This window comes from Methylobacterium hispanicum, assembly GCF_022179285.1.
Classification (GTDB): Bacteria; Pseudomonadota; Alphaproteobacteria; order Rhizobiales; family Beijerinckiaceae; genus Methylobacterium; species Methylobacterium hispanicum.
The window spans coordinates 1-114,263 of the sequence record NZ_BPQO01000002.1; the positions used below are offsets into that span (position 1 = coordinate 1).

A 114,263-nucleotide genomic window follows, 5' to 3' on the forward strand; every position below is an offset into this window, starting at 1 on the left:
TGGCTCCCTGACCGTGAGCGGTAGGGAGCAAGAGATGCACGGGGGCGGGGTGGGTCCCTATTGGACGCCGATCAGCCCCTCAGCCGGGTCCTTTTTCCACGCCGATACCCACTCAGGCGCTCGCCACCGACGCGCAGGCCACCGCCGCCGGCAAGAGTGTGCGCGACACCGCGCTCGCGAAGACCGTGCTCGGCACGGCCGGGGCGGACAACGTCGGCGTCGACGCGACGAAGGCGGATCAGGTCAAGCTGAAGGCCGGCAACACCGACTACACCTTCACGATCAAGGCCGCCGACACGGTGAACGATCTCGTCAACGGCATCAACAAGTCCGGCATCGCTACGGCCGCGATCGACACCCGCGGCCAACTCGTCGTCACGGGCACCGGCTCCGACACGATCACCATGCAGGCCGGCAAGACGGCGTCGGGCACGTTCACGGCTGACGCGACCGAGACGGCCAAGCTCACGGGCGGCGCGGCCTTCTCCGTGGCGGGCGGCACCTCGGCGCAGCGCTCGGCGTTGGTCGATCAGTTCAACAACCTGCGCACCCAGATCAATCAGGCGGCCCAGGATGCCGGCTTCAACGGCACGAACCTCCTGAACGGCGATGGGCTGACCATCGCGTTCAACGAGAAGACCGGTGCCGCCCAGTCGAAGCTCGCGGTCCAGGGCAGCGCGATCACCGCGGACGCACTCGGGATCGGACGCTTCGTGGATTCCGGCACGGGTCAGGCCGGCGGCGACTTCGGCGTGCAGAACAACACCGACCTCGGGAAGGCTGCGGACGCGCTGACGAATGCGCTCACGAACCTGAAGTCGCTCTCCTCGACGTTGGGCTCGAACCTATCGGTTGTGCAGACGCGCCAGGATTTTGCCAAGCAGCTCGTCAACGTCCTCGACACCGGCTCGGCCGACCTCGTGAACGCCGACATGAACGAGGAGGCGGCAACCTCGCAGGCACTCTCGACCCGCCAGTCTCTGGCGATCTCGGCCCTGTCGCTGGCCAATCAGGCCAACCAGGGCATCCTGCAGCTCCTGCGCTGATCACGGATACGACCCGGCGCGGTGGATGGTCCGCGCCGGGCCTGCGTACGTGCGAGGAGATTGGGCTGTGGGTGCGCACTCGAGGCACCCTCGCATGACCACCCAGGCTGCAGAGAAGCGCCAGCGCGATCTCTACGAGGGGCGCGTGACGACCCTGCGCGAGTTGCAGACCGTGCAGAACGACCTCAACACGGCCAGCAACGACGCCAAGACCGCCGAGGTCGGGCTGGAGGCGGTGAGGAACCGCCTGCGCATCCTGGGCCTGCGCGACGACGAGATGGCCAACCTGCAGAAGGGCGCCATCAACCCCGCGACCGCGATCAACGCGCCGCTCAGCGGCACCATCATCCAGCGCAAGATCGGCCCCGGCCAGTACGTCACCACGGGCGGCGGCGAGCCCTCCTACATCATCGGCGACCTGTCCAAGGTCTGGCTCATCGTGCAGCTGCGCGAGTCCGACCTCGCCCGGATCGAGATGGGGGGGCGGCTGCAGTTCCGCGTGCTCTCGCACCCCGACCGCGTCTTCGAGGGCCGTATCAACTTCATCGGCTCCTCGGTCGATCCGGCGAGCCGGCGCATCACCGTGCGGGCCGACATCGACAACCCGCAGCGCCTCCTCAAGCCCGAGATGTACGCCAGCGTGCGCATCATCAACGAGCGCGAGAACCTCTCCCACGCGGTGCCCCGCGCGGCGGTCGTGCTGGAAGGCCACAAGGTGAGCGTCTGGGTGCTGAAGCCTGGCAACGTGGTCGAGAGCCGCCGCGTCCGGACCGGCATTATCGACGGCGGCAACATCGAGGTCCTCGAAGGCCTCGCGCTCGGCGAGCGGGTGATCTCGCGCGGCTCGCTGTTCATCGACCGCATGGTGACGCGGGGCTGAGGCGCCCGCGCCTTTCGAAGACTGAGGGGGAATGCATGAGGGGCATCGTCGAGCCCGCCCTGCGCCAGCGCGCGCTTGTGGTGCTGGCCTTCGTCCTGCTGCTGGCGGGCGGCCTCGCGGCGTTCCGGACCCTCAACATCGAGGCCTACCCGGACCCGACCCCGCCGATGGTGAACGTGATCACCCAGGCTCCGGGTCTCTCAGGCGAGGAGATCGAGCGCTACGTCACGGTGCCGATCGAGGTGATCACCGCGGGCCTGCCGAACCTCAAGCAGGTACGCACCGTCTCGCTCTACGGTCTCTCCGACGTGAAGCTGCAGTTCGGCTTCGAGTTCAACTATCGCGAGGCCGAGCAGCAGGTGCTGAACCGCCTCGCCCAGCTCGACCCGCTGCCGAACGGGGCCAAGCCCACCATCTCGCCGGTGAGCCCGATCGGCGAGATCTTCCGCTACAAGCTCACCGCGCCCGACGGCTACAGCACCCTCGATCTCAAGTCCCTGCAGGACTGGGTGCTGCGCCGCCGCTTCCGCGCCGTGCCGGGTGTGATCGACGTGATCGGCTGGGGCGGTAAGACCAAGACCTTCGAGATCGCGGTCGATCTCGACCGGCTGACCGCCCACGGGCTGACGCTCGCCGGCGTGGTGAAGACGCTCAACGACAGCAACCTCAATGTCGGCGGCAACCGGATTAGCCTGGGCAGCCAGTCGGCGGTGGTGCGCGGCGTCGGCTTGATCCGGTCCACCGACGACATCGAGGAGACGGTGCTGAGCCAGTCGGGCGGCGCGCCGGTGCTGGTGCGCGACGTGGCCAGCGTCACGATCGGCCACCAGCCGCGGCTCGGCATCGCCGGCATGAACGAGGACGACGACATCGTCCAGGGCATCGTGCTGATGCGCCGGGGTGAGGAGAGCACGCCGGCGATCGAGGCGGTGAGGGCGGAGGTCGCCCGGATCGAGGCAGCCGGCATCCTGCCGCCGGGCGTGAAGATCGAGCGGATCTACGACCGAGCCGACCTGATCGCGGTCACAACCCACACGGTGCTGCACAACATGGTGTTCGGCATCGCACTGATCCTCGTCGTGCAGTGGCTGTTCCTGGGCAACCTGCGCAGCGCGCTGATCGTGGTGGCGACGATTCCCTTCGCGCTGTTCTTCGCGGTCATCATCCTGGTGGCGCGCGGGGAATCAGCCAACCTGCTCTCGGTCGGCGCCCTCGATTTCGGGCTTATCGTCGACGGCACGGTGATCATGGTCGAGGCGATTTTCCGGCGCCTCTCGGGCCACGGGCCGCCCCAGACGGCGGGACCACCGACCGGGTTCTCGGGCAAGCTCACCAACATCCTCTGGGCCTCCGGCGACGTCAGCCGCTCGATCGTGTTCGCGGCCGTGATCATCGTCACCGGCTTCCTGCCGCTCTTCACCCTGACAGGCGTCGAGGGCCACATCTTCGGGCCGATGGCGCAGACCTACGCCTACGCCCTGCTCGGCGGCCTGATCGCGACCTTCACGGTGACGCCCGTGCTCTCCGCCTACCTGCTGCCCGAGCACGTGCGCGAGGTCGAGACCGTGCTGGTGCGCGCGCTAGATCGGCTTTACCGCCCGGCGATCCGCGTGGCGCTCGCCAACCGCATCCTGACCCTTGGGCTCGCCGCGATCCTGGCGGGCGGGGTGGGCGTCGCCGGGCGCGGCCTCGGCCTTGAGTTCCTGCCGAAGCTGGAGGAGGGCAATCTCTGGCTGCGCGCCACCATGCCGGCCACGATCTCGCTCACCGAGGGCAACCGCTACGTCAACCGCATCCGCCGGATCATCGCGGCGGTGCCCGAGGTTGAGCGCGTGGTCTCGCAGCACGGCCGGCCCGACGACGGAACGGACGCTGCCGGCTTCTTCAACGGGGAGTTCTTCGCGCCGCTCAAGCCGGCCGAGCAGTGGTGGGAGGGGGTGAACAAGGAGGCCATGCTCGCCGACCTTCTGGAGCGGCTGCGCCGGGAGTTCCCGGGCATCGAGTTCAACGTCTCGCAGTACCTGCAGGACAACGTCGCCGAGGCGGTCTCGGGGATCAAGGGCGAGAACTCGTTCAAGGTGTTCGGCCCCGACCTCCAGACCCTGACCGACGTGGCGCGCCGGGTCGAGGCCGTGCTCAGGACCGTGGCGGGCGTGACCGATCTCGGCGTGTTCACCTCGCTCGGGCAGCCCACCGTGCAGATTAACGTCGACCGGATCCGCGCCGCCCGCTACGGACTGACGCCGGGCGACATCAACGCCACGGTCCGCACGGCGATCGGCGGCGACAGCGCGGGCGATCTCTACGATTCGGGCAGCGACCGGCACTACCCGATCGTCGTTCGCCTCGCCCAGCAGTTCCGGCAGAGCGTGCAGGCCATCCGCAACCTGCGCATCGCCGGCCAGGGCCCGAACGGTGCGGTGCTGCAGGTCCCGCTCAACGAAGTGGCGAGCGTCGAGCTGGTCTCAGGACCGGCCTACATCTACCGCGAGGGCCAGGAGCGCTACCTGCCGGTGAAGTTCAGCGTGCGCGATCGCGACCTCGGCAGCACCATCCTGGAGGCGCGCCAGCGCGTGGCAGCCGAGGTGCAATTGCCGCCGGGCTACCGGCTGGAGTTGGTGGGCGAGTTCAACAACATGCAGGGGGCGCTGGAGCGGCTCTCGGTGACAGTGCCGCTCGCGATCGGGCTCATCGCCATCCTGCTCTTCATGAACTTCGGCTCGCTCACCGACACCCTGCTGGCGCTGAGCGTCATTCCGATGGCCGCGGCCGGCGGTGTGCTGGCCCTCGTCCTCACGGGCACGCCCTTCAGCGTCTCGGCGGCGATCGGCTTCATCGCGCTGCTCGGCATCGCGGTGATGGACGGGATCATCGTGATCGCCCATTTCAACGACCTGATTGCGCGCGACGAGGAGCGGGTGCGCGCGATGCTGGAGACCTGCGCGACCCAGATGCGCCCGGTGGTGATGACCTGCGTGGTGGCCGGCGTCGGGCTCCTGCCGGCCGCCTTCTCCTCGGGCGTCGGCTCGCAGGTTCAGAAGCCGCTCGCCCTCGTGGTCGTCGGCGGCATGAGCCTCGCGCCCGTGCTGATCCTGCTCATCCTCCCGACCCTTATCCTTGCGTTCTCGCGCCGCCGCTCCGCTCCGGTCTCAGTGGCAGGGGGAGCGGAAAGCCTGAGTCTAGCCGAGGCAGGTCAGTAGAAGCGGTCCCGCCGCTGTGGGACTTTCATTTATTCGGTTCAAGACCGAAAGTGGTCCATGCCGCCAACGCTCTCTCCCGGGCTTTCGAAGATACGACGCACGAGCCGCCCAGCCCGCCAAGGAGGCTGGGTGGAAATGAAGGTACGCTGCCGGCCTGTAGGACAATCCTCCATCTTGCAGATGGTCTGAATCGCACATTCACAGCCTCGGTGGAAATTAGTCGTTGTTCACAAGCCGGCTTGGCGCCCCGAACCGCCAAGCCAAGTACCATTCATAGCCTCCTGGCGGGGCCATAGTATTTCGGAATATGGTCAGTTAGGCCGCGAAGTAGCTAGCGTTGATCTGACTCGCCCGGATGCCGGCCAGGTCGACAACACCGCCGCCCGAGAGGGTCAGCAGCGCGTCGCCGTTCTGTGCCGAACCGACAGTGTAGGTCTGCCCGCCCAGGGCGATCCGGTCGCCCCCGGCTTGGTCGAATCCTAGGATCAGGTCGCGGCCCGAGCCCGGGTCGAAGCGGTAGAGGTCGGCACCAAGCCCGCCGACGAGGATGTCGTTTCCGATCCCGCCAACCAGCGTGTCGTTGTCCTGCCCGCCGTAGAGCACGTCGTCGCCCTGGCCGCCGAAGAGAATGTCCGCTCCCTGGTTGCCGTAGACGAGGTCACTGCCCTGGTTGCCGTACACCATGTCCGCGCCCTGGTTTCCGTACAGCACGTCGTTTCCGAGATTGCCGAACAGGCGGTCATCGCCCTGGCCGCCGAAGGCCCGGTCATCCCCTTGTCCACCGTACAAGCTGTCCGCGCCCTGGTTGCCGTAGATCAGGTCGGCATCCTGATTGCCGTAGATCAGATCCTGCTCCGTGCCGCCGAACAGGGTGTCGAGCCCGATGCCGCCTGAGACCGTGTCGACGCCGGCATCGCCGTAGAGAAGATCGTTGCCGGCCTTCGATCCGACGAGGTCGTTGCCGCCGCCGCCTCGCAGCGTGTCGTCGTCGGGCCCCAGCACCATGGACTGGTCGGCGTTGTCGCCGAAGACGACCTGCGATCCTTCCCCACCGACGAGCGAGGCGGGACCGGACAGCGCGATGAAGCCGATGTTGTTGACGGAGATGGGCGTGCCCGGTGGCACGGCGGAGGCGTTGAGGACGACGAGCGTCTGGGTCCCGTCCGTGGGGCCCTCGATGCGGATGTCGTTGGCGCCCGGTGTCGGCGTGAAGGTGCTGACGTTGACCGATGTGCCGCCCTGCAGGCCCGCCAGAAAGACCTCGACGGCGCGATCGACCGCAGCTAGGTCGATCCCCTCGGGCAGCGTCTGAAGCGCCTGCCCGGCAGCGGCCTCGGCGGCGGCCGGATCGCTGGTCGTGGTCGCGCTCGTGACCTGTCCGCCGGTCTCGGCGCTGGGGGTGTTGTCGACCGGAGGCGTTGTGCCGTCTCCTCCGCCACCGCTGCTGCCGCCTGCGGCGATCCGGAAGCGTCCCAGCAGAGGATCGTGGTCGCTGGTCTGATCCACGAAGTCGGCGTTGATGTGCACCGCCTCGAATTGCGCGGCTCCGGTCAGCGCCGCCGTCGTCAGCATGTGGTCGAGGGTCTGGGCGTTCCCCTCGAACACGTAGTCGTAGCGCTGGCCGGCCGGCAGCAGGTCCTGAAGATCGGTCAGAACTGGCGTGCCGCCGGGTGTCAGGACGGCGCTCGCCCCACCCGCGGCGTACCCGGACAGGGTTGCAGCACCGCGCAGCACCGTTAGCGGCTCCTCGAAGCCGAAATCGTTCAGGTCTCCGGTGACGACGACCCGTGCCTGCGCGTCGGCTGCGAGGAGGCCGTCGACGAAAGTGTTGACCGCCTGCGCCTGCGCGGCTCGCGCCACCTCCCCGGCGTTGAAAGGCGGCTGTTCGGAGCCGAACAGCGCCGCGCTGCCGCCTTTCGAGGTGAAGTGGTTGCTCACCACCGTCACGGTCTGCCCGTTGAAGACGAAGTCCGCGGCGAGCGGGGGGCGGGACCCGAAGAACGGGTTGTCCGGGTTGGTCTGCTGGTCGGTGTAGGAACCCGCCGCAATCGGGCTGCCATCTGCCGCGATGGTGCGCACCGATCCTGCCGCCAAGCCGACCCTATCCGTGCGGTAGAGGAACGACGTGCGGATGTTGCCGCCCGGCTCGCCGCCGTTCGTGTCGTCGCCGATGAAGGTGTTGTCGACGAAGGCGTAGGTCGGTCCGCCGTCGGCCGCGATCGCGTCGACGAGCTGCTGCAGCGTCCCCGTCGCTGACGTGACGGTGGAGGCCGTGTTGCCCGGCCCATCGTTGTCCTGCACCTCCTGGAGCGCGATCACGTCCGGCGCGTTCAGCTTGGTCCGCACCTCGGCCGCGATGGTCGCGAAGCGCGCGGCGCCATCGGTCGGATCGAGGTTCTCAGCATTGAAGCTCGCGACGAGCAGGTGCTCGGCACCCCCCGTCAACGTGCCGGGCGTTTTCGTTAGCAGACTCGATGTAGCGACGGTGACGGGTGCGGTCGCCAGCACCTCGTAGTTGCCGAAGCTGTAGTTCACCACACCGGTGACATCGGCGAGGCGCGCGCCGGTGTTGACCTGCGGCAGGGTGACCCCGAGGCCTGGATCGATGCGGATACGCTCGGGGTTGAGGTCGCCTCCTTGCGTGTTCGTGGCGCCGAGCACGGACGTGCCGCCGGAAATCAGCAGGTTCCCGCGCTCGTTGAGGCCAGTCGCTCCCGCGCCGCCGTCCGCGACAGCGAAGATCTCGCCGAAGCTGTTCGTGGGACCCGTGACAAGCGGCGCCGTTACCGTGGCCCGCATCCCTTCCAGGCTCTCCCAGAAGGCGCTGCCGGCGACTAGGTCGGCGGCCGGGGGCGTGAGACCGTCAGCGCCCCCGATCCTGACCGCGCCAGGCAGCGCGTTGTCGCGCGTGTTGACGGCGATGCTGGGATTGCCCCCGATCTGCGTGACGGTGAACGAGCCTCGGGCGGCTCCGGAGGGCAGGAACTCTTGCACCTGGCCCGTTACCGTCGCGCCGTCACCGACCGCGACACTCGGCCTGCTGCTCGTGAAGACGAAGACCGCGTCCGACGTCGCGGCGTTGCCGTCGCCCATCCGATCCTGAAGGTAGAACCCGTTGCTGGCCACCGCCGTGACGACGCCCGCGGTGGTGACGGTCTGCCCGGCGAAGCTCGACGTTGCGCCCGTTCCCTGGATCAACGGGATCGCCGTCAGCGCGGGGGCAGCCTGATAGACGGTCGTGGTATTGCCAACCTCGTTGGCAAAGACGACCAGTGCTTGGCCGGTCGGGCTGTCGGCCGCGGAGATGAAGGTGAGGACCTCAGGCCCCGCGTCGGTCGTTCCGCTCGCCGGCGGCTGGAAGGTGACGAAGCGCGCCTCGGCCGGCACTGTGACGTCGTAGACCATGACGCCGCCGGTGCGCTCCAGCCCGACGAAAGCGTAGGTGCGGCCGGCGATGTTGCCGACGGTGACCCCCTCCGGCTCCGGTCCCTTGTCGTCGGACCGAGCGTCGACACTGCCATCGCCCTGGTTCTGGTTGAAGATGGCGGCAGCGTCCCGAGCGATGATCTTCTCGAACTCGCCGCCGGTCTCGCGCACCTTGGTGATGGTGCCGTCGGTCTCCTGACGGAAGATCGAGATCCCGCGGCCGCCGAACGCGTAGATCTGGTCGTAGTCGCCGTCCCCGTCCGGGTTGCCGTCGATGGTCGAGACGTTGAGGCGGCCGAGCTCAGCGTTGGCCTTGAGCGCGGCTGCGTTCGGGAAGGCGGTCGGATCGAGGGGCAGAGTGCCCAGACGCGCGACATCGCTGTCATCGCTGCGGGCATCGCCTTCGTTTGCGGTGATGAAGTAGACCCGCCCGTCGGCCGCGGTGAAGGACGCGATCGCGTCCGGCATCGGCAGGCCGAGCACCGGCTCGTTGCGCAGGCGGATCGAGGCCGGGGTCGCCGGTCCGTCATCCGAGGCATCGAGTTCATTGCCAGCCAGCGCGTGGTCGATCGTACCGAGCGGCTTCAGGGCCGTGAGGACCGGTGCCGAGCCCGAGATGTCGAAGACCGCGACGGTGTTGGCCTCCTGCAAGGTCACGTAGGCCGTCGAGCCGGCGATCGTCGTGTATTCGGGCTCGATGTCGGCAATCGCGTTCGGCCCTGACGGAAGGCGGACACCAGCCGCTCGAAGGGTATCCTCCTGACCGGCGAGGCTCCCGAAGTCGTAGGTCGACACGGTGGCAGCAGCGGCGCCAGCAGTGAGATCGATGAGCGAGACCGATCCTGTCGGGTTGACTGGCGAGCCGTTGACCGTCGCACGCTCGCCCTCGTTGGCAACGAGGATCTTGGTGCCGACGGCGTTGAAGCTCAGCTGGTCGGGCAGGTTGCCGACCGACAGCGGAGTGCCGATCAGAGCGAGGCTCGCGGCATCGAAGAGGGCGACCGCTCCGTTCTGGCTCGAGTCCGCGTTCTGATAGCCGACAGCCAGCACGCCGTTGCGAACCGCGACGGTATTGGCGCCTCCATAGCCGGGCAGCGCGGTGAGGGAGATCCCCGATCCGATGCGGGTGAGCGTGCCGTTGCTTCCAATCGCGGTGACGTCGATCACAGCGTCGCGGGCGTTGAGAGTGAAGAGCCGATCGGTCGCCGGATCGAAGGTCACCACCTCGGCGCCGCCCGCCCCCGTGCCCGTGCCCGACGCTGAGATCGCGCCAAGGCGCGTCAGCGCGAGGGTGCCGGTCCCGTTGGGGGCCGTCGTCGCGCCGGCCAGGGACTCCGCAGGCCCGAGGATGCGCGGCGTGACCGGACCACCTCCGGTCGGTTGGCTTGTGACCGCGATGTCGTCGACGCCCACCCATTCGTCGTTGCCCACGGCATTGGTGGTGATCACCCGGATCTGAAGGCCGGCCTGTCCGTTCACCTCGGCCGGCAGCGTCGCTTGGACCCGTGTGTCCGGCGCAGTCAGGCTCGGTCCTGCCGTAGCATCGGCTACGAAGGCCGCCGGCACGTTGGTCCAGGCGCCGCTGGAACCGATGCGGTACTGCAGCACCACGGCCTGGATTGCATTGTCCGGCCCGCTCTCGAGGTCACGCAGGGTGTAGGCCACGGTGACGTTCCGGCGCCCCGTCGCGTCGAGATGGACGACGAGGTTCGGAGCGTCGGCCGTGCCCGACCCCGCGAGCGCAACGGTGGGGTTGGACTGGTCGAACTCTGCGACGCCACCCGAGTTGAAGCCGTTCGGATCGGAGCGGTTGGCATTGACGTCGACAGTGAGGGTCCCGTCTCCGGTCAGCGTCTGCGGATCGGCACCGGTGACCGAGGTGATCTCGTCCCCGCGAAAACCGACGATGCTCGGTACCGCGCTCCAGTCATCGTCCCCGCTGATGAGCGCTCGATCGCTCCAGCTCTGGGAGAAATCGCCGCCGGCAAGGCTGTGTGGAACCGTCGTCATCGCAAGCTCCGGAACAGGCGTCTGGCCGCGAACCGGAAGCGCTCAGCACATGGTGTTCAAAACGATGTGATGGCTCGCGGGGCACGACGCAGTAGCCGTCGGATGCGACACTCAGGTGAAACGTAGCAAAGGTCTCGCCGGTGCTTTCGACTTCCGCGAAGCCAACAAGCTTCGGAGCGCAGGCTTGCGCTGGGTGGGTATGACGCCTGCCAAATACTCTCGACGGCACGCACGCGCCTGACGCTTGGACGGATCGTCGAGCGGGTTGCGGGCCGTGTGCTTCATCGCTTTGGCTCCCGAGAGCAGAGCAACCGCTATCGGCCAACATCCGTAGCTTGTGCCGCTCATCAGACTGCCTGCTCGCGGACATTTCAGAAGTCTGCAAGGGCTGGGAAGCGATGGTTCGCCAACTCCGAAATGCACGTACGCTATGCGGACCGAAGAGGGCGCTCGAGCCATCCGACGAACTATAGCTAAAAAATGGCATGCCACTCGCATGACACGCCGTCAAAGGTGGTTCGTGGTCTCGCTTCAACGAACTGTTGCGCCGTACCTTAACTGACGTACGCCGGCCAGCATTCGCAGCTGTCATAAAAACTTAATATGGCTAGCAACCGAGCCTCCTTAGCCGGCACTCGGTGAGATGCTCGACTAAACGCAAGAAAGGCATAGGGTTTTGTTGTGCGGCAGCAGGTCTCAACCGCTCACGGACTTGACTTAGCGAGCGCGTCCGAGATGAAACGTTGCCGCATGACCTTTCCAGCGCATCCAAAGATTCGGACACGCGCTCCGGAACCGACGAGCAGGAGAGGGTTGAGATGTGACGTAGCTCATGCAGGCAACGCTCTACCGGAAGCGTGAGTGCCCGGTGCCTGCTGCGGTCGGACGGGTGTTCTTGCCGTAGGTCACAGTGCATGCAGTGGCCCTTCTGCGTCCGTGATAGGCTGGGTGTCACATCGGCAGGCGCTAGGCGTGCTAGAGGCGTGCCGTTTCCGTTGTATCCCTTCCCAAAGTCGCAACGGCAACAGCGGGCCGGGCAGGACTAAAGCCTAATGGATCTGTCCGGTCCGCGCATCGAGGATCGCCATGCCCCAACCAGCCAGACCCGACAAGGCGGCACAGGACGGCGCGGAAACGCAGGCCAAAATCGCGGCAGCCTGCCTGAAACTCGCAGCCAAGTTTCAGGAGAAGGCGCAGCGGGCGGCTGAGCGGGTGAAGGCCGCCAGGAGCGAGGACAAGCGAGCGATGCACCGCCGCCGGTTCGAGCTGTACGGTGATGCCGCGACCGAGCTTGGTGACCGTGCCCGCTCTATGAAAAGCGGTGCGAGGGACCGGGACGATTAGGCTGCCGCGTGGCGGGCCTTCTTTTTCTTCTTCCGTCGCGGTGCAGCCTCGGCGCTCCCCTCGTCTGTATCATTGCTGCGAGCAGCCAGTGCCAGCGCCTGCACGTGCTGGGCGCGGCTGGGATCGCCTTCCGCCGCTAAAATCATCGCCAAGAAGGCGGCGCGACTGATCTGCTTCTTGGTGGTATCAGGGTGCTGCTTGCGCACGGCATCCACCAGGTCCTTAGGCTTCATACCCGGTACAGCCAGCGTGCTGACCGTGCGGGCGATGTCTTGCAGCTCACTCATACCGCCCTCATTCAAAATTTCAGCAGATTGGTCAAGCCAACTGTCACCGAATAGTCATTTAGCTGGCAATGCGTCTCACGATCCTTGTGTATGCACCATTTTTGTGCGCCGCATCAGCTTATTGTGCTTGCTCGCTGCAGCGCAGCGTGGCATGCCAATACCAACCAGCTGCGATGGCGTCGCAGCTTGTTGGCCCTCTTAGGGCGTTTCCTCCCTAGACTTCGAGCCGCTCCTTCGTGAGCGGCCTTTTTTTCGCCTACGACCACATTGTCTCGGCACTATGCGGACTTGGCGCCGATCTTGACCAACATCAGGCAAGCAGGAGCCACACCCTTCCGGCAAATTGCGGCGCGCCTCGACGAGCGCACTATCCCAACGGCCCGCGGAGGCACAGGCACTGCGCGACTCAGCTTGTCACGAGCCTGTCTCACGCTGGCCGTACAGGACCAAAAGCAAGCTTCGCGGTTGGCCCGGAACTGCACTGCGCCTCCGCCGCTGTGGAGATGACCGCGGCTATCGCCCATTCGGGAACGCGCGTTATGGCCTATACCCTGCAGATCCTGCACGCCTCCGACTGGGAGGGCGGGCTGCTCGCGACGCGCCGCGCCGCGAACTTCGCGGCGATCGTCGACAAGCTGGAAGATGCCACGCCGAACTCGATCACGCTCTCGACCGGCGACGGCTGGATTCCGAGCCCGTTCTTCATCGCGGGCGGTGATCCGCAGATGGCCGCGACCTACAACGGCGTCTACAACCAGCTCTACGGGCTGAACGCCGCCACCGGTTACCGGGCGCTCACCGCCTCGCCGGGCCGGGCCGACATCACGATCCAGAACATCATCGCCGTGCAGGCCGCGGTCGTCGGCAACCACGAGTTCGATGCCGGCCCGACGGAGGTCAACAACATCATCGGGTCGAGCCTCGGCAGCGCCGCGGGTCCGGCCGACGACACCTGGGTCGGCGCGCAGTTCCCGTACCTCTCGGTCAATCTGAACTATGCCCGCGAATCGGCCCTCTCCGGCCGCGTCGCGCCGGACGGGCTGAACGCGACCTTCGCCCAGACCGGTCCGACCTCGACCGAGACCGGCACCGGCTCCGACAAGCTCGCCCGCTCCACCATCATCACCGAGAACGGCGAGCGCATCCTGTTCGTGGGTGCCACCACCCAGCTCGAGGCGCAGCTGACCTCGCTCGGCAACGTCACCCTCGACGGCGTCTCGGGCCGCGACGACATGCGGGCGCTGGCCGATCAGATCAACGCCGAGGTGGACCGCCAGCTCGCGGCCAATCCCGGGCTCAACAAGGTCATCGTCGGCACCCATCTGCAGCAGCTCGCCAACGAGCAGGCGCTGGCCCCGCTCCTGCGCAACGTCGACATCCTGATCGGCGGCGGCTCGCACACCCTCCTCTCCGACGGCAACGACCGGCTGCTGCCGGGCGACGTCTCGGGCGGCGCCTACCCGCAGTTCTTCACCAACGCGAGCGGGCAGACCCTCGCGCTCGTCAACACGGCCTCCGAGTACGCCTATGTCGGACGGCTCACCGCGACCTTCGACGATCAGGGCAACCTGATCCGCGACTCGATCGATCCGGCGTCCTCCGGCGCGGTCGCGGTGGACGACACGACTGTGGCGCAGCTCTACGGCTCGACCGCGGCGGCCTTCACGCCGGGCTCCAAGGGCTATCTCGTGCGCGAGGTGATCGAGGGTCTCGACGCCAACAACGACGGCGTGCAGGAGACGGCTGGCATCGCCGACATCATCCGCCAGCAGGACGGCAACATCCTGGGCCGCTCCTCGGTCTACCTGGAGGGGCGCCGCGGCGAGGTGCGCACCGAGGAGACCAATCTCGGCGACCTCTCGAGCGACGCCGCCCTCTGGTACGCGCAGCAATTCGACGGCGGTACCGCGGTGGCCCTGCGCAACGGCGGCGGCATCCGCGACTCGATCGGCTCGTTCTCCTCGACCGGTGGCGGGGCCGCCGAGCTGCCGCCGGCCGCCAACCCGGAGGCCGGCAAGCGGGCTGGCGACGTCTCGCAGCTCGACGTGCAGAACGCGCTCCGCTTCAACAACAACCTCTCCCTCGTCACCGTGTCGGCGGGCGAGCTGGAGCGGATCCTGGAGCACAGCGTCGCCGCCACTGCGCCCGGCGCCACCCCGGGCCAGTTCGCGCAGGTCTCGGGGATCGCCTACGCCTTCGACGCGACGCGGCAGGCCCAGGTCCTCAATGGCACCACCGGCGCGGTCGCCACCGAAGGCCAGCGCATCCGCTCCGCCGCGATCACCGACCGCGATGGGCGCATCCTCGACGTGCTGGTGCGCGATGGCCAGGTGGTCGGCGACCCGAACCGCCAGATCCGGATGGTCACCCTCGACTTCCTGGCCAACCCGTCCTCCACCGCGCCCGCGCTCGGCGGCGACAGCTATCCCTTCCCGGCCTTCGGCGAGAACCGGGTGAACCTGCGCGATGCCGCCGCCGCGAGCCTGCCGAACGCCGCGACCTTCGCGGCTCAGGGATCCGAGCAGGACGCGCTCGCCGAGTACCTCCGAGCCTTCTACGGTGTCACGCCCTACGGCGCGGCCGACACCGCGCCGGCCGGCGACACCCGGATCCAGAACCTCGCGGCCCGCGCCGACGCGGTGCTCGCCCGCGGCAACGTGATCCAGGGCACGGCCGGCGACGAGCGCCTGCAGGGCACGGCCTCAGACGACGCCCTGCGGGGGCTCGCCGGCAACGACCTCGTCTACGGCAACCAGGGGCCGGACCTCGTCTACGGAAACCAGGGCGCCGACACGCTCTACGGCGGCCAGGGTGAGGACAGCCTCTTCGGCGGCCAGGACGATGACCGGCTCTACGGCAACCTCGGCAACGACCGCCTGTTCGGCAACCGCGGCGCGGACACGCTCGCGGGCGGCGAGGGCGCCGACATTGTCTACGGCAACGCGGGCCTCGACATCCTGTTCGGTGGCGCGGGAGCCGACACGCTCTACGGCGGCCGGGACGTCGACATCCTGATCGGCGATGACGGCGACGACGTGCTGGTCGGCGGTCTCGGGGGCGATCTCTTCGTCTTTGACACGGGCTCGGGCCGCGACCTCGTCCTCGGCTTCGACCTCGCCGCGGGCGACCAGATCGGCCTCGCCGGTCAGACCTTCGCGCTCGGCTCGGCCCGGAACGGGGACGCCGTGCTCACCCTCTCGGGCGGCGGCACGGTCGAGCTGGCGGGCGTGACAGCGGCGGCCTTCGGCAACGGGGCGGGCTACCTCGCCTGACGCCCACGGTTAACGGCAGAACGCTGAAGGGCTCGCCAGGAAGCGAGCCCTTTTTACTCGGGTCACCTGAACGCTGAAGGGTTCTGAGTGGAGATCGGAGCTGAGCGCCGCGTATGGCCCCTAAGCCCGTTCGTTACCCTCGCAGAGTCCTCGAACGTCCGCTCAAGCTCGATCCGCGCCCCTTCGCAACTGACAGATCGAATAGCTTCTACGGGTGGGGAGCAGTCCCTGACCCTTCGCCCTGAAGCGGCCGTTCCTCCGCTGACCCAACCGCGTCGTAGCCGACTGCCTGAGTGGCTCTCGAAAGCGAACGGTCGCTGGTGGGCGAAAATACCTGAGTTCGGCTGCATCCGATCATCCGGCTCATGGCTAGCGCTCGTGATGCCGCCTTCGCGGCAGATGGAGAACGCCATGCGACTGAGCCTCATCGCCGTTACCCTGCTGGCTGGCACCTGCCTTGGAACCGCCGCGCGTGCCGAGACCGTTGCGGCACTCGTCGGCGATGCCACGCTGGCGCATGTCGACACGGCCGCGAAGAAGGTCACGAAGACCGTGACGATCACCGGGATCGGCGGCAGCGTGCTCGGCATCGACGTGCGACCGGCCGACGGCATGCTCTACGCGGTGATCTCGGATGGCAGCGTTGTCACGATCGATCCGATGTCCGGCAAAGCCACGGCCAAGTCGAAGCTCGACACGATGCTGGCCGACGGCACCGCGGCAACGATCGACTTCAATCCCGTTGCCGACCGCCTGCGCATCATCGGTTCAGACGGCACCAACCTTCGCGCTAATGTCGATGACGGCAAGGTGACGAAGGACGGCCAGCTCAAGTTCGCCGAGACCGACAGCATGAAGGGCAAGACCCCGAGGGTGACGGCTGGCGCCTACACGAATGCCTTCAAGGGCACGAAGGACACGGCCTTGTTTGACATCGACGCCTCCGGCGCGCTGCTGAAGCAGGCTCCGCCGAATGACGGCGTCCTGAACACCGTCGGCATGCTCGGCATGTCGGGCGAGGCCGTGGCCTTCGACATCCTGTCCGATGGTCAGGGCGGTAACCAGGCCTGGGCGATGGCCGGCGATACGCTCTACAAGGTGGATCTCGCGACCGGGAAGGGCGAGATGGCTGCCAAGATCACCGGCATCTCCGGCAAGGTCCGCGACATCGCCATTCTCCCCAAGATGTAGCATCGCTCCGCCACTGCAGGACCGGCCCGGCGGCCGGTCCTTCCAATCACCGGAAGGGTCATGGAGCCGTTCGATCACGCCTCCGCTTTGGAAGGCTGCGCCCGTGGGGATCCGACGTCGCTGCGTCGTCTCTACGATCAGGAGGCAGGCTTCCTGCTCGCCATCGCCCTAAGAATCGTGCGGCGGCGTGATGTTGCGGCCGACGTCTTGCACGATGCTATCATGGACATCTGGGAGCGCGCCGGCACGTTCGATCGCAGCCGCGGCGCGGGCCGTGCCTGGATCACCAGCATCGTGCGACACCGCGCGCTCAAACACATCCGGGTCGTCGGCCGGGAGACGGATCTCGACGCGGCCGCGGCGACAGAGATCGCGGATGATGCGCCCGATCCGTTCGCCATCCTGGCGACATCGCAGGACGGGACACGCCTCCATCGTTGCCTTGCGCAGCTTGGCGCAGAAAGGCGGGCGGTGATCCTGCTCGCCTATGTCGATGGACTTTCGCAGTCCGAAATCGCCGAGCGACTGGGGACACCACTCGGGACAGTGAAGGCATGGGTCCGCCGCGGCCTCATTGCCTTGAAGGATTGCCTGTCATGATCCCGAGCCAGCCGGAAGACCGCGACGTCCTGGCGGGAGAATACGTCCTGGGTCTGCTTGACCCGGCAGCCACGGCGGAGGTCGAGCGGGTCCTGGGTTCCGATGCAGACCTGGCCCGCCGCATCGCCTTCTGGGAAGAGCGGCTGCTGCCGGCCTCCGCGGCCCTCGGGAAGGCCGATGTCGATCCGGCACAATGGGCGCGAATCGAGCAGGCCCTCGCGACACGCCGGCAAGCGCTCGGCCCGATCACGGCTCCCGCCGTTACACGGCCGCGACACGGGTTGTTGAAGGCGGCGTGGCGGAGCCCTGCACTGTGGCGGGCCACCACGGGGCTCGCTACGGCCGCCGCGATCCTTCTGGCGATCCTGCCGGGCCGCGTGTTAGCGCCGGCCGAGAGCCCGACGCGGTACTACGCGATCCTGCAGAGCCGCGACGCCTCCGGGCAAGAGAGCGGGCCGGGATGGCTCATCCAAGTTGCCCAGAACGGCACCGTGCGGTCCCTGCCGCTGGCTGACGTGCGGCCAGGAAGCGGACGCGCGTTGCAGCTCTGGACCCTGTGGGATCAGGCGCGCGGCCCCGTTTCCCTCGGCGTACTGCCCCCGGGAGGAGCGATCCGTCTGCCACCGGAGCGGTTGGAAGCCATCGGGGACGGGCAGCTCTTCGAGATTACGCTGGAACCCGAGGCGGGTTCACCGATCGGTCGCCCGACGGGCCGGATCCTGTTCATCGGCCGCGCGAAGGGGGCGGCAACGCAGGCTCTGTAACAGGCCGATCGCGTTGCTTGCAGGATTTCTTTCGCGTCTGAGGCAGGTATCGAGAAATTACGGCCGTGGTCGCTTTCGCATTCTGACGTGGAAGCAGACGCGCAGGAAGTCGTGCAGGCTTATCTGGAGCACGGGGCGCTGTGCATCCAATACTCTGCCTTGCTGATGGTCTCCAACGACCGGCCGATGACCATTGCGGCAACCTGGATCGTCAGCGCGCAAGGATCCCCCTACAAAGCCGGCTCGATCTGCGACGCGCCAGCATGGGAATACATGAAGGGTGGCAAGGGGCGATGATACCCTGTCCCGAGATGCGGGAGGATGAAGCGCTCGCGCCTTTTGCCTGCTTCCTTGGTCTCAATGCACGGGCGAACTCACGCGGCTACCGGATGAGCGCTTCTTCTTCTTGCCCCTGCTGACCCTCAATGCCTCGTCCGCGTTCTCTTCGGAGATGCGCTCGGCCAATGCGAAATTGTGCAAATCCGCGGTCACGCTCCCGTCCGCCGATGGCGCCTCCGTCACAGCATAGAGGGCGGCGCGGACTATCTCCTTCTTCGTCGCATCGGGGTAGCGCTTCTTGATGGCGGAGCGCAGCGCCCTCGGCTTCATCTCCGGCACCGCGATGCTGCGCAGGGCCGATGCGATTTCCTGAATGGAGGCCATGTCTTCCCCTTCGGTTCGAAGCTCTTACGGAGAGGGCACGGCGTACCACGGATGACGTTTGCGTGACACGGCCACACCGACGGCTTCTTCCGTGAGACATCTTGTTCACGCGAACGTGAGGCCGTATTAAATTTTCACGTTCTTCCCGAGACAAGGACGCACTTCGGGCGCGCCGCTGATGTGGCGCGCCCTTTTTTGATATTGATTTGTAAGTAAGTTTAATGTGCTGAATTACATAGGCGATACACCGCCCAGGTTAGTGCTTTTTGGCATTTAGTCGGCGTATGAACTTGCCATAAACTTTCAGAATGCTTCCGTTCGCGCGGTCTGGAGCAGCTTTTTGATGTTAGTTCGCACTTCACCCGCCTTGCGGCCCGCCCCGCTTGCCCAGCTCTGGTTCGATAGTCGTCGCCCCGGGGGTGACCTGCCGACTTACGAGGGGGTGGTGCTCGGGCGGCTTGGACGTCTTGCCGATTGTTGTGCACTCATCTCGACAGACGAGGGCAGGGCTCGGTCGGTCATCTGGGCGGGCCCCGATTTCGCCGCGTGGCTCCACGACGAGCGCCCCGAACTTCAGCTGGTCGATCTCTCGGACGAAACGCGGGAGCCCATCGAGAACTTAGTTCAAACCTCGCTCGGGACAGGGGAGCCGGCCTTCGCGCAGAGCCATCGAATCGCCGATGGCATCGTAATGACCCACCGCCTAACGGGCGTACCCCTCGCGCGGGAGCGGACGGATGACAGGGTCGTCCTTCTGCATCTCGATCTCGATGCGCAGCGCACCGAATTGGCCCGCGCCCTGTTCGGTGCCACCGAACTCGGCATGCTGGCACTCACCAACCTGCGGGATTCCGTCGGTGCCGTGGTAGATTTCAAGATCGTCGCCCTGAACGACGGTGCCGCCCGGATGTTCGGCCTGCCCGCCGCCGCGTTGCAGTGGCGGCGGCTCGGGGAGGTGATCCCCCAAAGGCCAAGCCTCGATCCGGTCCGGCGCCTGGCGGAGGCGATGTCGGTCTCCGACCGAGCTACCTACGAGATGAGCTATCCGCGCTCAGACGGCACGGTCCTGCATCTTAAGGTCGAGGCCGGGTCCATGGGCGACTTGGTCGCTCTGACGGTGACCGATGTCGGCGACATCAAGCAGCGCGAGGCCTCGTTCCGCCTGCTCTTCGATCACAACCCGATGCCCATGTGGCTCACCGATCCAGAGAGCGGGACATTCGCAGCGGTCAACGAGGCCGCGCTGGATCATTTCGGTCATGACCGGCCGAGCCTGCTCTCGCTCTGCCTCGCGGACGTGTCCGTGGGGGAGGCAGGATCGGTCCATGGGGACGCCACGCTGCGCCAACAGCGCCGGGCCGACGGCAGCCTGATCGAGGTCACCCTATTCGAACGGCCGATGGTCATTGAGGGACGCGCCCTTCAACTCGGAGCGGCGGTCGACGTCACCGAGAGTCGGCGCAACGCCGCCCGCATCGCCCACATGGCCCATCACGATGCGCTGACGGGCCTTCCTAATCGCATCCGCTTCTCCGAGCGACTCACCGAAGCCTTCGACCGTCACCGGCGCGGCCACGGCTCGTTCTTCCTCCTGTGCCTCGACCTCGACAAGTTCAAGATCATCAATGACACCCTCGGCCATCCGGTGGGCGACGCGCTGCTCTGCGAGGCGGCCACGCGCCTCGGAGGCTGTTTCCGGGAGGAGGATTGCGTCGCGCGTCTCGGCGGCGACGAGTTCGCGGTCCTTGTGGCCCGGCCCGCGCGACCTGAGCTAATCCGCGCCCTGGCCGACCGGATCATCGGCGAGATCGGGCGCTGTTTCTCCATCAGCGGCCACGACTGCCACATCGGAACGAGCATCGGCATCGCCTGCATGGGCCAGGACGGCGAGAATCCGGAAACGCTTCTCCGCAATGCCGATCTCGCCCTCTACCGAGCCAAGTCAATGGGCGGCAACACCTTCTCATGCTTCAAGCCGGAGATGGACGCCTGGGTGCAGGCGCGCCGGAAGCGGGAGAACGACCTGCGTGAAGCTCTCGCGCGGGGCGAGTTCACGCTGGCCTATCAGCCGCAGATCGACGCGGCAGCGAACCGGATCTGCGGGTTCGAAGCATTGCTGCGCTGGAACCACCCTATCGACGGGCCGGTGCCCCCGACCGATTTCATCCCGCTGGCGGAAGAGACGGGCCTTATCAATCCGATCGGGGCCTGGGTTCTGCGGCAGGCGTGCGTGGAGGCCGCAGGATGGCCCGGTAGGTTGCGCATCGCAGTGAACCTCTCGCCGATCCAGTTCCGCAATCGCGATCTCGTCGGCAGCGTCCAGAGCGCGCTGCGCAACTCCGGCCTTCCGCCAGAGCGACTTGAACTGGAGATCACCGAGGGGGTGCTGCTCGCCGACAACGAGGCCAATCTCGCGACGCTCCACGAGCTGCGCGCCCTCGGCGTGCGGATTGCCATGGACGATTTCGGCACCGGCTACTCATCCCTGAGCTACCTGCGCGCGTTTCCCTTCGACAAGATCAAGATTGACCGGTCCTTCGTCAGCCAGGTCGGTGAGAGTCTCCACTGCACCGCCATCGTCAGAGCCGTGACTGGCCTTGCGGCCAGCCTCGGCATCGTCACGACCGCCGAAGGCGTCGAGACGGCAGCTCAGCTGGCGCATCTGCGGGCCGAGGGGTGCAACGAGATGCAGGGGTTCCTCTTCAGTAGGCCGATCGGCGCTTCTCAGGTTCTGGACCTCCTGTCCCGGAACGGTCAGGAGGCCGAAGCGGCGGCGTGATGTGGTCGATAAGTCGAAATATGATGTAATACGACGATATCCGGACAAGGTCTGGCGGAAGTATCGATCATTAAATGCGCTTCTAAAGAGGAATTTACTCGGCTACACTTAACCAGCCTGCAACGTCTCACTCTGCTTAGATGCGCCATCACCTGCTGATTGCCGACGGTCGTCCTATGCGCATTACCCTTGGCCACAAGCTCACCGGCGTCGTGGGCCTGCTCGGAATCGTCGCAATCGGCATCTCGGGCTTCGCTCTCCGCCAAGCCGAAGGCGAGCGGCAGCGGATTGTGGCGACGGAGGCCACGTGGAATGCTAGCTTGCAGGCCAAGACCCTCGCGCAGGCGATCGAGCATGCCGTGGTCCAGGCAACCGCGATCTACATCGCCACCGACACCGACGAGGCCAAAACCCGTCTCTCGGCGCTTCAGGGCGCCCTGACGGAGGTCGAACAGGCCCGTGGCCCGTTCCTCGCGGCCATGGACGCGCATCTGTCACCAGAGCGCAAACGCAAACTCGACCTCGCGGTCAAGGAGTTCATCGCCTACCAGACCGACACCGCCGAGATGGGCCTGACCCTGTCCCCCAAAGCCGCCCTGATCCAGGCCACGGACGAAGCCACGGTTAGGAACCGCGAACGCATGGTGATCGAGATTGGGGGCCTCGGGCGTGAAACCCTGACCCGCCTCGACGCCGAGCGCGCCGCCGCCGAGGAGGCCCGCAGCTGGACGACGCTGGCGCTCCTGGCGGTGCCGGCCGCGGCCCTTGTCCTCGGACTCCTCGCCGCCTTCTGGATCATATCCACCCAGGTGCGGCGCCCCCTCCATCGCCTGAGGGCGACGATGATGGCGCTAGGGGCCGACAAGTTGGATGAAACAGTGCCTTTCACCGCGCGCCGCGATGAGATCGGCGAAATGGCGTGCGCCATCGAGGGGTTCCGCTCGTCGCTGATCGAGAAGCGGATGCTCGATGCGGATGCCACCGCGCGCTCGGGCCGGGAAGCGCTGAGGGCGGACGCCTTGGCGCAGGCGACGCAGGCCTTCGAGATCGAAACGGGGCGCACCTTCGCGGACCTCGCGGGCTCGGCCCAAGCAATGCAGGGCGCAGCCAACACCCTGTCCGCGACCGCGCGAAGGACCACGGAGGAGGCTGGTCGGGCCAGCCTCGCCTCGGGGCAGTCCGTCGATGTCGTCAACAGCATCGCCGGAGCCGCCGAGGAACTCTCCAGCTCGGCCAGGGCGATCGAGGAGCAGGTCCGCTATACCAGCGACATCGCGGGCACCGCTCTGTCGGATGCGCGCGGCCTCGAAGCCACCGTCGCGGGTCTGGCGAAGGCCGCAACCGAGATCGACGCCGTAGTCTCCCTCATCCGCAGCGTCGCGGAGCAGACCAACCTGCTCGCGCTGAACGCGACCATCGAGGCTGCGCGGGCCGGATCGGCTGGCAAGGGGTTTGCCGTCGTCGCCGCCGAGGTCAAAGCGCTCGCAGGCCAGACGGCCTCGGCAACCGACCGCATCACCGCGCAGGTCGCGGCGATCCAGACGGCGGCCGATGGCACGGTCGTTGGGATCGGCGCCATCGGCCAGACCATCGCGAAGATGAGCAAGGCCGCCTCCACGGTGGCGGCCGCCGCTGAGCAGCAGGGTCAAGCCAGCCAGGAGATTGCGCGAGCCATCGCGAACGCGGCGGGTGAGGCTCGTACGATCTCGGGGAGTATCGGCAGCGTTCGCGCGGCAGCAGCTTCGAACGAGGCGCAGGCCGGGATGGTGGGGGACGGAGCCAGCCGCGTCGCGGAGAGCGCAGAGAGCATGCAGGCTGCAATCGAAACCTTTCTCCAACGCGTCCACGCGGCTTGAGTCGACCCGCCCGCAAGAGCCAGAGGCGCCTGAGGACGCCTATCCACCGTTCACGCTGGAGATCTGGGACGGCTACCGGATCGAGCGCTGCGTAGCCGCGAGCTGGAGCCTGGAGATTGCCAGCCGTACCTTCGAGAATGCTGTCGAGCTATGGCCCGACAGAAGCTGCTCCTGCGGCAGCGCGCACGCGTGATCCGGAAGCATCCCATCCGATGTGGACGTTTAGGCGATCATCTCATCTACACATACGGTCGCTCAGCTCACCAAGCCGTGAACTCTGCGACCCTGCCTAGGCTACTTGACCTAGGCAAATCGTTTGGCTCGACAGCACGAGACTACCTCGTAGAGACTGGGCTCATGTATCATGTGAGCCGCTGTCTCCGCAAACTTGAGGGTCTCTCCGCCGCGCCGGACAGTACCGTTGCTGACCAAGTCGATGCCGCTCTGAATGAACTGGAGCAGGCTTACCGCCAGCCGAGCGAAGGCATCGTCGCGCTAGAAGCGGTGCTGCAGGAAGTCTGGCGCAACCGCAAGATGCGCGGCCCCCCGATCGGCCATTTCATTCAGGCAAGCGTCGAGCGACGCCAAGAGGTGCTTGCGCGCCACGCCTGAGGTCGCGGTAGCAGTCTGACCGTCGCGCGTCGTTTGAGGCCTGTCGGCGGCGGGCTGAGCATCGCGGCTCCTTCATCCGAGGAGCCCCACGATGCAAGATCTGCTTCCCGCCCCCGTGATCAGCCCGCGGCGCCAACGCCTGATCGAGGAAATGGGCCTGCGCCGGTTCTCGCACGAGAAACGACCAACTACCATAGCTGAGCGCCTCGGTCCCCGCGGGTTCCCTCTTCGAAGACTTTCGTCCCCCTCACGGCGCCGGAAAATCTTTACGAGACCGGACCTTCAGCTATCTGCATGCGAATGTCTGTTGATGGCGCGAAGCTGAACAAGGCGGGGGCGAACTCCTGACCCCATCCGGACATTCGAGCAGCTTCTGCCGAAGGTCCGGATGTGGTGGAAAGCGGAGATTGCCTCGCTGCCCGCAAGCGGACGTTCGGCTTACGACCCCATCCAGACCTTCCGCTCGGCAACTCTGACGGTCTGCTTCGGGTCGCTTCTTCTGCCGGTGTCGAGGCCGGAGCCGTCTCCAATCTCGGTTGGAATGATTGCCCTGTAGCCCCGCATGATCCCGCCGAGCCTGGATCTCTCAGGCCGCCGCTGCCGCCTGAGGCGCATCGAAGAACCGGCAGACATTCCGCCCCTCGGCTTTGGCCCGGTAAAGAGCGGTGTCGGCGTTCTTGAACAGTGCCTCTGCCTCCTCGTGGCCGCCTCCTACGGCAATCCCGATGCTGACGCCGACCCTGACCGTGGCGGGCCCAACGTCCACCGGCAGATCGACCGCAGCGATCAGGCGCTCGGCCACGCGTGCGGCCGACTGCCACGTATCCAGATCAACGAGCAGGATCGCGAACTCGTCGCCGCCCAGGCGCGCCACCGTATCGCCCGCCCGGACCACGCCGCGGAGGCGCTCCGCGATCACGCCGAGCAGCGTGTCGCCGGCCGGGTGCCCGTGGGCGTCGTTCACGGCCTTGAACCGGTCCAGGTCGCACGCCAGCACGGCGAAGCGGCCACCATGCTGCCGGGCCCGGACGACCAACTGGTTGAGGCGCTCCCGGAAGAGCGTGCGGTTGGGCAGGTCGGTCAGCGCGTCGTGGAGCGCCATGTGGGCGATCCGGCGCTCGGCCGCGCGCCGCATCGTCGTGTCGGCCTGCAGGCCGACCATGCGGGCGGGACGCCCCGACGGGTCACGGGCGACGACCTTGCCCCGTACCAGCACCCAGGTCCAGCCGCCGTCCTGCCGCCGCATGCGATGCTCGCTCTCGTAGAGGGCCGCGCGCCCCTCCAGATGCTCGCTCAGCCGGCGCCGGGCCTGGACCGCGTCGTCGGGGTGGACGAGCCGCTCCAAGGTCCGGCTGTGGCTCTCCAGCTCGCCGGGCGCGTAGCCCAGCATCGACTGCCAGCGGTCCGACAGCCACATCCGGCCATCGGCGAGGGCGAGGTCCCACAGGCCGTCCCCGTCGACGGCGAGCGCGAGGCGCTCCTCGCTCAGGCGATGGGCCGCCTCGCTGGCGCGCAGCGCGACGTTCGCGCGGCGCATCCGCTCGGCGAAGAGGGCCAGGGCAGCGAAGGCCAGAACCGTCAGCATCAGGCCCGCGACCGCCCCGGCGAGGACCAGGCGCGGCAGGTTCGGGCCATGCCGCCCGGCCGCGAGATCCGGCACGATCACGACGGCCGCCATCGCGGTGAAGTGCAGGGTCGCGACCGCGCCGGTCATGAGCGTCGCCGCAACGGCCCGGGTCCGTTCGGCCATGCTCCCCGGCCGCGGGCGTCTCCGGACCAGGAAGGCCGCTGCCGCGAGCGCGCAGCCGCCCGCCAGCGCCGCGCCGGCCAGCGGCCAATCCCAGACGAGCACACCCGGAACCTGCAGACTCGCCATGCCGAGCGCGTGCATCGCAGCCACGCCGAGCCCGAGCACGAGGCCGGCCGCCACAGCCGCGGCGGGCCGAGTTGCGTCCCGCACGAGGGCGAGCGCGGCCAGGACGCACAGGATAGCGGCCGCCAGGGAGAGCAGCGTCAGGTCAGCCCCGTACCCGATCGCGATGCCGGGATCGTAGCCCAGCACCCCGATGAAGTGCGTGCACCAGATCCCGGCCCCGGCCGAGAAGCCGGCGGCGGCGAGCCAGGCGGGCCGCGCCGGGCCGGTGCTGTCCCTGGACTGGTCGAGCAGGCGCAGCGCCGTGTGGCTGGAGATCCAGCACACCAGGGCGGCCAGCGGCACGACCCAGCCGGGATGCTGATCCACGAGGCAACCGATCATCCGGCTCATGACACGCGCTCCTCCCTCAGTGGTTTCCGGCCCGGACCTTATCGGTCGCCGCCTCGCCGGCGGGTGGTGCAGCGGCAGTGCCGGACGGTGATGCGGTAGCGCCCGGCAGGTCGGTTCCGGGGCGCGCCAAACCTCGACCGAGCCTGCATCGGAGCAGTGCCTCAGGTAGTATTAGGCTCGGACAAAGGTTAACGGATCGTGATCGAGGTAACCGTTAGTTGCATCCCGGAAGCGATGCGATTATTGTCCTTACGTTGAAGCACGCCAGAGTAAAGCTGACGTCGCAGTGGGTGGGTGATCCGCGCAACTGTAATTGTGCGGTCGCTCGGGCAGGCCGGCCGGAACGCGCAACCGTTCGTTAATCGAGTCGGTGCTTAACATAGGTCACATACAACCATCGGTGAGGTAGCCGAGGGCGCTCACGATGCGGCTGGATCCGTTCCGGTCGGTCTGTCTCCGGACGCCAATACCGGCCGACCGCCTGCATGCGCTGGGTGGCGGGGCCATGCATGCCGACGTCGTCGGATCGACGATGGTTCGCGCGCGGAGAGACTGGTTTTCCGCGCGCAAATTCGCAGTACACCCCAGTATAATTCGATATAATATCAACAATTATCACTTGTGGTTTGCTATTTTAGTGTAACCTTAAGTTATTATTTGGTACTATGAAGATACCAGACTGATCATCCGCCGATGCGAATCTGGTTCACCTGCATCGAAACCATCCCGCACGAATCGAGTACAGCCCATGTTCGGACATCCCACCGCTCAGCCGCGGTCGCGGCGTGCTGCCGCGCGCCTCGATCTGCACGGGTCCCTCCCACCGGCCGCCCTTGTCGGGACGATCTTGCTGGCCTCGGCGGCCGGGCCGGCTCAGGCCCAGCTCCTTCGGGGTCTGCTGGACACGGGGTCCGGCTCGGGCGTGCTCGGAACCGGCCTCACCGTGGGAACGACCGCGCCGGGCGGCGGCGTGCTCGGGACCGGGCTGACGGTCGGGACCACGGGCAGCCTCCTGGGCACCGGCGTCACCGTCGGCTCGACCAACCCGGGTGACGGCGTTCTCGGAACCGGTGTCACGGTGGGAACGAACGCGCCGGGCGGCGCCATCGGCACCGGTGTCGTCGTCGGCACCACGGGGCCGGGCGACGGTCTGCTCGGGACCGGGGTCACGCTCGGCACCACGACGGCGACGGGCCCCGGCGGCGGTCCGACCGGTTTGCCGTTCGGCCCGACGGGCCAGCCCTCCGGCCCGACGAAACCGACGACGGGGCCGGGGGAGGTCGTCACCATCGACAGCGGCGGGCCCGGCGCAGGCTTCGGGGACATCGCGCTCCGGCTCAGCAGGCTGGAGCAGCAGATAGGTGCGGCGCAGGACGTTCCCCTGCGCGGGACCGATACGAGCCGGGCCGGCACGCCGCTCGCGACGGGCCAGGACGCCGTCGCGGGCGGCCACGGGGCGGCGGCGAGCGGCAACGGCGCGACGGCGCTGGGCAGCGGCGCGAACGCGGCGGGGGATGGCTCGGTCGCGCTCGGCAGAAACGCGAGCGCGACGCAGGCCGGGTCCGTCGCGATCGGGACGGGCGCGCGGACGAGCCGGGCCGGGCAGGTCGCGCTCGGCTCCGGGCAGAGCACCTACACCATGGCCGGCATCGCGTCCGCGGCGAGCCGGAACGCCCAGAGCGGCGCGACCCAGTTCATCACCACGGATGCCGCCGGCAACCTCGCCGCCTCGGGCTACGGCCCGGGCAACATCGCCGCGCTGGAGGGGCGGGTCGACGCGCTTGGCGGACGGGTCGGTGCGCTGGAGAGCAGCGTCGGTCGGCTGCAGCGCGAGATGCGCGGCGCCTACCAGGGAACCGCGATCGCCCTGGCACTGACCGGCGCGGTGCTGCCGGCGGGCAAGACCTTCGCGGTCTCGACGAGCTTCGGCACCTACCGGGGCGAGACGGGCTTCGGGGCGAGCGGCGTCGCGCGGGTCTCCGACAACCTGTTCGTCTCAGGTGGCGTCGGCTTCTCGACCAGCGGACAGGCCAACGTCGCCGGCCGCGGCGGCTTGACACTCGCCTGGTAGGCGAGCCGCTCGCTCCGCTGCCGATCCCGCCGAGCCTTCTGGGGCCCGCGCGCCGCACCCTGGAGAGGCCCCCGTCGATGGCGTTCCTTGCCCTGCGAGGCCGTATGATCCGAGACGAATGGTCCGCGCGGGCGGCACGCCTGTCCGAGCGATCGGGCGCGGCCGCGGTCGAATTCGCGCTCGTGGCCCCCCTGCTCGTGGCGCTGCTTCTCGGCATCGTCGCCTTCGGCTCGTTCCTGGGCTTCGCGCACGGCCTGCAGAGCATCGCGAGCGAGGCCGCCAGAGCGGCGATCGCCGGCCTCGATTCGGCCGAGCGCGTTGCGCTCGCCACCGAGGCGGCCCGGCGCGGTCTTGCCGCGAACCCGCTCCTGACCGGCGGCGCGATCACGATCGCGGCCGGGCCGGACATGTCCGATCCTGACCTGTTCACCGTCACGCTGCGCAGCGACCTCAACGCCACGCTGCTCAACCTGATCCCGCAGCAGATCCCGGTGCCGCGCACGCTCGTGCGCACCGCCAGCCTCCGCCGCGGCGGATTGTGAGGACGCCCATGCCCCTGCACCTGCCCGCCGTCGTCGCGGGTTGGCGAGCGGTCGCCCGCCGCAAACCCGCCGTCTGGGTCGCGACGCGGCTTCGCGCATTGGTCCGGGACCTGCGGCGCGACTGCCGCGGCAGCGTGCTCGTGGTGACGGCCGCGGGCGCCCTGGCCGTCATGGCGCTGGCGAGTATCGGCATCGATCTCGGTGGCATCGCGCTGGCGCGCCGCCGCGCTCAAGGTGCGGTCGATCTCGCGGTCCTTGTGGCCGCCTCGAACCTGGCTCAGGCCGAACCCCTTGCGCGCCGCTCGCTCGCAGATAACGGTTATGGCCATGAGGGCTCCGTCACCGTGAGCCTCGGCCTCTACCGGGCTGACGCGGCCGTGGATGCCGCCACGCGCTTCACGGCTGGCCTCCCCTCCGGCAACGCGGTACGCGTCTCCATGCAGACCGGGGTGCGGACACATCTCGGGCAGTTCGTCGGCCTGCCGCGGACAATCCCTGTTGCGGTAACGGGGACCGCTGCGCAGGCGCAGTTCGCCGCCCTGACCATCGGCTCCGGAGCCGCCTCCCTCGACGCAGGCATCGGCAACGCGGTGCTCGGCGCCATGCTCGGCACCCGGCTGTCGCTGACCACTCTGGACTACACCGCGCTTCTCTCGACCAGGGTCGACGCGTTGCGCTTTCTCGACGCGCTGGCGGCTAGCCTCGGGCGACCGGTCGGGCGCTACGCGGAGATTTTGCAGGCGCGGGCCAGCATGGGGCAGATTGTCGGTGCCTTGCGAGTCGCGGCGCAGGGCGAGGCGAACGCTGCGCCGGCGCTCGCCGCGCTCGGCACTGTCCTGAGCGGTCTTGCGGGCTCGGCCAGCTCGGCCGCCACGGTGCCGGTCGCGCGGATCGCCGATCTGGGCGCCGCCATACACCTGTCGATGGAGCCCAGCTCCAAGGGGCCGCCCCTCGGCCTACTCGACCTGATCGCGAATGCGGCGAACCTCGGAAACGGTCAGCGCCCGGTCTCGGTCGATCTCGGAGCGAGCGTGCCCGGCCTACTCTCGGCGCGCCTGACCCTCGCGATGGGTGAACGTCGGCAGAATTCGGGCTGGGCGCGGCCGGGAGGCTTGGAGGCCTCCGTCCACACGGCACAGGTCCGGCTCCTGCTAGAGGTCGCGCTCGCCGCCCCGCTCGGTCTTGGCAGCCTCAACCTGCCCCTCTACGTCGAGGTCGCCCCGGGGCGAGCGACGCTGCGCGCGCTGACCTGCCCCTGGTCGGGCAGAAGGGAGCGCCGCGTTGGCGTCGACGCGCAGCCGGGCCTGCTCACCCTGGCGGTTGCGGACATGCCGCGCTCGTCCGTCGTGCTCGGAGGGCCAGGCCCCGACCTGACCCGCGCCGCGATCCTGCTAAGCCTGCCGGCGGTCTCGGTGACAGCGCAGGGCCGCACCGATCTCGCTGCGTCGGCAGCCCAGAGCATAACCTTCACGGACGGTGACATCGCCCGGGGCGCGACGCGCCGCGTCGCCAGTACGGGGCTCGCGCGATCGCTTACCAGCAGCTTGCTGTGGAGCTTGAAGCTCAGCATCGCTGGAGCGGATCCGGGGCTGATGGTGCTCTTGAAGCCCCTCCTCGGACCGACGCTCACGGCGGTCGCCCCCTCGATCGACGGCATTCTCGACGGTGTGCTGCGTACAGTCGGCGTACACGTGGGGTACGTGGACGTGACTATCCCTGACACCGTCTGCGACGGTGCTGTGCTAGTGCAGTAGCCAAACCGCTCAGGCGTTTGCTGATTGTGATGCGCAACAGTCTCAGGGTCGTAAGCAGACCTTCTCAACTTCGAAGATGAATGTCCGAAATCCACCCCACCCAGACGTAAGACCCTATCTCATCAACAGCCTCGAAGCGGACCTTTCCAGGGTCCGCAACGGGTCGGGAGCGGCGGTTCAGCATCTCCCGACGGAGTGTCAGCACATGGCGCACAGCCGAACAAGCGGTGTGCGAACTCCTGCCCCCTTGCAGACTTTCAACTGTGCCGACCCAGACGTCTGCTCGTTACGAAGAAGCGGACCTGTCTGCGGCGGGCATGACATCAGCAGGTTCGGGTACAGGAGTGTAGCCGTCAAACCGGGCTGGAAGGTTGTCGATCTCGACGGTGACATCCTTATGTGGCGGCACCCGTGAAGCCTGCTGGACCGCGAGCCGGCTACGCGCTCGGCGCTCTCGTCGGCGGTCATCGGGCCGCGCACGCCCGAACAGCTCGACAGCTATCTCGGGGGCCGAAGGTGGTCCTCGATAATACGACGCTCGATGCCATCGAGCCACCGGGCACCGACGTAGCCCCGCTGTGATTGTCGGGCTACGCACCTCCGTCGATTGAGCAAACCGCGCTGCGCCGTCGCCCCGTTTCCCAGCGAGCGGCAGCCTGACCACGCTGTCAGCCTAACGGATCCTGGCGGGTCCATCCGCATAGGGTCCTAAGCTATCAAGAAGGCTTTCCGAACTCGGATGCGAGCCCGTCGAACGCAGCGTGCAGGAAGGAGTCCACCGGCCGATCTCCACCCGCCTGTATCCACGCCTCAATTGCCAGACGCATGGCGCCAAGCGAGGCCATCGCGACGAGTCGTAGGGTTGCGCCACGGTCAGGATCCGGCCATCGCTCCATAAGCGTCGCATACAAAGCCTGCTCATGCAGGCCATAGGTCGCCTGCTTACGCGCCTTGAGAGTTTCGCTGGACCGCAGAACTCGGTCGATGCTGATGAATTCCTGGGTCCGAAAGCCATCGGATAGTATCAGCATGGCATCGCGGACCACCTCCACTGGTCCCTTTCCGGCAGGCTGTGCTAGGACAGCCTTGCGAAGGGATGCGCTGAACCCCCGCAACTGCCAATCCAGAAGGATCTCCTCCTTCGACTTGAAGTAGTGGAAGAAAGTCCGACGTGAAATTCCGGCGCCCTCGGCGATGGCGTCGAGGGTCGTCGCCTCATAGCCGTTCCGGCTGAAGAGCCTCAGGCCAGTTTCCGCGATCCGCTCCAGCGTTTCCTGGCGCTTACGCGCGCGCACGCCACTCGGCTTCGATGACACGATGTCCATGCCCGCGTTCTGGCATGCGATTCCGCACATACAAAGCTGCACTCGGTGCGAGAATATTTTTGCATCGAGTGCGATTTGGCCTTGGGCAAGGGGAAAAAACCCAGATGTCTGATTGGGCGTTGAAGGACCTGCCGTCCCAGTCGGAACGGGTTGCAATCGTGACCGGGACAGGGGGCCTCGGGTTCGAGGATGCGCTCGCACTGACGCAGGCGGGCGCTGAGGTCATCGTCGCCGGGCGAAACCCGACTAGGGGTGCACAGGCCATCGCGGCGATACGCCAGAAGTCGCCGGACGGCAGGGTCCGCTTCGAGCTTCTCGACCTGGCAAGCCTTGCTTCGATTGCCGCCTTCGCTGAGCGCATGGTGGGCGACCTAAAGGGCGTCGACCTGCTGATCAACAATGCCGCGGTGATGAAACCGCCGACGCGCAAGACATCAAGCGATGGTTACGAGTTGCAGTTCGCCACGAACTACCTCGGACACTTTGCGCTCACCGCCCACCTGCTACCTTTACTGCGGCGGGGGCGCGAGCCCCGCGTGGTCACGCTGTCGAGCGTGGCGGCACGCAGCGGCCGCATCGACTTCGACGACCTGCAGGCGGAGCGCGCTTATCGCCCGATGGCGGCCTACAGCCAGTCGAAGCTCGCGTGCCTGATGTTCGCGCTCGAACTGCGGCGGCGCAGCGACGCGAACGGCTGGGGGATAACCAGCCTTGCCGCGCATCCGGGGATCTCGCGGACGGACTTGTTGCCGAACGGCTCGGGTCGCCGGAGCTTCGCCGGCGTCATGCGGACCTACCTGTGGTTTATGTTCCAGCCGGCGGCGCAGGGAGCCCTGCCGACCCTGTATGCCGCGTCATCGCCGCTCGCGTCGGGCGGGGGATACTATGGCCCGACGCGTTTGGGCGAGACCCGCGGCCCGCCCGGCCCTGCCGCCATTCCGGCCCAAGCCCGGGACGAGGCCATTGCGGCTCGGTTGTGGACCGAGGCCGAACGGCTGTCCGGCGCTGCTTTCCAATAGGTCCTGGTCATTGGGCGAGCCGTCCCAATCAAACGTCGACCAGCACAGGAGCCGCCGGATGCCGGGATCGAGATGGTGGCTGCCATGGGCCGCGATCCTGGCTGGGTTGTTGGTGGGACTGCCGGCGGGGCCGGCCTCCGCTCAGACGCCCTCGGCGCAGGACATCGTCGGCGTGTGGGCCGAGGACGACGGCCAGCTCAAGTTCGAAGTCTATGAGGTGGACGAGACCTACGAGGCCCGCATCATCCATAGCGCACGCGTCATGGAAGCCGACGGCAGGACCTCCCGGGCCAATACCCTGAACCCGGATCCGGCCCTGCGTGGCCGCAACCTGCGAGGCACGGTCATCCTGTCCGGCCTGAGATGGGATCAGGAAGGCCGGCGCCGGGAAGGAGGGAGTCTCTACGACGGCTCGTCCGGTCGTACCTACTCGGCATATGTCTCGCTGGTAAACAGGCACATGGAGTTGCGTGGGTACCTCGGTATCCCGCTTCTCGGCCAAACGATCATCCTGCGCCGGGCACGGTAGGACGCCTCGACGAACCCGATCCCAACGATCCCATGCACATGGCCCTGCCCCGGCCATCCCAGAACGCCTCCCACCCGGATGGAAACGATGACGAACGGCTCGCTTACGTTCTGGATCGTCATCGCCGCCGCCAGCGCCGCGTTCGGCGCCCTGTATGGCATCCTGTTCCACGAGGGGCCGGCCGTGCTCGGCGTGACGTACGGCACGTGCATCGGCGTCCTCGCCATCGCCTACGAGCGCGGTGCCCTGTTCCCGCGGTACACGACCTGCCTGCGGCGACTGCCCTCCCTGGCGTACTTCGCAGCGGCGGAGATCAGCCTGCTTCTCGTGATCGTCGTAGGAATGTCCGCGACGGGCCTCGTGGTCCGAGCCCTGGGGCTGACGGACAAGAGCCTGACCGAGCTCGTGACACCCCGGCTCCAGGCCGTGCTCTACGCGATGGCGGTGTCGGCCCTCCTCATCGGCGTGCTGCGCGTGCGTGACCTGATCGGAAGCAGGACGTTCACCAACCTGATCCTCGGACGCTATCACCGCCCGCGAAGCGAGGAGCGCATCTTCCTGTTCCTCGACCTCGTCGGTTCGACCACCTATGCGGAGAAGCACGGGGACTTCGCGGCGCAGGAACTGCTGAAAGACGTCTTCGAGACGATTGCCGAACCGATTCGCCGGCACCGCGGTCAGATCGACGATTACATTGGCGATCAGGTGATCATATCATGGCCGCTGATGCAGGGCGTCGAGCGGGCGAGGTGCATCGACTGCGTCTTCGCGATCCGAAAAACGCTCCGCGATGACCGTGACCGATGGACAAAAAGGTTCGGACTTGTCCCGGAACTTCGCGCGGCTCTGCATGGCGGCAGTGTCGTCACGGCCGAGATAGGCGTCGACCGGCACAAGATCGCCTACTTCGGCGACGTCATGAACGCGACCGCCCGATTGGAAGGCCTGTGCCGGGAGACGAAGCGGTCCGTGCTCGTTTCGGAAGCCGTCCTTTCCAGAATCCCCGTGCTCCCGGACGGCATCGAAGCGGAAGCCTTGGGGCAGTATGCCCTGAGGGGGCGCAGCGGGGAGATGGCCGTGCATGCGCTCGTCGAACGGCGGAGGCTCGCGGTCGTCGGCGAGGTTGTCGGCCGCCCTCTTCAGGGATCCGGAGCAGACGCTTTCCATCGCTTGTCATGAGCGAGGCATGGCGTCGGCACTTCCGGATGGCGGCCAAACACCCATCGACGTCCGTAGAGGTGCCAAACACGAGCCGCCAGGGTCCATCCCGATCAACCTGCCCATCAATCATCGCGAGACCTTCATGAACACCATTGCCGATGTCGCGAAACGTTCATGTGCTCTCCCGGAGCCGAGCTCCCGCGGCCTCAGCCGCCGCCGCTTCTGCGCGATGGCCCTGGCGGCGAGTGCTGGAGCCTGGCTCGCGCCTCTTCCGGCAGGGGCCCTGCCTTCGTCCGCCGAGGCACGGTTCATCGACTTCGAATGGGTCGACCCCTCGCGTCAGCGCGCGGTGCCGGCCCGGCTCTACTGGCCCGCCACCTCCAACATAAAGGGACCGATCCCGCTGATCGTCTTTTCTCATGGGCTCGGCGGCACGCGAAAAGGCTACAGCTACCTCGGCGAGGGATGGTCGGCTCGCGGGACCGCCAGCCTGCATATCCAGCATGTCGGCAGCGACCAGACTCTTTGGGAGGGTAACCCGCTCCTGCTTCTCGACCGCCTCGACGGCGCGGCGGACGAGCGCGAGGCCATCGAGCGGACCCGGGACGTGAGTTTCGGCCTCGACCGACTGCTCAGCCGTGACAGTCCCTTCCATGCCGCCATCGACCGGAAACGCATCGTCGCGGCCGGCCACTCCTACGGGGCGAACACCACCCTGATCCTCACCGGCGCCCAAGTGATCCGGGACGGGAAACCCGTCGGGCACAGGGACCCGCGCTTCACGGCGAGCATCGTCATATCGGCACCGCCCTTCTACGGCGAGGCCGACCTCGCCGCGGTCCTTGCCTCGGTGAATGTCCCCACCCTCCACGTGACCACGACGGAAGACACGATCCGCATACCCGGCCGCTATTCCCCGGTGCAGGACCGCGTCGATGTCTTCAACGCCGTTCCCACGGCGCAGAAGGCCCTCGTCGTGTTCCAGGGTGGTTCGCACAGCGTCTTCACCGACCGCTCCCTCCGGAACGGCGGGCCGCTGAACCCCTTGGTCAAGCGTGCGACGGCGGAGGCGGGCTTGGCGTTCCTCGACCTCGTCCACCGCTCCGATCCGGTTCCAATGGAGAATTGGAGCGCGACGTGGAAGCCGATCCTGGCCGCGGCACCAGTGCTTTTCCCGGTGCTGCCGAGGCAGGTGGACCGCAGACGACGCACCTGATGCCCGCACTCGCATCACCGCGCGGCGGGATCGCCTGAGCGATCTGTCCCGCGGCTCGAAAAGCTACGGCAGAGACCGGTTCGAGGGTGTTGTGGCCGCCGGGACTTGCCACTCCATGCCAATGGCAGCTTTCGGAGGCTAAGCGGCCATTCCGAGGGCTCTGTTTGAAAGGCCGCTTATGGCGCACAGCCGAACAATCGCCGTGCGAACTCCTGACCCCTTGCAGACATTCGAGCCGCCTCCGCCGAAGGTCCGGATGGGGTGGGAAGGCGACATCGACGTGCGTCTGCGTGTCGGACCGCTTCGCCTCCGGGAGCGGGCCTTCATCCGTGATGCCGAACCCACTGCGTGAAGAGGTCCGGTCCCGGCGCAGCCGGCAGCCTGTCCCGCAGCCGGATCGTCTGCTCCTGGCGGAACTCGGACGGGCTCAGGCCGAACGCGCGGCGGAAGCTGCGGCTGATCTGGACGCCGCTGCCGAAACCGTAGCGCTCGCCGATCTCCGCGATCGTGCCGGGCGCACCGCCCAGAAGGTCCCGCCGCAGGGCCTGCAAGCGACGCTCCCAGATCACCCGTGCCACCCCGCCGTAGGGCTGGAAGGCGCGAAACAGCGTCGAGCGCGAGACGCCCATGGCATGGCAGACGCTGTCCGGGGTCAGTGTCGGCGCGGCGAGGTTGGCCTCGATGTAGCGCCTGGCCCGGCGGACGAGGGCGTGCGCGAGTGGCTCGCGAGCGCGCGCGATCAGCTCGGCCGTGGGGGCGAGGCAGGCCGCGAGCATATGCACGGTGACGCGCGCCACGTCGGCCGCCGCCGCCCGCCGCAACGTCCCGGCTTGGTCGGCGAGGTCCAGCATGTGGTCGCGCATCAGGCTGCCCGCGCCGTCGTAGAGGACGCGCCCGTGCAGGCCGTCGAGGCCCGGCAACGCTTCGGCGAGGAGATCGCGCGGCAGGCTCAGGATCACGGATCCCCGCTCCGGTGCGGTCGCACGCCGATGCGTCTGCGTGACATCGTTCAGCGTGATGGCGCCGGCCGGCACGCGCAACTCGCGCTCGCCCGAGGTCAGGCGCTGGGCATGGTGGCTCAAGTGCAGCACGACGTGGTCGAGGCCGTCGCGCCGGACCTGCGCCGACGAGCGGGCGACCGCCTGGGGTGAGGCGTCCATCACGTGCACGAGCATCTCGTCCACGCGCACGGTGCGCAGCTGGGCCGAGAAGCCGGCCGGATCGGCGCTGAGGTCGTGGGTCAGGCCGATGAGCGCGCGCCACGCCTCGAAGCGCTGGTGCGGCGGGAGCAGGTCCGTCGAGAAGGACGCCTGCGCGCAGAACGTCCTGTCCGCCTCGGGCTGTTCGCCGGCCTCTCGCTGCCCCCCACTCAAGCCGCCTCCTCAATGCTGTTTGCTGGTCGAGACCGCTGGCCGACCGCAAATACGGTATCTCAGCCGAGAACCCAGACCCTGCCCGGCATCAACGGCATGCAACTGCGCTGGGTCGTCTTGTCCACACAATCTTCGCGCGACCCGAGCTGACTACACGCTTAAATTGCAAACGACGAGGCGTGACTTCAGGGCAACACGACCTTGCTTGGTCGCTACACGCGGTGGATTGGGACGCTCGGTTAAGGCGGTCCGTGAAGAAATCGATAAAATCGAATGCTCTGAGCGCTGCTGAGCCGAGCCGAGCACTGTTCGAGCCAGCGCCTGTCTGGATTTGTCGCAGAGGGCCGACGTGGCTGATTTCACTGTATCGAACACGAGCGACAGCGGTGCGGGCTCGCTGCGTCAGGCCATCATCAGCGCCAATGCGGAAACTGGTGCAAGCACCATCACTTTCGCCGCGGGGTTAGCCAGGCAGACCATCATCGTCGGCAGCACGCCTCTGCCTGCCATCAAATCCGACATCACCATCGACGGCGCCAATGCGCCCGGCCTGACGATCAGCGGTGGCAACGCGAACCGCGTCTTCTTCGTGCTGTCGGGCACGGTGGCGATCCAGAACCTCACCATCGCAGACGGCAAGGCGACCGGCGGCCAAGGAAGCGGCGGCGGTATGGGCGCCGGTGGCGCGATCTTCGTCAATACCGGCACCACCACCGTCACCAACGTCAGCTTTGCCAACAACACGGCTGTCGGGGGGGTGGGCACAGGTAACATTGGGGCCGGCGGCGGAGGTCTTGGGGGTAACGGTGGTTCACTAACAAGTGGCGGCATCGGCGGCGGCGGCGGCTACAGCGGCGGCGGCGGCGGCGGCGGCAGTTTCAACTCCTCTGGTGGGTCTGGTGGAGCCGGACCCGGCGGCGCTGGAGGAGCCGGCGGCGGCACTGGACGCAATGGTAATAGCGCAACGGCGACCGGCGGCGGCTCGGGCGGACTTGGCTCTGGAAGCGGCGGCGGCGGCGGCGGCGGTGGCGGCACAGGCGGTGGTAGCGGTGGCGGAGGGGAGGCGGGCTTCTTCGGAGGAGGCGGAGGGGGCGGCAATGGACTGGATGCCGGAGGATTAGGTGGCACAGGAGGGGGTGGAACCTCGTCGGGAACCCCAGGCACTCTTGGCGGCGGTGGTGGCGGTGGGGGTGGTAGCGGTGCCACACAAGGAGGTGCCGGCGGCGATTTCGGTGGTGGCGGCGGCGGCGGTAGCGGCGGCGGCACTGGTGGCTTCGGCGGTGGCGGTGGCGGCGGTGGCGTTGGAGGCACCGGTGGCTTCGGCGGTGGCGGTGGTGGTACCGCCGGCACCGGTGGCTTCGGCGGCATCGGCGGAGGAGCCAACGGGGGCGGCGGCGCCGCCTTCGGCGGTGCGGTGTTCGTTCGTGCGGGCGCGACGCTCGTCCTAGCGACGGCAGGGACGACCAACAGCGCTTTCACCAGCAGCGGTGTCACCGCGGGCCAGGGTGTAAGCAATCGGAACGGCGCGGCGTCCGGCTCTGACCTGTTTCTCCAGAGCGGAACGACGACGTTGGCGCCTGTCGCCGGCACCACGCTCAGGCTGTCGGGCTCGATCGCGGACAGCAGCGCCACCGGCGTGCCTAATGTTCCTGGTTCAACCTATACGCCTGGCTCCGGTGCAGGCGGCGGTCTGACGATCGGGGCCAACGGCTCTGCCGGCACCGTTGTCTTAGGCGGGTCCAACAGCTATGCCGGCGCCACGCTCGTACAGTCCGGCACCCTGCTGGTGAACGGCGTCACCGACCCGGCTTCGACCCTGACGGTCAGCGCGGGCGCCCGGTCCGGCGGTTCAGGTACGATCGGCGGCAGTGTTGCCGTGTCAGGCACGCTCTCGGCCGGCGGCACCGCGCTCTCGGACGTCGGCACGCTGTCCACCGGCGCGCTCACGCTCAATGCCACCTCGACCTATCGCCAGGACATCAACGGCACGACGGCGGCCGACCGCATCAACGTCGCAGGCACCGTCACCATCGACACCGGAGCGACCCTCGACCTCGAAGGAGCGACCGCCTTCACCACCGCGGCGGGTCAGACCGTGGGGCTCATCGACAACGATGGTGGGGACGCGGTCACGGGCACGTTCGGCAAGCTCGTCATCAACGGAGGCGTCGCGACTACAACCACGCCCGGTGCCACCTTCACCGCGAACGGGCGCAGCTACCGGATCAGCTACACCGGCAACATCAACGGCAGCACCGTGAGCGCGACGGGCGGCAACGATGTCGTGCTATTCGATGTCGGGGCGCCGCCCCCGCCGCCGTCCGACCCCGATCCTACGCCGGCCCCCGTCGGCCCGTCATCGGGCAACGACAACCTCGTCGGCACGGGCGGTTCCGACACGATCAGCCTGCTCTCGGGCAACGACACGTATACGGGGGGCGCCGGCAACGATCTCGTGTACGGCAACCAGGGCAACGACCTGATCTACGGCAACCAGGACGCCGACACGCTCTACGGGGGCCAGGGTGACGACCGGGCCTATGGCGGCCAGGGTGACGATCGCCTCTACGGCAACCAGGGCAACGACGTGCTGTTCGGCAATGCCGGCAACGACATCGTCTACGGCAACCAGGGCAACGACCTCGTCTACGGCAACCAGGGCGCGGACCTGCTGTTCGGCGGCCAGGGCAACGACGTGCTCTACGGTGGGCAGGGGGCCGACACGCTGGTGGGCGGGATCGGCGACGACACGCTGGTGGGCGGGCTTGGCGCCGACCGCTACGTGTTCGACACGAACTCCGGCCGCGACCTGATCCTGGGCTTCAACCAGGCCGAGGGCGACCGGATCGCGCTGGGTGGGCAGACCTACACGGTCACCTCGGCCCAGAACGGCGACGCGCTGCTCACCCTCTCGGGCGGCGGTGTGGTCGATCTGGCCGGCATCCGGGCCGATCAGGTCAACGCGAGCTACTTCGCCTGACCCGATGACACTCTTGAAGGTCCGGTCCCACACTTGGATCGGACCTTCGACCTCGGGAACGCCATCGTCCGCTTGGGGTCGAGAGCGGCGGTTCAGCGCCAGCTACCCCAATGTCGGCTCATGGCGGATTTTGTTGAAAAACTCGGGGCCGGTCCGAAGGAGCACCACGACCGGCGCCTGCCAGAGAAAATCCTGCTGCCGCGCCGCCAAGGATACGTTGTGATCGTGGCATCGTATGGTCGATGAGAGAAACATGTTCTTCGTCGACCTGTGTTGAGCAATGCTTGGCGCGCCGCCTGGCAGTTTTTCAACAAAATCGGCGCATCTGAGACCTGAGATCCGACCTGAGCCAATGTCCGCTTCTGAGATGCCGGAAGTCTGCTGAATGGCCGAGATGGCGCGCAAAACGGCAGGTCTGCGTCAGTGAGTTGGTCACCGAAGCTGACGTGCCGCATGGGTCTTCAAGGCACGTCAAACGGCTTCTGGTTTCGGCGCGGACACGCCTCAGGCAGCAGAGAAGACCGTCCAGCTTCTTCCCTGTTGTCCTTCCGCAGCGAGTGAAGTGGCGATGATGGAAGGGATCGGCGGCGCGACGAACGTCCATTTGCCGATACTTGGTCCCCCAAAGAGCCGAGCGTCAGCGATGGCCCAATGAGCGTCCAGTCATACGCCCGCAGATCCCGCGTGACTTCGGGAATGGCAGCAATGGCCGTTTGCAGATCTTCAGGCTTGAGCGTCTTCTTGTAGTTCCGTGAGTTCACGGTGGCGCCCTCATGGCCCATCATCGACTCGCGGATGGGATCGAGCACCTGCTGCCGGATCATCTCTGTATTGCCGAAATGCCGAAAGGAATGGAATGTCTTGCGCTCCTCACGGGCCGAAGGCACGGCTTCGTCCAGAACGACCGTCCAGCGCTTGTCGAACAGGTTCGACAAGGGCGTGTTCTCGCCAAACTGCGCGATCTCCGCGAAGATCAGATCGCTTCGTGCACCGGATCTGCCCCGCACGTAATCCAGGAAGCCGAGGCGGATCAGCTCTGGATGGAGTGGCAGCGTCCGACGCGACACCGCGTTCTTGAGGCGCCGTCTGCGTGTCGGCCGGATCTTGAGCGCGGCCTGCTCCACATCGATGTCGCCGAGCTCGAGGTAGACCAGTTCGGACAGGCGCGCGCAGGTGTAGTAGCCCAGGAGCGGCAGCCAATAGACGGCTGCGAAGATCTGCTGCCCCCGTGCAACCCGCAGCATCTCCGCTTCCGAGGCCGTCGACGTCCAGACGGGGTGCGCGAACAGCGTCTTCACCTCGTCGACCTCGAAAGCCGGTCGCTTCTCGCCGTCCCGCTCCGGGTCGATCAGGCGGAAGTCGCCCAGGAGCTCGACCTTCCCGATCGGGCGCTGCTTGGCCCGGCAATATTTCGCGATCGTCGAGAGCTGCGTGATATGCCGGTTCACGGTCGCGGGGCTGAGCCCGACTTTCTCGGTCTGCCCCGCGGCCCGCATCGTTCGTCCGCGCTCGACCAAGTCCGCGATCGGCAGCGCCGCGTCACGTGAACTCTTGCCGTAGGACTTCGGCAGATTCGAAAGGTTCTGGATATAGGCAGCGAGATGGGCGTGCTTGATCTGCCGCAGGTCGTCGGTGCCTGCGATATTGCCCAGCATTGCCGCGACCGACCGGTGCTGACGCTGGGTTTTCTCATCCCAGGTGGTGCCCTTGTGCGTGATGAGTTGTTCGACCACCTCGGTCAGCGAGTTCGTGACCGGACCGGAATCGGCTTCGCTGCCCTCACGCGCATCGTCCAGACCTCGTTGATCGACGTCTGGAGTGCGATCGGTGGCGGCTGGAACGCGATCCTTCCCGTCAAGCTCCGAAGGCCAAGACGATGGCCCTGACGCCTCTTCCGGTGCGGCCGCCTCCGTCCTCGGAGGGTACGACGCAGGGTCTGATGCCGCGGGTGGATGGTTCCGGTCGGCTATAGGGTCTTGGTCGGGTGCCGGCTGGCTGAGGGGAGCGGATTTGAGACCGGCCGGATCTGTATCGCTTCCCTCTGACTGCGGCGGCATGTTTGGGGCCTGGACCTCGAAGTCGCCCCACTCGAAGCTGTCGGCCCCGTCGAAGTCGGATGTGGCCCAGCCCAGCGTGTCGCGCGGCATCTCACCCCTGGCACGCATCGCCGAGAGGTTGGCCCAGGCCTCCCGCGGATCGCGGCGGGCCTCGGCATAGGTCGTGGCGAACTCGCACGAGACGTGCCCCGAAACGGCGGCGAGACCGCGCAGGCACTTTTTCAGTCCGGCTTCGGTCACAGGCTCGCCCATGCTGATCAGCATGGCCTGGAGATAGGCGCGAGGTGGTGTGAGCCGGCCGGTCTCGTCAGGGCGTCCGAGATCGCGCAGATAGCCGTTCACGATGCGGCGGCGGATCGCTCCGCGTTCCGTCAGACTGAAGCCTTCCTGATTGAGGCGCGCATCGAGTTCGCTGTCGTACCCCGCATCGAAGCCGTCCTCGCCTGCGAGCGCCTGCAGACGCCCGAAGATGCGGTACTCTCGCGCACGCCTCTCCATCAGCGCCGGCCAGTCGCCGACGAGCGGATCACGCGGCGGATCGAGGTCGCGCCGCAGGCGCGTCAAGCGCGCGCTTCGCTCCCGGTCGACATAGGCGCGGAGATGGTCACGGATCTGACTGGTGCTACGCATGGCGGGATCGTCCCGGACGCGGAGGCTTTCCGCGTTGAGTGCCCAGCCGAGTGTGCGCGCACTCGCCGGATCGGTTGTGCCCAGGCTGAGAGCAACCGTGGCGGAACTCCCCTTAGCAGAGGCACCAAGCGGTCGTGTCCGCTCATCGCAACGGAATCGCCTACGCCACCAGTATACCGCCCCGCGCCGGTACACGTTAGAACAAATCGTCAACGGCCTGCCCCTGTGGACAAGCGCGTGCAACAGCTCTGCGTACAATCGGCTGGGCCGCGTCGGCGGCCTCGAGCAGATTGCAGTCAGATCAATGACTTAGCGGAGGCTTGGCTGGGGCGCCAGGATTCGAACCTGGGAATGGCGGTACCAAAAACCGCTGCCTTACCACTTGGCGACGCCCCACCGAGGGTGGGCGGTCTCTAACCCTGGATCGGGCCGGTGGCAACAGGTATGGCGACGGCACAAGCGGTGTCGAGCAGGGGGCGCAGATGATCGAGCGGATCGCCATGGTGACCGGGGCGGGATCCGGGATCGGGCGCGCGGTGGCCGGTGCGTTCGCGGCCGCGCATTACGGCGTCGTTCTGTCCGGTCGGCGGCTGGCCCCGCTCGAACAGGTCGCGGCCGAGATCGGCGGTAACACGATCGTCGTCGAGTCCGACGTCACCGCTCCTGACCAAGTCGATCGTCTGTTCGCGAGGACGCGAGAGGCGTTCGGCCGAATCGATGTCCTGTTCAACAATGCCGGCATCTTCACCAAGGCCGCACCGATCGACGAGATCGATCTCGAGGATTGGCGGGCGAGCCTCGACACGAACCTCACCGGCGCCTTCCTCTGTACGCGCGCCGCGTTCCGGATGATGAAGGCACAGGATCCGCGCGGCGGGCGCATCATCAACAACGGCTCGATCTCGGCGCAGGTGCCGCGTCCGCACTCGGCGCCCTACGCGGCGACGAAGCACGCGATCACCGGGCTCACCAAGGCGACCGCACTCGACGGACGCCCCTACGACATCGCCTGCGGGCAGATCGATATCGGCAACGCCGAGACCGAGATGACGCGCGGCTTCGCCCAGAGCGTCCGGCAGGCCGACGGGTCGTTCCGCGCCGAGGCCGTGATGGATGTCCGCCACGTCGCCGAGGCGGTGCTCTACATGGCCGGGCTGCCGCTCTCGGCCAACGTCCAGTTCATGACGCTGGCCGCGACGAAGATGCCCTGGATCGGGCGGGGCTGAGCGCGCCGCTTTTGCGCTGGCGCGACGATCGGCTTACATGCGGGCGACCCGCGCCAGATCCATCGCACCCGCCGCGATCGCCCGACCGGACCCGCGGTTTCCCGAGCTCGCCCCATGCTGATGCAGACCCAGACGAAGACCGACCCCGCCAACCCGGACCCCGTGGCGCGGCGACGGACCTTCGCGATCATCTCCCACCCGGATGCCGGCAAGACCACGCTGACCGAGAAGCTCCTGCTCTTCGGCGGCGCCATCCAGCTCGCGGGCGAGGTCAAGGCCAAGCGCAACCGCGTCTCGACGCGCTCGGACTGGATGGGCATCGAGAAGGAGCGCGGCATCTCGGTCGTCACCTCGGTGATGACGTTCGAGTACGGCGACTGCGTCTTCAACCTGCTCGACACGCCAGGACACGAGGACTTCTCGGAGGACACCTACCGCACGCTCACCGCGGTCGATTCCGCCGTGATGGTGATCGACGCCGCCAAGGGCATCGAGGCGCGCACCCGCAAGCTGTTCGAGGTCTGTCGGCTCCGCGACATCCCGATCGTCACCTTCGTGAACAAGCTCGACCGCGAGGCGCGCGACCCGTTCGACCTCCTCGACGAGATCGAGAAGACGCTGGCGCTCGACGTCGCGCCCGTCACCTGGCCGATCGGGCTGGGGCGCACCTTCGCGGGCACCTACGAGCTCGGCGGCAACCGCGTGCGCCGGCTCGACGCGGCGGACGATGCCGGCACGATTCCCGTCTCCGGCCCCGGCGACGCACTCTTCGACGAGCTTCTGACCGAGGACGGCGCCGCGCAGGCGTGGCGCGACGAGGTCGAACTCGCCGAGGGCGGCCTGAAGGCCTTCGACCTCGCCGCCTTCCGGGAGGGGCACCTCACGCCGGTCTTCTTCGGCTCGGCGCTGCGGAACTTCGGCGTGCGCGACCTGATCGACGGGCTCGCTCGCTTCGCGCCGCCGCCGCGCGGCCAGGATGCCGACAAGCGCACCGTCGAGCCCTCGGAGCCGAAGATGACGGGCTTCGTCTTCAAGATCCAGGCGAACATGGATCCGAACCACCGGGACCGCATCGCCTTCATGCGGGTCTGCTCGGGGCGGCTGCAGCGGGGCATGAAGGCGCGGCTCGTGCGCACGGCCAAGCCCATCTCTCTCTCGGCACCCCAGTTCTTCTTCGCCCAGGACCGCGCCATCGCGGACGAGGCCTACGCGGGCGACGTCGTCGGCATCCCGAACCACGGCACGCTGCGCATCGGCGACACGCTCACCGAGGGCGAGGAGATCGTCTTCCGGGGTGTGCCGAGCTTCGCGCCCGAGATCCTGCGTCGGATCAAGCTCACCGACGCGATGAAGGCCAAGAAGCTTCGCGAAGCCCTCCAGCAGATGGGCGAGGAGGGCGTGGTGCAGGTCTTCGTGCCGCAGGACGGCTCCCAGGCCATCGTGGGCGTCGTCGGCGCGCTGCAGCTCGACGTGCTCAAGGAGCGGTTGGCGGCCGAGTACGGGCTGCCGATCGACTACGAGACCTCGCGCTTCACCGTCTGCCGCTGGGTCTCGTCGGATTCGGAGGCCGAACTCGACAAGTTCGTTGACAGCCACGGTTCCAGCATGGCGCGCGACCTCGACGGGGCGCCGGTCTTCATGGCGACCACCGCCTTCTCGCTGCGCTACGAGGAGGAGCGCTACCCGGCGGTGCGCTTCACCGACATCAAGGACTACCAGAAGCGGGCCGGCTGAGGGCGGACCGGCCGACCCCGTCCGCCCTCAGAACTTGCCGAGCATCGGGAAATCCATGCTTAGGCTCGTCTCGGCCGCGACCGGCGCCTCGCGTCGGCGCGGCTTGCCGTTGAGCACCTGCTTCAGCTTCGACTTGAGCACCGCCATGTCGAAGGGCTTGAGGATGAAGGCGTCCGCGCCCGCCTGGTGGGCGACGTTGATGTCCTCGAAGTCGAAGGACGCCTCCGTGAGGATGAAGGGCGTGTTCATCAGCGCGTCGTCGGCGCGGATCTCGCGCAGGAGCGCGATGCCGTCCATCGGCTCCATCTCCAGGTCGGCGATCACCAGGGCGTAGCGGCGCTCGCGCATCCGTTCCAGCGCCTGAAGGCCGTCCGTCACGCCCTCCACGTCGGGGAAGCCGATGCGGTTCATCAGCATCACCACGAGGCGCAGGAGCTTCTCCTGGTCGTCGACCACGAGGATCGGGGGCGTCTCGCTCATCGGCGTCTACTCGAATTCCGAACGCGGGTTGGGCAGGGAAGCCTCCATGCCCGAACTAGATGAACAGGTGGTCGATGCCCTGCTTGGACATCGCGTCGACCTGGAGGGCGCTCGCCAGGCCGAGGATCGCGCTCGCCTTCGGCGTACCGCGCTGGAACGCCGGCATCAGGTTCGCCTTGGCGAAGTGCGGCTCGCTGGCGGGGCCCCGGACCACCACCTTGAAGGAGTTGACGAACTCGCGCTTGGGGATCTCGCGCCACTCGCAGATCAGCACGTCGCGGTGGCGCTGGTCCTCGGTGATGCGGTTGAAGGTCTCGTGCACGAGGTTGCGCTCGCCCTCGATGACCTGGGCGGCGAAGTTCTGGTCGATCATCAGGAAGCTCGTGATCACCGAGAACTCGTTCTTCTTCTGCGCCTGCCGGGTGATGTCGCCGATCTGGCTGGTGCGCAGTTGCGGCTCCGAGGAGAGGGCGAGGCGCGAGAAGTAGATGAGGTGTACGAGACTCGTCCGCTTGCCGCGCATGCGCCTCCCTCCGACGATCCACCCGCCATCCTAGGACGGGGCGGATAACGGCCCGTAAACGGCCGGGCGCGGCGCGGAGGGACCCGGCAGGTTTTGCCGGGGCGAGGGCCGCATGGATGCCGATCCTGCCGGGTCCGGCAAGGTCCGGGTCAATGAAATCAACGGCTTGGCCGTGGCACGCGGGTTGCGGCCGGCACGGCAAGGCCCAATGCCCGGCCGCTGACGGAACCGCCCGCCATGGACATCTTCGCCGCGTTGCAGACCTCGGTCTCGGGACTGAAGTCGCAGTCCTACGCCATCGGCAACATCTCGGGGAACATCGCGAACTCGCAGACCACGGGCTACAAGCGCATCGACACGAGCTTCGTCGACCTGATCGCCGACCAGACCCCGGGCCGGGAATCCGCCGGTTCGGTCTTCGCTCAGGCGCGCCTCACCAACGCGATGCAGGGCAACGTCATCGCGACCCAGACGCCCACCAACATGGCGATCCAGGGCAGCGGCTTCTTCGTGGTGCAGAATCGCACCGGCGACGCCAACGGGCAGACCGCCTTCACCGGTGTCAACGCCTATACCCGGCGCGGCGACTTCTCGATCGACAAGGAGGGCTACCTCGTCAACGGTGGCGGAGCCTACCTGCTCGGCCAGAACATCGATCCGGCGACCGGCGTGGCCAGCGTGACGCAACCGATCAAGCTGGCGCAGACCACACTGAACGCCAAGGGAACGAAGACGCTCACCCTCGAAGCGAACCTCCCGCTGACGCCGAAGACGAGTGCGTCGGCAACCTCGGGTGTCTCGACCTTCACGCCCGTCACCCAGACCACCGGCGGAAAGACGCAGATCGTCTACAGCGGCGCGACAACCGACGTCTCCAATTTCATCAACAACAGCATCGCCGGGCCGGGCATGACGGTCTACACCGAGAGCGGCGCACCGCTGGCCCTCAACACCCGCTGGGTGAAGACGGCCAATGCCGATGCGACCAAGACGCCGGAAACGCCTGCGACGTGGCAGTTCTACTATCAGGCCGATACGACAGTCGATACGACAAAGTCGAACTGGGTCAAAGCCGATCAGGACGTGACCTTCGACAGCTCCGGCAAACTGAAGGACCCGGCGACCGGGCTTACCTTCACGCCGCTGACCATCAACAATGCCAAGGTCGGAGCCGTGACGATGAAGTTCAACGCCGCCACGCTGACGCAATTCAGCGCCGATTCCGGCGAGATGCGGGCGACCGGCCAGTCCCAGGACGGCTACGGGGTAAGCACACTCAACGACATCACGATCACCGGTGAGGGCAAGATCACCGGCACGTTCTCGAACGGCTCCGTCGTCACGCTCGCCAACGTCGCGATCGCACGCTTCACGAATCCCGACGGCCTGAGCCCCGACTCCAAGGGAAACTACAAGGCCACCGACGATTCCGGGCCGCCGCTCGCGGGCCTGGTCGGGTCGAGCATCCAGGGGGGCAGCATCGAGCAATCCAATACCGACATTGCCGACGAATTTTCGAAGATGATCGTAACCCAGCAGGCCTACTCTGCGAACACGCGCGTCATGTCGACCGCGCAGCAGATGATGTCCGACCTGATCAACATCGTCCGCTGATCCGCCGGGAGGCGTGAGCTCAGGCGACGGAGACGCGCGCGATGGGACTCGATCCGATCAACACGGCGACCGCCGGCCTGCGGGCGACCCAGGCCTCGATCGCGCTCGTCTCGCAGAACGTCGCCAATGCCGGCACGGCCGGCTACGTTCGGCGCACGACGAGCCCGGTCGCGCAGGGACTCGGCAATGCCGGTGTCGCCACGGGCGCCATCACGCGCAGCTTCGACGCCGCGGCGCTGAAGCAGCTGCGGTTGGAGACGGCGGGTTCGGGCTATACCGGGACCAAGGCCGACATCCTCGCCCAGCTCGACCGGCTCTACGGCACGCCGGGCAGCGCGACGGCGCTGGACGGCGTCCTCAACACCTACACGCAGTCCCTGCAGACGCTCGCCATCAACCCGACCTCGTCGGCCGCGCGCAGCAGCGTGGTCGACGCGGCCCAGGCGCTCGCGGGCAAGATCGGCAGCATCGCCGACGACGTGCAGAACCTGCGCAGCGGCATCGAGAGTACCCTCAAGGGTCAGGTCGAGGACGCGAACGCACTCCTCGACAGCATCGCCAAGCTCAATGTTCAGGTCCAGACGGCGGGCGACGGCACGACCCGCGCCGCCCTGGAGGACCAGCGCGACCAGCAGATCAACAAGCTCGCCGGATACATGGACATCCGCGTCATGGACCAGCGCGACGGGTCCGCGACCGTGATGACGAGCAACGGCCTCACCCTGGTCGACCGCGGCGTGGCGGCGGGCCTGAGCTTCGACGGGCGGGCGACGCTCTCGGCGACCTCCGCCTACAATCCGGCGGACAAGCGCGGGGTCGGCACGATCACCGCGACCCTGCCGGGCGGGAGCAGGATCGCGCTCAGCGATCCGGGCACGCTGCTCTCCGGCACGCTGGCGGCCAACCTCGAGCTGCGCGACACCATCCTGCCGCAGGCCCAGCGCCAGCTCGACGACCTCGCGGCGGGGCTTGCCGGCGCGACGACGCAGACCTCCGTCACCGCCACCGTCGCCGGTGGGACGGCGACGCTCGACCTCTCCGCCTTGAAGCAACCGGGTGACAAGATCACCCTGCAGGTCTCCGGGCCGGGCGGCGCCACCCGTACCGTCATCCTGATCGCCTCGGCGAGCGATGACAAACCGATCACCAACTCGGCGTTGAGCAACGACGCGACCGCCTTCGTCCAGACGTTCAAGATCATCCCCGGTGCGCCGCCCGACGCGACGGCCATCAATACCGCGCTGGGTGCACTGAAGGTTGCCGCGACCACAGCCGGTTACCCGGCGGGCACCATCCCGGATCTCGCGGCCGCCGACGCGACCGGCAAGGTCGTGATCTCGGGCACGACCTGGGGGGCGACCGGCGGCGGCGCGACCGTGACGGTGCCGCAATCCCCGACGGATACGACGGCCTACCCGCAGCTTGCCGTCTTCGTGGACAGCGACGGCAACAGGCTCTTCACCGATTCCTTCGACAACGGTTCTCAACGCACCGGCTTCGCCCAGCGCCTCGCGCTGAACCCCTCCATCAAGGCCGACACCGCGGCGCTGACCACGCTCGGCGGCGGCGCGGCGGGTGCGGACGCGACGCGGGCGAACTTCATCTACGACGCGCTGACCGGCACCGCGCGGACGTTCTCGTCGTCGAGCGGGATCGGCGGCCTCTCGGCCCCGTACGACACCACCGTCGTCAAGTTCGCCCAGGACATCATCGCCGCGCAAGGCTCGGCCGCCGCGCAGGCGCAGACTATCGACAGCGGGCAGGGCGTCGCCCTCTCGGCGGCCCAGAGCCGCTTCGCGGAGGGCGCGGCGGTCAGCATCGACGAGGAGATGTCGAACCTGATCGCCCTGCAACAGGCCTACACCGCCAACGCCCGCGTGCTCACGGCGGCGCGCGACATGCTCGATACCCTGCTCCGGATGTAGCGCATGAGCACGATCAGACCCTACGCCGCGGGCGCCTACGTGACCCAGCGCAACACCCAGCAGATCCTCGACCTCAAGGACCAGCTGTCCGTCCTGACGACCCAGCTCGGCACGGGGCGCACCGCCGAGACCTATGCGGGGCTCGGCGTCGGGCGCACCACCAGCCTCGCGGCGCACGCCACGATCAGCGCGCTCGAGGGCTACGACGCCGCGATCGGCTACGGCCAGACGCGCGCGCAGCTCGCCACAAGCAGCCTCACGGCGGTGATCAACTTCGGCATCGACCTCAAGTCGAACCTCGCCAACGGCCTCGTGCGCAGCTCCAGCGGCACGATCAACAGCGCGACGCTCGCCCGCAACGCCCTCGACGCCGCCGTCGATGCGCTGAACCAGACGGGCGCCGGCATCTACATCTTCGGGGGGCGCGACAGCGAGACGGAGCCGGTGGTCGACACGGACGTCATGCTCAACGGCGACGGCACCAGGGCAGGGCTGGCGAAGCTCGTCGAGCAGCAGCGGACCGCCGACCTCGGCACGGACGGGAAGGGCCGGCTCACGACCTCGCTGACGCCGGGCGGCACGACCGTCGGCCTCACCGAGGATGCGAGCGCGGAGGCGCGCGCGAATTTCGGCTTCACGCTCGCGGGCAAGCCCGTGACCACCGGCACGGCGCTGACCGCCAGCTTCACGCCGGCCGACACGACGGCGAACCTCACCACGCCCGTGGGCGGAGGCCAGCGTTTCCGCGCGCTCGTCCAGCTCGCCGACGGCAGCAGCCAATCGATCGAGTTCTACGGGACGAACGGCACTGCGCCGTCCGGCACGACGGCTTTCCCGCTGAGCGGCGATCTCGCGACCGACACCGCGAAGCTGGCCGCGCTCCTGCCCGCGGGCGCCAGCCTCGGCGGCGTGCAGGCGGTGACGCCCCAGGTCGCCTTCAACGCCGAGCCGACCGAGGGACAGAGCTTCCGGGTGGTGGTGAATCAGCCGGACGGCAGCCAGAAGACGATCGACTACCACGCGACCGCCCGGCCGGGTCTCGACGACCCGACCGCGTTCAAGATCCCCTCCGCCTCCGAGTATCCGACCGTGGCCGGAAGGCTGGCGGCCGCCGCGACGCAGCTCCAGGCCCTCGTGGCTCCCGGCACGCTGGCGAGCGTCCAGAGCGCGCTGGCAACGGATGCGGGCGGCAACCCGGTGCTGGACGCGGGCGGTCAGCCACTCCCCACCATCAGCCTGGGCTTCTCGGCCGGCAGCCCGGCGGCGGTCCAGATCGGGCCGCTCACCCAGCAGCCCAATGCCGGCGACAGCATCACGCTCAAGCTCGCCCTGCACGACGGCACCACCACCTCCGTCACCCTGACGGCGCGCGCGGCCACGGCCGGCGGGGGCGCCGCGCCCGGAACCTTCAGCATCGTGCCCGGAGATCTTGCGGCCACGGCGGCCAACCTCAAGACCGCGCTCGACGCCGCGGTGAAGCTCGCCGCCGGCACCAGCCTCTCTGCGCGGGCGACGGCGCGGGCCTCGCAGGACTTCTTCGACGGCACGTCGATCGCGGGCCTCGCGGCGCGGCGCATCAACGCCGCGGGCACCGGCTACGAACAGGCGCCGCAGGATACGACCGTGCAATGGTACCGGGGCGAGGACGCGCCGACGGACCCGCGCGCCGCCGCCACGGTCCAGACCGGCGCCAACAGCACGGCCCAGGTCGGCGTGCGGGCGAACGAGGCGCCGCTGCGCGCGGTGCTCGCCGGGATGGCGACCGTCGTGCTCGGCACGCCCGCGAGCACGGACTCGGACGCCAACGCCAAGTGGCAGGCCATGGCCGACCGTGCCGGGACGCTCGTGCGGGCGGTGAACACGAGCCCGAGCGTGCAGGAGATCGTGACCGACCTCAGCCTCGCCAACACCGCGATGGGCAACGCGAAGGCCCAGAACGAGGCCACGCGCAACATCATGGAGAACGCCATGGCGGGGGTGGAGGCGGCCGACACGACCGAGGTCACCACCAAGCTGCTCGACCTGCAGAACCGCCTGCAGGCGAGCTATCAGGTCACCGCCACGCTCTCGAAGCTCTCGCTCGTCAACTACATGAACTGAGCGACCACGATCCCGCCGCTTTTGCCGGGCTCAGGGGAGGGGGCGCGACCGCCGCGCCGGGGAGATCCGCGCATGGAGCTGGTGCCGCCGTTCCGCTGGCTCGTGCGCGCCGCCGGCCTCGTCCTGCTCGCCGCACCCGCGGTCGCCCAGGAGCCGCCCCGGCTCGAGCTGCCGAGGCTCGATGCGGCGACGCTCGCCCTGCCCGGATACGCCGCGCCCGCCCCGCGCGCCCGCGCCGAGTCCCGCGCGCACGGCCTGGAAACCTGCCCGGCTCTCGGGGGCGGGTTCGTGCGCCTTCCCGGCAGCCGGACCTGCCTGCGTCTCTCGGGTCGCGCAGCGGCAGGGCTCGACGTGCAGGCGGGCCGCGGAGGCGCTGCCGCCCGTCCGGACGCGGGCGGGCGCTTCGCCGTGGATGCGCGCACCGAGACCGATCTCGGATCCGTGCGCACCTTCGTACGGGTCGGGTCCGGCCACCGCTAGGGCGGGCTGCGGGACTTCGCCCGACCGGACGGCATGTGCGCGAGTGCACCGCACGCGCGAGGGCGGCGGATTTCCAGGGAACCTGCTGTTTCCGTTGTGGAAATCTTCTCCAGTGCAAGACCTTCTTGCACGAAACTGCATGATCGGACGAACAGTTTCGAATTATACTACAGTGCACCGCAAAAAACGGGCATTGCAGCGCGCTCGCGCGCTACCAGATCAAGTCCATCGCAATCGAGGACTGCAAGATCCGCGACGAGGCTCGGACACGAGCCGGCCGAACCGCAGATCCGGACGATCCTCCGACGCAAAGGACAGATCATGACCAACCGCAGCACGATCACCGCCGCCCTCGCGCTCGCCCTGGGCCTCGCGGCCTCGCCGAGCTTCGCGCAGACCTTCGACCCGAGCAGCGCCAGCTACAACCGCGACGGCACGCTCAATGTGTGGGGTGCGCATATCGATCCGGTCGGCGCGCGCGGCGGCCTCCTGGGCGGTGTCGGCACCGTGGTCGGCGGCGTGACCGGAGCCGTCGGAGGCATCGTCGGCGGCACGGTCGGCGCGGCGGGTGACGTCGTCACCGGCTCGGTCGCGCCGCGCCGCGTCCCCGGCGCCTACACCGCCTACTGAGCCGAACGGCCCCGACGACCGGCGGGCGGCGGAGCGCGAGTTCCGCCGCCCGTTCGCGTGCCGGTTCTCCGGAACTCGGCACGAGCGGGCGCGCGGGGTGCCCCTTCCGCACCGGAGCTCTGGATCGAGCCGCTTCGCGGCGCTGTCTCGTCCGGGGAAAGGGCGGTGGTTCGATCACCGGATGCGGCAGCCCGCAGAGGATCCGGTCCGGTTCGCTCGTGAATCGCGCCGGCTTGACCGTGGCGGAGAGCGACCGGACCGTGCGATCGGTCCGTGGCCTCGCCGGCACCGCGCTCACAGGCTCCGCGACAGGACCAGCGGTCCGCTGCGCACGCCCCGTCCGTAAGGGGAGGGGGCGATCGAGGGCTTGCCGTAGGTCGTCGGCGTGGCGGCCCGGCCGAGGTCGTCGGCGAGCGACTTGATCAGCGTCTCCGACACGGAGCGCGCCGTGCCCAACACGGCTTGGTTCCGCTCGACCGCCGCGGTGAAGCCGCGATGCTCGGCACGCAGGCGCTCCAGGCCCTCGGGGGCGAAGCGGGCGAGCGCCACGGCGTTCGCCTTCACGGCCTCGAGACGCAGCACGTAGGCGGCGGCGAGCGCGCTCTTCCGCGCAGGGTCGGCGAGGCCCTGGCGCAGGCGGCCGGCCCCCACCGCGCCGCTCTCGTCGGAGAGCAGCGCCTCGAGGGCCCGCATGGCCTCGCTCACGGAGGCCACGAGCGCCTCTGCGCCCCCCCTGTCGGCGACGCGGGGGAGGGGGGGCACGGCGCCCGTCGCCGCGCCCTCAGCCACGGGCCGCCCCATCGGTCGCGCCCTGCAGCTTCATCATCTCGCGGAAGACCTGATCGGCGATGCCGACGCCGCCGCTCTTCACGATCTGGCCGGCATATTCCTTGGTCAGCATCGAGCGGTAGACGCCGCCGCCCGTGCCGTTCTCGCCGAGCGGCCCGTCCGTTCCCTCGGACTGGGTGAGCCGGTCGAGGGAGGATTCGAGGAACATCGACTCGAACTCGGTCGCGGTCTTGCGCAGCTTCGCGGTCGCCTGCGCGGAGGGCTGGGCGCTCGCCTGGCTGGCGGATTGGGCGATGGAGGAAGCGATGGACTTGCCGACGCCGATGGCGGCCGAGGCCGCGAAGGTCGCGAGCGGGAGCATGGGTTGAATCTCCTGTGTCCCTGAGAAATCACATCAGCTCGATCTCGGCCTGCAGCGCGCCCGCTGCCTTGATGGCCTGGAGGATCGAGATCAGGTCGCGCGGGCCGACGCCGAGCGCGTTGAGGCCGTCGACCAGTTCGCGCAGGCTGACGCCCTCCTTGACCAGCGCGAGCTTGTTGCCGTCGCCGGTGTCGACCTTCACGCCGGTGCGCGGCACCACCACGGTCTGGCCGTTCGAGAGCGGGGCGGGCTGGCTCACCTGCGGCTGCTCGGTGATGGTGACGGTGAGGTTGCCCTGCGCGATCGCGACCGTCGAGACGCGCACGTCGCGGCCCATCACGATGATGCCGGAGCGCTCGTCCACCACGACCCGCGCGGTCTGGTCGGGCTCGACCTTCAGCTGCTCCACCTCGGTGATCAGGCGGATCATGTTGCCGTTGTAGCGGGGCGGGATCTGGATCGTGACGGTGGCGGGGTCAGTCGGCTCGGCCGTGTCGGCGCCCATGAAATCGTTGATCGCCGCGGCGATCCGCTTCGAGGTCGTGAAGTCGGGGTTGCGCAGCGACAGGCGCAGCGAGCGGGCGTCGTTCAGCCTGAAGGCGATCTCGCGCTCGATGTTGGCGCCGTTCGCGATGCGTCCGTTCGTCGGTACGCCGCGCGTGATCTTGGCGGCATCGCCCTCGGCCGAGAAGCCGGCGATGGCCACCGACCCTTGCGCCAGCGCGTAGACCTCGCCGTCGGCGCCGAGCAGCGGCGTCACTAGGAGCGTGCCGCCCTGCAGCGACTTGGCATCGCCCAGCGAGGAGACGGTGACGTCGATCCGCGTCCCCTGCGCGGCGAAGGGGGGGAGGTTGGCCGTCACCATCACGGCGGCGAGGTTCTGGGTCCGCATGGTGGCGCCGCGGGTGTTGACGCCGAGGCGCTCCAGCATCGCCTGAAGCGACTGCTTGGTGAACGGGATGTTGTTGAGGGTGTCGCCGGTGCCGTTGAGGCCGACCACGATGCCGTAGCCGACGAGCTGGTTCTGCCGCACGCCCTCGATGGCCGCGAGGTCCTTCACCCGCGAGAGTGCGAGCGCGGGCTGGGCGAGATCGAGCGCTGCGAGCACCACGAGGGACAGCAGGCGGGCGAGTTGGCGGAACGGGAGGGGCAAGGTCTGCATGCCGGCTGTCGGGGCGGTCGGGTCCGGTTCCTCCCTTGCCAGCCGCGTGCCAGGATCGCAGGTTCCGCAAGGTATTGAGGAGAAATTGTTTTATCGAGCACGTCCTCTCGGGGGGGCGGGTGCCGACGGGCTCCCGATCGTGCCGGGTCGGCAGCTTCTGCCGGGTCGTTTACCGCCGCTTAACCCTGCCGACCGTCTTGTCTCGTACCAGGACGCGCCTCCGCGTCCGGAGTAGCCCTGACGATGCGCGTCGATCCCCGCACCGGCCTTCCCGCCCTGTCCGCCCCCGCGGCGACGCGCCGGTCGGAAGGGTCCGCGCGCTTCAGCCTCGGGGCGGAAGCGGGCACCGCGCGGGCGGGTGCGAGCGCCGGCACCGCGGGCGCGGCGACGCTCGCGGGGCTCGACGCGGTGCTGATGCTGCAGACCGAGGCCGACACGCCGCAGGAGCGCCGCCGCCGCAGCGTGCGCCGCGGGCACGATCTCCTCGACGGGCTCGACCGGCTGAAGGCCGCGCTGCTGGGCGGCCGCGTCGCCGCGCAGGATCTGCGCGCCATCGCCGGTCGCCTGTCGGAGCGCGTTGGGGAATCGGGCGACCCGCGCCTCGACGGGCTGATGGCCGAGATCGAGCTGCGCGCGGCGGTGGAACTCGCGAAGCTGGAGAGGCGGCCCGGGGCCTGAACTCCGGACGGCCGCGTCAGGCCGATGAGAGCAGGATCACGCCGCCGATCAGCACGGCGCAGCCGGCGAGGCGCCAGGGACCCGCGGCCTCGCCCAGGATCAGCATGCCGAACAGGGTGCCGACCATCATCGACATCTCGCGCATGGGCGCGACGAGGCTCAGCGGCGCCCCACCATCGAGCGCAGCCAGGACGAGGATGTAGGCGAGCGGCGACATCAGGCCGACGCCCAGCGCGATCAGCCGGTAGCCCCGCATCGCCGCCCAGGCGCGGCGCGGGTCCGCGGCGGCGATCGGCGCCAGCAGCACGAAGCGCAGCAGGTTGTTGCACCAGTCGAGGACGACGGGGGCGATGCCGAGGGCCTTGACGGCGTAGGCGTCCACGACCGTGTAGGATGCGATCAGGCCCCCGGTCGCCGCCCCCCACTGGACGCCCGCCGCGCCGCCGGGCCTGCGGAAGGCGGCGAGTCGCCCCTGCGTCGCGATGAGGCCGATGCCGACGACCACGAGCGCCAGCCCGGCCAGCGCCCGGCCCGACGGTAGCTCGCCGAGCAGCAGAATCGCGCCGAGGCTCGACAGCATCGGACCCGTGCCCCGCGCCACCGGATAGACGACCGAGAGATCCGCTTCCCGGTAGCCGCGCTGGAGACAGAGGCTGTAGGCAAGATGGATGAGCCCGCTCAGGGCGATGACGCCGATCCCCGCCATGTTCCAGGCCGTGCCGCCCCGCATGAGCTGCCAGATCACCCAGGGCGCGTAGGCCACGAAGGCCACGAAGTTGTAGGCGAACACGAAGAGCGCGCCGAGATGGGCCGCGCGCTTCGCCAGGAGGTTCCAGCCGGCATGCAGGAACGAGGCGAGGACGACGAGGGACAGGGAGGCGAGCGTCATGGAGATCTCCCGCAAGCGCTGGTGATCTCGACGTCTCCGCCCCTGGGTTTTTGTCCCTTGGGTGCAGCCGCGGAACACCCGCGGTCTCTGCAACGCTCGGTCCAGCGGCGCGGCGCGCCCGGAACCCTAGTTGCCACTCGGTCGATACGGCGAACTTAGCCGAGGGGCAGGCGCGGGATCAAGCGCCCGCTCAAGTGCTCTCCGCCGGAGTGGAGGTCGGTTCGGCGAAAGAGAGGGCGTTCAAGCAAGACCGTGGAGCCATTCCCGATTGTAACGCGATCGGGGACCGCTCCGAGGCCCGATTGACGCCCCGGCCCCGATCCCCGACAAGGCCGCCGCGACCGGCCCGTCCCCGGGCCCGATTCCCTCCGGCGAAGCGGCCGGTTCCACGGCCGATGCTGTTCAATTCCTTCGTCTTCCTCCTGGCCTTCCTGCCGGCTGCCCTGGCGCTCCACGCGCTGGCCGAGCGCGTGCGGCCGGGCTGGCGCCTGGGCGTGCTGGTGGGGCTGTCCTTCGTCTTCTACGGCTGGTGGGACCCGCGCTTCGTGCCGCTCCTCGGGGCCTCGGTGCTGCTGAACTGGTGGGTGTCGCGCCTGTATCTGCGCGCGCCAGGGCCCTGGCTGATCCCGGCGGCCATCGCCCTCAACCTCGCCGTGCTGGCGCTCTTCAAATATCTCGATTTCCTCACGGATCTGGCAGACCTGATCCCGGGCGTCGACCTTGCCCGGCCCGGCTGGGTGCTGCCGCTCGGCATCTCGTTCTTCACCTTCCACCACATCATGTACCTGACCGACCTGAGGGCCGGCCGCGCGCCCGGCTTCGGGCTGACCAAGTACGCGCTCTACATCGCCTTCTTCCCGCAGGTTCTCGCCGGCCCGCTCGTGCGCTGGAGCGAGATCATGCACCAGTTCGACGAGCGGCCCTACGACCGTCCGGACGCGGCCGAGCGGGTCGGGCGCGGGCTGATGCTGCTCACCGTCGGGCTGGCCAAGAAGGTGTTCCTGGGCGATCCGTTGGCGGCCTACGTCAACCCGGTCTTCCAGGCCGCCGCCGCCGGCAAGGCGGTGAGCCTCGCGGAAGCTTGGCAGGCCACGCTCGGCTTCACCTTCCAGATCTACTTCGACTTCTCCGGCTATACCGACATGGCGCTCGGGATCGCGCTGCTGTTCGGCGTGGTGCTGCCGCAGAACTTCGACGTACCCTACCGGGCGACCAGCCTGCAGGATTTCTGGCGGCGCTGGCACATGACCCTGTCGCGCTTCCTGCGCGACTACCTCTATGTCGGCTTCGGCGGCAATCGCCGCGGTCTCGCCGTGCAGCTCGCGGCGCTTCTCGCAACGATGACGCTCGGCGGCCTCTGGCACGGCGCCGGGCTCACCTTCGTGGTCTGGGGCGCGCTGCACGGGGCGGGCCTCGGCGCGGGCGTGCTCTGGCGCCGCGCGGGCCTGCCGATGCCCGCTCTCGTTGGCTGGGTGGTCACCAGCCTGTTCGTGGTGCTGACCTGGGTGTTGTTCCGAGCCACCAGCTTCGAGGCGGCGCTCGGCATCTACCGGGGCCTCCTCGGCCTCACCGAGCCGGGCTCCGGCTTCAAGTGGCGCGCCCTCCTGCCGGCGGCGCTCGTCGCGACGCTCGGGCCGACCGCCTGGGCCGCCGTGCACCGGCTGCCGCCCCGGCGCGGACTCGCATTCCTGTTCGGGCTCGTGTTCGTGGTCGTGCTCCTGAAGATCGGGGACGACGCGAACTACGAGTTCATCTACTTCCAGTTCTGAGCCATGTCCGCGCGCGCGACGTCAGGCAGAGGCGGAGGCGGAGGCGGGGCGGCCTGGGGCGGCTTCGCGCGGCTTCTCGTCGGCACGATCGCGGTGGTGGCGCTCGGCTATCTCGCGCTCGCCTACGCGGTCGATCCCTACGACAGCGGGCGCTCGGGCCTGTTCTCGGTGGGCGCGGTGCGCCCGCAGGGACCGCGCACCGCCGCGGCCGTCCGCGGGCGCGACCCGGCCTTCAGCGGCGCCGTCATCGGCAATTCGCACATCCAGCTGATCGAGCCGGAGCGGCTGACGCGGCTCACCCGTATCCCCTTCGTGCAGCTCGCGATTCCCGCGACCGGCCCCGGCGAGCAACTCAGGGTCCTCGACTGGTTCCTGAGCCATCACCCCGCGCCCGAGGCGATCGTGCTGGCGCCCGACGATTTCTGGTGCACCGACGATCCACGCCTTGCCAACGACAAGCCCTTCCCGTTCTGGCTCTTCGCCCGCGACCTGCCGGACTACCTGCGCGGCCTGATGCGCTACGCCGTCGCCCAGGAGGTCGTGGGCCGCATCGGCTGGCTCCTGAAGACGCGGCGGCCGCTCGCGCGCGCCGACGGGTGGTGGGACTACGAGCCGGACTACCTCGGTCTCGGCTACGGCCGCGCCCCGGAGCCCGGTCCAGGTCGAGACCCGAAGCGCGCATCCGATCGCGAGCGGCCGGTCCCCGACACGCCGGATCCGGGCCGGGCCGGCCCCTTCCCGGCGGCCGAGGGCCTGCGCGCGGCGCTCGCGCGGGTGCCCGCGCGGACAGCCGTGGTCGCGGTGCGGCCGCCCGTATACCACGCGGCCCTGCCGCGTTCCGGCAGCCCGCGCGCGGCGGCCGAAGCCGCCTGCGCGGCGGCGATCGACGGGGCGTTGGCCACCCATCCGCTGAGCGCCGTCCTCGACTGGCGCCGGGACGGCGCGGCGGCCCGGGACGGGGACCTGTTCTTCGACCGGTCGCACTACCGCCACCCGCTCGCCCGACGCGTCGCGGAGGACATCGCCGCCGCGATCGTCCGTCTGCGCCCCCCGAAGGAGTAGTGGACCGTGACCTCGAAGCCGCAGGCGCGCGAACCCGTGACATCCGGGCCCGAACCTTGCGTTGCGGTCCGTTGTAGCAGCAAAGCGCCTCGACTATACGGCTCGGGACATCGCCGCCGGCAGGCCGCACGCAGAATGTGAGGGCGAGACATGGCGAAGGTGACGCTGGAGGACGGCTATGTTCCGTCCGACGACGAGCCCTTCATGAACGACCGGCAGCGCGAGTATTTCCGGCGCAAGCTGCTGAGCTGGAAGAGCGACATCCTGCGCGAGGCGCAGGATACGCTGGCCGCCCTCCAGAGCGAGAACGAGAACCACCCCGACATCGCCGACCGCGCCTCCTCCGAGACCGACCGGTCGATCGAGCTGCGCGCCCGCGACCGCCAGCGCAAGCTCACCGGCAAGATCGATGCCGCGCTCGCCCGGATCGAGGACGGCTCCTACGGCTACTGCGAGGAGACCGGCGAGCCGATCTCGTTGAAGCGCCTCGACGCGCGGCCCATCGCCACCCTGTCGCTGGAGGCGCAGGAGCGCCACGAGCGCCGCGAGCGGGTCTACCGCGACGACTGATCGGGCGGACGGGCCGCGGGCGCGAAGGCGCGCGCGGAACGCGCCGACCGGATGCACGTCCCCTTCCTGCGCGGCGCCTCGCACCCGCAGCAATACGTCGAGCGGGCGCCGGCCTGGGGCCGCGCCGCCATCGGCATCGCCGACCGCAACACCATGGCCGGGCTGATCCGGGGCGGCGCGACGGCTTCGAGGCGGTCGCCTGGCCGACGGACCGGGCGGCCTACGGCCGGCACTGCCGCCTGTTCTCATCGGGTAGATCCTGATCGTGCCGCCGCCCGAGGGCGGGATCGAGCCGCCAGCGACCATTCTCGGCCGCCTCGCGCGGCTCGCCGCGGTGACCCTGGACGGAACACCCGCCCCGGCGGGAGGGGCCTCGCGCCGACGTGCCATCGGCCGGGTACCGTCGGGGGCGCGGTCTTCCTGATGCTGGAGGACGAGACCGGCATCGCCGGGGTCGTCGTCCGGAGGTCGGTCTTTGAAGGTCCATCGCCGCGTCGCGATGACCGCCCGGTTGCCGGCCGTGCCGGGCCGTGTGAAGCGGGCGGGCGCGGCGGCCCACCGGATAGCCGGGCGGGTCCGCGATCTCGCCGGCGAGCTGCGCCGACTTCGCGAGGGCGGCGTGCGCCTCGATCCCGGGACGAACGATCTCGGCGCGGACGCCGACCCGAGCACCTTCCGCAACTGCGCTCATCGCTGACGGCGGGCGGTCGTCCGGGCGGCAGGTCCAGTCCGCCCGGATCTCGGCGCGTCCGGGGCGGCGGGATCGCCCCGGACGCGCGTCCCGCTGCGCTCAGCCCCGCGTCGGCTCGGCCGCGCCGGCATCGGGCAGGCCGAGCGAGAGCGTGTCGGCCGCGGGTTCCGTCCCGCGCGCCTCGGGGTCCACCTCGCCCTGCCACGTGGCGACCGCCGCGGTGGCGAGGCCGTTGCCGAGCACGTTCGTGACGGTGCGGCCCATGTCGAGGATCTGGTCGATACCCATGATCAGCAGGATGCCCGCGGCCGGCAGGCCGAACATCGGCACGGTTGCGGCCACCACGACCAGGGAGGCGCGCGGCACGCCCGCGATGCCCTTGCTCGTCACCATCATCACGAGGAGCATGGTCACCTGCTCGGCGAAGCCCATCGGGATGCCGAAGGCCTGGGCGATGAACAGGGCGGCCATGGCCTGGTACATCATCGAGCCGTCGAGGTTGAACGAGTAGCCGAGCGGCAGCACGAAGCCCGTCACCCGCGGGCGCACGCCGAAGCGCTCGAGCACCTCCACGGTCCGCGGGAAGGCGGCCTCGCTGCTGGCCGTCGAGAAGGCCAGGATCATCGGCGCGCGCAGGAGGCGCAGCAGGCGCACCACGCCGCGTCCCAGCACCGCCCAGCCGGCGCCGATCAGCACCAGCCAGAGCACGGCGAGGCCCGCGTAGAAGCTCGCGATGAACTTGCCGTAATCGACGAGGACGCCGAGGCCCTGGACGGTGACCACCGCGGCGATCGCCGCGAAGACGGCGACCGGCGCCAGCCGCATCACCGCGTCCGTGACCTTGAACATCACACGGGCGAGACCCTCCAGCAGCGCCACCATCGGCTCGCCGTAGCGCCGGTCGATCGTGCTGAGGCCGAAGCCGAAGAAGATCGAGAAGACGAGGATCTGCAGCACCTCGTTGCCGGCCATGGCCGAGACGATGCTGGTCGGAAAGACGTGGGTGAGGAAGTCCCGCAGGTTCAGCGAGGCGGCCTTCAGGCCGGTCTGCGCGCCGGCATCCGGCAGCGGCAGGGCGAGGCCGGCGCCCGGCTGGAACAGGTTCGCGGTGATCAGACCGAGGGTCAGCGAGACGACCGAGGCGGTGAGGAACCAGCCCATGGCGAGGGCCGCCACGCGGCCGACCGAGCGGGCGTCCCCGAAGCTCGCGATGCCGGCGACGATCGTGGCGAAGACCAGCGGCGCGATGATCATCTTGATCAGGCGCAGGAAGATGTCGGTGACCAGGGTGAAATGGGCGGCGAGGGCCTTCGCCTCCTCGGGTCCGGCCGCCTGCCCGTGCAGGACGGCGCCGACCAGGATGCCGAGCAGCAGCCCGATCCCCGTATAGAGGGTGAGCCGGCCGGATCTCGACCGCTCGGAATCCTGTGCTGTATCGGCGTGCGTCATCGTTCGTCCTCCCGTTGCGTGGTGCTGGATTGAAGGGCGGGATCCGGCCGCTGGCGTCGCGGACACGGATCCCGGGATGGTCGGTCAGGCCGCCGCGATGGCCTGGGCGATGGCCGGATCCAGGGCCTGCGGACGCGTCAGCCGGTCGGGCTGGAGCACCGCGTCGAGCTGCTCGCGTGCCATCAGGCCCTTCTCGAGCACCAGTTCGTAGACGCCGCGACCGGTCGCGTGCGCCTCCAGGGCGACGGCGGTGGCGTTGCGGTAGCCGATATAGGGATTGAGCGCGGTCACGATCCCGATCGACTGCTCGACGCCGGCGCGCAGCCGCTCGCGGTTGGCCGTGATGCCCCGCACGCAGTGCCGGTCGAGGGTGCGGCAGGCCGCCTCGAGATGTGCGAAGCTGCGGAACAGGCTGTAGGCGATCACCGGCTCGAAGGCGTTGAGCTGGAGCTGGCCGGCCTCGGCCGCGAAGCTGATCGTGACGTCGTTGCCGATCACCTCGAAGGCCACTTGGTTCACCACCTCGGGGATCACCGGGTTGACCTTGCCGGGCATGATCGAGGAGCCGGCCTGCCGGGCCGGCAGGTTGATCTCGCCGAAGCCCGCGCGCGGGCCGCTGGAGAGCAGGCGCAGGTCGTTGCAGGTCTTGGAGAGCTTCACGGCCACCCGCTTCAGCACGCCTGAGACCTGCACGAAGGCGCCGCAATCCTGGGTCGCCTCGACCAGATCCTCAGCCGTAACGAGCGGGATGCCGGTGATCTCCGCGAGCCGTTCGCGCACCAGCGCCGCGTAGAGCGGGTGCGCGGTGATGCCGGTGCCGATGGCGGTCGCGCCCATGTTGATCTCGCGGATCAGCAACTCGGCCTCGCCGAGCCGCGCCTCGTCCTCGGCAAGCATGCGCGCGTAGGTGCCGAATTCCTGGCCGAGCGTCATCGGCACCGCGTCCTGCAGCTGGGTGCGGCCCATCTTGAGCACGTCGGCGAATTCGGCGGCCTTCCCCGCGAAGCTGCCGCGCAGGTCCGACATCGCGGCGACCAGCCGGCGGATCGCGCCGATGCCGGCGATCTTCAGCGCGGTCGGGTACACGTCGTTGGTGCTCTGGCCCATGTTGACGTGCTCGTTCGGGTGCAGGTGCCCGTAGGCGCCGCGCTCGTGGCCGAGGATCTCCAGCGCCCGATTGGCTATGACCTCGTTGGCGTTCATGTTGGTCGAGGTGCCGGCCCCGCCCTGGATCAGGTCGACCACGAACTGGTCGTGCAGGGCGCCGGCGCGGACCTCCTCGCAGGCCGCGACGATCGCCGCGCAGCGCGTCCCGTCGAGGAGGCCGAGCTCGCGGTTGGCGAGCGCGGCCGCCTGCTTGATCGCGGCGAGCGCCCGGATCAGGTCCGGGCAGGTGGCGAGGGTGGTGCCGGTGATCGGGAAGTTCTCGACCGCCCGCAGGGTGTGAATGCCCCAGTAGGCCGCCTGCGGAACCTCGCGGTCGCCCAGCAGGTCGTGCTCGGTGCGGGTCGGAGCGCTTCGGGAGGCATCTTGGGGACCTTGGGCGATCTCAGGCACAGCTCTCTCCTCGCGCGCGGAAGCGTTCCAGCGCGCCGTGTGGCAGGACGGGCAGGGGCGAGCGACCGGGCCGCGGGGGCGCGGCCGCTCCGGATGGTGCGGGGTGAACCGTCGGCGCGGCCCGCCCGACCCCCGGGGGCCGGCGGCTGCGCTCGACCGGACGGCGCCTGGATAATCCCGGGCCGCGCGGGCGGCCAATGCTAGTTGCGACCGAAACTATTCCGCATCGGAATAATCTTGCACCGCATCCGCGGCGGCCGCCCAGACGGCGTCGAGGAAGGGCCGGGCGCGCTCGGCGCTGCGGTAAAGCCGGATCTCCATCGGCATCTCGGGGCTGACGATGGCGAGCGCGCCCGCCGCGATCTCGGGCGCCACGAGGCTGCGGGGCAGCCATGCGACCCCGTGGCCGGCGAGCGCCATGGAGCGCAGGGCCTCGGCCATCGAGTTCTCGTTGGTGTGGACCGGGTAGGTCGCGGGCGCGCCCTCACGGGCCTGGGCGATGGCGGCGAGCCGGCCCAGGAAGGAGCCGCGGGAATATTGCAGCAGCGGCAGGCGGCCCTCCCGGTCCGGGACGAGCCCGGCCGGCGCCGCCACCGCCGCGAGGCTGTCGCGCCCCACCACGAGGCAGGGATGGCGCTCGGGGTCGAGCGGGATCGGGATGCCCGGATGGTGGTAGGTCAGCAGCAGGTCGTAGCCGCCCTCGACCAGCGCCTGGATGCAGATATTGAAGTTCTCCGGCAGCACCCGGCTGCCCATCGGCCCGAGGCCGCCCCGGATCGTGCCGAGCCAGCGCGGCAGAAAGGAGAGGCAGAGCGAGTGCAGCGCCGTGATCGTGACCACGGGCAGGCTCGAGCGCTCGCTGCGGTTGCGGAAGTCGGCCCGGCTGAGGGTGAGGAGACGAACCACCTCCTCGGCGGTCTCGAGGAAGTGGCGCCCGTCCGCCGTGAGCGTGATCGGGTAGGTGCTGCGGTCGAGGAGCGCCGTACCGAGCCAGACCTCGAGGGAGCGGATACGGCGGCTGAAGGCCGATTGCGTCACGTGCCGCGCCTCCGCCGAGCGCGAGAAGCTGCGCGTCTCGGCGAGGCTGAGGAAATCCTCGATCCACTTCAGTTCCATCGCCGGCCGGGTCGCGCCAGAAGGTCGAGGACCTTGGAACGCCAAAAGGGCGGGGGCGGCAAGCGGCCCCGGGCCGTCCGTGTGACAGCGGCGACCTCCGCGACGCGGGCGGATGATCCCAACCGTCCCGAGACGGGCTCGACAGGAGAACCGGGCTGCGGCATCCCTGCCGCATGCTGCGCCGCGCCCTCGTCTGCCTCCTCTTCACCGCCGGTCCGGCGCATGCCGACAGCTGCGACGGCCTCGCCCGGCAGATCGCCCAATCGATCGGCGGCACGGTGGGGCGGCGCTCCGGGCCCAGCATCGACATCCGCGTGCCGGGGGCGATCAAGTTCGACCTGACCTGCCGGGCCGAGCCGATCGTGCAGGCGAGCTCCGCCGAGGCGCAGCCCTCGGGAGCCTTCTTCGACGACCTCGCGGTCGCCTCGCAGATCCTCGTCGGCGAGCCGGCCGCGACCGTGGCCCCGATCATCGCCCGCGCGCACGCCGCCTCGCTCGCCGAGCGGCGCAAATCCTTCATCCAGCAGAACGGCTGGTCGGCGAGCTGCTACACCGACCCGGGCAGCAGCAGCCTGCGCACCCTCTGCTCGGTCGGGCGCATCCCGCCGGGGTGAGACGCGCCGCGCGGGCGCGTCTCGGGCGATCAATAGTCGATCACGTCCTCGAGCGCGTAGTGCTTTACCGTCTTGCGGTTGGCGATGAGCTCGTCGATCGTGGGCTCGCCCTTCATCGCGCGGGCGATGGCGAGCTTGGTCGCCTCGTAGTTGGTGCGGTAGAGGTCCTTGCGATCGACGTTGGGGTCTGCACCGCAGCGCTCGTCGAGCCAGATCATGATGATCATGCAAAGCTCGTCGAGCCCGTCCTTGGGCAGGATACCCTCGATCACGCAATCGATGATCGCGTCGCCGGTGGCCGCCTGCACGACGCCTCCGAGCAGCTCGGCATACTCGGCCGTGTGGATCGTGACCTTCGTGGTCATCATGGTGGCCGGGCGCACGAGCTGGTTGAGGTCGCGCACCACGAACATGCGGGTATGGCCCTGGACCTGCCCCATCATCGAGGCGAAAGCCTGACCCACGGGCCCGCGGACCGAGCCGATCAGCACCTCGGGCATCGCGTCGGTGTACTGCCCCTCGGCGGCGAGCACGGTGGCCTCGCCGGTGCGGAACCAGATCTCGGACATGGTCTTTTCCTTGGCGTTGTTCTTGTAGGTGCATCGCGCGAGGCCGCGCGCCGCGTGCGGGAGAAGCACCGCCGTCGCCGCAGGTCAATCGCCCGGCCCCTGGTCAGGCCCGATTCGATCGGCCATTGAGGCGGAGGTCCTTCGGGGCGGACTCCATCTGGGACGATGCGGATGCGGCAGCCGGGTCAGGATAGCGAGACAGGCGGCTGGAGCCTCGCCGCCACGCCGGCCGCGGACGGCGTGCGGCTCGAACTCGGGCTCGCCGATCTGAACGGCGCGCCGGCGACCGCCATCATCACCCTCGACCGGGCCGAGGCCCGCGCCTTCGCCCGGGCTCTGCTCGCCGCCGCGGGCGACGCGACGGAGCGGACCTTCACCACGCCGCCGGAGGGCTGAGGCCTCAGCGCGGCCCGAGGCCCGGATTGAACCGGCCCGGCAGGCGCGGAACGGTGGTGCCGCGCGGCTCGATCGGCCCGGCGCAGGTGTAGCGGAACTCGGTCTGCAAGTCGCTGAAGACCCGCTCGCCGACGATCTTGCAATCCTCGCGCACGGTCTCGTCGAGGTAGGTGCGGGCGGCCAGCCGGAAGCGCTCGACCCGCGTGTCGGCCGGGTCGCGCTGGGCGAAGGCCGCGCCGACGCTGCAGCCCGTGACCTCCCGCAGGGTGTTGGAGACCACGAGCATGCTGCGGCTCTGCCGCTGGTCGTAGACCTCGTAGGGGTCTTTGCAGCCGATCGTCACCACCTGCGGGGTCAGGGCGACGTAGGTCTTCGAGATGTAGGCGAAGCCGGTGCAGCCCCCGAGGGAGAGCGTCAGGGCGAGCGCGCCTGCGAGCCGTCGCATCGTGGTCGCCACTCCTTCACGCGCCCTGAGACAGGCGCATTGAAACGGCTCCGCTTGCCCGGTCAAGCGCCGGCGGGACACAGCGGGTGGATCACGGCCACGGATAGCCTCCGGTACCGCGCGGCGAGGTATCGGAGGATAAGATCTAAATCCTATTCCGCGGCGGCCGCGAGGTAGCGGGCCGGATCGTAGTTCAGGATCGGGCCGAGCCAGCGCTCGACCTCGCGCACGTCCATGTCCTTGCGGGCGGCGTAATCCTCGACCTGGTCGCGCTCCACCTTGGCGACGCCGAAGTAGTGCGCGTCCGGATGGCCGATGTAGATGCCGGAGACCGAGGAGCCCGGCCACATCGCGTAGGATTCGGTGAGCTTCACGCCGATGCGGCTCTCGGCCTTGAGGAGGTCGAACAGCGTCGTCTTCTCGGTGTGGTCGGGCTGGGCCGGGTAGCCGGGGGCGGGGCGGATGCCGTCGTACTTCTCGTGGACCAGATCATCCGGGGTGAAGCGTTCGTCCGGCGCGTAGCCCCAGAATTCTTTGCGGACGCGCTCGTGCATGCGCTCGGCGAAGGCCTCCGCGATGCGGTCGGCCAGCGCCTTGACGAGGATCGCGCGGTAATCGTCGTTCGCCCGCTCGAAGCGCTCGGCGATGCGCACTTCCTCCAGCCCCGCCGTGACCACGAATCCGCCGACGTAGTCGGCGATCCCGGTCCCCTCCGGCGCCACGAAGTCCGACAGGCAGGTGTTGGGGCGCCCATCGCGCTTCGACAGCTGCTGGCGCAGGCCGTGGAAGGTCGCGAGCGTCTCCTGCCGGCTCTCGCCCGTGTAGAGCCGGATGTCGTCGCCGACGCTGTTGGCCGGCCAGAAGCCGATCACCGCCTTCGGGTTGAACCAGCGCTCCTCCACGATCTGCTTCAGCATGGCTTGCGCATCCTCGAACAGGGCGCGGGCGGCCGGGCCCTGCTCGGGATCGTCGAGGATCGCGGGGAAGCGGCCCTTGAACTCGTAGGTCTGCAGGAACGGCGTCCAGTCGATGTAGGGGACGAGGTCGGCGACCTCGTAGGAGCCGTACACGCGGGTGCCGGTGAAGCCGGGCTTCGTCGGCTTGTAGCCCGACCAGTCCACCTTGAAGGCGTTGGCCCGTGCCTTGGCCAGCGGCAGGCGCTGCTTGTCGGCCTCGGAGCGGCGGTGAGCGTCGGCCACCTTGGCGTACTCGGCCCGCACCTTGTCGATCGTCGCCCCGCGCGTCTCCCGCGAGATCAGGCTGGAGACGACGCCGACCGCGCGGCTCGCATCCGTCACGTAGACCGCTTGGCCACGCCCGTAGGCCGGGTGGATCTTCACCGCCGTGTGCACGCGGCTCGTCGTGGCCCCGCCGATGAGGAGCGGCACCTCCATGCCCTCGCGCTCCATCTCGGAGGCCACGTGCACCATCTCGTCGAGGGAGGGCGTGATAAGCCCCGAGAGGCCGACGATGTCGACCTTCTCGCGCTTGGCCGTCTCCAGGATCTTGGCGGCCGGCACCATCACGCCGAGATCGATGATCTCGTAGTTGTTGCACGCCAGCACGACGCCGACGATGTTCTTGCCGATGTCGTGGACATCGCCCTTCACGGTCGCCATCAGCACCTTGCCGGCGGCCTGGCGCTGGCCGGTGCCGCCGTTGGCCCGCTTCTCCTCCTCCATGAAGGGTTCGAGATAGGCCACCGCCTGCTTCATCACGCGGGCCGACTTCACCACCTGGGGCAGGAACATCTTGCCCGAGCCGAAGAGGTCGCCGACCACGTTCATCCCGGCCATCAGCGGGCCCTCGATGACGTGGAGCGGGCGCTCGGCCGCTTGGCGCGCCTCCTCGGTGTCGGCGACGATGTACTCGGTGATGCCGTTGACCAGCGCGTGCTCGATGCGCTTGGCGACCGGGGCCTCGCGCCAGGTGAGGTCGGCGGTCTTGGCCTGGGCCGAGGCGCCGGTCTTGAAGCGCTCGGCGGCCTCCAGCAGGCGCTCGGTCGAATCCTCGCGCCGGTTGAGGACCACGTCCTCGCAGAGCTCGCGCAGCTCCGCCGGGATCTCGTCGTAGACGGCGAGCTGGCCGGCATTGACGATGCCCATGTCCATCCCGGCCGCGATGCAGTGGTAGAGGAAGACCGCGTGCATCGCCTCGCGCACCGGCTCGTTGCCGCGGAAGGCGAAGGAGAGGTTCGAGACGCCACCCGAGATGTGGGCGTGCGGCAGGGTCTCGCGGATGGTGCGGGTCGCCTCGATGAAGGCGACGCCGTAGGGGTTGTGCTCCTCGATGCCGGTGGCGACCGCGAAGATGTTCGGGTCGAAGATGATGTCTTCCGGCGGGAAGCCGACCTCTTCGGTCAGGATCCGGTAGGCCTTGCTGCAGATCTCGACCTTGCGCTCGTAGGAATCGGCCTGGCCCTGCTCGTCGAAGGCCATCACCACCACGGCAGCGCCGTAGGATCGGCAGATCCTGGCGGCCTCGATGAACTTCTCCTCGCCCTCCTTCATGGAGATCGAGTTCACGATCGGCTTGCCCTGGATGCACTTCAGGCCGGCCTCGATCACCTCGAACTTCGAGGAATCGACCATCACCGGCACGCGGGCGATGTCGGGCTCGGCCGCGACGAGGTTGAGGAACTCGACCATCGCCTTCTGGCTGTCGAGCAGGCCCTCGTCCATGTTGACGTCGATGACCTGGGCGCCGGCCGCGACCTGATCGCGGGCGACATCCAGCGCCGCCGCGTAGTCGCCGTTGGTGATCAGCTTGCGGAACTTGGCCGAGCCGGTGACGTTCGTGCGCTCGCCCACGTTCACGAAGGGGATCTCCTTCGTGAGCACGAAGGGCTCGAGCCCCGACAGCCGCATCAGGCGCGGGATCTCGGGGATCGCCCGCGGCGTCTTGTCGGCGACCGCCTCCGCGATGGCGCGGATATGGTCCGGCGTGGTGCCGCAGCAGCCGCCGACCATGTTGACGAGGCCTGATTCCGCGAACTCGCCAACGAGCTTGCCCATCGCCTCCGGGCTCTCGTCGTAGAGGCCGAACTCGTTGGGCAGACCGGCATTCGGGTAGGCGCAGACCAGCGTGTCGCAGATGCGCGACAGCTCGGCGATGTGGCCGCGCATCTCGCGCGCGCCGAGCGCGCAGTTCAAGCCGAAGGTCAGCGGATCGGCGTGGCGAAGCGAGTTCCAGAACGCGGCCGGCGTCTGGCCCGAGAGCGTGCGGCCGGACAGGTCGGTGATGGTGCCCGAGATCTGGATCGGCAGGCGGATGCCGGTCTCGTCGAAGACGTGCCACGCCGCCGCCACGGCCGCCTTGGCGTTCAGCGTGTCGAAGATCGTCTCGATCAGGATCAGCTCGGCGCCGCCCGCGATCAGGCCGCGCACCTGCTCGACATAGGCTTGGCGGACCTGATCGAAGGTCACGGCCCGGTAGCCGGGATTGTTCACGTCCGGCGAGATCGAGAGCGTGCGGTTCGTCGGGCCGATGGCGCCCGCGACGAACCGGCGGCGGCCGTCCTTCTCTTCCGCGAGCTTGGCCGCCTCGCGGGCGAGCCGCGCACCCTCGGCGTTCAGCTCGTGGATGATCGATTCCATGCCGTAATCGGCCTGGGCGATCGTGGTGCCGGAGAAGGTGTTGGTCTCGCAGACGTCGGCGCCGGCCAGGAAATAGTCGAGGTGGATCTGCCGGATCGCGTCGGGCTGCGTCAGGATCAGCAGGTCGTTGTTGCCCCGCTGGTCGTGCGCGTGGTCCGTGAAGCGCGTCCCGCGAAAGTCCTCTTCCGTGAACTTCAGGCGCTGGATCACCGTGCCCATCGCCCCGTCGAGGACGAGGATCTTCTCGGACGCGCGCTGGCGCAGCGCGCGCTCGATCTCGGTGCCGTCGACGGGAGCGAAGTCGGTCATGTCAGCTTTCTCGATCGTCCGGCGCGGATATGCACCGAACCGAGGATGAAGTCAGGGGCGGCAGTCGCCAGGGGCGGCGGTCGCGGGCGATCAGGCGGCCTTGGCGGTAGCCGCCTTCGGCGCCTGCCCGCGCAGGCCGAGCAGGTGGCAGATCGCGTAGACGAGGTCGGAGCGGTTCATCGAGTAGAAGTGGAAGTCCTGCACGCCCTCGTCCACGAGGTCGATGACCTGCTCGGCCGCCACCGCGGCCGCGACGAGGCGGCGGGTCTCGACGTCGTTCTCCAAACCCTCGAAGCGCGCGGCCAGCCAGTAGGGCACCGAGGCGCCGGCCCGGCGGGCGAAGTTGGCCGCCGCCTTGAAGTTCTGCACCGGCAGGATGCCCGGAAGGATCGGGATCTCGATGCCCGCCGCTCGCACCTTGTCGCGGTAGCGCAGGTAGGTCTCGTTCTCGAAGAAGAACTGGGTGATCGCCTGGTCGGCCCCGGCATCGACCTTGGCCTTCAGGGCGTCGATGTCGGCCTCCAGGCTCGCGGCCTCCGGATGCTTCTCCGGATAGGCCGAGACCGAGACCTGGAAGTCTCCGATGCGCTTGATGCCGGCCACGAGCTCCGCGGTCGTGGCGTAGCCGCCGGGATGGGGCCGGTAGGCATGGCCGACGCCCTCGGCCGGGTCGCCGCGCAGCGCCACGATGTGGCGCACGCCCGCGTCCCAGTAGGACTGCACCACCGCGTCGACCTCCTCCTTCGTCGCGTCGACGCAGGTGAGGTGGGCGGCGGGCTTCAGGCCGGTCTCGCGCACCATGCGGGCGACGGTGTTGTGCGTGCGCTCGCGGGTCGAGCCGCCGGCGCCGTAGGTCACGGAGACGAATTTCGGCTGGAGCGGCGCGAGCCGCTCGATCGAGGACCAGAGGATCGTCTCCATCTCCTCGGTCTTCGGGGGGAAGAACTCGATCGAGACGCGGATCGGGCGGTAGCCGTCGCGGCTGGCGCGATGGTGGGAGGCGGTGGGCATGGAGGCGTCCTCTATGTCGTCGGTTCGGACGTGTGTCGGAAAGCGGTTCAGGCGACGGCGCGGGCGAGGGCGGGCGTCGTCTCCAATGGGGGGCGCGCGTCGTCCTGGGCGAGCCAGAGCGTGACGGTGAGCTGGCCCTGCTCGGCCGGGGCGAGGTCGCGGGTCGCGATCCCGCCGAGACCCGCCTCGCTGAGCCAGCCGGAGACCTGATCGGCCGCGAAGCCGAGGCGCCGGTGGGCCTGCGACTCGCGCAGGAACTCGAGGTCGTGCGGCGCGAAATCCACCACGAGCAGACGCCCGCCCGGGGCCACGAGGCGGGCGGCCTCGCGCAGCGCGCGCGCCGGGTCATCGAGGTAGTGCAGCACCTGATGAACCACCACGAGGTCGAAGCTCGCCCGGGCGAAGGGCGGGGCGTGGATGTCGCCCTGGCGCAGATCGACCCGGGCGAGGCCTGCGCGCTCCAGGTTGGCGCGGGCGACCGACAGCATGGCGTGGCTCGAATCGAGCCCGGTCGCCCGCTCGGCCCTGGGCGCGAGCAGACCGAGCATCCGGCCGGTTCCGGTGCCGAGGTCGATCAGGTTGCGGATCGGGCGCTGGCCCAGCGTGTCGAGCACCGCCGCCTCGACGGTGGCCTCCGGCACGTGCAGCGAGCGCAGCTCGTCCCATTTGGGCGCGAGCCGGGCGAAGAAGGTCTGTGCGGCGTCCGCGCGCTGCGCGCGCACACCGTCGAGCCGGGCCCGGTCCTCGGAGAGCGGCGGGCCGGCGCGCTCCAGCCCGGCGATCAGCGGATCGACGAGGCCGGCGCGAGTCTCGCAGAGGCGAAAGAAGGCCCAGGCGCCCTCGCGGTGGCGCTCGACCAGGCCCGCCTCGACCAAGAGCTTGAGGTGGCGCGAGATGCGCGGCTGCGACTGGCCCAGGATGTCGGTGAGGTCGGAGACCGAGAGCTCGCCCTCGGCCAGCAGCGCCAGGATGCGCAGGCGCGTCTCCTCGGCCGCGGCGCGGAGCACGCCGAGCGCGTGAGGGAACGAGACTGCGGCGGGCGCCTGCGCGCGTTCGAGAGACATAAAGATATCTTTATGTTCGTTTGGAAGCCGGCGCAAGCGCCTTTTCGCGGCTGTGGTCGCAGGATCCGCCTTCCTCCGGTCTGGCCGAGAAGCCAGCCGCAATTTCCGGTTCGGGCGAGAACCGCACCGCACCCTTCTCCCATATCCCGGCGGCGCCGGGGCGCCACCATTCGAGGCCGATCCGCTCCGGGCCCTCGGTCGGGCGACCGGGTATCGATGGTTGCGCCGGCGGCCCTGGTGGAACGCGGTGTCGGTCCTTCGCGCCGGGCGCTTCCGGCGCAACCTCGTGGAGCCGGGCGAGCCCGAGCCCGCCGGGCAGACACGCGTCGATGACCGGACTGCGGAAGGGCAGGGCCGGGGACATCCTCGGGCGGCGCGTGCCGGGCTGGCGGCGCCGCGATGCGCGCGGCAGGATGTGACGAGAGAGCCGAGCCCTGAGGGAGACGTGCTGGAGCGGGCCGCCCCCCGGTCCGATGCGTCGCGCCAGCTCTTCAAACCCGCCGGCCGGAAGCAGCCACGCGATTGCTTCGGCCACTGAACGAACGAAGAACATAAAGGCACCGATCGTGCACTATGCCGGACGCGTGCGATTCATCAGGCACTTAGCCTGTGGACAGCTGTGGATTGCGGGGATGGCGAGTCGCGCCATTCCGGGTTGACCGCAGCGTGACCGCTCCGCCAATGTCCCGCCGCCGGATCGACCGGCGGGGGGAAACGACAGATGGGTTCTGGCCTGGGTCCGACGCGCGCGATCGCCCTCATGGCGACCCTGGTCCTGGCGCCAGGCTTCCTGGCCGCGGGAGCCGTATCGGCCCAGGATGCCACCCAGCAGCGCAGAGGTGCGGCAACCCGCCCGGCGCCGCGGCCGGCGAGCCAGCCGATCATGGTCTACGATGCCCGCATCGAGGCCGGGGACCTACGCATCTCGGGCTCGGTGCGCAAGCCGAACGCGATCGTGGTGATGGACGAGGACATCTCGATCCAGGCCGACCGGCGCGGCCGCTTCGTCTTCCGGCTACCCTACCGGCCGGGCTCCTGCGTGGTCAGCCTGAAGAGCGACGAGGACGAGCGCGAGGCGGTGATCGCCAACTGCGCGCCCGAGGGCCAGGCGGGTCCGAAGGGCGATGCGGGTCCGATGGGTCAGGCCGGGGCGCAGGGTCCCCAGGGGGAGACGGGTCCGAAGGGCGAGCGGGGCGAAGCCGGCCCCGCAGGTCCGGCGGGAATCGCCGGGCCCATCGGTCCTCAGGGTCAGGCCGGAGCCCCGGGCCCCAAGGGTGATACCGGTCCCAAGGGTGATGCGGGTCCCAAGGGAGACACGGGTCCGAAGGGAGACACGGGTCCGAAGGGCGAGCCCGGGCCGCGGGGGCCGGCGGGCATCGCCGGCGCGCCCGGCCCGGCCGGTCCGGCGGCGAGCGCGCCCCTGCGGGCGGTCCGCGCCGAGTCCTGCGGCTCGGGCGGGTGCAGCGTCTCGTGCGAGCGCGGCGAGATCCTCGTCTCAGCCTACTGCCTGAAGGCTGGCGCACCGGCCTTCACGGGCGGGGAGGGCGCGCCCGGCGCGACCTGCCCGAGCGAGGCCGTCGGCATGGTGGGGATCTGCGGCCGACTCTGAGCCGGATCCCCACGGGCCGCCCTCACAGCACCACCCAGGCCCCCTCCCGCTGCGTCAGGGTCGAGGGCTGGTCGGGCAGTTCCGGGACGGTGCCGGCCGCGACCGCCGCCTCCAGGGCCGACAGCGCCTCGTCCGTGAGCTTGCCCTTCGGCGCCGCCGGGTTCTGCGCCCACCACGTCGGGAGGTCGTAGCGCCAGGGGGCGAGGGCGAGCAGGCGTGCGATCGTGCGGTCGTCGAAGCGTTTGCGGATCGGCCGCGCCGGGATCCCGCCCACGATCGTGTACGGGGGCACGTCGCGCGTGACGACCGCGCGGGCGGCCACCACGGCCCCAGTCCCGACGCGCGCCGCCGAGCACGGTGGCGCCGGCGCCGATCCAGACATCGTGCCCGAGATGGACCGGGCGGATCTCGTCCCACGCATCGTGCGGCGTGTAGACCGCGTGGAAGTCGAAGACGTTCTTGTAGGAGACGGGGCTCGTCAGCAGGTGGTCGGTCGGGTGCTGGGTCAGGCCGAGCCGGACCGTGTCGCCGACGCTGCAGTAGCGCCCGATCTCGGCGACGAGGGCGTCGGTACCCATGCCGATATAGGAATACGCCCCGATCCGGCAGCGGCTGATGCGGACGCCGTGCCAGAGCACGACCGGCCGCTCATAGAGCAAGTTCGCCGTTGATGGTGACGTTGCCCTTGATGGCGATGCCGTGGCGTCTCAGCTCGGCGGTCGACATGCGCTGCTCCCGGCTTGCTTGGATCTCATCCCGGGGAATCGGGGCGTCAGCGCGCCCCGCCCGGCCGCGTCGCCAGCCAGATCCGGTGGCGCGCCCCGCCGCGCCGGCCGTTGGCCCGCGCCGGCACCTCCTCGACCACGAAGCCCGCATCCCGCAACCGCCGCGTGAAGGCCGCGTCCGGGTGCGCGGACCAGACGGCGAGCACGCCGCCCGGCCGCAGCGCCGCGCGGGCGCGGCCGAGGCCGGCGTGGTCGTAGAGGCGGTCGTTGCCCGGATGGGTCAGGCCGTCCGGCCCGTTGTCCACATCGAGCAGGATCGCGTCGTAGGCCGCCCGCGCGGCGGCGATCGGGGCGGCGACATCCGTCTGGAGGAGGCGCACTCGCGGATCGTCCAGGATGCCGCCGAATACCTCGGCCAGCGGGCCGCGCGCCCAGTCGGCGACGGCGGGCACGAGTTCGGCCACGTCCACCCGGGCGGTCTCGGGCAGGGCCTTGAGCGCGGCCCGCAGGGTGAAGCCCATGCCGAGCCCGCCGATGAGGATGCGCGGGGCCGGGGCGCCGCCGAGCTGCTCGCAGGCAAGCTGCGCCAACGCCTCCTCGGAGCCGCTGAGACGGCTGTTCATCAGCTCGTTCTGGCCGAGCTGGATCGAGAATTCGTGCCCCCGCCGCATCAGCCGCAGCGTGCCGCCGCCGTTCGGGATCGTTCCCGTGTCGATGTGGACCCAGGGGATCATGCCGCGCCTCCGTCCCTGTCGCCAACCTCCGCCAGCCAGCCGAGCATGCCCTCCGCGGCCGCGCGGCCGGAGGCGAAGGCGCCCTGCAGCAGGTAGCCGCCGGTCGGAGCCTCCCAGTCGAGCATCTCGCCGGCCGCGAACAGGCCGGGTCGCCCCGGCAGCATGAAGCGCGCATCGATGCCCTGAAGGCCGCCCGCCGTCGAGATCGCCCGCGCGATCGGCTCGGGTCCCGCGAGGGTGAGGCGCGCCGCCTTGATCCGGGCGGCGAGTGCCGCCGGCTCGGCGGGCAGCGGCCCACCCTCGGATTCTCGCAGCAGCCCGGCAGCGACCGGCGCGAGGCCGGCAGCCTTGCGCAGGCGACTCGCAGCGGATTCGCCGGGTCGTGACCGCGCGAGGCGCGCGGTGAGATCCGCCTCCGCGAGGTCCGGCCGCAGGTCGAGCGCGAGCGTGGCCGACCCGTCGGCCTCCGCCCCCTCCCGCAGGACGCGCCCGAGCGCGTAGACCGCGCCGCCCTCGATCCCCGTTTCAGTCACAACCATCTCGCCGAGGACCCGCCGGCCGCTCGCCGAGAGGGCGACGCGCTTGACCGGCTCGCCCGCGAAGCGGGCACGAAAGATCTCGGACCACGCCACCCGGAACCCGACATTGGCCGGGCGCAAGGGGGCCACCGGCACGCCGAGCCCTTCGAGCAGCCCGACCCAGGACCCGTCCGAGCCGAGCCGCGGCCAGCTCGCGCCGCCGAGCGCGAGGAGCGCGGCGGCGGGCGCGTGGCGCACCTGCCCCTCCGGCGTGTCGATGACGAGCGTCCGACCCTCGATGCCGGCCAGCCGGTGGCGGGTGCGGACGCGGACGCCGAGGCGATCGAGCCGCGCGAGCCAGGCCCGCAGCAGCGGCGAGGCCTTGAAGACCTTTGGGAAGACGCGCCCGCTCGACCCGACGAAGGTCGGCTGGCCGAGCCCCTCGCACCACGCCCGCAGGGCCTCCGGCGGGAAGGCCCGGATGGCGGCCTCCAGGCTGCCGGCCGGGTGGTAGCGGGCCAGGAAATCGGGCAGCGCCTCGCCGTGGGTCAGGTTCAGCCCGCCGCGGCCCGCGATCAGCAGACGGCGCGCCACCGAGGGCATGCGCTCGTGGACCGTGACCGTGTGGCCGGCCTCGGCCAGCCGCTCGGCCGCGGCGAGGCCCGCCGGGCCGCCGCCCACCACGGCGAGGTCGTGTCTCTTCGTCTCCCTGGACATGCGCCCGGGAAGAGGCGGCGGAGAGGCCGCCTGTCAAGCGCGGGCGCGTCCTTGAATCGTCCGGGTGGGCCCCCCACCTCGCGACGATCGGCTGCGGGCCCCTCTGGCGGGATGCGTCCTCATGCTCCCGTGATGTCGGAGCCGATGCCCTCTCGCCAGGAGCATCGCGCCCCCATGATGGACGTCCTCACCTACGCGTGGCTCGGCAAGCCGATCTGGATGTGGATCGGCTTCCACGCCCTCGTCGCCGGCCTGCTCGCCTTCGATCTCGGCCTGCTGCACCGCGACAGGAATCACGAGATCGGCGTGAAGGAGAGCCTTCTCCTCACGGCCTTCTATTTCGGTCTCGGCCTTGCCTTCGGCGGCTGGATCTGGTGGTACATCGGTCCCCAGGCGGCGCAGGAATACGTCACCGGCCTCGTGATCGAGAAGTCGCTGTCGATGGACAACGTCTTCGTGATCGCGGTGATCCTGACCGCGCTGGGCATCCCCCGGGCGGCCCAGCACCGCGTCCTGGTCTGGGGCATCCTCGCCGCTGTGCTGCTGCGCGGCCTGATGATCGGGCTCGGCGCCGCCCTGGTGAACGAGGCCCACTGGGTCCTCTCGATCTTCGCAGCCTTCCTGATCTATGCCGGCCTCAAGATGCTGCTCTCCCGCGAGCAGGAGGAGGGCGACATCCGCGACAGCGCCATGGTGCGCTTCCTCCAGCGCTGGCTGCGGGTGACGCCGGAGCTGCACGGCCAGCGCTTTCTCGTGCGCAAGACCGACCCGAAGACGGGCCGGCTCGCCACCTTCCTGACGCCGATGGCCTTCGCGCTGGTGCTGGTCAACGCCGCCGACGTGCTCTTCGCCGTGGACAGCGTGCCGGCGATCTTCGCGATCACCACCGACACCTACATCGTCTACACCTCGAACATCTTCGCCATCCTGGGCCTGCGCGCCCTCTACTTCGCGCTCGCCGCGATGGTGGACCGCTTCGCCTACCTGAAGACCGCGCTCGCCCTGATCCTCATCTTCATCGGCGCCAAGATCGTGGTCGCCGACACGTTCGAGCTGGTCCACGTGCCGGCCTGGGTCTCGCTCGTGGTCACGCTGGTGCTGCTCGTGGGCGGCGTCGCCTACAGCCTCTGGCGGACCCGGGCCGGCGCCGTCCGGGACGCGGAGGCGGGCGAGGAGCACCGCGCGCAGATCGGCGGCCGGGCCTAAGGAGGGCCCGGCGCGACCATCCCGCGCGCCGGGCGAGCCTCGCAAGCGGGCTCGCCCGGTTGTAGGATGCGGGGGCGCCCGGACTGGCGGGCGCCTCACGCGAGCGGAGCGGCGGATGAGCGCTCTCGACTGGTTCGGGCTCACCCTGGCCTTCCTGGCGCCGCTGCCCCCAGAGCGGCCCGTGCCGCCCGAACCGATGCGCGGCAGCGCGCTGGCGGCCGCCCTGGTGATCGGCAGCGTCTGCCTCGTGATGGTGCTGCCGATGGTGATGATCTGGAGCTTCCACCGACCCGAAGGCGAGTTCCGTCGCCACTGCGAGGCGCGGGGTGGGCAGGTGCGGCCGACCTATCTCGACGGCAGCGGCCCGCAGCGCTGCGACCTCGGCGCCCGGCACCTCTCGGCCTCCTGATCCGCCATCTGGCCCTCGGCTGGTCCTCGGGCGCGTTCGTCTCTAGACGACGGGCAGCCGGCGCGCCGGCTCTGCGCGGGATCCATCATGGCCATCGAATCGAAGCTTCTGGACGTCGGCCCGTCCGACCAGAACATCGTCGATCTGTTCCAGGGCGAGTGGTCCTCGCGGATGCCGGGCGATCTCGTGGCCGAGCCCGGCCACGCGGAACTCTTCGCCGATCACCGCCTCCACTGGGCGAACGGGCTGATCGGCCCCTTCGCGGATCTCGACGTGCTGGAACTCGGGCCCCTGGAGGGCGCGCACGCCACGCTGCTGGAGGGCCTCGGCGCCCGCTCGGTCACCTCGATCGAGGCGAACCCGCGCGCCTTCCTCAAATGCCTGTGCGTGAAGGAGCTCTTCGGCCTCACCCGGACCCGGTTCAAGCTCGGCAGCTTCCTGCCCTATCTGGAGACCTGCGGGCGGTTCGACGCGGTGATCGCCTGCGGCGTGCTCTACCACATGGCCGAGCCGCTGCGGCTCCTCGACCTGATCACGGCGCGCACCGACCGGGTCTTCCTCTGGACGCACGTCCATCAGGCCGACATCGTGGCGACGCGCGCCGACCGCGCCCTGTTCTGGCCGCCGCTGCCGATCGGCGGCACGCCCTATCGCGGGGCGCGTCGGCTCTACCCGGTCGTCGCCAAGTCCTGGCAGGGCTTCAGCGGGGGCGGGGAGAGCCACGCGGTCTGGCTGGAGCGCGACAGCCTGCTCGCCTACTTCCGCGACCGCGGCTTCGCCGTGACGATCGACTTCGACGAGCCGGACCACGTGAACGGCCCGGCGCTGGCGCTCTGCGCGCGGCGTTGAAGACGTTTCGGCCGTAGGAATCCCGGAATGCCCTCTCCCTGCCTGCGGGGAGACGCGGTCCGCCGCCCCGGACCGATCAGCCAGCCTCCGGTGTCCCGACCCGGTCGAGCGCCTCCACCACCTCCGCCATCAGCGGCCGCGCGCCGACATCCGGCTGAACGCAGGCCCGCTCCAGCGCGCGCAGGGCCGCCATCTCCGCGGGCACCGGATCGCAGCGGTCGAGAATCTCGCCGAGCAGCAGCCCCCAGGCCCGCACCTCGACCCGCCGGAAGGCGTCGCCGGTCTCCCCCGCCGCCAGGGCACAGGCCGCGCCGAAATCGCTGAGCACGGCCGCGCCCGACGCCCCGTCCCAGAGCAGGTTGTGGGCGTAGAGGTCGCCGTGCATCAGGCCGCGCGCGTGGAGATGCGCCGCCCCCGCGGCGGCGGCGCGCGCGAGGCGGAGTGCGACCTCCGGCGTGAGACGCAGCGCGGGGTCGTAGACGTCCCGGCTGCAGCTCGCGAGGCTCGGCGGGCCGGCGAGCGCCCGCCACCCGGCGGGCAGGAGCGGCATCAGCAGCCCGTCCGCACCCTCCGGGTGGCCGACGAGCCGGCCGAGGCCGCCGGTGAGGTTCGGGTGGGCGCCGGCCGCGAGGCAGGCCGCCATCTCGCGCTCGGGCAGGCCGTCGCTCGTCATCGTGCCCCGGAACAGCTTCACGGCGACCTCGCGCACCGCGTCCGGGCGGCGCCAGCGGGCGGCGTGGATCCGGCCCGAGGCGCCTTCGCCCAGCAGCGCGCCGGGTTCGAGGTCTTCCCACGGCACGTCGGGCATCCGCGCGGGCGGCAGGTGCGGCTCGAACGGGTTGCCGGCGCAGGCGAGCCAGGCGAGCCGCGGCAGGGCGCCGAGCCAGGGCGGGGGTGCGGCGAAGCGGTTGGCGGCGACGCGCAGCAGTTCGAGGCTCGGCGCGCCCGCGAGGCTGTCGGGCAGGGCGTCGAGCCGGTTGCCGGAGAGCATCAGCTTCTGCAGCATCGGCCGCTCGCCGAGAGCGGCGGGCAGGGTCTCGATCGCGTTGTCCGTCAGCGTGAGCCAGCGCAGACGCGGCGGAAGCGCCTCGGCCGGGACCTCCCGCACACCCGCGCCGCGGCAGCCGACCTGTTCGAGCGCCGGGCAGTCGCCGAGCACCGGCGGCAGGCGTACGAACCGCCCACCCGAGCAGAACAGCACCCGCAGGTTCCGGAGGCGCGGGAGGTCGTGCGGCAGGTCGCCGAGCGTGCTGCCGCCGATGTCGAGCAGTTCGAGGGTGTCCGCGAGGCCGAAGACCTCCGGCGGGACGGCCGCGAGGCCCGGGGGCAGCCGCAGGACCCGCGCGCCCGCGAGGTCGCCGCGGCGGAGCGCGTGGAGGGTGTCGGCCGGGACGGTCATGGGCGAGGGGCCTAGCAGGTTCGAGCGTGCCGCGCCGCATCGTCCCGCCGGGTATCCCTGCGCGCCGGCCTGTGGGAGAGGGAGCGCGCCGACCGCCACGCCCCGCGAGCCCACCGCCGACCCGACCATGTTAGAGCCCTTCCGCGCCATCATCGACGGCGACGAGCCGCCTCCGCCGGGAAGCCGCGCCCCGGACGCGGAGGAGCTGTCGCGCGCACTCCAAGTGCTCTTGAAGGCGCAGGTGATCTATTCCGGCACGCCCGGCATCGGCCGATCCTACGAGCTGGCGCGGCACTACCAGCCCTTCTTCACCGACTACTTCGCCTGCCTCGGCTACCAGATGGCGGTCTCGCACCGGGACCAGATGGTCTCGCTGACCCTGCCGGTGGACGCCGCGCGCCACGACATCGTCTCCGAGCGCCTGCGCAAGGACGAGACCCTGGTGCTGCTGGCGCTTCGGCTCGCCTACGAGGAGGGCGTGCGCGACCACCGCATCTCGACGGACGGCATCGTCGAGATCACCACCGACGACCTCGTCGAGTCGATCCGCACCGCCGCCCGCTCCGAGCCGCCTGACGAGGCCCGGCTGATCGAGACCCTGCGCCTGTTCGCCCGCCGCGGCGGCGTGCGGCTCGGCGAGCGCGACCGGGCCGAGCGGGTGACGCCTGTCATGGTCCTGCCGGGCATCCTGGTGCTGGCCTCCGACGGCTGGCTCGAGCGGATCGAGGCCTGGGCCAACGCAGCGGACGGCGCGGGCGACGGTGGAGAGTGAGGCCCCGGCGGCTTGCATCCGCCGCGATCTGCCCGCACAGGGCGCCACGCTTCCCCAACCCCCGCTATGGCAAGACCGGGTGTACCGCCTCACCGACATCGCGATCTCGAACTGGTACCTCATCCGCCGCGAGCAGATCCGCGTGCGCGGCGCGACGGCGCTCGTCGGCCCCACGGGGGCCGGCAAGTCCACGATCTTCGACGCGGTCGGCACGGTGCTGGCCGGCAACAACGCGAGCCGTCTCGCGCTTAACGCCTCGGCCTCGGGCCGAAGCGCGCGGACGGTGCGCGACTACTGCCTCGGCTGGATCAGCGACCCCGCCGAGGGTGGGCGCCCGACCCGCGAGGCCTGCGAGACCGTGCTGGTCCTCGTCTTCGAGAACGAGCACACGGGCCGCGTGGTCTCGGTCGGGCTGGCCCTCGCCGCGCGCGCGGGCGAGAGCCGCGAGACCGTGCTGTCGCGCTTCATCGCGACCGGGCACCGCTTCGAGATCGCCGACTACGCTCGCCAGAACGGGGAGGGCAGCTACACCGCACCCTGGAGCGAGATCGCCGCGGACCTGCGCCGCCGCTCGGAGAGCTTCGAGGAGTTCCGCTCCTCGGGCGAGCGCTTCACCGCGGAGCTGCTGGCGACCCTGCGCGAGGGCGCGCCGGTGCCCGACCCGCGCCACTTCCTGCGCAGTTTCGCCAACGCGGTGGCGTTCAAGCCGATCTTCGACACCAGCGCCTTCGTGCGCGCCTTCGTGCTCGACGCCGAGCCCCTCGACGTGGCGCGCGTGCGCCAGTCCGTCGAGAACTGGCGGGCCCTCCTCGACACGATCGCCGAGCTCGAGCTGAAGCTCGGCCGCCTGCGCCGCCTGCTCGGGCGCTACGAGGCCTGGGGCGACGCGGTGCTGGCCGCGGTGATCCACGAGGCGCGCGCGGCCAGCATCGAGCTGCGCCGCCGCTGCGTCGATGTTCTGGCCATCCGCACGCGGCTCTCGGAGGGCGCCGACGCGCTGCGCATCGCCCGCGAGAGCGTCGCGTCGAGCCGCGGCTTCGTGCGCGACATCGACGCGGAGATCGCCGAGAAGAAGGCGCTCGTGGCGGCCCAGGCCGCGGAGGGCCGGCTCGCCGCATCGACGCTCGGCCTCTCGATGCTGGATCGCGACCGGCGCGACCTCACGCTGCGGGCCACCGACCTGGTCGGGCTCGTCCTGCAGATGGGCAAGCTCCAGCCCGTCGCCCCGCTGCTGCGCGCGGGCGCGCCGGACGCCGCCGCGCTCGCCGAGGCCTGCGCCCGCTCCGGCCTGCGCAAGGAGGCACCGCTGCCCGATCTCCTGCGCGCCGACGGGCCGCTGGCGAGCCTGGTCGAGCGCCTCGGTCGCCTCGGGCCCTTCGAGGAGGTCTTGGAGCGCGCCGCCGAGGATACGGGCCTGCGTGCCCGCGCCAAGGAGGCGGAGGCCGAGCGCACCGCCCCCGCGCCGGTCTCGGGATCGGCCGCGCGCCTCTCCTCCGACACGGTGGCGTTCCGCAACGAGCTCGCCCGCCGCGGCATCGACGCCACGCCGATCTGCGAGCTCGCCGAGATCGTCGATCCGGTCTGGGGACAGGCGCTCGAAGGCCTGCTCGGCCGCGCCCGCGAGGCTCTGGTGGTCGAGCCGCATCTCGTCGACGACGCCTTCGCGGTGCTGCAGCAGAACCGCGACCGTTTCAGTCGCTGCATCCTCGTCAAGACCACCGACACCGCCCGCCAGCGGCCGCGCCGCTACGACGACGGGCCCATGGCGGTGATCGAGACGCAGGACCCGCATGCCGAGGCCTTTCTGGGCGTCCGGCTCGGCGGCTACGACCTCGCCAAGAACGATGCCGAACTCAAGCACTTGAGCCGCGCCGTGGCGCCCTCCGGCCGCACCACCGCGGGCATGGCCTACACGGTGACGCGCTCGGTCGACCTCCTGATGACCCGCGGCCAGCGGGGCCCGACCGCCGACAGCCGACGACAGCACGAGGCGGCGGTGGCGGAGGCGCGGCGCCTGCGCAACGAGGCGGTGGTCCTGCGCGAGGCCGCCCGCACGGCGGCCACGATCCGCGCCCGCATCGAGCGCGGGCTGGAAGACGTCTATACGCTCCGCGCCGAGGTCGATGGCCTGGAGGGGCGGCGCAGGACGCTCGCGACCGAGCGCGAGACCCTCTCGAAGCAGGATGCGGGCGGGATCGAGGCCGAGATCAAGGCGCTCAACGCCGAGCGCGTCGCCTACCTCCGCGAACTCTCCGAGGAGCTCGAGCCGAAGCTCGACCGCCTGCTCGCCGACGAGGCGGCGCTGAAGGCGCGCCAGGGCTCGGCTCGGGAGGCAGCGCGCGCGGCGCTCAGCGCCCGCCGCGGCGCGATCAGCCGACTCGGCACGGGCGACGCGATGCGGGTGCGCCTGCTGCGCGAGACCCCGCCGGATTTCTCGGGCGTCACGGCCGTACGCCGGGATCTCGCCGGTCTCGACGGCAAGGCGATGAGCGCGCGGGCAGCGACCGAGCGCACGCTCGCCCGCGAGTCGGCCGAGACCGCCCGCGCGCAGGGACGCGCGGCCGAGCGCGACCTCACCGAGTACTGCGCGCAGTGGCGCATCGCGAACCCGCTCGGGTCCGGCGAGGCCCCAGCGAGCCTCGGCTACGACTTCGCCAAGCGGGAGCACGACGCGGTGGCCGGGCACGAGCTGCGCCGCTACCGCGCCCAGGCCGAGCGGGCCGAGGGCGAGATGCGCCGCCTGATGACCGAGGACCTGTTGACGCGGCTGGCCGACAAGTTCGAGCGCGTCCAGGCCCGGCTCGACGCGCTGAACGAACGCCTCGCCTCGCGCAGCTTTACCGGCCAGACCTACGCCTTCGAGGCGGCGGTCGATCGGCGCTACGCGGCGGTGCACGCGCTGGCCACCGAGGTCGCGCGCTCGGCCGACGCCGCCCAGGCGCTCCTCGTCTCGGAGGAGGGCGGCGCGATGGCGGCGGCGCTGGAAGAGATCCAGGCGCTGATCGGCGGCGCCGAGGACGCGGCGCGGCTCGCCGACTACCGCAACTACTTCGTGTACGAGATCGGGATGAAGGGGCGGGACGGCTCGCGCACCACCATGTCGAGCCGGGCGCTGCGCGGCTCCGGCGGCGAGGCGCAGGCGCCCTTCTACGTGGCGATCGCGGCCTCGCTCGCCAGCGCCTACTACCCGGGGGACCGGCCGGGCGACGAGAATCCGGGGCTCGGCCTCTGCCTCCTCGACGAGGCCTTCTCGAAGCTCGACGTGCGCAACAGCCAGGCGCTGGTCGATCTCTACGGCGCCTGGGGCCTGCAGCTCCTGATCGCCGCCCCCGAGGACAAGCGCACGACGCTCACCGAGGTGATGGACACCATCGTGACCGTCTACAAGAGCCCGGACCTGAAGGCGGTGCGGATCGAATCGGAGCACCCCCTCGAGGCGGCCAAACGTGCGCTCGCCCAGATCAACCCGGAGCGGCAGGGAATCGAGGGCGATTCCGCCGAGGCATGAGGACGCCGGGGCGGCGCCGGATACCGGAAAGGGGGCGCCGCCGACACGAAAGCGATCGGGAGGAAAGATTCGGTCGGCGGCGCCGGCCGGACGAGAGGGGGGATAACTCGCCCGACTGGCCCCCAGTTTAGGTGCATCGCAACCGGCCGCATTCACATACGGCAAGGCTCGGTTGAAAAAACCGAGTTCTGCACAACTTCGAGATGGCGATCAGGGCGTGCGCGCGGCGGTCAGCGGGCAGCCGCTCTCCTCGGGCTTCGCGTAGGCCTCGGCTCCCGGGATCGTCGCGAGCAGCCGGTAGAGGTCCCACTCGCTCTTCGACTCGGCCGGCTTCTTCACCTCGAACAGGTACATGTCGTGCACCATGCGGCCGTTCGGCAGCACCGTGCCGCCCTTGGCGAACACGTCGTCGACCGGCATGGCGTGCAGCTTCGCGTTGACCGCCTCTGTCTCGTCGGTGCCCGCCGCCTTCACGGCCTTGAGATATTGCAGGACCGCCGAGTAGGTCCCGGTGTGGATCATGTTGGGCATCTTGCCGGTGCGCTTCATGAAGCGCTGGCCGAAGGCGCGGGTCTCGTCGTTGAGGTCCCAGTACCAGCCCTCGGTCAGCGTCAGGCCCTGCGCGACCTGCAGGCCGAGGCCGTGCACCTCGGCGAGGGTGAAGAGCAGCGCCGCGAGGCGCTGCCCCCCTTGCGTGATGCCGTACTCCGCCGCCTGCTTGATGGCGTTGGAGGTGTCGAGCCCGGCATTGGCCAGACCGATCACCTTGGCGCCCGACCCCTGAGCCTGGAGCAGGAACGAGGAGTAGTCCTGCGCCGCCAGCGGATGGCGCACGGAGCCGACGACCTTGCCCCCCTTCGAGGTGACGTAGCGGGTGATCTCGGCCTCCAGCGAGTGGCCGAAGGCGTAGTCGGCGGTGAGCATGAACCAGGTGTTGCCGCCCTGCTGCACCAGGGCGCCGCCGGTGCCGACCGCGAGCGCGCGGGTGTCGTAGGCCCAGTGGTAGCCGTAGGGCGAGCACTGCTTGCCGGTGAGGTCGCTGGTTGCGGCCCCCGTCGTGATGGTGATCCGCTTCTTCTCCTTCGAGAGGCCCTGGACGGCGAGCGCCACCGAGGAGGTGGTCAGCTCCATGATGGCATCGACCTTGTCCCGGTCGTACCATTGCCGCGCGATGCCGGAGGCGATGTCCGGCTTGTTCTGATGGTCGGCCGAGACCAACTCGATCGGCGCGCCGTTCACGGAGCCGCCGAAATCCTCGACCGCCATGCGGGCCGCCTCGATCGAGGAGCGGCCGCCGAACTCGGCGTAGACGCCGGACTGGTCGTTGAGGATGCCGATGCGCACGGCCCCGTCCGAGATCGCCTGCGCGGCGGCCGGCCCCGCGACGAGCGGTGCGGCGATGAGTGCGGCGGCCAGCGCCCGGCCGTAACCCGGCCGTGGGATTGTCATGCGTTCCTCCGATGGGTCGTCTTCTCTGGGACGGCCTCGCCGCGCGAAACGTCGCGAATCGGACCGTCGCAACAGCCTAGGCCGCCATCGGGGCACTGCGCCAGCGGGGCCAGCGACAACAACGGCCGGTTGAAGGCTGCGCCGACGGATTTCGGGACGGCGCCGCGAATCGGGTGGAGGCGTCGCTTAACCACGGCGGTTAATCTTGCGTTTCGCCCTCCGATCCATGAAAAGCCCGGTGCTCCGGAAGCTGCGCCGTGCGGCGTCGGCGCGTGATGCCATCGCCCCGGGTCGAGGAAAGACGATCCCATGCTCGATTACGCGCAGGCGCGACGCCTGATGGTCGACTGCCAGCTGCGGACGTTCGACGTGAACGACAACGCGGTGCTGGACGCCTTCGATTCGGTCCCGCGGGAGCGCTTCGTGCCGCAGGGTCGCGAGGGCTTCGCCTATATCGACCAGACGCTTCGCTTCGGCGGGACGGGGCCCGACGCGCGCTGCCTGCCGGCCCCGATGGTGCTCGCCAGGATGATCCAGGCGCTCGCCCTCAAGCCCGGAGCACGGGCGCTCGACGTCGCCGGCGCCTACGGCTACGCGGCCGCGATCATGGCCCGCCTCGGGGTCTCGGCGACGGTGCTGGAGCCGGCGTCCGATCTCGCCGCCGGGGCGCGCGAGCGGCTCGCGGGCGAGGCCGAGGTGGTGGAGGGGCCGCTGGAGGCGGGCGTTCCCGCGCGTGCCCCGTACGACGCCGTACTGGTCAACGGCCGCGTCGAGGTACGGCCGCAGACCCTGCTGGACCAGCTCGCCGACGGCGGCCGTCTCGTCTGCGTGTTCGGGCCCGAACGCGCCGCCAAGGCGACGCTGTTCGTCCGGGCGGGGGACGCGTTCGGCTCGCGGCCGATCTTCGATGCGAGCCTCCCGGCACTCGTGGCCTTCGCCGAAGAGGCTGGCTTCGCCTTCTGACTAGGCAGGCGGACTGTCGCCTTTATACGCCACCCGGACAAGATTCAGGTGTGTGGCGTCGGACAGTCTGGGCCTCGTGGCCAAGCATCGATTAAGGTCAAGCCAGGGCGGGCTTGATCGGGTGTGCGCAGAGTACCGCGCAGCCGTCGCGTGTTGGCGGACATCCGAGACAATCGAGAAACCGCAAGGGCTGTTCGACGTGAGAAGACGTACACCTGAGACGCGTGCCGCGTTCCGGCTGGCCGGCCTCGCCGTCACCGCCGGCTTGTCGGTGGGAGTGGTCGGCATCGGGGCCGCTTCGGCGGAAACGCTGGAGAGCGCGCTCGCCAGGGCCTACGCGGGCAACCCGCAGTTGAACGCCAGCCGGGCGCTCACACGGGTGCGCGACGAGGACGTCGCCATCGCCCAGTCGGGCTACCGGCCGACGGTCGGCGTCAACGTCCAGGCCGGCGTCACGCAGACGGAGGGCAACACGCTCTCGACGCAGGCCGTCACGGGTGGGCGCGGCGGCCAGAACATCGCGATCCTGACCAAGCCCGCCTCCGCCGGCATCACCATCAACCAGAACCTGTTCAACGGGTTCCAGACCGACAACAACACCCGGCGCGCCGAGTCCGGCGTCTACAGCCAGCGCGAGACCCTGCGCTTCACCGAGTTGAGCACCCTGTACAGCGCCGTCCAGGCCTACATGAACGTGCTCTCGGACACCGCCACACTGGAGCTGCGCCGCAACAACGTCGAGGTTCTCGAGGAACAGCTCCGCCAGACCCGCGACCGCTTCAACGTCGGCGAGGTCACCCGCACCGACGTCGCCCAGGCGGAGGCCCGCCTCGCGGGCGCCCGCGCCGAGGTGAGCGCGGCCGAGTCGCAGCTGCGCACCAGCATCGGCATCTACCGGCAGGTGATCGGCGTCGAGCCGCGCCAGCTCGCGCCGGGCCGCCCGCTCGACCGCTACGTGCCGGCGAGCCTCGACGCGGCCATCGCGGTCGGGCTCAAGGAGCATCCGCAGATCCTCTCGGCACTCCACGCCGTCGACGCCTCCGAGGCGCAGGTGAAGGTGCTGGAGGGCGCGCTCGCGCCCCAGCTCAGCGTTCAGGGCTCGGTGCAGCAATTCTACGACCAGCAGATTCCGAACACCCAGGGCGTGGCCGCCTCGATCCTCGGCCGCCTGACCATCCCGATCTATCAGGGCGGCCAGGAATACGCCCAGATCCGGCAGGCCAAGGAGACGGTCGGCCAGACCCGCATCCAGGCCGAGTTCGTGCGCGACCAGATCCGCGCGCAGATCGTCAGCTTCTGGGGCAACCTCGAGGCGGCCAAGGCCCGCGTCATCGCCTCGCAGGCTCAGGTCCAGGCCAACGAGGTGGCGCTGAACGGCGTGCGCGAGGAGGCTCGCGTCGGCCAGCGCACCACCCTCGACGTGCTGAACGCCCAGCAGGAACTGCTCAACGCCCGCGTGAACCTCATCGTGGCGCAGCGAGACCGCGTGATCTTCTCCTACGGCGTGGTCCAGGCGATCGGCCGGCTGACCGCGCGCTACACCGCGGTGCCGGTGGCGCTCTACAGCCCCAAGACGCACTTCGATCAGGTGAAGGATCTCTGGTACGGGGTCGGCACGCCGGACGGCCGATAGACCCGCGGGGACAAGCGCGTTTTCCGCTGGACTGTGCTCCGGACGCGCTTGTTCGGTTAGCGAAGCGTGAAATACTGGCGCCGGCCGATACCGATCGGCGTCAGATCACCTCCCGAGCGCCGTCCGGATGAGTGCAGCGAGCCCCAAGATTCAGGACAAGACGGCGGAGAAGGCGCACGAGCCTTCGATGGAGGAGATCCTCGCCTCGATCCGGCGGATCATCGCCGACGATCAGGCGGCCAAGCCCGCCGAGCCGGCCCCGAAACCCACCGTGGTGCCCGAGCCCGACGACGTGCTCGACCTCGCCGAGTTCGCCGAGCCCGCGCCCAAGCCCGAACCGGCGTCAAAGCCCGCACCGGCCTCCAAGCCCGCGCCGCTCGATCCCGACCCGCTCGATTTCGGCGTCGAAGAACTCGATTTCGACGCGATCAGCGTCGAGCCGGATCCCGAGCCTGAGCCGCCCGCGGCTCCCCCGCCGCCTGCGCCGCCCCAGGCCCGCGCCCCCGAGCCGGTCTTCGCCGAGCCGGCGCCGGCCGAGCCCCTGATCTCGGCCGCGACCGATGCCAGCGTGAACAGCGCCTTCAACGCGCTCGCCCACACGGTGCTGTCGCGCAACGCCCGGACGCTGGACGACCTCGTCGCCGAGATGCTGCGGCCGATGCTGAAGGCGTGGCTCGACGACAACCTGCCGGTGATGGTCGAGCGGCTGGTCCGCGCCGAGATCGAGCGGGTCTCCCGCGGGCGCTGATCCCGCGCGAGATGGGCGTGCCGTGTTGACGGGACGCCCGCGACGGGTTGAAAGCGGGCAGCTTCCAGACACGCCCGCGATCGGCCCGTACACCCCATGATGGACAAGACCTTCGATCCCGCCGCCGTCGAGGCGCGCGTATCCGGCGCCTGGGAGGCCGAGGGCGCCTTCCGCGCCGGCCGCCCCGAGCGCGCGGGCGCCGAGCCCTACTGCATCGTCATCCCGCCGCCGAACGTGACGGGCACGCTCCATATGGGGCACGCCCTCAACAACACGCTGCAGGACGTACTCTGCCGCTTCGAGCGGATGCGCGGCAAGGACGTGCTCTGGCAACCGGGCACGGACCATGCCGGCATCGCCACGCAGATGGTCGTGGAGCGCAAGCTCGCCGCCGACGGCGAGCCGGACCGCCGCTCGCTCGGCCGCGAGGCCTTCCTGGAGCGGGTCTGGGCCTGGAAGGCGGAATCGGGCGGCGCCATCGTCAACCAGCTCAAGCGGCTGGGCGCCTCCTGCGACTGGTCGCGCGAGCGCTTCACCATGGACGAGGGCCTCTCGGCCGCCGTCCTCAAGGTGTTCGTGGACCTCCACGCGCAGGGGCTGATCTACCGCGACAAGCGGCTCGTGAACTGGGATCCGAAGTTCCAGACCGCGATCTCGGACCTCGAAGTTCAGCAGATCGAGACCAAGGGCAACCTCTGGCACTTCGACTACCCGGTCGTGGACGAGGGCGGCGCCGAGACCGGCGCGGTCATCACGGTCGCGACCACGCGGCCCGAGACCATGCTGGGCGACACGGCGGTCGCGGTCCACCCGGAGGACGAGCGCTACACGGCCCTCGTCGGCAAAAGGGTGCGCCTGCCCCTGGTCGGCCGCCTGATCCCGATCGTGGCGGATACATATTCCGATCCCGAGAAGGGCACCGGCGCGGTGAAGATCACCCCGGCGCACGACTTCAACGACTTCGAGGTCGGCAAGCGCCACGGCTGCGCGCTGATCAACGTGCTCGACCCCGAAGCGCGCATCCTCATCGACGGCAACGCGGCTTTCCTGGCCGATGCCGCGCCCGAGGCCGAGACGCTGGCGCTCCACGGCCTCGACCGGGCCGAGGCGAGGAAGCGCGTCGTCGCCCTGATGGAGGAGCGTGGCCGCCTGCGCCAGATCGAGCCGAACACCCACGCGGTGCCGCACGGCGACCGCTCGGGCGTCGTCATCGAGCCCTATCTGACCGACCAGTGGTACGTGAACGTCAAGCCGCTGGCCGAGCGCGCGCTCCAGGCGGTCCGCGACGGGCAGACCCGCTTCGTGCCGGACAACTACGAGAAGATCTTCTTCCAGTGGCTGGAGAACATCGAGCCCTGGTGCATCTCGCGCCAGCTCTGGTGGGGCCACCAGATCCCGGTCTGGTACGACGACGAGGGCGGCGTCTACGTCGCGCTGGACGAGGCCGGGGCGCTGGAGAAAGCCGAGGCCGCGCGCGGGCGCCCGGTCGCGCTCACCCGCGACCCGGACGTCCTCGACACGTGGTTCTCCTCGGGCCTCTGGCCGTTCTCGACGCTCGGCTGGCCCGAGAGCACGCCGGAACTCGCCCGCTTCTACCCGACCAGCACCCTCGTCACCGGCAAGGACATCCTGTTCTTCTGGGTCGCCCGCATGATGATGCTGGGCCTGCACGTCACCGACCGGGTGCCCTTCGCGACCGTCTACCTGCACACGCTGGTGCGCGACGCGTCCGGCGCCAAGATGTCGAAGTCGAAGGGCAACGTGGTCGATCCGCTCGGGCTGATCGATCAGTACGGCGCCGACGCGCTGCGCTTCACGCTCGCCGCGATGGCCGCGCAGGGGCGCGACATCAAGCTCGCGGTCAACCGCGTCGAGGGCTACCGCAACTTCGCGACCAAGCTCTGGAACGCCGCCCGCTTCGCCGAACTCAACGGCTGCCGGCTCGATCCCGCCTTTCGGCCGGAGGCCGTGCGCCAGCCGGTCAACCGCTGGGCGCTCGGAGAGGCCGCCCGCGCGGTCGCGGAGGTCGAGGGCGCGCTCGACGCCTACCGCTTCAACGACGCGGCCACCGCCGCCTACCGCTTCGTCTGGAACATCTTCTGTGATTGGTACCTAGAGCTGGCCAAGCCCGTGCTCCAGGGTGAGGGCGTCGAGGCCGGCCTGAAGGCCGAGACGCAGGCGAGCGTCGCCTTCCTGATCGACCAGATCGCCAAGCTCCTGCACCCGTTCATGCCCTTCCTCACGGAGGAGCTCTGGGCGATCAAGGGCGCGGACCTGCCCGGGCGCGGCCTGCTGGCGCTGGCCCCCTGGCCGGCGCTCGCCGGTCTCGCCGACGCGGGGGCCGAGGCGGAGGTCGGATTCGTGGTCGATCTCGTCACGGAGGTGCGCTCGGCCCGCTCCGAGACGAGCGTGCCGGCCGCCGCCCAGGTGCCGCTGGTGATCGTCGGTGCGAGCCCCGAGGTGCGGGCCCGGATCGAGGCATGGCGCGACACGCTGGTGCGCCTCGCCCGCCTCTCGGAGATCGCCTTCGCGGACGCCGCCCCGAAGAACGCCGTGCAACTGCTCGTGCGCGGCAGCGTCGCCGCGCTGCCGCTGGAGGGGATCGTCGATCTGGCCGCCGAGGTCGCGCGCCTCCGGAAGGAGGCCGCCAAGGCCGAGGGCGAGATCCGCAAGATCGACGGCAAGCTCGGCAACGCGGACTTCATCGCACGCGCACCCGAGGAGATCGTGGAGGAGAACCGCGAGCGCCGCGAGGCGGAAAGCGAGCGGCTGGCCAAGATCCGAGAGGCGCTGACGCGGCTGGAGGGCTGAGGCCTCAGCCCGCGAACTTGAGCCCCGCGATCCCCGCCACGATCAGCCCGATGCAGGCGATCCGGGCGGCGGTCGCGGGCTCGCCGAACAGGACGATGCCGAGGATCGCGGTGCCGACCGCGCCGATGCCGGTCCAGACCGCGTAGCCGGTCCCGACCGGCAGGGTGCGCAGCGCGATCGCGAGCAGAACCACGCTCGCCGCCATCGCGGCGAGGGTCAGCACCGAGGGCACGATCTTCGTGAAGCCCTCCGTGTATTTGAGGCCGATAGCCCAGCCGGTCTCGAGCAGACCGGCGACGAGGAGGAGGATCCAGGCCACGTGTCGGCGTCTCCCAGGGTTGCGCGCGCTGTTTGCGCGACGGGAGCGCCCGAACCAAGCCCGAACCTGACCAAACCGTAATGCGCCCGCCACCGGTGGGTCAGGGGCAGGGGTCTAGGACAGCGTCATCGCCGCCCGCGCGGCGCACAGCTTTCCGACCGGAGACCCCGATGCCCGAGACCCGTACCCACCGCCGCGCCCTCGCCTCCGTGGCCGCAGCCGCGCTTCTGGCGGGCGGCGCGATCGGCGGCGCCTACCTGCCGGCCGCCACCCCGGCCTACGCGCAGGCCCTGCCCAAGACCCCGATCGAGGCCCCCGAGCACCCGCCGGGCTCGTTCGCCAACATCGTCGACAAGGTGAAGCCCGGCGTCGTCTCGGTGAAGGTCAAGCTCGACGACACCGCCAGCATGGACGACGACGACGGCCCCAGCCAGGGCGGCCGCAACATGCAGAACGTGCCGCCGCAGCTGCGCGAGTTCTTCCGCCGCTTCGGCCAGAACGGCGGGCCGGGCGGCCAGCAGCAGCGGGGCGGCAGCCGCGGCGCCGTAGGCTCGGGCTTCATCATCTCGGCCGACGGCTACGTGGTGACGAACAACCACGTCGTGGACCACGGCAAGACCGTGCAGGTCACCCTCGACGACGGCCGCACCCTCGACGCCAAGGTCATCGGCAAGGATTCCAAGACCGACATCGCCCTTCTGAAGATCAAGGAAGCCGGCAGCTACCCCTACGTCCAGTTCGGCAAGGGCGCGCCGCGCGTCGGCGACTGGGTGGTGGCGATCGGCAACCCGTTCGGCCTCGGCGGCACGGTGACGGCGGGCATCGTCTCGGCCCGCGGCCGCGACATCGGCGCCGGGCCCTACGACGACTTCCTGCAGATCGATGCGCCCATCAACAAGGGCAACTCGGGCGGCCCCACCTTCAACGTCAACGGCGAGGTGGTGGGCGTGAACACCGCGATCGCCTCGCCCTCGGGGGGCAGCGTCGGCCTCGCCTTCGCGATCCCGGCCGAGACGGTGCAGGCCGTGGTCGAGCAGCTGCGCACGGACGGCAAGGTCGCCCGCGGCTATCTCGGCGTGCAGGTCCAGCCCGTGACGCAGGACATCGCCGAGGGCCTCGGTCTGGCGAAGCCCAAGGGCGCGCTCGTCGATCACGCCGAGGACGGCACGCCCGCCGCTAAGGCGGGCCTGAAGTCCGGCGACGTGATCGAGAAGGTCAACGGCGACCCGATCAACGATGCGAAGGAGCTGTCGCGCAAGATCGCCGGCCTCAAGCCCGGCGCGAAGGTCGATCTCGCCTACCTCCGCGGCGGCAAGGCCGACACCGCGACGGTGACGCTCGGCTCGCTGCCGAGCGACGGCAAGGTGGCGAGCCGGGGCGATTCGGAAACGAACGGGCAACCGCGGCTGGGCCTCAGCCTCGCGCCGGCCTCCGAGGTGGGCCTCGCCGACCAGGGCGTCGCGGTGGTCGAGGTCGATCCGGACGGGCCGGCCGCCGCCAAGGGCATCGAGCAGGGCGACCTGATCCTGGATGTCGGCGGCCAGAGCGTCAGCAAGCCCTCGGAGGTCGCGGCGCAGATCCGTTCGGCCGAGAGCGCCGGCCGCAAGGCGGTGCTGATGCGGGTGAAGAGCGGCAAGGGCGTCACCCGCTTCGTCGCGGTGCAGCTCAACAAGGCGGGTTGAGGCCGCTCCCGCCTCAGGATCCACGGGAAGGCGCCGACCGGCAGCGGGCGGCGCCTTCCGCGCGTTCGGCCCCTATTCAGCGGCGCCGGGCACGGTCTACATCGGTGCCATGCGCGCCGCACCGCTCCTCCTCGCTTTCGCCTGCCTCGCCGCTCGGCCGGCGCGGGCCGATTCCTGCGACGCGCTCGCGGCCCGGGTGATCCGCGTCACTGGCGCCTCGCTCGCCGGCCGGGCGGAGCCGGGCGCGGTGTTCCGGGCGGCGCATGCCGACCGGATGAGCCTGGATTGCCGGGCCCCCGCCCGCATCGTGATCGGCTCGGGCGAACGCCGGCCGCCCGTCGGCTGGTTCACGCTGGTCGGGCTCGCGGCCGAGGCGCTGGGCAAGGCCCGGCTCCGGGACGCGCAGGCGGCAGCGCTCAACCTCCACCAGGACTCGCTGCTCGCCGAGGTGCCGATGCAGGCGCGCGTCGGCGGCGTGATCCTGCGCTGCGATACAGGCCCGCGCGCCGTGGGCCTCGCGGGTTTCGTCAGCCTCTGCGTGGTCGAGCGGCGCGACGGCCGCCCGCGCAAGGGCTCCCTCGTGCGCAAGGCCGCCCTTCCGCGGGCGCTCGCGCCCGGCTAGACCGGCCGCATGTCGGATACAGCCTCGAACACCCCCACCGTCGTGAAGGTCGGCAGCGCCGCCTTCGGCAACCACCTGCCCCTCGCGCTCATCGCCGGCCCGTGCCAGTTGGAGAGCCGCGACCACGCCCTCGAGATCGCCGCGGCGCTCAAGGCGATGGCGGAGGCGCGCGGGATCGGGCTCGTCTTCAAGGCCTCCTTCGACAAGGCCAACCGCACGTCCGGCTCGGCCGCGCGCGGTCTCGGCCTGGAGGGCGCGCTGCCGATCTTCGCCGAGATCCGCGAGAGGCTGGGCCTCCCGGTGCTCACCGACGTGCACGCGGCCGAGCAATGCGCGCCGGTCGCCGAGGTTGTGGACGTGCTCCAGATCCCGGCCTTCCTCTGCCGCCAGACCGACCTGCTACTCGCCGCCGCGCGAACCGGCCGGGCGGTCAACGTGAAGAAGGGTCAGTTCCTCGCCCCCTGGGACATGCGGCATGTGGCGGCCAAGGTCACGGAGGCGGGCAACCCGAACGTCATCGTCACGGAGCGCGGCGCGTCCTTCGGCTACAACACCCTCGTCTCCGACATGCGCAGCCTGCCCATCATGGCCAAGGTCACCGGCGGCGCGCCCGTGGTGTTCGACGCGACCCATTCGGTGCAGCAGCCCGGCGGACAGGGGGCGAGCTCGGGCGGCCAGCGCGAGTTCGTCGCCGTGCTGGCCCGGGCCGCGGTCGCGGTCGGGGTTGCGGGCGTCTTCATCGAGACCCATCCCGATCCCGATCGGGCTCCCTCGGACGGGCCCAACATGGTGGCGCTGGCGGACATGCCGGCGCTCCTCGACGAACTCCTGGCCTTCGACCGGCTGGCGAAGGCACGGCCCGACGCCTGAGGCGCGGACCGAGGGTCAGCGCGCCGGGACTAGCACGTGGGCGCGCAGGGGCTGCGTCAGGCGGTAGCCGTCCTCTCCGGGCGCCGCCGCGCCCTCGAAGGCGGCGCGGATCCCCGCCGGGTCTGCCGCGATCGCCGCCTTGCGGGCGGGATCGACGGCCGTCACCCGGTCCAGGAAGGCCGCGAGGTCGGGAAAGGTCTCGTGCCGCTCGAAGGTGACGTCGCGGGGGCAGGAGAAGGCGCCCGAGGCGATCGCCGCCGCGATGGCCGCCTGCGCCGCCGCCCGGATCGCGGTCTCGTCCTCGATGGGTCTGAGCGCCGCGAAGAAGCTTCCGGCGGCCAGCGGCTCGACCACGACGATCGGGCGGCCCGGACCGACGACGCGCGCAGCCTCCGCGAGCGCGGACTCCGGTCCGGGCACGTGGTGGAGGGCGTTGAGGATCACGGCGCCGTCGAAGGTGCCGTCGGCGAACGGCATGGCCTCGGCCGAGGCCCGCTCGAACCGGGCGTCCGGCACCCGGGCCGCGGCGGCCCGGATCGCGGCCTGGCCCGGATCGATCCCTGTCACCGCAGCGCCCCGCTCCGCGAGAGCTCTCGCCAGGACGCCCGACCCGCAACCGATGTCGAGGATCCGCCGCCCCTCGATCGGCGCGAAGGTCTCGAGGACGAGCGACAGGGTATCCATGCGGAAGTCTCCGTGGGGGCGCCCGATCCTAGAGCGTCCGTCGGCGACGTCCATGCGTGTGGAAGGAGGTTCGGAGTTCGGCGCGCCGAGGAGGGTTCTGCGTCGTCGGAACAAGGTGCGAAAGGGGTTCAGGCTCCGTTCATCTCGGCGGAACCCTGTCCTACCCGGTCGATAGGCGGCACCGTGCCAGTATTGCGAGAACGAAGACCGGCGGAACCCTCGCGCCGGATCGGCGTTGAATCCCCGAAATCGATCACTGATCGAGAAAGGATATCATGCGCAAGTTCGCCATCATCTCCGCCGCCGCTCTGACCCTCGGAACTCTCGCGACGACGGCGGCAGACGCCCGGCCGCGCGGCTATTATGGCCATGGCTACGCCCCGCACGCGGGCTACGGTTACGGACATCGCGGTCGCCGCGGCATCGGTACCGGCGCAGCTGTCGGCCTCGGCATCGCGGGCCTTGCGGCGGGTGCGATCGCGGCTGGCGCGGCGCGGGACGCCTACGCCCGGGACGGCTATTACGGCCGCCCGGCCTACGGTTACGGCGGCCCGGCCTATGGGTACGGCTACGGCTACTGAGCCGACACCCACAGGGTTGAATGAAGGGCGACCGGCGCGAGCCGGTCGCCTTTTTCGTGCGCTCTAGCGTCCGCGGTAGGGTGGCACTCCGGGGTCGGGCAGCCAGACCGTCTTCGGCGGTTCGCCGGTCTGCCAGAACACGTCGATCGGAATGCCGCCGCGCGGGTACCAGAATCCGCCGATCCGCAGGTAGCGCGGCTCCAGGAGTTCGGAGAGCCGCTTGCCGATGGCAACGGTGCAATCCTCGTGGAAGGCGCCGTGGTTGCGGAAGGCACCGAGATAGAGCTTCAGCGCCTTCGATTCGACAAGCCATCGGTCGGGCACGTAGTCGATCACCAGGATCGCGAAGTCCGGCTGGCCGGTGACGGGACAGAGCGAGGTGAATTCCGGCGCGGTGAAGCGGGCGCAGTAATCCGTGTCGGGATGCGGGTTCGGGACACGGTCGAGGCGGGCTTCCTCAGGCGAGGTGGGCAGGGGCGTGGCCTGCCCGAGCTGGAGCGTATCGTTCGTCATCCGACCGCTATACCCCGCGGGCCGCGCCGTTGCATCAACGGCCGGGGCGGGGCAGCCGCGCGCCACCCGACGACGCGCGCCAGGGGCAGGTATCCAACGCACGGCTTGCCGGACCGCCGAGGTTGGACAATAAGCCCGGCGACCACGCGCCGCGGGCCCGTCGCCGATTCGTGGCGCCGCGGCGCGCCGACGCAGACAGGGGAGGGGATTTCCATGACCGCGATCACCAACATCGCCGCCCGCGAGATCCTGGACAGCCGGGGCAATCCGACCGTCGAGGTCGACGTGCTTCTGGAGGACGGCTCCTTCGGGCGCGCCGCGGTGCCGTCGGGCGCCTCGACCGGCGCGCACGAGGCGGTCGAGCTGCGCGACGGCGACAAGGGACGCTACGGCGGCAAGGGGGTGCTCAACGCCGTCCAGGCGGTGCAGACCGAGATCCTCGACGCGATCGGCGGCATGGATGCGGAGGATCAGGTCGCCGTCGACGAGGCGATGATCCATCTCGACGGCACCCCGAACAAGGCGCGGCTCGGCGCCAACGCGATCCTGGGCGTCTCGCTCGCCGTGGCCAAGGCCGCCGCCGAGACCTCGGGCCTGCCGCTCTACCGCTACGTCGGCGGCGTTCAGGGCCGGGTGCTGCCGGTGCCGATGATGAACATCATCAACGGCGGCGCGCACGCCGACAACCCGATCGACTTCCAAGAATTCATGATCATGCCCGTCGGCGCCGACTCGCTGGCCGAGGCGGTGCGCATGGGCGCCGAGGTGTTCCACACCCTCAAGAGCGCCCTGAAGAAGGCCGGACACAACACCAATGTCGGCGACGAGGGCGGGTTCGCCCCGAACCTCCCCTCGGCCGAGGCCGCGCTCGACTTCGTGATGGAGTCGATCCAGGCCGCCGGCCTGAAGCCCGGCCAGGACGTGGTGCTGGCCCTCGACTGCGCCGCCACCGAGTTCTTCAAGGACGGCGCCTACCACTACGAGGGCGAGGGCCGCACGCGAGCGATCGAGGAACAGGTCGATTACCTCGCGGAGCTGGTCTCCAAGTACCCGATCCTGTCGATCGAGGACGGCATGTCCGAGGATGACTGGCAGGGTTGGAAGCTGCTCACCGACAAGATCGGCAGCCGCTGCCAGCTCGTCGGCGACGATCTCTTCGTGACCAATGTCGAGCGCCTGTCGCGCGGCATCGAGAGCGGCACCGGCAACTCGATCCTGATCAAGGTCAACCAGATCGGCTCGCTCACCGAGACGCTCGCCGCCGTCGATATGGCCCAGCGCGCCGGCTACACCGCGGTGATGTCGCACCGCTCCGGCGAGACCGAGGACTCGACCATCGCGGATCTGGCGGTCGCCACGAATTGCGGACAGATCAAGACCGGCTCGCTCGCCCGTTCCGATAGACTGGCCAAGTACAACCAGCTCATCCGCATCGAGGAGGGCCTCGGGCCGCAGGGGCGCTACGCCGGCCGCCAGGCGATCAAGCAGCTCGGCCGCTGAGCCGTCGGCCTGCGGTCCTTCGAGCCCCCGGCGTCAGCGAGGCCGGGGGCTTTCGCGTTCTCCAAGACATCCTGACGGACATCCCGGCTGCGTTAGGGCATTCGTAACCTTGCCGCGGGATGGTCGGGGCATGGTCGTCCGTCGCCGCGTCAGAATGGTCGTGCTCCCGCTCGCTCTCTGGAGCGTGTCGGCACTCGTCGTGGGTTACTTCGTCACGCAGGCCGAGAACGGCAACCGCGGGCTGGAAGCCAAGCGCACGCTCAAGATCCAGGCCTACGGGCTCGCGCAGGAACTCGCCGCCGCCAAGGCCGAGCGCGCAACCTGGGAACACCGGGTCGCCCTGTTGCGGAGCGAGCAGATCGACCGCGATCTGCTCGAGGAACGCGCCCGCGTCGTACTCGGACGGGTTCATGCAAACGATGTGGTTGTGATCACGCCGTAAGCCCGAAACTAGAGGTGGTATCGCCCTGACAACCATGCATGGCTGTCAGAGGGGCGCCACTCGCAATCGCGGTCGTCCTGGCCTAAACCGAGCCCCGAAACGGTCATATTCCGGGGAGCGAAGCATGGACGCCGGCAAGGACGCCGCGAAGGACGCGGCGCAGGCGAAGCCTGAGGCGACCAAGGATGGCGCGGAGGCGGCGCACCGGCCCGCCCCGAACGCTCCGCAGTTCACCCGTGACGAGGACCTTCACGCCTACCGCGAGATGTTGCTGATCCGCCGCTTCGAGGAGAAGGCGGGCCAACTCTACGGCATGGGCCTGATCGGCGGCTTCTGCCACCTCTACATCGGCCAGGAAGCCGTCGTCATCGGCATGCAGATGGCCTCGGTCGAGGGTGATCAGGTCATCACCGGGTACCGCGACCACGGCCACATGCTCGCCACCGGCATGGAGAGCCGCGGCGTGATGGCCGAACTCACCGGCCGCCGTGGCGGCTACAGCCGCGGCAAGGGCGGCTCGATGCACATGTTCAGCCGCGAGAAGCAGTTCTTCGGCGGCCACGGCATCGTCGGCGCTCAGGTCGCACTCGGCACTGGCCTCGCCTTCGCGGACGCCTACCGGGAGAACGGCAAGGTCAGCCTCACCTACATGGGTGACGGGGCGGCCAACCAGGGCCAGGTCTACGAGAGCTTCAACATGGCGGCCCTCTGGAAGCTGCCGGTCGTCTACGTGATCGAGAACAACCGCTACGCCATGGGCACCTCGGTCGCCCGCGCCTCGGCGCAGACGGACTTCTCGAAGCGCGGCCTCTCCTTCGGCATCCCGGGCGAGCAGGTCGACGGCATGGACGTGCGCACCGTGCGCGAGGCGGCGACCCGCGCCATCGAGCACGCCCGCTCCGGCCAGGGCCCCTACATCCTCGAGATGCAGACCTACCGCTACCGCGGCCACTCGATGTCCGACCCGGCCAAGTACCGGTCGAAGGACGAGGTCTCGAAGATGCGCGACGAGCACGATCCGATCGAGATGGTGCGCAAGCGCTTGATCGAGTTGCACGGCGTCGACGAATCCGAGTTGAAGGCGACCGACGCCAAGGTGCGCGAGATCGTCAACGACGCGGCCGAGTTCGCCACCAACGATCCCGAGCCGGATCCCTCCGAGCTGTGGACCGACATCCTGCTGGAGGCGAGCGCCTGACCGGCGCTCTCCAGCACGCACGCAATAGCCGCCCGCCTCACTGGCCGCCCCGCCGCCCCACGACAGAGCAGAACATGGCGACCGACATCCTGATGCCCGCCCTCTCTCCGACCATGGAGGAGGGCAAGCTGGCGAAGTGGCTGAAGAAGGAGGGCGACACGGTCAAATCCGGCGACGTGCTCGCCGAGATCGAGACCGACAAGGCCACGATGGAGGTCGAGGCCATCGACGAGGGCGTGCTCGCCAAGATTCTGATCGCGGAGGGCACCGAGGGGGTCGCCGTCAACACGCCGATCGCGATCATCGCCGGCGAGGGCGAGGATGTGGCTGCCGCCGCGGCTTCCGGGGGCAAGGGCAAGCCCAACGGCGCCGCCCAGGGCGGCCAGCCGGCCCCGACGCCCGATATGCAGGCCGAGGGACTGGCCGAGAAGCCGGCGCCCGCCGCCAAGACGGGCGACGACGCCCAGCGCGCTCCGGCCGCGCCCGCCACCATCACCAACAAGGCCAAGGAGCCGGTGATGGAGGAGTTCCCGGCCGGCACCGAGATGGTGACGATGACCGTGCGCGAGGCGTTGCGCGACGCCATGGCCGAGGAGATGCGCCGCGACGGCGACGTCTTCATCATGGGCGAGGAGGTCGCCGAGTACCAGGGCGCCTACAAGGTCACCCAGAACCTGCTGCAGGAGTTCGGCGCGCGGCGCGTGGTCGACACCCCCATCACCGAGCACGGTTTTGCCGGCATCGGCGTCGGCGCGGCCCTGTCGGGCTTGAAGCCGATCGTCGAGTTCATGACCTTCAACTTCGCCATGCAGGCGATCGACCACATCATCAACTCGGCCGCCAAGACGCTCTACATGTCGGGCGGCCAGCTCGGCTGCCCGATCGTGTTCCGGGGCCCGAACGGCGCCGCCGCCCGCGTGGGTGCCCAGCACAGCCACGACTACGCCGCCTGGTACTCGAACGTGCCCGGCCTCAAGGTGATCGCGCCCTACACGGCCTCCGACGCGAAGGGCCTGCTCAAGGCCGCGATCCGCGATCCGAACCCGGTGATCTTCCTCGAGAACGAGATCCTGTACGGCCAGTCCTTCCCGGTGCCGAAGCTCGATGACTTCGTGCTGCCGATCGGCAAGGCCCGGGTGCACCGCCAGGGCTCGGACGTCACCATCGTGTCCTTCGCCATCGGCATGACCTACGCGCTCAAGGCCGCGCAGGCGCTGGCCGAGCAGGGCATCGAGGCCGAGGTGATCGACCTGCGCACGATCCGCCCGATGGACACCGACACGGTGGTCGAGTCGGTCAAGAAGACCGGCCGCTGCATCACGGTCGAGGAGGGTTTCCCGCAATCCGGCATCGGCGCCGAGATCGTGGCCCGCCTGATGGTCGACGCCTTCGACTACCTCGACGCGCCGGTGATCCGCATCACCGGCAAGGACGTCCCGATGCCCTACGCGGCCAATCTCGAGAAGCTCGCGCTGCCCTCCGTGGCCGAGGTCGTCGAGGCCGCCAAGAGCGTCTGCTACAAGTAGGCCCGCGCGCCGCTCATCCCCCGCGCCTCCGCGCGGGGCGACACCGAGAGGGCTGCCAGCCATGAGCCAAGCGTTCGAGGAACTCTCCGTGCCCCCCGACGTCGCCGAGAACGGCGGCGTCGAGGTTCTGCGCGCCATCGTGGTGGACGGCGCGGTCAGCGTCGCCCTGCGGCGCTCCTTCGACGATCCGGCGACCTGGGGCCGCCTCCTCATGGACCTCGCCCGGCAGGCCGCTCGCGCCTACGCGCTGGAGACCGAGATGTCGGAGGAGGAGGCGTTCGAGCGCATCCGCGCGGGAATCGAGGCGGACAGCCTCGATTCCGGCGACCTCAACTAGCGGCGACTGCCCCATGGGAGCGCCCGCCCACCGACCCGCGACCTACGCCGACCTCCAGGCCGTGCCGGAGCATCTGGTCGCGGAGATCATCGACGGCGCGCTGGAGACGCATCCCCGTCCGCGCCCGAGACATGCCGTCGTCGCCGCTGAATTGACCGCCGAGCTGGTTCCGCCTTTCGGTCGCGGGCGCGGTGGCCCCGGCGGATGGATTTTCATGGTCGAGCCCGAACTGCATCTCGGGACGCAGGTCGTGGTGCCGAACATCGCTGGGTGGCGTCGCTCCCGCCTGCCGACAGAACCCGAAACGGCCTTCATCGAGACGCCGCCGGACTGGGTCTGCGAGATCCTGTCGCCGTCGACCACCCGGATCGACCGGGGGCCGAAGCGCCGCATCTACGCTGAATTCGGCGTCGGCCATCTCTGGCTGCTCGATCCGACGGCCGGCCTGCTCGAATCCTTCACCCTGACCGAGGGCACGTGGCGCCTCGACGGCACCGTCCAGCGCGGTGAGACCGTGGCACTGCCGCCCTTCGATGCCGTCCCGTTCCCGCTCGACGACCTGTTCGCCTTCGACGATCCGGCCGCCCCGTCACCGTCCGAGACCTGAGACCATGCCGATCAACGTCCTGATGCCCGCCCTCTCCCCCACGATGGAGAAGGGCAACCTCGCCAAGTGGCTCAAGAAGGAGGGCGACGCGATCAAGTCCGGCGACGTGCTGGCCGAGATCGAGACCGACAAGGCCACGATGGAGGTCGAGGCCATCGACGAGGGCGTCCTCGCCAAGATCGTGGTGCCGGAGGGCACGGCGGACGTGCCGGTCAACGACCTGATCGCGATCATCGCGGGCGAGGGCGAGGACGTCTCCGCAGCGGCCGCGGGCGGCGGCGCCGCGCCGAAGGCCGAGGCCAAACCCGCCGCCGAGGCGCCGAAATCCGATGCCGGGCAGAACACCACGCCGGGCGACGGCCACATGTCCTACGCCCGCGTGAACGAGGCGCCGGACGCCGCGAAGCCCGCCGCGGGTGGCGGACAGGCCGCCGCCCCGGCCTCCTCGGGAGGTCGCGTCTTCGCCTCGCCGCTGGCGCGCCGCATCGCCAAGCAGGAGGGCGTCGATCTCGCCGCCGTCCAGGGCTCGGGCCCGCACGGCCGCATCATCGCCCGCGACGTGCAGGAGGCGAAGGCCTCCGGCGCCACCAAGGCGGCCCCGGCCCCTGCTCACCAGGCCGCCGAGACCCCGAAGGCCGCAGCCCCCGCGCCGAAGGCCGCTCCGGCCGGCGGCGCGCCCGCCGGGCTCAGCCTCGATCAGGTGCGGGGCTTCTACCAGAAGGACGCCTACGAGGAGGTTCCCCTCGACGGCATGCGCAAAACCATCGCCAAGCGCCTCACCGAGGCGATGCAGGTGGCCCCGCACTTCTACCTCACTGTCGATTGCGAGCTCGACGCGCTGATGAAGCTGCGCGAGACGCTGAACGGCTCGGCCGGCAAGGACCGGGACGGCAAGCCGCTGTTCAAGCTCTCGGTCAACGACTTCGTCATCAAGGCGATGGGCCTCGCACTGACCCGCGTGCCGGCCGCCAACGCGGTCTGGGCCGAGGACCGGATCCTGCGCTTCAAGCACGCCGAGGTCGGCGTGGCGGTGGCCATCGACGGCGGCCTGTTCACCCCGGTCATCCGCCGGGCCGACGAGAAGACGCTCTCGGCCATATCGAACGAGATGAAGGACTTCGCGGCCCGCGCCCGCGCCAAGAAGCTGAAGCCCGAGGAGTACCAGGGCGGCGTCACCTCCGTGTCCAACCTCGGCATGTTCGGGATCAAGCACTTCACCGCGGTGATCAACCCGCCGCAATCCAGCATCCTGGCGGTGGGTGCGGGCGAGAAGCGCGTCGTGGTGAAGGACGGCCAGCCGACCGTCGCCCAGGTGATGACCTGCACGCTGTCCTGCGACCACCGCGTGCTCGACGGGGCGCTGGGCGCCGAACTGGTCTCGGCCTTCAAGGGGCTCATCGAGAACCCGATGGGCATGCTGGTCTAAGGCGCGCGGGGGAAGAGCGACATGTCCGACACCTACGACATCCTCGTCATCGGCGCGGGCCCCGGCGGCTACGTCACGGCGATCCGCGCGGCGCAGCTCGGCTTCAAGACGGCCGTGGTCGACCGCGAGCATCTCGGCGGCATCTGCCTGAACTGGGGCTGCATCCCCACCAAGGCGCTGCTGCGCTCGGCCGAGATCTACCACTACATGCAGCACGCCTCCGATTACGGGCTCTCGGCCAAGGAGGTCTCGTTCGATGCCGCCGCGATCGTGAAGCGCTCGCGCGGCGTCTCCGGCCGGCTCAACGGCGGCGTCGGCATGCTGCTCAAGAAAAACAAGGTCGACGTGATCTGGGGCGAGGCCACGGTCGAGTCCGTCGCCAAGGGCAACGAGCCCGGCAAGGTCACCGTGAAGGAGACCAAGCGCGCGGAGGCCCCGAAGGGCGCCAAGGGGGCCGGCAGCTACAGCGCCAAGCACATCATCCTGGCGACCGGTGCGCGCCCGCGCGCGATCCCCGGCATCGAGCCCGACAAGAAGCAGATCTGGACCTACTACGAGGCCATGGTGCCGGAGGCGATGCCGAAGTCCCTGCTCGTGATGGGCTCGGGCGCGATCGGTATCGAGTTCGCCTCGTTCTACCGCACCATGGGCGCCGAGGTGACGGTTGTGGAGCTGCTGCCGCAGATCCTGCCCGTCGAGGACGCCGAGATCGCCGGCATGGCCCGCAAGCGCTTCGAGAAGCAGGGCATCAAGATCCTCACCGGTGCCAAGGTGACGAAGGTCGAGAAGGGCGCGAACGCCGTCACGGCGACGATCGAGGGCTCAGACGGCAAGAGCCAGCAGATCTCGGCCGAGAAGCTGATCTCGGCGGTGGGCGTCGTCGGCAACATCGAGAATCTTGGCCTCGAGAAGCTCGGCGTGAAGACCGACCGTGGCACCATCGTCACGGACGGGCTCGGACGCACCAACGTGCCGGGCCTCTACGCGATCGGCGACGTCGCAGGCCCGCCGATGCTCGCCCACAAGGCCGAGCACGAGGGCGTCATCTGCGTCGAGACCATCAAGGGTCTGCACACGCACCCGATGGACAAGGGCAAGATCCCGGGCTGCACCTATTGCCACCCGCAGATCGCCAGCGTCGGCCTTACCGAGGCCAAGGCCAAGGAGCAGGGCTTCCAAGTCAAGGTCGGCCGCTTCCCCTTCGCGGGCAACGGAAAAGCCATCGCGCTCGGCGAGCCGGACGGCCTGATCAAGACGATCTTCGACGCCAAGACCGGCCAGCTGCTCGGCGCCCACATGATCGGCGCCGAGGTAACCGAGCTGATCCAGGGCTATGTCGTCGCGATGACGCTGGAGAGCACCGAGGAAGAGCTGATGCACACGGTCTTCCCGCATCCGACGCTCTCCGAGATGATGCACGAGAGCGTGCTCGACGCCTACGGGAAGGTGATCCACACCTGAGCCGCGGTGGCCCGGCCAGGCCCGATCGGTCACGCGGTCCGGTCTGGCCCTCCGACGCAACCGGCGGTCGTGTCGTCAGATTTCGCGCGCTCGGCTTCGCCCGGCGCGCGTGCCGGCGGCAAGCGGTTGCCCTGCCCGACGAAAAAGGCCCGTCAGCCGATGGGCTGACGGGCCTTCGCAGGGGCCACGCGTTCTCTTGTGCGTAGCGGGAGCATCCGGCCCGACCGGCCCTGCCGGACGGGGAACTCGACCGCCGCGCTCGAGGCGCCACTATCCCTGCAGGTTCCTGTTCGGCGGCGTGTCCTGATCCGGATCGGCGGTACGAGATGTCGGGACGCAGGAACCGTGACGGCTCATCGCAGGCCTCCTCTCTCAAGACCGACGCCCGATCTGGCGCCGAGATCCAGAGGCTAGATCGGTTTCGTGTCGGTTCGCAAGCCGTCTTTTCGTAGGACGGCGTCCGATCGCCGCTTGGGGAACGCGACGATCGCGGCTCGACGCGCTCACGGCAGCGCGATCAGGTTCCGCAGAAGGTTGGGCGGCAGCATCGTCCCGGCGCTGGTGATGATCCACGGCGTGCCCTCGCCGCTGCGCAGGGCGGTTGCGGCCTCCTCCAGCGCGAGGAGAAGGCTCGGCATCTCGCGGGGTTCGACCGCCTTGGCATCGATGCTGTGCGGCCAGACGGTCAGCGTCGCCGATCCGAGCAGCTCGCCGCGGCTCACGAGCCGGCGGCGCAGGAGGTTCCTGGCGACACGGGATCCTCGCTCGCAGGAGAGCTTATCCAGGCGATCGCTCCCTCGAGAGAACCAGCGTGTCCGCCTCATGCACAGCACAGGTTGTGCCAGTCCCGCTCCGAGACCTGCGGTCCGCCGGCTTGGCGGCGGAGAGCGGGCGCGTCTAAAATTTTCACCCGTACGGATCTGCGAGGAGTGATCATGAGCGATGTCGCGACCACCGCCCGTGGGCCGAGCTACGGCGACGTCGCGCGGGCCGCGGAGCGGATCCGCGGGGCGGCGCATCGGACGCCGGTGCTGACGTCCCGCACGGCCGACGCGCGCACCGGCGGCCAACTGTTCTTCAAGGCCGAGAACCTTCAGCGGGCCGGCGCCTTCAAGTTCCGCGGCGCCTACAACGCCATCGCGGCGCTCCCCGAGGATGCCCGTCGGCGCGGCGTGATCGCCTACTCGTCCGGCAACCACGCCCAGGCGATCGCGCTGGCGGCGCGGCTGCTCGGCGTGCCGGCCACCATCGTGATGCCGCTCGACGCGCCGGCCATGAAGGTCGCGGCGACCCGCGACTACGGGGCCGAGATCGTCACCTACGACCGCTACACGCAGGACCGCGAGGCGCTCGGCCGTGCCATCGCCGCCGAGCGGTCCCTGAGCCTGATTCCACCCTACGACCACCCGGACGTCATCGCCGGCCAGGGAACCCTGGCGCTGGAACTCATCGAGGAGACAGGACCGCTCGACATACTGGTCACCTGCCTCGGCGGCGGCGGCCAGCTTGCGGGCTGCGCGCTGGCCGCCGCCGAACTGATGCCGCGGGCCAGGGTCTACGGCGTCGAGCCGGAGGCCGGCAACGACGGCCAGCGCTCCTTCCGGGAAGGCCGGATCGTGCGGATACCGGTGCCGCAGACAATCGCGGACGGGGCCCAGACCACGCATCTGGGCGACCACACCTTTCCGATCATCGCGCGCCACGTCACCGACGTGCTCACCGTCTCGGACGCGCAGCTCGTCGAAACCATGCGCTTCTTCGCCGAGCGCATGAAGCTCGTCGTCGAGCCCACGGGCTGCCTCGCCGCGGCGTCCGTCCTCGGCGGCCTGCTGGACGTGCGCGACCTGCGGGTCGGCATCGTGATCAGCGGCGGCAACGTCGATCTCGCCAGCTTCGCCCGGCTCGTCGCCGGATGAGGCGCGCCGCGGGGCTCGTCCTGGGGGCGCTGCTGGCGCCCGCGCCGGCCGCGGGCGCGGAGGTCGCGGTCGATGCGGGCGTCTGGCCCTATGCGTCGGTGGGGAAGCTCAACGTCGTGCTCGGCGCCAACCGCCGCGCTTTCTGCAGCGCCACGCTGATCGCCCCGCGCCTCGTGCTGAGCGCCGCCCATTGCCTCTGGGACGGGCCGCGCACCCGCTGGGTCGGGCCGCGGAGCGTGCATTTCGTGGCCGGCTGGCGCCAGGGAACCTACAACGCCCACGCCGTCGCCGACCGCTACGTCACCGGTCCCGGCTACGCCTTCGGCACCACGGCGGCGGATTTCGCCAGGGACTGGGCCCTGATCGCGCTGGCCGAGCCCGTGGATCTCCGCCCGGTCCCGCTCGCGGGCGAGGGCGACGCTGCGGGGGGTCGGCGCGAGATCCGAAGGGCCGGCTACAGCCACGCCCGCGCCGAGCGCATGAGCGCGCAGGGCGAGTGCGCGGTGGAGGAGCAGCCGGACCCGCCGCTCCTGCTGCACGATTGCCGCGCGCTGCCCGGCGAGTCCGGCTCCGCCCTGCTGCGGCTGGGCGAGGACGGTCCCGCGGTGATCGGCGTGCTGGTGGCGCGCCGGCCGGAAGGGGCGGGCGGGCGCTCGCTCGCCGTCCCGGTCCGCAGCTTCCGCGCCGAGGCGGAACGGATGCGCGCCGCCCTTTCCCCCGGCCGTTAACGAAACGGTAAGCCCCCCGCCACATCTCTGCCCCGAATCTGCACGCAAGCTTGAGCGTGGCTGAGGCAGGCCGGTTCGCGGCCGCATCCAGGATGCGGCGCGTGCGGGCGCGAGGGAACATCGGGAAGGGAGCGCGAGCGCATGCAGGGTGTGAGGACGGCGAAGACTGTATCCGGACTGGCGTTCATCCTGGCATGCGGCTGCCTCGGCGGCTGCAATACCGCAACGCCCCTGGTCACCGGATCGATTCCCGGCCGCAAGCCCGCGATGGCCGTCAACGAAACGGAGCGCGACTGCCTCGGGCGCGCCATGTACTTCGAGTCGAACCGCAGCGACCCCGAAGGGCTCCTCGCCGTCGGAACCGTGGTGATGAACCGGCTGGAATCGGCCGCGTTCCCGGGCGGCATCTGCGAGGTGGTGGGCCAGCCGCGCCAGTTCGCGGCGGGCGTCCTGACGAAGCCGATGAACGAGCCGAAGAGCCTGGAGAAGGTGGCGGACGTCGCCGACGCGGTCCTCGCGGGCGAGCGCCACCCGAAGGTGGGCCAGGCGATGTACTTCCACACCGCCGGGCACCGCTTCCCCTACAGCAACATGCACTACGTGGCGGTGGCGGGCGGCAACGCCTTCTACGAGAAGCGCAAGCCGGGCTCGCCCGTCGCGCTGGCCTATGCCGCCTCGCCGCCGCCCGTCGCGGCCCCGGTCCCGCTGCGGCAGGCCGAGCATCTCCCGCAGGGGCCGGCCCGCGACATCTGCACGGTCGCCGCCCTCGCGCAGGCCGGGCGGGCCGGCTGAGATCCTCCTCGACCGAGCGGGCCGCAGACGACGCATCCCCTCGTGCGCCATACGCGAAGAGGGGAGCGACGGGAGGCGAGGCGCCGCCGACAAGCCGTTCGCGACGGCGGCCGACGCCCCTCGGAACGAGAAGGAGCCGGTTCGGGCGCGAGGGCCCGAACCGGCTCCTGTCGTTTTCGCCACGGCGCGGCGAGGACGCACCTCGGCTTCGGCGGCCACGGCGCCGCGGGTCCGCGCCGAGCCGGAGGCCCTAATCCTGCCGGGCGCGCCGCGCCGCCTGCGCCATGCGGATGAGTTCGCGGGCGGTGAGACCGCGCTCGGTGTGCAGGATGACCTCGCCCCCTGGAAGCGGACGCGCCTTGGCGCTCCCGCTGGCCTCGATCCGTGTGTCGCGCTCGCGCATCGTCCGCCGCAACCTGACCGCCCGTTTCAACGCCGCAACCATCTTCGCTCCAGCCCGGATCACGCCGGGTTGGTTAACGAAATCGGTGCCGCTCGAACATTCTTGAAGCGCTCCGGCCATGCCCTACCCGGACCGGATCGGACGAGATTTTTTCGCGCTGCGAGATCCGCGCGACGGGCTCAGAGCGCGCGCGGCAGCGCGAGGATGTCGGCCATCGTGACGGGTCTGCCCATCTGGCCGCAGAGATGCAGGAGCGTGGTCTGCCGGAAGCGCAGGTCCCCGGTCACCTCGTCTCCGGCCCAGTCCGGCCGGGAGAAGGGCTGATCCTCCGCGTCCAGCTCGACCTCCGCCAGCACGATCCCGGCGAGGCTGCCGCCGAACTCGTCCACCACCCAGGTCAGGCCGTCATGGGGCACGCAGTGGCGCGTCTTCTCGATCACGCCGCCGACGCAGACCTCCCGGAGCATCGCCTCCGCGTCGGCGCAAGGTATCTCGTACTCGAATTCCGGGCGACCGATGCCGAGCCGCGCGCCCTTCACGGTGAGCCAGGCCCGGTCCTCGTCGAGGCGTACCCGAACCTTGCCGCGCCCGAACTGGCCGACCAGCCCGTCGCGAAGGCCGCGCCGTCCCGTGGCGGACGCGCGCCACCCCTCGTGGGCGACCAGGAACTTCCGCTCGATCTCGAAACGCATCCGGAACTCGGGCAGCCTCGTGTCGGCGGATGGTTCGGGAGCGTCCCGCCGGGACGTGGGCTGACTAAGCCGTTCCGGCGTGCGCTGACAACCCGTGCCGGAGCACGCCGATTCAACGCGCGCTGCCGGCTGCGTGCGCGAGCTCGGTCTCGCCCGGCCGGGCGTCCTCGCCTGCCTCGTCGGCGAAGGGCGGCCGCCGGGTCCGGGACGCAGCGTCCGCGGGCTTTCCGGTGACGGGGCGGCGAGGCTGTCCCGCCCGGAGCGCGGCGGGCGGTCGCGCGGGTTTGCGGTCACGGGGGTAAGGGCTTAAGTCAGGGACTTCCGTGAGAAAGCCCCGCCGGCGCGGGAGCGCCTGCGCGGTGAGGCGAAGATTCCTGTATGGCCGTCGTCCTCGATCTCCTGACGAACGATCCTCGCCCGGCGACCGCGCGTCCGCGCCATCCCGAGAAGGCGCACCGGCCGGACCAGCCCGTCCAGGCCCGCAAGCCCGACTGGATCCGCGTGAAGGCGCCGGGCTCGAAGGCTTGGTCGGAGACCCGTGCCATCGTGCGCGAGCACGGCCTCGTCACCGTCTGCGAGGAGGCGGGCTGCCCGAATATCGGCGAGTGCTGGGAGAAGCGGCACGCCACCTTCATGATCATGGGCGACACCTGCACGCGGGCCTGCGCCTTCTGCAACGTGCGCACCGGCCTGCCCGCGGCGCTCGACACCGACGAGCCCCTGAAGATCGCGGACTCGGTCGCCAAGCTCGGGCTGCACCATGTCGTGATCACCTCGGTCGATCGCGACGACCTGAAGGACGGCGGCGCGGAGCACTTCGCCCGCACGATCGCGGAGATCCGGCGGGCGAGCCCCGGCACCACGGTCGAGATCCTGACGCCGGACTTCCTGCGCAAGGAGGGTGCGCTGGAGGTGGTCGTGTCCGCCAAGCCCGACGTGTTCAACCACAACCTCGAGACGGTCCCGGGCAAGTACCTGACCGTGCGTCCCGGCGCGCGCTACTTCCACTCGGTGCGGCTGCTGCAGCGGGTGAAGGAGCTCGATCCGACGATCTTCACGAAGTCCGGCATCATGGTCGGCCTCGGCGAGGACCGGAACGAGGTGGTGCAGCTGATGGACGACCTGCGCTCGGCCGACGTCGATTTCCTGACCATCGGCCAGTACCTGCAGCCGACCAAGAAGCACCACGAGGTGGTGCGCTTCGTGCCGCCGGACGAGTTCAAGACCTACGAGACCACGGCCTATTCCAAGGGCTTCCTGCTGGTCTCGGCGACGCCGCTGACGCGCTCCTCGCACCATGCCGGCGAGGATTTCGCCCGGCTCCAGGCGGCCCGCAACGCCCGCCTCGCTCCCGCCAGATCCGCCTGAGTTCCTCGGTTTCGCATGCCCTCCTTCCGGGTTACCCGCGCGGTCCGCCACACGCCGCAGCAGATGTACGACCTCGTGGCCGACGTGGAGCAGTATCCGGCCTTCCTACCGCTCTGCGAGTCGCTGCGGGTGCTGCGCCGCGTGCCCGGCAGCGCGGAGGGCCAGGAGGTTCTGGTCGCCGAGATGGGGGTCGGCTACAAGGCGATCCGCGAGCGCTTCACCACGCGGGTGAGCCTCGACCGGCCGGCGCTCAAGATCGTGGCGGAGTATATCGACGGCCCGTTCCGGCATCTCGAGAACCGCTGGAGCTTTCGCGAGAACGCGACGGGCGGCTGCGACGTCGACTTCTTCATCACCTACGAGTTCAAGAGCCGGACGCTCGGCCTCCTGATGGGCACGATGTTCGACCGGGCCTTCCGCAAGTTCACCGACGCCTTCGAGGGCCGGGCCGACCGGATCTACGGCGCGACGGCCTGAGGGCGCCCTGGCCCGGCGACGTGCTCCGGCCGGACGCCGAGCCCGATCAGCCGGGCCGGCAGGCGCTGCAGCGGGGGTAGGGCGTCGAGGAGGCGCAGGGCGAGCGGCGGCCTCAAGGGTCCGTCGCCGCCGAGCACCCGGGCGATCACCCGATCCTGGATGAGCCGCTGCAGGCCCTGCGTCAGCCGCACCGGCCGCATCCGGCGGGCCTGGACGCGGGCGAGGTCGAACTCCGTCAGCGTACCCGCCCGCAGCGGCGCGGCCAGCAGGTTTGCGGCCGCGACGGCGTCCTGGATCGCCAGGTTGATGCCGACGCCGCCGACCGGCGACATGGCGTGCGCGGCGTCCCCGATGCAGAGCAGGCCCGGCCGGTGCCAGCGCTCGAGCCGGTCAACCGCGACGGTGAG

General features: G+C 69.6%; 95 protein-coding genes and 1 tRNA gene (1 of these 96 running past the window's edge). 62 read left to right on the top strand and 34 right to left on the bottom strand.

The window, feature by feature from the left end:
* Nucleotides 1-158 precede the first annotated feature (158 nt).
* The 3 genes from MFF56_RS02060 to MFF56_RS02070 all read left to right on the top strand — a co-directional run bounded on the left by MFF56_RS02060 (nt 159) and on the right by MFF56_RS02070 (nt 5,126).
* The gene (locus MFF56_RS02060; protein ID WP_066923462.1) at nt 159-1,046 is read left to right on the top strand and encodes a flagellin; all 888 of its coding nucleotides are present in this window, start codon (nt 159-161) and stop codon (nt 1,044-1,046) included.
* Between the two features lie 94 nt (nt 1,047-1,140).
* Nucleotides 1,141-1,926, top strand: coding sequence for an efflux RND transporter periplasmic adaptor subunit (locus tag MFF56_RS02065; RefSeq protein WP_238229363.1), 786 nt, complete (start codon nt 1,141-1,143; stop codon nt 1,924-1,926).
* Nucleotides 1,927-1,961: 35 nt separating this feature from the next.
* Nucleotides 1,962-5,126, top strand: a complete 3,165-nt coding sequence (locus MFF56_RS02070) for an efflux RND transporter permease subunit (protein ID WP_238229364.1) — start codon at nt 1,962-1,964, stop codon at nt 5,124-5,126.
* A 315-nt stretch (nt 5,127-5,441) separates the two neighbouring features.
* Here the strand turns inward: MFF56_RS02070 and MFF56_RS02075 are convergent, their stop codons facing one another.
* Complete coding sequence (locus tag MFF56_RS02075) at nt 5,442-10,562, bottom strand: choice-of-anchor I family protein (protein ID WP_066919656.1); 5,121 nt, start codon at nt 10,560-10,562, stop codon at nt 5,442-5,444.
* Between the two features lie 1,086 nt (nt 10,563-11,648).
* Here MFF56_RS02075 and MFF56_RS02080 point away from each other — a divergent pair.
* Nucleotides 11,649-11,906 (top strand): hypothetical protein, encoded by a 258-nt coding sequence (locus MFF56_RS02080; RefSeq protein WP_066919654.1) that lies wholly within the window; start codon nt 11,649-11,651, stop codon nt 11,904-11,906.
* Here the strand turns inward: MFF56_RS02080 and MFF56_RS02085 are convergent.
* Nucleotides 11,903-12,193, bottom strand: coding sequence for a hypothetical protein (locus MFF56_RS02085; RefSeq protein WP_066919652.1), 291 nt, complete (start codon nt 12,191-12,193; stop codon nt 11,903-11,905). The genes MFF56_RS02080 and MFF56_RS02085 overlap by 4 nt on opposite strands.
* A gap of 539 nt (nt 12,194-12,732) precedes the next feature.
* Here MFF56_RS02085 and MFF56_RS02090 point away from each other — a divergent pair.
* From MFF56_RS02090 to MFF56_RS02110, 5 genes are all read left to right on the top strand, one after another.
* Complete coding sequence (locus MFF56_RS02090) at nt 12,733-15,465, top strand: 5'-nucleotidase C-terminal domain-containing protein (RefSeq protein ID WP_238229365.1); 2,733 nt, start codon at nt 12,733-12,735, stop codon at nt 15,463-15,465.
* A 411-nt stretch (nt 15,466-15,876) separates the two neighbouring features.
* Nucleotides 15,877-16,656 carry a DUF4394 domain-containing protein gene (locus MFF56_RS02095; protein ID WP_066919660.1) on the top strand — a complete coding sequence of 260 codons (780 nt, stop codon included), beginning with the start codon at nt 15,877-15,879 and terminating at the stop codon, nt 16,654-16,656.
* 60 nt (nt 16,657-16,716) lie between these two features.
* Entirely contained in the window at nt 16,717-17,256 is a 540-nt protein-coding gene (locus MFF56_RS02100) for a sigma-70 family RNA polymerase sigma factor (protein ID WP_066919650.1), read from the top strand.
* Complete coding sequence (locus MFF56_RS02105; RefSeq protein ID WP_066919648.1) at nt 17,253-18,020, top strand: anti-sigma factor; 768 nt, start codon at nt 17,253-17,255, stop codon at nt 18,018-18,020. The genes MFF56_RS02100 and MFF56_RS02105 overlap by 4 nt, the downstream gene beginning before the upstream one ends.
* A gap of 87 nt (nt 18,021-18,107) precedes the next feature.
* A complete protein-coding gene (locus MFF56_RS02110) occupies nt 18,108-18,317 on the top strand; it encodes a hypothetical protein (protein ID WP_066919646.1) in 210 nt (69 codons plus the stop codon).
* A gap of 60 nt (nt 18,318-18,377) precedes the next feature.
* Here MFF56_RS02110 and MFF56_RS02115 read toward each other — a convergent pair whose 3' ends face one another.
* Nucleotides 18,378-18,683 carry a hypothetical protein gene (locus MFF56_RS02115; protein WP_066919645.1) on the bottom strand — a complete coding sequence of 102 codons (306 nt, stop codon included), beginning with the start codon at nt 18,681-18,683 and terminating at the stop codon, nt 18,378-18,380.
* Nucleotides 18,684-19,026: 343 nt separating this feature from the next.
* Between MFF56_RS02115 and MFF56_RS02120 the strand changes: the two genes are divergently transcribed.
* From MFF56_RS02120 to MFF56_RS02130, 3 genes are all read left to right on the top strand, one after another.
* Nucleotides 19,027-21,462, top strand: coding sequence for a putative bifunctional diguanylate cyclase/phosphodiesterase (locus tag MFF56_RS02120; protein WP_373324012.1), 2,436 nt, complete (start codon nt 19,027-19,029; stop codon nt 21,460-21,462).
* Nucleotides 21,463-21,602: 140 nt separating this feature from the next.
* Complete coding sequence (locus MFF56_RS02125; protein ID WP_238229367.1) at nt 21,603-23,318, top strand: methyl-accepting chemotaxis protein; 1,716 nt, start codon at nt 21,603-21,605, stop codon at nt 23,316-23,318.
* A gap of 357 nt (nt 23,319-23,675) precedes the next feature.
* Nucleotides 23,676-23,930 (top strand): hypothetical protein, encoded by a 255-nt coding sequence (locus tag MFF56_RS02130; RefSeq protein WP_066924006.1) that lies wholly within the window; start codon nt 23,676-23,678, stop codon nt 23,928-23,930.
* A 586-nt stretch (nt 23,931-24,516) separates the two neighbouring features.
* Here the strand turns inward: MFF56_RS02130 and MFF56_RS02135 are convergent.
* Complete coding sequence (locus tag MFF56_RS02135; RefSeq protein WP_066924008.1) at nt 24,517-26,196, bottom strand: diguanylate cyclase domain-containing protein; 1,680 nt, start codon at nt 26,194-26,196, stop codon at nt 24,517-24,519.
* Nucleotides 26,197-27,043: 847 nt separating this feature from the next.
* On the opposite strand from MFF56_RS02135, the gene MFF56_RS02140 reads away from it, so the two are divergent.
* The 3 genes from MFF56_RS02140 (at nt 27,044) to MFF56_RS02150 (ending at nt 30,563) form a co-directional block, all read left to right on the top strand.
* Nucleotides 27,044-28,267 carry a YadA-like family protein gene (locus MFF56_RS02140; protein ID WP_238229368.1) on the top strand — a complete coding sequence of 408 codons (1,224 nt, stop codon included), beginning with the start codon at nt 27,044-27,046 and terminating at the stop codon, nt 28,265-28,267.
* 104 nt (nt 28,268-28,371) lie between these two features.
* Nucleotides 28,372-28,809: a TadE/TadG family type IV pilus assembly protein gene (locus tag MFF56_RS02145; protein WP_197430579.1), complete on the top strand. Its 438-nt coding sequence runs from the start codon at nt 28,372-28,374 to the stop codon at nt 28,807-28,809.
* A gap of 8 nt (nt 28,810-28,817) precedes the next feature.
* Nucleotides 28,818-30,563: a TadG family pilus assembly protein gene (locus tag MFF56_RS02150; protein ID WP_238229369.1), complete on the top strand. Its 1,746-nt coding sequence runs from the start codon at nt 28,818-28,820 to the stop codon at nt 30,561-30,563.
* 716 nt (nt 30,564-31,279) lie between these two features.
* On the opposite strand, the gene MFF56_RS02155 is transcribed toward MFF56_RS02150, so the two are convergent.
* Nucleotides 31,280-31,888: a TetR/AcrR family transcriptional regulator gene (locus MFF56_RS02155; protein WP_066922335.1), complete on the bottom strand. Its 609-nt coding sequence runs from the start codon at nt 31,886-31,888 to the stop codon at nt 31,280-31,282.
* 104 nt (nt 31,889-31,992) lie between these two features.
* On the opposite strand from MFF56_RS02155, the gene MFF56_RS02160 reads away from it, so the two are divergent.
* The 4 genes from MFF56_RS02160 to MFF56_RS02175 all read left to right on the top strand — a co-directional run bounded on the left by MFF56_RS02160 (nt 31,993) and on the right by MFF56_RS02175 (nt 35,813).
* A complete protein-coding gene (locus MFF56_RS02160; protein ID WP_066922337.1) occupies nt 31,993-32,907 on the top strand; it encodes an SDR family oxidoreductase in 915 nt (304 codons plus the stop codon).
* 58 nt (nt 32,908-32,965) lie between these two features.
* Nucleotides 32,966-33,436: a DUF2147 domain-containing protein gene (locus MFF56_RS02165; RefSeq protein WP_066922339.1), complete on the top strand. Its 471-nt coding sequence runs from the start codon at nt 32,966-32,968 to the stop codon at nt 33,434-33,436.
* A gap of 87 nt (nt 33,437-33,523) precedes the next feature.
* Nucleotides 33,524-34,615 (top strand): adenylate/guanylate cyclase domain-containing protein, encoded by a 1,092-nt coding sequence (locus tag MFF56_RS02170; protein ID WP_082773044.1) that lies wholly within the window; start codon nt 33,524-33,526, stop codon nt 34,613-34,615.
* 7 nt (nt 34,616-34,622) lie between these two features.
* Nucleotides 34,623-35,813 (top strand): alpha/beta hydrolase family protein, encoded by a 1,191-nt coding sequence (locus tag MFF56_RS02175; protein ID WP_238229370.1) that lies wholly within the window; start codon nt 34,623-34,625, stop codon nt 35,811-35,813.
* A gap of 323 nt (nt 35,814-36,136) precedes the next feature.
* Here the strand turns inward: MFF56_RS02175 and MFF56_RS02180 are convergent, their stop codons facing one another.
* Nucleotides 36,137-37,186 carry a helix-turn-helix domain-containing protein gene (locus MFF56_RS02180; RefSeq protein WP_066922343.1) on the bottom strand — a complete coding sequence of 350 codons (1,050 nt, stop codon included), beginning with the start codon at nt 37,184-37,186 and terminating at the stop codon, nt 36,137-36,139.
* Between the two features lie 349 nt (nt 37,187-37,535).
* Here MFF56_RS02180 and MFF56_RS32045 point away from each other — a divergent pair, with 349 nt between their 5' ends.
* Nucleotides 37,536-40,166 carry a calcium-binding protein gene (locus MFF56_RS32045; protein WP_283207398.1) on the top strand — a complete coding sequence of 877 codons (2,631 nt, stop codon included), beginning with the start codon at nt 37,536-37,538 and terminating at the stop codon, nt 40,164-40,166.
* A 461-nt stretch (nt 40,167-40,627) separates the two neighbouring features.
* On the opposite strand, the gene MFF56_RS02195 is transcribed toward MFF56_RS32045, so the two are convergent.
* Together MFF56_RS02195 and MFF56_RS02200 are read right to left on the bottom strand one after the other, a co-directional pair.
* Nucleotides 40,628-42,853, bottom strand: a complete 2,226-nt coding sequence (locus MFF56_RS02195; RefSeq protein WP_066927645.1) for a tyrosine-type recombinase/integrase — start codon at nt 42,851-42,853, stop codon at nt 40,628-40,630.
* A 321-nt stretch (nt 42,854-43,174) separates the two neighbouring features.
* A tRNA-Gln gene (locus MFF56_RS02200) sits at nt 43,175-43,249 on the bottom strand.
* Nucleotides 43,250-43,335: 86 nt separating this feature from the next.
* Here MFF56_RS02200 and MFF56_RS02205 point away from each other — a divergent pair.
* Complete coding sequence (locus MFF56_RS02205) at nt 43,336-44,079, top strand: SDR family oxidoreductase (protein ID WP_066927646.1); 744 nt, start codon at nt 43,336-43,338, stop codon at nt 44,077-44,079.
* A 114-nt stretch (nt 44,080-44,193) separates the two neighbouring features.
* Nucleotides 44,194-45,813: a peptide chain release factor 3 gene (locus MFF56_RS02210; protein ID WP_066927648.1), complete on the top strand. Its 1,620-nt coding sequence runs from the start codon at nt 44,194-44,196 to the stop codon at nt 45,811-45,813.
* 27 nt (nt 45,814-45,840) lie between these two features.
* Here the strand turns inward: MFF56_RS02210 and MFF56_RS02215 are convergent, their stop codons facing one another.
* A complete protein-coding gene (locus tag MFF56_RS02215) occupies nt 45,841-46,293 on the bottom strand; it encodes a response regulator (protein WP_066927650.1) in 453 nt (150 codons plus the stop codon).
* A 55-nt stretch (nt 46,294-46,348) separates the two neighbouring features.
* Nucleotides 46,349-46,816 (bottom strand): BLUF domain-containing protein, encoded by a 468-nt coding sequence (locus tag MFF56_RS02220; RefSeq protein ID WP_066927652.1) that lies wholly within the window; start codon nt 46,814-46,816, stop codon nt 46,349-46,351.
* Between the two features lie 237 nt (nt 46,817-47,053).
* Between MFF56_RS02220 and MFF56_RS02225 the strand changes: the two genes are divergently transcribed.
* The 5 genes from MFF56_RS02225 to MFF56_RS02245 all read left to right on the top strand — a co-directional run bounded on the left by MFF56_RS02225 (nt 47,054) and on the right by MFF56_RS02245 (nt 53,565).
* Entirely contained in the window at nt 47,054-48,430 is a 1,377-nt protein-coding gene (locus MFF56_RS02225) for a flagellar hook protein FlgE (protein WP_066927654.1), read from the top strand.
* Between the two features lie 41 nt (nt 48,431-48,471).
* The gene (gene flgK / locus MFF56_RS02230; protein WP_066927656.1) at nt 48,472-50,355 is read left to right on the top strand and encodes a flagellar hook-associated protein FlgK; all 1,884 of its coding nucleotides are present in this window, start codon (nt 48,472-48,474) and stop codon (nt 50,353-50,355) included.
* Between the two features lie 3 nt (nt 50,356-50,358).
* Nucleotides 50,359-52,455: a hypothetical protein gene (locus MFF56_RS02235; protein ID WP_066927657.1), complete on the top strand. Its 2,097-nt coding sequence runs from the start codon at nt 50,359-50,361 to the stop codon at nt 52,453-52,455.
* A 72-nt stretch (nt 52,456-52,527) separates the two neighbouring features.
* Nucleotides 52,528-52,935: a porin gene (locus MFF56_RS02240; RefSeq protein ID WP_066927659.1), complete on the top strand. Its 408-nt coding sequence runs from the start codon at nt 52,528-52,530 to the stop codon at nt 52,933-52,935.
* A gap of 321 nt (nt 52,936-53,256) precedes the next feature.
* Nucleotides 53,257-53,565: a hypothetical protein gene (locus tag MFF56_RS02245; protein ID WP_066927661.1), complete on the top strand. Its 309-nt coding sequence runs from the start codon at nt 53,257-53,259 to the stop codon at nt 53,563-53,565.
* A 294-nt stretch (nt 53,566-53,859) separates the two neighbouring features.
* Here MFF56_RS02245 and MFF56_RS02250 read toward each other — a convergent pair whose 3' ends face one another.
* From MFF56_RS02250 to MFF56_RS02260, 3 genes are read right to left on the bottom strand one after another with little or no spacing between them, the layout of a single operon-like run.
* Entirely contained in the window at nt 53,860-54,327 is a 468-nt protein-coding gene (locus tag MFF56_RS02250) for a hypothetical protein (protein WP_238229371.1), read from the bottom strand.
* Between the two features lie 19 nt (nt 54,328-54,346).
* Nucleotides 54,347-54,715, bottom strand: a complete 369-nt coding sequence (locus MFF56_RS02255) for a rod-binding protein (protein WP_066927665.1) — start codon at nt 54,713-54,715, stop codon at nt 54,347-54,349.
* A gap of 28 nt (nt 54,716-54,743) precedes the next feature.
* A complete protein-coding gene (locus tag MFF56_RS02260) occupies nt 54,744-55,877 on the bottom strand; it encodes a flagellar basal body P-ring protein FlgI (RefSeq protein ID WP_197430773.1) in 1,134 nt (377 codons plus the stop codon).
* A 243-nt stretch (nt 55,878-56,120) separates the two neighbouring features.
* On the opposite strand from MFF56_RS02260, the gene MFF56_RS02265 reads away from it, so the two are divergent.
* Nucleotides 56,121-56,555 (top strand): flagellar assembly protein FliX, encoded by a 435-nt coding sequence (locus MFF56_RS02265; RefSeq protein ID WP_066927667.1) that lies wholly within the window; start codon nt 56,121-56,123, stop codon nt 56,553-56,555.
* Nucleotides 56,556-56,571: 16 nt separating this feature from the next.
* Here MFF56_RS02265 and MFF56_RS02270 read toward each other — a convergent pair whose 3' ends face one another.
* Nucleotides 56,572-57,444 (bottom strand): EamA family transporter, encoded by an 873-nt coding sequence (locus MFF56_RS02270; protein ID WP_066927669.1) that lies wholly within the window; start codon nt 57,442-57,444, stop codon nt 56,572-56,574.
* Between the two features lie 395 nt (nt 57,445-57,839).
* Here MFF56_RS02270 and MFF56_RS02275 point away from each other — a divergent pair, with 395 nt between their 5' ends.
* The 4 genes from MFF56_RS02275 (at nt 57,840) to MFF56_RS02290 (ending at nt 61,542) form a co-directional block, all read left to right on the top strand.
* A complete protein-coding gene (locus MFF56_RS02275) occupies nt 57,840-59,213 on the top strand; it encodes an MBOAT family O-acyltransferase (RefSeq protein ID WP_066927671.1) in 1,374 nt (457 codons plus the stop codon).
* A 3-nt stretch (nt 59,214-59,216) separates the two neighbouring features.
* Complete coding sequence (locus tag MFF56_RS02280) at nt 59,217-60,275, top strand: hypothetical protein (protein ID WP_238229372.1); 1,059 nt, start codon at nt 59,217-59,219, stop codon at nt 60,273-60,275.
* 150 nt (nt 60,276-60,425) lie between these two features.
* A complete protein-coding gene (gene dksA / locus MFF56_RS02285; RefSeq protein ID WP_066927675.1) occupies nt 60,426-60,845 on the top strand; it encodes an RNA polymerase-binding protein DksA in 420 nt (139 codons plus the stop codon).
* A 475-nt stretch (nt 60,846-61,320) separates the two neighbouring features.
* Nucleotides 61,321-61,542, top strand: coding sequence for a hypothetical protein (locus MFF56_RS02290; RefSeq protein ID WP_066927676.1), 222 nt, complete (start codon nt 61,321-61,323; stop codon nt 61,540-61,542).
* Between the two features lie 93 nt (nt 61,543-61,635).
* Here MFF56_RS02290 and MFF56_RS02295 read toward each other — a convergent pair whose 3' ends face one another.
* The 3 genes from MFF56_RS02295 to MFF56_RS02305 form a co-directional block, all read right to left on the bottom strand.
* Complete coding sequence (locus MFF56_RS02295; RefSeq protein WP_197430774.1) at nt 61,636-62,985, bottom strand: dicarboxylate/amino acid:cation symporter; 1,350 nt, start codon at nt 62,983-62,985, stop codon at nt 61,636-61,638.
* An 84-nt stretch (nt 62,986-63,069) separates the two neighbouring features.
* Nucleotides 63,070-64,542 (bottom strand): aspartate ammonia-lyase, encoded by a 1,473-nt coding sequence (gene aspA, locus MFF56_RS02300; protein ID WP_238229373.1) that lies wholly within the window; start codon nt 64,540-64,542, stop codon nt 63,070-63,072.
* Nucleotides 64,543-64,758: 216 nt separating this feature from the next.
* The gene (locus MFF56_RS02305) at nt 64,759-65,658 is read right to left on the bottom strand and encodes a LysR family transcriptional regulator (protein WP_238229374.1); all 900 of its coding nucleotides are present in this window, start codon (nt 65,656-65,658) and stop codon (nt 64,759-64,761) included.
* Nucleotides 65,659-65,831: 173 nt separating this feature from the next.
* On the opposite strand from MFF56_RS02305, the gene MFF56_RS02310 reads away from it, so the two are divergent.
* Nucleotides 65,832-66,272, top strand: a complete 441-nt coding sequence (locus tag MFF56_RS02310; protein WP_066919674.1) for a hypothetical protein — start codon at nt 65,832-65,834, stop codon at nt 66,270-66,272.
* Between the two features lie 29 nt (nt 66,273-66,301).
* Here the strand turns inward: MFF56_RS02310 and fae are convergent, their stop codons facing one another.
* A complete protein-coding gene (fae, locus tag MFF56_RS02315) occupies nt 66,302-66,841 on the bottom strand; it encodes a formaldehyde-activating enzyme (RefSeq protein WP_066919676.1) in 540 nt (179 codons plus the stop codon).
* 171 nt (nt 66,842-67,012) lie between these two features.
* On the opposite strand from fae, the gene MFF56_RS02320 reads away from it, so the two are divergent.
* Nucleotides 67,013-67,237 carry a hypothetical protein gene (locus tag MFF56_RS02320; protein WP_238229375.1) on the top strand — a complete coding sequence of 75 codons (225 nt, stop codon included), beginning with the start codon at nt 67,013-67,015 and terminating at the stop codon, nt 67,235-67,237.
* A gap of 4 nt (nt 67,238-67,241) precedes the next feature.
* Here the strand turns inward: MFF56_RS02320 and MFF56_RS02325 are convergent, their stop codons facing one another.
* The 4 genes from MFF56_RS02325 to MFF56_RS02340 all read right to left on the bottom strand — a co-directional run bounded on the left by MFF56_RS02325 (nt 67,242) and on the right by MFF56_RS02340 (nt 73,662).
* Nucleotides 67,242-67,682 (bottom strand): hypothetical protein, encoded by a 441-nt coding sequence (locus tag MFF56_RS02325; protein ID WP_238229376.1) that lies wholly within the window; start codon nt 67,680-67,682, stop codon nt 67,242-67,244.
* A 152-nt stretch (nt 67,683-67,834) separates the two neighbouring features.
* Complete coding sequence (gene metH, locus MFF56_RS02330) at nt 67,835-71,587, bottom strand: methionine synthase (protein ID WP_066924495.1); 3,753 nt, start codon at nt 71,585-71,587, stop codon at nt 67,835-67,837.
* Between the two features lie 90 nt (nt 71,588-71,677).
* Nucleotides 71,678-72,598: a methylenetetrahydrofolate reductase [NAD(P)H] gene (metF, locus tag MFF56_RS02335; RefSeq protein ID WP_066924494.1), complete on the bottom strand. Its 921-nt coding sequence runs from the start codon at nt 72,596-72,598 to the stop codon at nt 71,678-71,680.
* 47 nt (nt 72,599-72,645) lie between these two features.
* A complete protein-coding gene (locus MFF56_RS02340; protein ID WP_066924492.1) occupies nt 72,646-73,662 on the bottom strand; it encodes an ArsR/SmtB family transcription factor in 1,017 nt (338 codons plus the stop codon).
* Nucleotides 73,663-74,383: 721 nt separating this feature from the next.
* On the opposite strand from MFF56_RS02340, the gene MFF56_RS02345 reads away from it, so the two are divergent.
* Nucleotides 74,384-75,271, top strand: coding sequence for a collagen-like domain-containing protein (locus MFF56_RS02345; RefSeq protein WP_082773174.1), 888 nt, complete (start codon nt 74,384-74,386; stop codon nt 75,269-75,271).
* Between the two features lie 22 nt (nt 75,272-75,293).
* Here the strand turns inward: MFF56_RS02345 and MFF56_RS02350 are convergent, their stop codons facing one another.
* Nucleotides 75,294-75,596: an LbetaH domain-containing protein gene (locus MFF56_RS02350; RefSeq protein WP_066924490.1), complete on the bottom strand. Its 303-nt coding sequence runs from the start codon at nt 75,594-75,596 to the stop codon at nt 75,294-75,296.
* 58 nt (nt 75,597-75,654) lie between these two features.
* Here MFF56_RS02350 and MFF56_RS02355 point away from each other — a divergent pair, with 58 nt between their 5' ends.
* Nucleotides 75,655-75,942, top strand: a complete 288-nt coding sequence (locus tag MFF56_RS02355; protein ID WP_197430653.1) for a hypothetical protein — start codon at nt 75,655-75,657, stop codon at nt 75,940-75,942.
* Between the two features lie 101 nt (nt 75,943-76,043).
* On the opposite strand, the gene MFF56_RS02360 is transcribed toward MFF56_RS02355, so the two are convergent.
* Nucleotides 76,044-76,730 (bottom strand): polyamine aminopropyltransferase, encoded by a 687-nt coding sequence (locus MFF56_RS02360; protein WP_066924488.1) that lies wholly within the window; start codon nt 76,728-76,730, stop codon nt 76,044-76,046.
* A complete protein-coding gene (locus tag MFF56_RS02365) occupies nt 76,727-77,965 on the bottom strand; it encodes a TIGR03862 family flavoprotein (RefSeq protein ID WP_066924486.1) in 1,239 nt (412 codons plus the stop codon). The genes MFF56_RS02360 and MFF56_RS02365 overlap by 4 nt, the downstream gene beginning before the upstream one ends.
* 174 nt (nt 77,966-78,139) lie before the next feature.
* On the opposite strand from MFF56_RS02365, the gene MFF56_RS02370 reads away from it, so the two are divergent.
* The 3 genes from MFF56_RS02370 (at nt 78,140) to MFF56_RS02380 (ending at nt 80,429) form a co-directional block, all read left to right on the top strand.
* Nucleotides 78,140-79,171 (top strand): TerC family protein, encoded by a 1,032-nt coding sequence (locus MFF56_RS02370; RefSeq protein WP_066924485.1) that lies wholly within the window; start codon nt 78,140-78,142, stop codon nt 79,169-79,171.
* A 115-nt stretch (nt 79,172-79,286) separates the two neighbouring features.
* On the top strand, nt 79,287-79,580 hold the full coding sequence (locus MFF56_RS02375; RefSeq protein WP_066924484.1) for a hypothetical protein: 294 nt from the start codon (nt 79,287-79,289) through the stop codon (nt 79,578-79,580).
* Between the two features lie 87 nt (nt 79,581-79,667).
* Nucleotides 79,668-80,429: a class I SAM-dependent methyltransferase gene (locus MFF56_RS02380; RefSeq protein WP_066924483.1), complete on the top strand. Its 762-nt coding sequence runs from the start codon at nt 79,668-79,670 to the stop codon at nt 80,427-80,429.
* A 76-nt stretch (nt 80,430-80,505) separates the two neighbouring features.
* Here MFF56_RS02380 and MFF56_RS02385 read toward each other — a convergent pair whose 3' ends face one another.
* Nucleotides 80,506-81,828, bottom strand: coding sequence for a leucine-rich repeat-containing protein kinase family protein (locus tag MFF56_RS02385; RefSeq protein WP_066924481.1), 1,323 nt, complete (start codon nt 81,826-81,828; stop codon nt 80,506-80,508).
* 127 nt (nt 81,829-81,955) lie between these two features.
* Between MFF56_RS02385 and MFF56_RS02390 the strand changes: the two genes are divergently transcribed.
* Both MFF56_RS02390 and MFF56_RS02395 read left to right on the top strand, forming a co-directional pair.
* Entirely contained in the window at nt 81,956-82,600 is a 645-nt protein-coding gene (locus MFF56_RS02390) for a DUF4194 domain-containing protein (protein WP_066924479.1), read from the top strand.
* Between the two features lie 79 nt (nt 82,601-82,679).
* Entirely contained in the window at nt 82,680-86,108 is a 3,429-nt protein-coding gene (locus tag MFF56_RS02395; RefSeq protein WP_066924477.1) for an SbcC/MukB-like Walker B domain-containing protein, read from the top strand.
* Nucleotides 86,109-86,318: 210 nt separating this feature from the next.
* On the opposite strand, the gene MFF56_RS02400 is transcribed toward MFF56_RS02395, so the two are convergent.
* Nucleotides 86,319-87,557 carry an ABC transporter substrate-binding protein gene (locus MFF56_RS02400; RefSeq protein ID WP_066924475.1) on the bottom strand — a complete coding sequence of 413 codons (1,239 nt, stop codon included), beginning with the start codon at nt 87,555-87,557 and terminating at the stop codon, nt 86,319-86,321.
* A gap of 309 nt (nt 87,558-87,866) precedes the next feature.
* Here MFF56_RS02400 and MFF56_RS02405 point away from each other — a divergent pair, with 309 nt between their 5' ends.
* The 4 genes from MFF56_RS02405 to MFF56_RS02420 all read left to right on the top strand — a co-directional run bounded on the left by MFF56_RS02405 (nt 87,867) and on the right by MFF56_RS02420 (nt 93,712).
* Nucleotides 87,867-88,520, top strand: coding sequence for a protein-L-isoaspartate O-methyltransferase family protein (locus MFF56_RS02405; protein WP_066924474.1), 654 nt, complete (start codon nt 87,867-87,869; stop codon nt 88,518-88,520).
* A 199-nt stretch (nt 88,521-88,719) separates the two neighbouring features.
* Nucleotides 88,720-90,153 carry a TolC family outer membrane protein gene (locus MFF56_RS02410; RefSeq protein WP_066924472.1) on the top strand — a complete coding sequence of 478 codons (1,434 nt, stop codon included), beginning with the start codon at nt 88,720-88,722 and terminating at the stop codon, nt 90,151-90,153.
* A 187-nt stretch (nt 90,154-90,340) separates the two neighbouring features.
* The gene (locus tag MFF56_RS02415) at nt 90,341-90,901 is read left to right on the top strand and encodes a PopZ family protein (RefSeq protein ID WP_444543607.1); all 561 of its coding nucleotides are present in this window, start codon (nt 90,341-90,343) and stop codon (nt 90,899-90,901) included.
* Nucleotides 90,902-90,997: 96 nt separating this feature from the next.
* On the top strand, nt 90,998-93,712 hold the full coding sequence (locus tag MFF56_RS02420) for a valine--tRNA ligase (protein ID WP_066918186.1): 2,715 nt from the start codon (nt 90,998-91,000) through the stop codon (nt 93,710-93,712).
* A gap of 4 nt (nt 93,713-93,716) precedes the next feature.
* On the opposite strand, the gene sugE is transcribed toward MFF56_RS02420, so the two are convergent.
* Complete coding sequence (sugE, locus tag MFF56_RS02425) at nt 93,717-94,031, bottom strand: quaternary ammonium compound efflux SMR transporter SugE (RefSeq protein ID WP_066918184.1); 315 nt, start codon at nt 94,029-94,031, stop codon at nt 93,717-93,719.
* A gap of 170 nt (nt 94,032-94,201) precedes the next feature.
* Between sugE and MFF56_RS02430 the strand changes: the two genes are divergently transcribed.
* The 3 genes from MFF56_RS02430 (at nt 94,202) to kdsA (ending at nt 97,205) form a co-directional block, all read left to right on the top strand.
* Entirely contained in the window at nt 94,202-95,713 is a 1,512-nt protein-coding gene (locus MFF56_RS02430) for a Do family serine endopeptidase (RefSeq protein WP_238229378.1), read from the top strand.
* A gap of 109 nt (nt 95,714-95,822) precedes the next feature.
* Nucleotides 95,823-96,335, top strand: coding sequence for a hypothetical protein (locus MFF56_RS02435; protein WP_238229379.1), 513 nt, complete (start codon nt 95,823-95,825; stop codon nt 96,333-96,335).
* Nucleotides 96,336-96,344: 9 nt separating this feature from the next.
* Nucleotides 96,345-97,205 carry a 3-deoxy-8-phosphooctulonate synthase gene (gene kdsA / locus MFF56_RS02440; RefSeq protein WP_066920340.1) on the top strand — a complete coding sequence of 287 codons (861 nt, stop codon included), beginning with the start codon at nt 96,345-96,347 and terminating at the stop codon, nt 97,203-97,205.
* Between the two features lie 15 nt (nt 97,206-97,220).
* Here the strand turns inward: kdsA and MFF56_RS02445 are convergent, their stop codons facing one another.
* On the bottom strand, nt 97,221-97,889 hold the full coding sequence (locus tag MFF56_RS02445; protein ID WP_066920338.1) for a class I SAM-dependent methyltransferase: 669 nt from the start codon (nt 97,887-97,889) through the stop codon (nt 97,221-97,223).
* 275 nt (nt 97,890-98,164) lie between these two features.
* Here MFF56_RS02445 and MFF56_RS02450 point away from each other — a divergent pair, with 275 nt between their 5' ends.
* A complete protein-coding gene (locus MFF56_RS02450) occupies nt 98,165-98,470 on the top strand; it encodes a hypothetical protein (RefSeq protein ID WP_066920336.1) in 306 nt (101 codons plus the stop codon).
* A gap of 63 nt (nt 98,471-98,533) precedes the next feature.
* On the opposite strand, the gene queF is transcribed toward MFF56_RS02450, so the two are convergent.
* Complete coding sequence (gene queF, locus MFF56_RS02455) at nt 98,534-98,983, bottom strand: preQ(1) synthase (RefSeq protein ID WP_066920334.1); 450 nt, start codon at nt 98,981-98,983, stop codon at nt 98,534-98,536.
* A gap of 213 nt (nt 98,984-99,196) precedes the next feature.
* Between queF and eno the strand changes: the two genes are divergently transcribed.
* The 8 genes from eno to lpdA all read left to right on the top strand — a co-directional run bounded on the left by eno (nt 99,197) and on the right by lpdA (nt 107,480).
* Entirely contained in the window at nt 99,197-100,483 is a 1,287-nt protein-coding gene (gene eno / locus MFF56_RS02460; RefSeq protein ID WP_066920332.1) for a phosphopyruvate hydratase, read from the top strand.
* Between the two features lie 130 nt (nt 100,484-100,613).
* A complete protein-coding gene (locus MFF56_RS02465; RefSeq protein ID WP_066920330.1) occupies nt 100,614-100,925 on the top strand; it encodes an FtsB family cell division protein in 312 nt (103 codons plus the stop codon).
* A gap of 124 nt (nt 100,926-101,049) precedes the next feature.
* Nucleotides 101,050-102,123 (top strand): pyruvate dehydrogenase (acetyl-transferring) E1 component subunit alpha, encoded by a 1,074-nt coding sequence (gene pdhA, locus MFF56_RS02470; protein ID WP_066920328.1) that lies wholly within the window; start codon nt 101,050-101,052, stop codon nt 102,121-102,123.
* Between the two features lie 74 nt (nt 102,124-102,197).
* Nucleotides 102,198-103,649, top strand: coding sequence for a pyruvate dehydrogenase complex E1 component subunit beta (locus MFF56_RS02475; protein WP_238229380.1), 1,452 nt, complete (start codon nt 102,198-102,200; stop codon nt 103,647-103,649).
* A 61-nt stretch (nt 103,650-103,710) separates the two neighbouring features.
* Nucleotides 103,711-103,986, top strand: a complete 276-nt coding sequence (locus tag MFF56_RS02480) for a DUF5076 domain-containing protein (protein WP_066923797.1) — start codon at nt 103,711-103,713, stop codon at nt 103,984-103,986.
* Nucleotides 103,987-103,999: 13 nt separating this feature from the next.
* Nucleotides 104,000-104,593: a Uma2 family endonuclease gene (locus tag MFF56_RS02485; RefSeq protein ID WP_066923795.1), complete on the top strand. Its 594-nt coding sequence runs from the start codon at nt 104,000-104,002 to the stop codon at nt 104,591-104,593.
* A gap of 4 nt (nt 104,594-104,597) precedes the next feature.
* Nucleotides 104,598-106,019, top strand: a complete 1,422-nt coding sequence (locus MFF56_RS02490) for a pyruvate dehydrogenase complex dihydrolipoamide acetyltransferase (RefSeq protein WP_238229381.1) — start codon at nt 104,598-104,600, stop codon at nt 106,017-106,019.
* Nucleotides 106,020-106,040: 21 nt separating this feature from the next.
* Complete coding sequence (lpdA, locus tag MFF56_RS02495) at nt 106,041-107,480, top strand: dihydrolipoyl dehydrogenase (RefSeq protein WP_066921945.1); 1,440 nt, start codon at nt 106,041-106,043, stop codon at nt 107,478-107,480.
* A gap of 503 nt (nt 107,481-107,983) precedes the next feature.
* Here the strand turns inward: lpdA and MFF56_RS02500 are convergent.
* Complete coding sequence (locus tag MFF56_RS02500; protein WP_066921947.1) at nt 107,984-108,202, bottom strand: hypothetical protein; 219 nt, start codon at nt 108,200-108,202, stop codon at nt 107,984-107,986.
* Nucleotides 108,203-108,415: 213 nt separating this feature from the next.
* On the opposite strand from MFF56_RS02500, the gene MFF56_RS02505 reads away from it, so the two are divergent.
* The 3 genes from MFF56_RS02505 (at nt 108,416) to MFF56_RS02515 (ending at nt 110,916) form a co-directional block, all read left to right on the top strand.
* Entirely contained in the window at nt 108,416-109,396 is a 981-nt protein-coding gene (locus MFF56_RS02505; RefSeq protein ID WP_066921958.1) for a threo-3-hydroxy-L-aspartate ammonia-lyase, read from the top strand.
* Entirely contained in the window at nt 109,393-110,124 is a 732-nt protein-coding gene (locus tag MFF56_RS02510; RefSeq protein ID WP_066921949.1) for a trypsin-like serine peptidase, read from the top strand. Before MFF56_RS02505 ends, MFF56_RS02510 begins: the two co-directional genes overlap by 4 nt.
* 267 nt (nt 110,125-110,391) lie before the next feature.
* Nucleotides 110,392-110,916 carry a cell wall hydrolase gene (locus tag MFF56_RS02515; RefSeq protein ID WP_308445260.1) on the top strand — a complete coding sequence of 175 codons (525 nt, stop codon included), beginning with the start codon at nt 110,392-110,394 and terminating at the stop codon, nt 110,914-110,916.
* A 250-nt stretch (nt 110,917-111,166) separates the two neighbouring features.
* Here MFF56_RS02515 and MFF56_RS02520 read toward each other — a convergent pair whose 3' ends face one another.
* A complete protein-coding gene (locus MFF56_RS02520; protein ID WP_156453684.1) occupies nt 111,167-111,319 on the bottom strand; it encodes a hypothetical protein in 153 nt (50 codons plus the stop codon).
* A 179-nt stretch (nt 111,320-111,498) separates the two neighbouring features.
* The gene (locus MFF56_RS02525) at nt 111,499-112,011 is read right to left on the bottom strand and encodes a CYTH domain-containing protein (protein WP_066921956.1); all 513 of its coding nucleotides are present in this window, start codon (nt 112,009-112,011) and stop codon (nt 111,499-111,501) included.
* 378 nt (nt 112,012-112,389) lie between these two features.
* Here MFF56_RS02525 and lipA point away from each other — a divergent pair, with 378 nt between their 5' ends.
* Complete coding sequence (gene lipA, locus MFF56_RS02530; protein ID WP_066928074.1) at nt 112,390-113,379, top strand: lipoyl synthase; 990 nt, start codon at nt 112,390-112,392, stop codon at nt 113,377-113,379.
* A 15-nt stretch (nt 113,380-113,394) separates the two neighbouring features.
* On the top strand, nt 113,395-113,856 hold the full coding sequence (locus MFF56_RS02535; protein ID WP_066928072.1) for a type II toxin-antitoxin system RatA family toxin: 462 nt from the start codon (nt 113,395-113,397) through the stop codon (nt 113,854-113,856).
* Here MFF56_RS02535 and MFF56_RS02540 read toward each other — a convergent pair.
* Nucleotides 113,838-114,263, bottom strand: the final stretch of a protein-coding gene (locus tag MFF56_RS02540) for an FAD-dependent oxidoreductase (RefSeq protein WP_066928070.1). The gene runs 804 nt beyond the window's last position; the window shows 426 of its 1,230 coding nt (coding positions 805-1,230); the start codon falls outside the window, past its right edge — the gene reads right to left on this strand; the stop codon is at nt 113,838-113,840. The genes MFF56_RS02535 and MFF56_RS02540 overlap by 19 nt on opposite strands.

What these genes read in the sequence shown, in the direction of transcription:
- MFF56_RS02065 (WP_238229363.1), top strand. Translation starts at nt 1,141, where the DNA reads ATGACCACCCAGGCTGCAGAGAAGCGCCAGCGCGATCTCTACGAGGGG.
- MFF56_RS02070 (WP_238229364.1), top strand. Translation starts at nt 1,962, where the DNA reads ATGAGGGGCATCGTCGAGCCCGCCCTGCGCCAGCGCGCGCTTGTGGTG.
- MFF56_RS02075 (WP_066919656.1), bottom strand. Translation starts at nt 10,562, where the DNA reads ATGACGACGGTTCCACACAGCCTTGCCGGCGGCGATTTCTCCCAGAGC.
- MFF56_RS02080 (WP_066919654.1), top strand. Translation starts at nt 11,649, where the DNA reads ATGCCCCAACCAGCCAGACCCGACAAGGCGGCACAGGACGGCGCGGAA.
- MFF56_RS02085 (WP_066919652.1), bottom strand. Translation starts at nt 12,193, where the DNA reads ATGAGTGAGCTGCAAGACATCGCCCGCACGGTCAGCACGCTGGCTGTA.
- MFF56_RS02090 (WP_238229365.1), top strand. Translation starts at nt 12,733, where the DNA reads ATGGCCTATACCCTGCAGATCCTGCACGCCTCCGACTGGGAGGGCGGG.
- MFF56_RS02095 (WP_066919660.1), top strand. Translation starts at nt 15,877, where the DNA reads ATGCGACTGAGCCTCATCGCCGTTACCCTGCTGGCTGGCACCTGCCTT.
- MFF56_RS02100 (WP_066919650.1), top strand. Translation starts at nt 16,717, where the DNA reads ATGGAGCCGTTCGATCACGCCTCCGCTTTGGAAGGCTGCGCCCGTGGG.
- MFF56_RS02105 (WP_066919648.1), top strand. Translation starts at nt 17,253, where the DNA reads ATGATCCCGAGCCAGCCGGAAGACCGCGACGTCCTGGCGGGAGAATAC.
- MFF56_RS02115 (WP_066919645.1), bottom strand. Translation starts at nt 18,683, where the DNA reads ATGGCCTCCATTCAGGAAATCGCATCGGCCCTGCGCAGCATCGCGGTG.
- MFF56_RS02120 (WP_373324012.1), top strand. Translation starts at nt 19,027, where the DNA reads ATGTTAGTTCGCACTTCACCCGCCTTGCGGCCCGCCCCGCTTGCCCAG.
- MFF56_RS02125 (WP_238229367.1), top strand. Translation starts at nt 21,603, where the DNA reads ATGCGCCATCACCTGCTGATTGCCGACGGTCGTCCTATGCGCATTACC.
- MFF56_RS02130 (WP_066924006.1), top strand. Translation starts at nt 23,676, where the DNA reads ATGTATCATGTGAGCCGCTGTCTCCGCAAACTTGAGGGTCTCTCCGCC.
- MFF56_RS02135 (WP_066924008.1), bottom strand. Translation starts at nt 26,196, where the DNA reads ATGAGCCGGATGATCGGTTGCCTCGTGGATCAGCATCCCGGCTGGGTC.
- MFF56_RS02145 (WP_197430579.1), top strand. Translation starts at nt 28,372, where the DNA reads ATGATCCGAGACGAATGGTCCGCGCGGGCGGCACGCCTGTCCGAGCGA.
- MFF56_RS02150 (WP_238229369.1), top strand. Translation starts at nt 28,818, where the DNA reads ATGCCCCTGCACCTGCCCGCCGTCGTCGCGGGTTGGCGAGCGGTCGCC.
- MFF56_RS02155 (WP_066922335.1), bottom strand. Translation starts at nt 31,888, where the DNA reads ATGGACATCGTGTCATCGAAGCCGAGTGGCGTGCGCGCGCGTAAGCGC.
- MFF56_RS02160 (WP_066922337.1), top strand. Translation starts at nt 31,993, where the DNA reads ATGTCTGATTGGGCGTTGAAGGACCTGCCGTCCCAGTCGGAACGGGTT.
- MFF56_RS02165 (WP_066922339.1), top strand. Translation starts at nt 32,966, where the DNA reads ATGCCGGGATCGAGATGGTGGCTGCCATGGGCCGCGATCCTGGCTGGG.
- MFF56_RS02170 (WP_082773044.1), top strand. Translation starts at nt 33,524, where the DNA reads ATGACGAACGGCTCGCTTACGTTCTGGATCGTCATCGCCGCCGCCAGC.
- MFF56_RS02175 (WP_238229370.1), top strand. Translation starts at nt 34,623, where the DNA reads ATGGCGTCGGCACTTCCGGATGGCGGCCAAACACCCATCGACGTCCGT.
- MFF56_RS02195 (WP_066927645.1), bottom strand. Translation starts at nt 42,853, where the DNA reads ATGCGTAGCACCAGTCAGATCCGTGACCATCTCCGCGCCTATGTCGAC.
- MFF56_RS02205 (WP_066927646.1), top strand. Translation starts at nt 43,336, where the DNA reads ATGATCGAGCGGATCGCCATGGTGACCGGGGCGGGATCCGGGATCGGG.
- MFF56_RS02210 (WP_066927648.1), top strand. Translation starts at nt 44,194, where the DNA reads ATGCTGATGCAGACCCAGACGAAGACCGACCCCGCCAACCCGGACCCC.
- MFF56_RS02215 (WP_066927650.1), bottom strand. Translation starts at nt 46,293, where the DNA reads ATGAGCGAGACGCCCCCGATCCTCGTGGTCGACGACCAGGAGAAGCTC.
- MFF56_RS02220 (WP_066927652.1), bottom strand. Translation starts at nt 46,816, where the DNA reads ATGCGCGGCAAGCGGACGAGTCTCGTACACCTCATCTACTTCTCGCGC.
- MFF56_RS02225 (WP_066927654.1), top strand. Translation starts at nt 47,054, where the DNA reads ATGGACATCTTCGCCGCGTTGCAGACCTCGGTCTCGGGACTGAAGTCG.
- flgK (WP_066927656.1), top strand. Translation starts at nt 48,472, where the DNA reads ATGGGACTCGATCCGATCAACACGGCGACCGCCGGCCTGCGGGCGACC.
- MFF56_RS02235 (WP_066927657.1), top strand. Translation starts at nt 50,359, where the DNA reads ATGAGCACGATCAGACCCTACGCCGCGGGCGCCTACGTGACCCAGCGC.
- MFF56_RS02240 (WP_066927659.1), top strand. Translation starts at nt 52,528, where the DNA reads ATGGAGCTGGTGCCGCCGTTCCGCTGGCTCGTGCGCGCCGCCGGCCTC.
- MFF56_RS02245 (WP_066927661.1), top strand. Translation starts at nt 53,257, where the DNA reads ATGACCAACCGCAGCACGATCACCGCCGCCCTCGCGCTCGCCCTGGGC.
- MFF56_RS02255 (WP_066927665.1), bottom strand. Translation starts at nt 54,715, where the DNA reads ATGCTCCCGCTCGCGACCTTCGCGGCCTCGGCCGCCATCGGCGTCGGC.
- MFF56_RS02260 (WP_197430773.1), bottom strand. Translation starts at nt 55,877, where the DNA reads ATGCAGACCTTGCCCCTCCCGTTCCGCCAACTCGCCCGCCTGCTGTCC.
- MFF56_RS02265 (WP_066927667.1), top strand. Translation starts at nt 56,121, where the DNA reads ATGCGCGTCGATCCCCGCACCGGCCTTCCCGCCCTGTCCGCCCCCGCG.
- MFF56_RS02270 (WP_066927669.1), bottom strand. Translation starts at nt 57,444, where the DNA reads ATGACGCTCGCCTCCCTGTCCCTCGTCGTCCTCGCCTCGTTCCTGCAT.
- MFF56_RS02275 (WP_066927671.1), top strand. Translation starts at nt 57,840, where the DNA reads ATGCTGTTCAATTCCTTCGTCTTCCTCCTGGCCTTCCTGCCGGCTGCC.
- MFF56_RS02280 (WP_238229372.1), top strand. Translation starts at nt 59,217, where the DNA reads ATGTCCGCGCGCGCGACGTCAGGCAGAGGCGGAGGCGGAGGCGGGGCG.
- dksA (WP_066927675.1), top strand. Translation starts at nt 60,426, where the DNA reads ATGGCGAAGGTGACGCTGGAGGACGGCTATGTTCCGTCCGACGACGAG.
- MFF56_RS02295 (WP_197430774.1), bottom strand. Translation starts at nt 62,985, where the DNA reads ATGACGCACGCCGATACAGCACAGGATTCCGAGCGGTCGAGATCCGGC.
- MFF56_RS02305 (WP_238229374.1), bottom strand. Translation starts at nt 65,658, where the DNA reads ATGGAACTGAAGTGGATCGAGGATTTCCTCAGCCTCGCCGAGACGCGC.
- MFF56_RS02310 (WP_066919674.1), top strand. Translation starts at nt 65,832, where the DNA reads ATGCTGCGCCGCGCCCTCGTCTGCCTCCTCTTCACCGCCGGTCCGGCG.
- fae (WP_066919676.1), bottom strand. Translation starts at nt 66,841, where the DNA reads ATGTCCGAGATCTGGTTCCGCACCGGCGAGGCCACCGTGCTCGCCGCC.
- MFF56_RS02320 (WP_238229375.1), top strand. Translation starts at nt 67,013, where the DNA reads ATGCGGCAGCCGGGTCAGGATAGCGAGACAGGCGGCTGGAGCCTCGCC.
- MFF56_RS02325 (WP_238229376.1), bottom strand. Translation starts at nt 67,682, where the DNA reads ATGCGACGGCTCGCAGGCGCGCTCGCCCTGACGCTCTCCCTCGGGGGC.
- metH (WP_066924495.1), bottom strand. Translation starts at nt 71,587, where the DNA reads ATGACCGACTTCGCTCCCGTCGACGGCACCGAGATCGAGCGCGCGCTG.
- metF (WP_066924494.1), bottom strand. Translation starts at nt 72,598, where the DNA reads ATGCCCACCGCCTCCCACCATCGCGCCAGCCGCGACGGCTACCGCCCG.
- MFF56_RS02340 (WP_066924492.1), bottom strand. Translation starts at nt 73,662, where the DNA reads ATGTCTCTCGAACGCGCGCAGGCGCCCGCCGCAGTCTCGTTCCCTCAC.
- MFF56_RS02345 (WP_082773174.1), top strand. Translation starts at nt 74,384, where the DNA reads ATGGGTTCTGGCCTGGGTCCGACGCGCGCGATCGCCCTCATGGCGACC.
- MFF56_RS02360 (WP_066924488.1), bottom strand. Translation starts at nt 76,730, where the DNA reads ATGATCCCCTGGGTCCACATCGACACGGGAACGATCCCGAACGGCGGC.
- MFF56_RS02365 (WP_066924486.1), bottom strand. Translation starts at nt 77,965, where the DNA reads ATGTCCAGGGAGACGAAGAGACACGACCTCGCCGTGGTGGGCGGCGGC.
- MFF56_RS02370 (WP_066924485.1), top strand. Translation starts at nt 78,140, where the DNA reads ATGATGGACGTCCTCACCTACGCGTGGCTCGGCAAGCCGATCTGGATG.
- MFF56_RS02375 (WP_066924484.1), top strand. Translation starts at nt 79,287, where the DNA reads ATGAGCGCTCTCGACTGGTTCGGGCTCACCCTGGCCTTCCTGGCGCCG.
- MFF56_RS02380 (WP_066924483.1), top strand. Translation starts at nt 79,668, where the DNA reads ATGGCCATCGAATCGAAGCTTCTGGACGTCGGCCCGTCCGACCAGAAC.
- MFF56_RS02385 (WP_066924481.1), bottom strand. Translation starts at nt 81,828, where the DNA reads ATGACCGTCCCGGCCGACACCCTCCACGCGCTCCGCCGCGGCGACCTC.
- MFF56_RS02390 (WP_066924479.1), top strand. Translation starts at nt 81,956, where the DNA reads ATGTTAGAGCCCTTCCGCGCCATCATCGACGGCGACGAGCCGCCTCCG.
- MFF56_RS02400 (WP_066924475.1), bottom strand. Translation starts at nt 87,557, where the DNA reads ATGACAATCCCACGGCCGGGTTACGGCCGGGCGCTGGCCGCCGCACTC.
- MFF56_RS02405 (WP_066924474.1), top strand. Translation starts at nt 87,867, where the DNA reads ATGCTCGATTACGCGCAGGCGCGACGCCTGATGGTCGACTGCCAGCTG.
- MFF56_RS02415 (WP_444543607.1), top strand. Translation starts at nt 90,341, where the DNA reads ATGGAGGAGATCCTCGCCTCGATCCGGCGGATCATCGCCGACGATCAG.
- MFF56_RS02420 (WP_066918186.1), top strand. Translation starts at nt 90,998, where the DNA reads ATGATGGACAAGACCTTCGATCCCGCCGCCGTCGAGGCGCGCGTATCC.
- MFF56_RS02430 (WP_238229378.1), top strand. Translation starts at nt 94,202, where the DNA reads ATGCCCGAGACCCGTACCCACCGCCGCGCCCTCGCCTCCGTGGCCGCA.
- MFF56_RS02435 (WP_238229379.1), top strand. Translation starts at nt 95,823, where the DNA reads ATGCGCGCCGCACCGCTCCTCCTCGCTTTCGCCTGCCTCGCCGCTCGG.
- kdsA (WP_066920340.1), top strand. Translation starts at nt 96,345, where the DNA reads ATGTCGGATACAGCCTCGAACACCCCCACCGTCGTGAAGGTCGGCAGC.
- MFF56_RS02445 (WP_066920338.1), bottom strand. Translation starts at nt 97,889, where the DNA reads ATGGATACCCTGTCGCTCGTCCTCGAGACCTTCGCGCCGATCGAGGGG.
- MFF56_RS02450 (WP_066920336.1), top strand. Translation starts at nt 98,165, where the DNA reads ATGCGCAAGTTCGCCATCATCTCCGCCGCCGCTCTGACCCTCGGAACT.
- queF (WP_066920334.1), bottom strand. Translation starts at nt 98,983, where the DNA reads ATGACGAACGATACGCTCCAGCTCGGGCAGGCCACGCCCCTGCCCACC.
- eno (WP_066920332.1), top strand. Translation starts at nt 99,197, where the DNA reads ATGACCGCGATCACCAACATCGCCGCCCGCGAGATCCTGGACAGCCGG.
- MFF56_RS02465 (WP_066920330.1), top strand. Translation starts at nt 100,614, where the DNA reads ATGGTCGTCCGTCGCCGCGTCAGAATGGTCGTGCTCCCGCTCGCTCTC.
- pdhA (WP_066920328.1), top strand. Translation starts at nt 101,050, where the DNA reads ATGGACGCCGGCAAGGACGCCGCGAAGGACGCGGCGCAGGCGAAGCCT.
- MFF56_RS02475 (WP_238229380.1), top strand. Translation starts at nt 102,198, where the DNA reads ATGGCGACCGACATCCTGATGCCCGCCCTCTCTCCGACCATGGAGGAG.
- MFF56_RS02480 (WP_066923797.1), top strand. Translation starts at nt 103,711, where the DNA reads ATGAGCCAAGCGTTCGAGGAACTCTCCGTGCCCCCCGACGTCGCCGAG.
- MFF56_RS02485 (WP_066923795.1), top strand. Translation starts at nt 104,000, where the DNA reads ATGGGAGCGCCCGCCCACCGACCCGCGACCTACGCCGACCTCCAGGCC.
- MFF56_RS02490 (WP_238229381.1), top strand. Translation starts at nt 104,598, where the DNA reads ATGCCGATCAACGTCCTGATGCCCGCCCTCTCCCCCACGATGGAGAAG.
- lpdA (WP_066921945.1), top strand. Translation starts at nt 106,041, where the DNA reads ATGTCCGACACCTACGACATCCTCGTCATCGGCGCGGGCCCCGGCGGC.
- MFF56_RS02505 (WP_066921958.1), top strand. Translation starts at nt 108,416, where the DNA reads ATGAGCGATGTCGCGACCACCGCCCGTGGGCCGAGCTACGGCGACGTC.
- MFF56_RS02510 (WP_066921949.1), top strand. Translation starts at nt 109,393, where the DNA reads ATGAGGCGCGCCGCGGGGCTCGTCCTGGGGGCGCTGCTGGCGCCCGCG.
- MFF56_RS02515 (WP_308445260.1), top strand. Translation starts at nt 110,392, where the DNA reads ATGGCCGTCAACGAAACGGAGCGCGACTGCCTCGGGCGCGCCATGTAC.
- MFF56_RS02520 (WP_156453684.1), bottom strand. Translation starts at nt 111,319, where the DNA reads ATGCGCGAGCGCGACACACGGATCGAGGCCAGCGGGAGCGCCAAGGCG.
- MFF56_RS02525 (WP_066921956.1), bottom strand. Translation starts at nt 112,011, where the DNA reads ATGCGTTTCGAGATCGAGCGGAAGTTCCTGGTCGCCCACGAGGGGTGG.
- lipA (WP_066928074.1), top strand. Translation starts at nt 112,390, where the DNA reads ATGGCCGTCGTCCTCGATCTCCTGACGAACGATCCTCGCCCGGCGACC.
- MFF56_RS02535 (WP_066928072.1), top strand. Translation starts at nt 113,395, where the DNA reads ATGCCCTCCTTCCGGGTTACCCGCGCGGTCCGCCACACGCCGCAGCAG.